The 115,343-nt window shown below is 42.6% G+C and carries 93 protein-coding genes, 3 tRNA genes and 1 other RNA gene (2 of these 97 only partly in view); 33 read left to right on the top strand and 64 right to left on the bottom strand.

From position 1 onward, the window contains the following. On the bottom strand, positions 1–2,009 hold part of the coding region annotated (locus L884_RS22205; RefSeq protein WP_037411009.1) for a toxin TcdB middle/N-terminal domain-containing protein (this coding region is incomplete at its 3' end). Its footprint begins 3,972 nt before the window's first position; 2,009 of 5,981 annotated nt are visible. A 362-nt stretch (positions 2,010–2,371) separates the two neighbouring features. Here L884_RS22205 and yqfB point away from each other — a divergent pair. Next, complete coding sequence (gene yqfB / locus L884_RS0115240) at positions 2,372–2,692, top strand: N(4)-acetylcytidine aminohydrolase (RefSeq protein WP_037411007.1); 321 nt, start codon at positions 2,372–2,374, stop codon at positions 2,690–2,692. A 117-nt stretch (positions 2,693–2,809) separates the two neighbouring features. On the opposite strand, the gene L884_RS0115235 is transcribed toward yqfB, so the two are convergent. The 3 genes from L884_RS0115235 to L884_RS0115225 form a co-directional block, all read right to left on the bottom strand. Next, entirely contained in the window at positions 2,810–4,066 is a 1,257-nt protein-coding gene (locus L884_RS0115235; RefSeq protein WP_037411071.1) for a peptidoglycan DD-metalloendopeptidase family protein, read from the bottom strand. Positions 4,067–4,363: 297 nt separating this feature from the next. Then, the gene (locus L884_RS0115230) at positions 4,364–7,420 is read right to left on the bottom strand and encodes an AAA family ATPase (RefSeq protein WP_028768299.1); all 3,057 of its coding nucleotides are present in this window, start codon (positions 7,418–7,420) and stop codon (positions 4,364–4,366) included. Then, on the bottom strand, positions 7,417–8,562 hold the full coding sequence (locus tag L884_RS0115225; protein ID WP_028768298.1) for an exonuclease SbcCD subunit D: 1,146 nt from the start codon (positions 8,560–8,562) through the stop codon (positions 7,417–7,419). The genes L884_RS0115230 and L884_RS0115225 overlap by 4 nt, the downstream gene beginning before the upstream one ends. Before the next feature lie 312 nt (positions 8,563–8,874). On the opposite strand from L884_RS0115225, the gene L884_RS0115220 reads away from it, so the two are divergent. Together L884_RS0115220 and L884_RS22200 are read left to right on the top strand one after the other, a co-directional pair. Further along, positions 8,875–10,125 (top strand): valine--pyruvate transaminase, encoded by a 1,251-nt coding sequence (locus tag L884_RS0115220; protein ID WP_028768297.1) that lies wholly within the window; start codon positions 8,875–8,877, stop codon positions 10,123–10,125. Positions 10,126–10,459: 334 nt separating this feature from the next. Then, positions 10,460–15,004, top strand: coding sequence for an SslE/AcfD family lipoprotein zinc metalloprotease (locus tag L884_RS22200; protein ID WP_245603140.1), 4,545 nt, complete (start codon positions 10,460–10,462; stop codon positions 15,002–15,004). A 72-nt stretch (positions 15,005–15,076) separates the two neighbouring features. Here the strand turns inward: L884_RS22200 and L884_RS0115210 are convergent, their stop codons facing one another. The 3 genes from L884_RS0115210 to L884_RS0115200 all read right to left on the bottom strand — a co-directional run bounded on the left by L884_RS0115210 (position 15,077) and on the right by L884_RS0115200 (position 19,495). Next, the gene (locus L884_RS0115210) at positions 15,077–16,576 is read right to left on the bottom strand and encodes a GGDEF domain-containing protein (protein WP_028768296.1); all 1,500 of its coding nucleotides are present in this window, start codon (positions 16,574–16,576) and stop codon (positions 15,077–15,079) included. Positions 16,577–16,578: 2 nt separating this feature from the next. Beyond that, on the bottom strand, positions 16,579–17,580 hold the full coding sequence (locus tag L884_RS0115205) for a BMP family ABC transporter substrate-binding protein (protein ID WP_028768295.1): 1,002 nt from the start codon (positions 17,578–17,580) through the stop codon (positions 16,579–16,581). 193 nt (positions 17,581–17,773) lie between these two features. Continuing rightward, positions 17,774–19,495, bottom strand: a complete 1,722-nt coding sequence (locus L884_RS0115200) for a phospho-sugar mutase (protein ID WP_028768294.1) — start codon at positions 19,493–19,495, stop codon at positions 17,774–17,776. A gap of 317 nt (positions 19,496–19,812) precedes the next feature. On the opposite strand from L884_RS0115200, the gene L884_RS0115195 reads away from it, so the two are divergent. Together L884_RS0115195 and L884_RS0115190 are read left to right on the top strand one after the other, a co-directional pair. Next, a complete protein-coding gene (locus L884_RS0115195; RefSeq protein ID WP_028768293.1) occupies positions 19,813–20,139 on the top strand; it encodes a DMT family transporter in 327 nt (108 codons plus the stop codon). Positions 20,140–20,258: 119 nt separating this feature from the next. Continuing rightward, positions 20,259–21,104 (top strand): pseudouridine synthase family protein, encoded by an 846-nt coding sequence (locus tag L884_RS0115190; protein ID WP_028768292.1) that lies wholly within the window; start codon positions 20,259–20,261, stop codon positions 21,102–21,104. A gap of 57 nt (positions 21,105–21,161) precedes the next feature. On the opposite strand, the gene L884_RS0115185 is transcribed toward L884_RS0115190, so the two are convergent. The 3 genes from L884_RS0115185 to L884_RS0115170 form a co-directional block, all read right to left on the bottom strand. Next, positions 21,162–21,836 carry a glutathione S-transferase gene (locus L884_RS0115185; protein ID WP_028768291.1) on the bottom strand — a complete coding sequence of 225 codons (675 nt, stop codon included), beginning with the start codon at positions 21,834–21,836 and terminating at the stop codon, positions 21,162–21,164. 215 nt (positions 21,837–22,051) lie between these two features. Further along, positions 22,052–24,721 (bottom strand): TonB-dependent receptor domain-containing protein, encoded by a 2,670-nt coding sequence (locus L884_RS0115180; protein WP_028768290.1) that lies wholly within the window; start codon positions 24,719–24,721, stop codon positions 22,052–22,054. Between the two features lie 135 nt (positions 24,722–24,856). Beyond that, entirely contained in the window at positions 24,857–27,676 is a 2,820-nt protein-coding gene (locus L884_RS0115170; protein ID WP_028768289.1) for a hypothetical protein, read from the bottom strand. A gap of 562 nt (positions 27,677–28,238) precedes the next feature. Between L884_RS0115170 and L884_RS0115165 the strand changes: the two genes are divergently transcribed. The 3 genes from L884_RS0115165 to L884_RS0115155 all read left to right on the top strand — a co-directional run bounded on the left by L884_RS0115165 (position 28,239) and on the right by L884_RS0115155 (position 30,005). Continuing rightward, on the top strand, positions 28,239–29,087 hold the full coding sequence (locus L884_RS0115165; RefSeq protein ID WP_028768288.1) for a mechanosensitive ion channel family protein: 849 nt from the start codon (positions 28,239–28,241) through the stop codon (positions 29,085–29,087). A 98-nt stretch (positions 29,088–29,185) separates the two neighbouring features. Continuing rightward, on the top strand, positions 29,186–29,491 hold the full coding sequence (locus L884_RS0115160) for a hypothetical protein (RefSeq protein ID WP_156925698.1): 306 nt from the start codon (positions 29,186–29,188) through the stop codon (positions 29,489–29,491). 97 nt (positions 29,492–29,588) lie between these two features. Further along, positions 29,589–30,005, top strand: a complete 417-nt coding sequence (locus L884_RS0115155; RefSeq protein ID WP_028768286.1) for a nucleotide triphosphate diphosphatase NUDT15 — start codon at positions 29,589–29,591, stop codon at positions 30,003–30,005. Between the two features lie 57 nt (positions 30,006–30,062). On the opposite strand, the gene L884_RS0115150 is transcribed toward L884_RS0115155, so the two are convergent. Further along, positions 30,063–30,284 carry an amphi-Trp domain-containing protein gene (locus L884_RS0115150; RefSeq protein ID WP_028768285.1) on the bottom strand — a complete coding sequence of 74 codons (222 nt, stop codon included), beginning with the start codon at positions 30,282–30,284 and terminating at the stop codon, positions 30,063–30,065. 59 nt (positions 30,285–30,343) lie between these two features. After that, on the bottom strand, positions 30,344–30,787 hold the full coding sequence (locus L884_RS0115145) for a hypothetical protein (protein ID WP_245603139.1): 444 nt from the start codon (positions 30,785–30,787) through the stop codon (positions 30,344–30,346). Positions 30,788–31,031: 244 nt separating this feature from the next. Between L884_RS0115145 and L884_RS23180 the strand changes: the two genes are divergently transcribed. Together L884_RS23180 and L884_RS0115135 are read left to right on the top strand one after the other, a co-directional pair. Then, positions 31,032–31,187 carry a DUF5993 family protein gene (locus tag L884_RS23180; RefSeq protein ID WP_028768283.1) on the top strand — a complete coding sequence of 52 codons (156 nt, stop codon included), beginning with the start codon at positions 31,032–31,034 and terminating at the stop codon, positions 31,185–31,187. 8 nt (positions 31,188–31,195) lie between these two features. Then, a complete protein-coding gene (locus L884_RS0115135) occupies positions 31,196–31,753 on the top strand; it encodes a disulfide bond formation protein B (RefSeq protein WP_028768282.1) in 558 nt (185 codons plus the stop codon). An 80-nt stretch (positions 31,754–31,833) separates the two neighbouring features. Here L884_RS0115135 and oleD read toward each other — a convergent pair whose 3' ends face one another. The 6 genes from oleD to L884_RS0115105 form a co-directional block, all read right to left on the bottom strand. Beyond that, entirely contained in the window at positions 31,834–32,958 is a 1,125-nt protein-coding gene (gene oleD, locus L884_RS0115130) for a 2-alkyl-3-oxoalkanoate reductase (protein WP_051435648.1), read from the bottom strand. Then, entirely contained in the window at positions 32,955–34,676 is a 1,722-nt protein-coding gene (gene oleC / locus L884_RS0115125; protein WP_028768280.1) for an olefin beta-lactone synthetase, read from the bottom strand. The genes oleD and oleC overlap by 4 nt, the downstream gene beginning before the upstream one ends. Positions 34,677–34,681: 5 nt before the next feature. Next, positions 34,682–35,614, bottom strand: coding sequence for an alpha/beta fold hydrolase (locus L884_RS22195; RefSeq protein ID WP_037411003.1), 933 nt, complete (start codon positions 35,612–35,614; stop codon positions 34,682–34,684). Between the two features lie 97 nt (positions 35,615–35,711). Next, positions 35,712–36,761, bottom strand: a complete 1,050-nt coding sequence (locus L884_RS0115115) for a 3-oxoacyl-ACP synthase III (RefSeq protein ID WP_028768279.1) — start codon at positions 36,759–36,761, stop codon at positions 35,712–35,714. A 260-nt stretch (positions 36,762–37,021) separates the two neighbouring features. Then, a complete protein-coding gene (locus L884_RS0115110; RefSeq protein ID WP_037411002.1) occupies positions 37,022–38,269 on the bottom strand; it encodes a methyltransferase in 1,248 nt (415 codons plus the stop codon). Positions 38,270–38,354: 85 nt separating this feature from the next. Continuing rightward, positions 38,355–39,527, bottom strand: coding sequence for a hypothetical protein (locus L884_RS0115105; RefSeq protein ID WP_028768277.1), 1,173 nt, complete (start codon positions 39,525–39,527; stop codon positions 38,355–38,357). 236 nt (positions 39,528–39,763) lie between these two features. Between L884_RS0115105 and L884_RS0115100 the strand changes: the two genes are divergently transcribed. Further along, positions 39,764–39,997, top strand: coding sequence for a DUF1289 domain-containing protein (locus L884_RS0115100; protein ID WP_028768276.1), 234 nt, complete (start codon positions 39,764–39,766; stop codon positions 39,995–39,997). Positions 39,998–40,052: 55 nt separating this feature from the next. On the opposite strand, the gene L884_RS0115095 is transcribed toward L884_RS0115100, so the two are convergent. The 6 genes from L884_RS0115095 to L884_RS0115070 form a co-directional block, all read right to left on the bottom strand. Beyond that, on the bottom strand, positions 40,053–40,415 hold the full coding sequence (locus L884_RS0115095) for a YajD family HNH nuclease (RefSeq protein ID WP_028768275.1): 363 nt from the start codon (positions 40,413–40,415) through the stop codon (positions 40,053–40,055). 75 nt (positions 40,416–40,490) lie between these two features. Next, positions 40,491–42,467 (bottom strand): BCCT family transporter, encoded by a 1,977-nt coding sequence (locus tag L884_RS0115090; RefSeq protein ID WP_028768274.1) that lies wholly within the window; start codon positions 42,465–42,467, stop codon positions 40,491–40,493. Between the two features lie 570 nt (positions 42,468–43,037). Beyond that, positions 43,038–43,748, bottom strand: a complete 711-nt coding sequence (phoU, locus tag L884_RS0115085) for a phosphate signaling complex protein PhoU (RefSeq protein WP_028768273.1) — start codon at positions 43,746–43,748, stop codon at positions 43,038–43,040. Positions 43,749–43,768: 20 nt separating this feature from the next. Next, positions 43,769–44,587, bottom strand: a complete 819-nt coding sequence (pstB, locus tag L884_RS0115080; protein WP_028768272.1) for a phosphate ABC transporter ATP-binding protein PstB — start codon at positions 44,585–44,587, stop codon at positions 43,769–43,771. A 31-nt stretch (positions 44,588–44,618) separates the two neighbouring features. Beyond that, a complete protein-coding gene (pstA, locus tag L884_RS0115075; RefSeq protein WP_028768271.1) occupies positions 44,619–46,271 on the bottom strand; it encodes a phosphate ABC transporter permease PstA in 1,653 nt (550 codons plus the stop codon). A gap of 85 nt (positions 46,272–46,356) precedes the next feature. Further along, positions 46,357–48,612, bottom strand: a complete 2,256-nt coding sequence (locus tag L884_RS0115070) for an ABC transporter permease subunit (RefSeq protein WP_028768270.1) — start codon at positions 48,610–48,612, stop codon at positions 46,357–46,359. Positions 48,613–48,888: 276 nt separating this feature from the next. Between L884_RS0115070 and L884_RS0115065 the strand changes: the two genes are divergently transcribed. Continuing rightward, entirely contained in the window at positions 48,889–49,386 is a 498-nt protein-coding gene (locus L884_RS0115065) for a glycine cleavage system transcriptional repressor (protein ID WP_028768269.1), read from the top strand. Between the two features lie 95 nt (positions 49,387–49,481). Here the strand turns inward: L884_RS0115065 and L884_RS0115060 are convergent, their stop codons facing one another. Further along, on the bottom strand, positions 49,482–50,306 hold the full coding sequence (locus tag L884_RS0115060; protein ID WP_028768268.1) for an enoyl-CoA hydratase/isomerase family protein: 825 nt from the start codon (positions 50,304–50,306) through the stop codon (positions 49,482–49,484). A 145-nt stretch (positions 50,307–50,451) separates the two neighbouring features. Between L884_RS0115060 and L884_RS0115055 the strand changes: the two genes are divergently transcribed. Continuing rightward, on the top strand, positions 50,452–51,405 hold the full coding sequence (locus tag L884_RS0115055; protein ID WP_028768267.1) for a LysR family transcriptional regulator: 954 nt from the start codon (positions 50,452–50,454) through the stop codon (positions 51,403–51,405). 116 nt (positions 51,406–51,521) lie between these two features. Here the strand turns inward: L884_RS0115055 and blaOXA are convergent, their stop codons facing one another. Continuing rightward, positions 51,522–52,352: a class D beta-lactamase gene (gene blaOXA, locus L884_RS0115050; protein ID WP_425423496.1), complete on the bottom strand. Its 831-nt coding sequence runs from the start codon at positions 52,350–52,352 to the stop codon at positions 51,522–51,524. Between the two features lie 25 nt (positions 52,353–52,377). Then, a complete protein-coding gene (locus tag L884_RS0115045; RefSeq protein ID WP_028768265.1) occupies positions 52,378–53,157 on the bottom strand; it encodes a TSUP family transporter in 780 nt (259 codons plus the stop codon). 120 nt (positions 53,158–53,277) lie between these two features. Here L884_RS0115045 and gcvA point away from each other — a divergent pair, with 120 nt between their 5' ends. After that, complete coding sequence (gene gcvA / locus L884_RS0115040) at positions 53,278–54,165, top strand: transcriptional regulator GcvA (RefSeq protein WP_028768264.1); 888 nt, start codon at positions 53,278–53,280, stop codon at positions 54,163–54,165. Between the two features lie 22 nt (positions 54,166–54,187). Here the strand turns inward: gcvA and L884_RS0115035 are convergent, their stop codons facing one another. The 6 genes from L884_RS0115035 to L884_RS0115010 all read right to left on the bottom strand — a co-directional run bounded on the left by L884_RS0115035 (position 54,188) and on the right by L884_RS0115010 (position 59,771). Then, positions 54,188–56,161 carry an NERD domain-containing protein kinase family protein gene (locus L884_RS0115035; protein ID WP_028768263.1) on the bottom strand — a complete coding sequence of 658 codons (1,974 nt, stop codon included), beginning with the start codon at positions 56,159–56,161 and terminating at the stop codon, positions 54,188–54,190. Between the two features lie 117 nt (positions 56,162–56,278). Continuing rightward, complete coding sequence (locus tag L884_RS0115030; RefSeq protein ID WP_028768262.1) at positions 56,279–56,665, bottom strand: ribonuclease E inhibitor RraB; 387 nt, start codon at positions 56,663–56,665, stop codon at positions 56,279–56,281. A 19-nt stretch (positions 56,666–56,684) separates the two neighbouring features. Further along, entirely contained in the window at positions 56,685–56,915 is a 231-nt protein-coding gene (locus L884_RS0115025) for an RNA-binding S4 domain-containing protein (protein ID WP_028768261.1), read from the bottom strand. A 70-nt stretch (positions 56,916–56,985) separates the two neighbouring features. After that, positions 56,986–57,519, bottom strand: coding sequence for a GNAT family N-acetyltransferase (locus L884_RS0115020; protein ID WP_028768260.1), 534 nt, complete (start codon positions 57,517–57,519; stop codon positions 56,986–56,988). A 31-nt stretch (positions 57,520–57,550) separates the two neighbouring features. Next, positions 57,551–57,829, bottom strand: a complete 279-nt coding sequence (locus L884_RS0115015) for a peptidylprolyl isomerase (protein WP_028768259.1) — start codon at positions 57,827–57,829, stop codon at positions 57,551–57,553. Between the two features lie 109 nt (positions 57,830–57,938). Then, on the bottom strand, positions 57,939–59,771 hold the full coding sequence (locus L884_RS0115010; RefSeq protein ID WP_028768258.1) for a DUF885 domain-containing protein: 1,833 nt from the start codon (positions 59,769–59,771) through the stop codon (positions 57,939–57,941). Positions 59,772–59,846: 75 nt separating this feature from the next. On the opposite strand from L884_RS0115010, the gene L884_RS0115005 reads away from it, so the two are divergent. Beyond that, the gene (locus tag L884_RS0115005; protein WP_028768257.1) at positions 59,847–60,356 is read left to right on the top strand and encodes a diguanylate cyclase domain-containing protein; all 510 of its coding nucleotides are present in this window, start codon (positions 59,847–59,849) and stop codon (positions 60,354–60,356) included. A gap of 394 nt (positions 60,357–60,750) precedes the next feature. On the opposite strand, the gene L884_RS0115000 is transcribed toward L884_RS0115005, so the two are convergent. The 10 genes from L884_RS0115000 to L884_RS0114955 all read right to left on the bottom strand — a co-directional run bounded on the left by L884_RS0115000 (position 60,751) and on the right by L884_RS0114955 (position 74,341). After that, a complete protein-coding gene (locus L884_RS0115000) occupies positions 60,751–61,998 on the bottom strand; it encodes a tetratricopeptide repeat protein (protein ID WP_028768256.1) in 1,248 nt (415 codons plus the stop codon). Between the two features lie 2 nt (positions 61,999–62,000). Beyond that, entirely contained in the window at positions 62,001–62,621 is a 621-nt protein-coding gene (locus tag L884_RS0114995) for an energy transducer TonB (RefSeq protein WP_028768255.1), read from the bottom strand. Position 62,622: 1 nt separating this feature from the next. After that, a complete protein-coding gene (locus L884_RS0114990; RefSeq protein ID WP_028768254.1) occupies positions 62,623–63,027 on the bottom strand; it encodes an ExbD/TolR family protein in 405 nt (134 codons plus the stop codon). Between the two features lie 13 nt (positions 63,028–63,040). After that, on the bottom strand, positions 63,041–63,565 hold the full coding sequence (locus tag L884_RS0114985; RefSeq protein ID WP_028768253.1) for a MotA/TolQ/ExbB proton channel family protein: 525 nt from the start codon (positions 63,563–63,565) through the stop codon (positions 63,041–63,043). Continuing rightward, on the bottom strand, positions 63,565–64,920 hold the full coding sequence (locus L884_RS0114980) for a MotA/TolQ/ExbB proton channel family protein (RefSeq protein WP_028768252.1): 1,356 nt from the start codon (positions 64,918–64,920) through the stop codon (positions 63,565–63,567). The genes L884_RS0114985 and L884_RS0114980 overlap by 1 nt, the downstream gene beginning before the upstream one ends. Continuing rightward, on the bottom strand, positions 64,920–65,702 hold the full coding sequence (locus L884_RS0114975; protein ID WP_028768251.1) for a DUF3450 domain-containing protein: 783 nt from the start codon (positions 65,700–65,702) through the stop codon (positions 64,920–64,922). Before L884_RS0114975 ends, L884_RS0114980 begins: the two co-directional genes overlap by 1 nt. 1,156 nt (positions 65,703–66,858) lie before the next feature. Continuing rightward, on the bottom strand, positions 66,859–68,907 hold the full coding sequence (locus tag L884_RS22190; RefSeq protein WP_156925697.1) for a TonB-dependent receptor domain-containing protein: 2,049 nt from the start codon (positions 68,905–68,907) through the stop codon (positions 66,859–66,861). Between the two features lie 128 nt (positions 68,908–69,035). Next, a complete protein-coding gene (locus tag L884_RS23435; protein WP_156925696.1) occupies positions 69,036–69,725 on the bottom strand; it encodes a TonB-dependent receptor plug domain-containing protein in 690 nt (229 codons plus the stop codon). Positions 69,726–70,477: 752 nt separating this feature from the next. Next, positions 70,478–71,692: a porin gene (locus L884_RS0114960; protein ID WP_028768250.1), complete on the bottom strand. Its 1,215-nt coding sequence runs from the start codon at positions 71,690–71,692 to the stop codon at positions 70,478–70,480. 234 nt (positions 71,693–71,926) lie between these two features. After that, complete coding sequence (locus tag L884_RS0114955; RefSeq protein WP_028768249.1) at positions 71,927–74,341, bottom strand: DNA polymerase II; 2,415 nt, start codon at positions 74,339–74,341, stop codon at positions 71,927–71,929. 100 nt (positions 74,342–74,441) lie between these two features. Between L884_RS0114955 and dinG the strand changes: the two genes are divergently transcribed. From dinG to L884_RS0114925, 6 genes are read left to right on the top strand one after another with little or no spacing between them, the layout of a single operon-like run. Next, positions 74,442–76,514, top strand: a complete 2,073-nt coding sequence (dinG, locus tag L884_RS0114950; protein ID WP_028768248.1) for an ATP-dependent DNA helicase DinG — start codon at positions 74,442–74,444, stop codon at positions 76,512–76,514. An 8-nt stretch (positions 76,515–76,522) separates the two neighbouring features. Next, a complete protein-coding gene (locus L884_RS0114945) occupies positions 76,523–77,296 on the top strand; it encodes a sulfite exporter TauE/SafE family protein (RefSeq protein ID WP_028768247.1) in 774 nt (257 codons plus the stop codon). Continuing rightward, positions 77,293–77,955 (top strand): primosomal replication protein, encoded by a 663-nt coding sequence (locus tag L884_RS0114940; RefSeq protein ID WP_028768246.1) that lies wholly within the window; start codon positions 77,293–77,295, stop codon positions 77,953–77,955. Before L884_RS0114945 ends, L884_RS0114940 begins: the two co-directional genes overlap by 4 nt. Before the next feature lie 9 nt (positions 77,956–77,964). Continuing rightward, entirely contained in the window at positions 77,965–78,669 is a 705-nt protein-coding gene (locus tag L884_RS0114935) for a DUF2057 domain-containing protein (RefSeq protein WP_028768245.1), read from the top strand. A gap of 15 nt (positions 78,670–78,684) precedes the next feature. After that, positions 78,685–79,590, top strand: coding sequence for a histone deacetylase family protein (locus L884_RS0114930; RefSeq protein ID WP_156925695.1), 906 nt, complete (start codon positions 78,685–78,687; stop codon positions 79,588–79,590). Between the two features lie 42 nt (positions 79,591–79,632). Next, a complete protein-coding gene (locus tag L884_RS0114925; RefSeq protein ID WP_028768243.1) occupies positions 79,633–79,893 on the top strand; it encodes a late competence development ComFB family protein in 261 nt (86 codons plus the stop codon). A gap of 141 nt (positions 79,894–80,034) precedes the next feature. Here L884_RS0114925 and ffs read toward each other — a convergent pair. Both ffs and L884_RS0114920 read right to left on the bottom strand, forming a co-directional pair. After that, positions 80,035–80,131, bottom strand: an RNA gene (gene ffs / locus L884_RS22905) — signal recognition particle sRNA small type. 180 nt (positions 80,132–80,311) lie between these two features. Further along, positions 80,312–80,614: a ComEA family DNA-binding protein gene (locus tag L884_RS0114920; protein ID WP_028768242.1), complete on the bottom strand. Its 303-nt coding sequence runs from the start codon at positions 80,612–80,614 to the stop codon at positions 80,312–80,314. Between the two features lie 428 nt (positions 80,615–81,042). Between L884_RS0114920 and L884_RS0114915 the strand changes: the two genes are divergently transcribed. Then, positions 81,043–82,392: an SLC13 family permease gene (locus tag L884_RS0114915; RefSeq protein ID WP_374991369.1), complete on the top strand. Its 1,350-nt coding sequence runs from the start codon at positions 81,043–81,045 to the stop codon at positions 82,390–82,392. 48 nt (positions 82,393–82,440) lie between these two features. Here the strand turns inward: L884_RS0114915 and L884_RS0114910 are convergent, their stop codons facing one another. The 6 genes from L884_RS0114910 to pspA form a co-directional block, all read right to left on the bottom strand. Beyond that, complete coding sequence (locus L884_RS0114910) at positions 82,441–83,619, bottom strand: trans-sulfuration enzyme family protein (protein ID WP_028768240.1); 1,179 nt, start codon at positions 83,617–83,619, stop codon at positions 82,441–82,443. Positions 83,620–84,109: 490 nt separating this feature from the next. Beyond that, the gene (locus L884_RS0114905; protein WP_028768239.1) at positions 84,110–85,216 is read right to left on the bottom strand and encodes a TIGR01620 family protein; all 1,107 of its coding nucleotides are present in this window, start codon (positions 85,214–85,216) and stop codon (positions 84,110–84,112) included. Between the two features lie 37 nt (positions 85,217–85,253). After that, the gene (locus tag L884_RS0114900) at positions 85,254–86,699 is read right to left on the bottom strand and encodes a YcjX family GTP-binding protein (protein WP_028768238.1); all 1,446 of its coding nucleotides are present in this window, start codon (positions 86,697–86,699) and stop codon (positions 85,254–85,256) included. An 80-nt stretch (positions 86,700–86,779) separates the two neighbouring features. Next, entirely contained in the window at positions 86,780–87,172 is a 393-nt protein-coding gene (gene pspC / locus L884_RS0114895; protein WP_028768237.1) for an envelope stress response membrane protein PspC, read from the bottom strand. Positions 87,173–87,228: 56 nt separating this feature from the next. Then, positions 87,229–87,462, bottom strand: coding sequence for an envelope stress response membrane protein PspB (pspB, locus tag L884_RS0114890; protein ID WP_028768236.1), 234 nt, complete (start codon positions 87,460–87,462; stop codon positions 87,229–87,231). Positions 87,463–87,485: 23 nt separating this feature from the next. After that, positions 87,486–88,163, bottom strand: a complete 678-nt coding sequence (pspA, locus tag L884_RS0114885; RefSeq protein ID WP_028768235.1) for a phage shock protein PspA — start codon at positions 88,161–88,163, stop codon at positions 87,486–87,488. Positions 88,164–88,339: 176 nt separating this feature from the next. Here pspA and pspF point away from each other — a divergent pair, with 176 nt between their 5' ends. The 7 genes from pspF to fabV all read left to right on the top strand — a co-directional run bounded on the left by pspF (position 88,340) and on the right by fabV (position 96,144). Continuing rightward, on the top strand, positions 88,340–89,428 hold the full coding sequence (gene pspF / locus L884_RS0114880; protein WP_028768234.1) for a phage shock protein operon transcriptional activator: 1,089 nt from the start codon (positions 88,340–88,342) through the stop codon (positions 89,426–89,428). 64 nt (positions 89,429–89,492) lie between these two features. Further along, on the top strand, positions 89,493–91,121 hold the full coding sequence (locus L884_RS0114875) for an ABC transporter substrate-binding protein (protein ID WP_028768233.1): 1,629 nt from the start codon (positions 89,493–89,495) through the stop codon (positions 91,119–91,121). Next, positions 91,121–92,152 carry an ABC transporter permease gene (locus L884_RS0114870; RefSeq protein ID WP_028768232.1) on the top strand — a complete coding sequence of 344 codons (1,032 nt, stop codon included), beginning with the start codon at positions 91,121–91,123 and terminating at the stop codon, positions 92,150–92,152. Before L884_RS0114875 ends, L884_RS0114870 begins: the two co-directional genes overlap by 1 nt. Continuing rightward, the gene (locus L884_RS0114865) at positions 92,139–93,029 is read left to right on the top strand and encodes an ABC transporter permease subunit (RefSeq protein ID WP_028768231.1); all 891 of its coding nucleotides are present in this window, start codon (positions 92,139–92,141) and stop codon (positions 93,027–93,029) included. Before L884_RS0114870 ends, L884_RS0114865 begins: the two co-directional genes overlap by 14 nt. Before the next feature lie 4 nt (positions 93,030–93,033). Next, positions 93,034–94,041: a peptide ABC transporter ATP-binding protein gene (locus L884_RS0114860; protein ID WP_028768230.1), complete on the top strand. Its 1,008-nt coding sequence runs from the start codon at positions 93,034–93,036 to the stop codon at positions 94,039–94,041. Beyond that, a complete protein-coding gene (locus tag L884_RS0114855; protein ID WP_028768229.1) occupies positions 94,022–94,807 on the top strand; it encodes an ATP-binding cassette domain-containing protein in 786 nt (261 codons plus the stop codon). The genes L884_RS0114860 and L884_RS0114855 overlap by 20 nt, the downstream gene beginning before the upstream one ends. Before the next feature lie 134 nt (positions 94,808–94,941). Then, positions 94,942–96,144 carry an enoyl-ACP reductase FabV gene (fabV, locus tag L884_RS0114850; protein ID WP_028768228.1) on the top strand — a complete coding sequence of 401 codons (1,203 nt, stop codon included), beginning with the start codon at positions 94,942–94,944 and terminating at the stop codon, positions 96,142–96,144. Positions 96,145–96,473: 329 nt separating this feature from the next. Here fabV and L884_RS0114840 read toward each other — a convergent pair whose 3' ends face one another. From L884_RS0114840 to L884_RS0114800, 9 genes are all read right to left on the bottom strand, one after another. Beyond that, complete coding sequence (locus L884_RS0114840) at positions 96,474–98,339, bottom strand: SurA N-terminal domain-containing protein (protein ID WP_028768227.1); 1,866 nt, start codon at positions 98,337–98,339, stop codon at positions 96,474–96,476. Positions 98,340–98,556: 217 nt separating this feature from the next. Then, entirely contained in the window at positions 98,557–98,844 is a 288-nt protein-coding gene (gene hupB / locus L884_RS0114835) for a nucleoid-associated protein HU-beta (RefSeq protein ID WP_259649511.1), read from the bottom strand. 254 nt (positions 98,845–99,098) lie between these two features. Continuing rightward, complete coding sequence (gene lon, locus L884_RS0114830) at positions 99,099–101,444, bottom strand: endopeptidase La (protein ID WP_028768226.1); 2,346 nt, start codon at positions 101,442–101,444, stop codon at positions 99,099–99,101. A gap of 148 nt (positions 101,445–101,592) precedes the next feature. Beyond that, the gene (gene clpX, locus L884_RS0114825; protein WP_028768225.1) at positions 101,593–102,870 is read right to left on the bottom strand and encodes an ATP-dependent protease ATP-binding subunit ClpX; all 1,278 of its coding nucleotides are present in this window, start codon (positions 102,868–102,870) and stop codon (positions 101,593–101,595) included. An 86-nt stretch (positions 102,871–102,956) separates the two neighbouring features. Continuing rightward, the gene (gene clpP / locus L884_RS0114820) at positions 102,957–103,568 is read right to left on the bottom strand and encodes an ATP-dependent Clp endopeptidase proteolytic subunit ClpP (protein WP_028768224.1); all 612 of its coding nucleotides are present in this window, start codon (positions 103,566–103,568) and stop codon (positions 102,957–102,959) included. Between the two features lie 90 nt (positions 103,569–103,658). Next, positions 103,659–104,963, bottom strand: a complete 1,305-nt coding sequence (tig, locus tag L884_RS0114815; protein WP_028768223.1) for a trigger factor — start codon at positions 104,961–104,963, stop codon at positions 103,659–103,661. A gap of 255 nt (positions 104,964–105,218) precedes the next feature. Further along, positions 105,219–105,294, bottom strand: a tRNA-His gene (locus tag L884_RS0114810). Between the two features lie 8 nt (positions 105,295–105,302). After that, a tRNA-Arg gene (locus tag L884_RS0114805) sits at positions 105,303–105,379 on the bottom strand. 62 nt (positions 105,380–105,441) lie between these two features. Further along, a tRNA-Pro gene (locus L884_RS0114800) sits at positions 105,442–105,518 on the bottom strand. Positions 105,519–105,957: 439 nt separating this feature from the next. On the opposite strand from L884_RS0114800, the gene folD reads away from it, so the two are divergent. After that, complete coding sequence (gene folD / locus L884_RS0114795) at positions 105,958–106,812, top strand: bifunctional methylenetetrahydrofolate dehydrogenase/methenyltetrahydrofolate cyclohydrolase FolD (protein WP_028768222.1); 855 nt, start codon at positions 105,958–105,960, stop codon at positions 106,810–106,812. Between the two features lie 176 nt (positions 106,813–106,988). Here the strand turns inward: folD and cysS are convergent, their stop codons facing one another. Then, positions 106,989–108,368: a cysteine--tRNA ligase gene (gene cysS / locus L884_RS0114790; RefSeq protein WP_028768221.1), complete on the bottom strand. Its 1,380-nt coding sequence runs from the start codon at positions 108,366–108,368 to the stop codon at positions 106,989–106,991. 300 nt (positions 108,369–108,668) lie between these two features. Here cysS and L884_RS0114785 point away from each other — a divergent pair, with 300 nt between their 5' ends. Continuing rightward, positions 108,669–109,163 carry a peptidylprolyl isomerase gene (locus L884_RS0114785; RefSeq protein WP_028768220.1) on the top strand — a complete coding sequence of 165 codons (495 nt, stop codon included), beginning with the start codon at positions 108,669–108,671 and terminating at the stop codon, positions 109,161–109,163. A gap of 10 nt (positions 109,164–109,173) precedes the next feature. Continuing rightward, positions 109,174–109,890, top strand: coding sequence for a UDP-2,3-diacylglucosamine diphosphatase (locus L884_RS0114780; RefSeq protein WP_028768219.1), 717 nt, complete (start codon positions 109,174–109,176; stop codon positions 109,888–109,890). Positions 109,891–109,931: 41 nt separating this feature from the next. Here the strand turns inward: L884_RS0114780 and miaE are convergent, their stop codons facing one another. Beyond that, positions 109,932–110,720, bottom strand: coding sequence for a tRNA isopentenyl-2-thiomethyl-A-37 hydroxylase MiaE (gene miaE, locus L884_RS0114775; protein WP_028768218.1), 789 nt, complete (start codon positions 110,718–110,720; stop codon positions 109,932–109,934). Positions 110,721–110,924: 204 nt separating this feature from the next. On the opposite strand from miaE, the gene L884_RS0114770 reads away from it, so the two are divergent. Next, positions 110,925–111,521, top strand: coding sequence for a Yip1 family protein (locus tag L884_RS0114770; RefSeq protein ID WP_028768217.1), 597 nt, complete (start codon positions 110,925–110,927; stop codon positions 111,519–111,521). A gap of 89 nt (positions 111,522–111,610) precedes the next feature. Here the strand turns inward: L884_RS0114770 and glnS are convergent, their stop codons facing one another. Together glnS and feoB are read right to left on the bottom strand one after the other, a co-directional pair. Next, complete coding sequence (glnS, locus tag L884_RS0114765; protein ID WP_028768216.1) at positions 111,611–113,281, bottom strand: glutamine--tRNA ligase; 1,671 nt, start codon at positions 113,279–113,281, stop codon at positions 111,611–111,613. Positions 113,282–113,463: 182 nt separating this feature from the next. Next, positions 113,464–115,343 carry the 3' portion of a Fe(2+) transporter permease subunit FeoB gene (gene feoB / locus L884_RS0114760; protein ID WP_028768215.1) on the bottom strand. It continues 415 nt past the right edge of the window, so the window shows 1,880 of its 2,295 coding nt (coding positions 416–2,295); its start codon lies beyond the right edge, outside the window; it ends in the stop codon at positions 113,464–113,466.

The following is a 115,343-nucleotide window of genomic DNA, read 5'->3' as shown; positions in this document are numbered from 1 at the left end:
CACCACCTATTACCTGTTTCGTAGAAAATATCGGTAAGACCGTCACCGTTAATGTCAGCCACTCGTAACGTGTCAACATTGGTTGTACCATGCAACCGTTGTTGCTCAACATAACTGCTACCAGTAGAAACCAATAACCGCCAATCATTAGTAATATCTTCTTGCCAGTTTGCGCGATGATCTCTTTCGCACTCGTCTCTTGTTCGAACAAATGCGAGCACTTGACCTCGTGAATTAACACACTGCGTTTTAGTCTCTTTCACCTTAAGCAGTAAGTCCGTCAAGCCATCTCCATTGACATCAATCGCAGCGCTGGTTTTAAAATTGGCTGTTCGTTGCGTAATTAATGGTTCAAACTGAGGGTTGCCTTCATCGGTTGGAAATGTATACAAGGTTGCAGCATTGGCAAAACTGCCTCTTAAATTTTTGTACCACTTAATTTTATCACCACCGAGAAACACAATATCTTCCAGACCATCGCCATTAACATCAGCCACCATGGCACTATTTTCAAGGCCTGTAGCTGTCACCCCCAGGTTAGTTAGGGTGTAATTAACATCTCTGATACTATCAACACAGAGTTGTCCTCCATTACCATCTGGCTCACAGTCCTGAGAAGGGATGGTTGAGGGTTTAAATGCGATCACATGCCATTGACTTGTCTTGCTTGATGCGACTAATAAGTCACGCTGACCATCACCATCAATATCGATAGATTGCGCATATTGGTGCTTATTAGCGCCCAAGCTAGTCATTGCAAGTTCAACACCTGTCGACAAAGAGCGCTTATACCATCGCCCTCCTCGGGCATAAATCATATCTGCTAAACCGTCTCCATCAGCATCAAACACCTGTGCAGTTCTATATTCTCCAGCAGGGACACTCATCTTTGTCGCTGAATTGAACGGTACATAATACGCTGAAGCATTTTTAACCCAGCGAGATTCCTGCGTTTCTGGGTCAATAATCTCGATTAACCCCACCTCTGGTTTATTCGCAGGGCGAGTCCAACTAAGCACAATAGGTTGGCTACAGTCACTTCTTTGCTCGTCAACACAAGCAATAATACTGTCTAGGTAATTGCGCTCCTCAATTACATCTGATGTGTTGTACGTCAAGTTATAGCGACGCGACAATACGCCGTCAATGACGACGTCTACATGGTTAAGAAGCTTAGTGAGGCTAAACTCTCCACCATTAAGGTAACCACTTTTAGGTTTTGGATTATCAATATAATCAAATTGAATACTTTGGTAGGGTAATGCACCAGCACTGTGCCCTGCATAGTCTATGCGGGAAATATAATGCTCAGTTTGAGTCTTGGTATAATGAAAGCTTATGTAGTTGCCTACAGCATCTTCAACGCCCTTAATTGCCCATAAACGCGCTACATCATTGTTACTTGTAAAGGTGTTATTTATTGTAACGAGTGCATCACCAAATTGATTGCTCCCTTCACCATTTTTAAAATTTTTACCAGTTTGCGCATAAACATCACCATAGTAATGCGTCTCACCGGCTTTATTTTCAACCTTGAATGCTGCAGGGCCTCCACCATTGAGCTGCCCAAGCGCTGTTGTCACAGAAAAATCATCGAGTTCCTTGCGATACTTAGAATTGGCTGCGCCATAGGTGCCAGATACAAGAATAAGACGTTGACCATCAAGGCAAAACTTGTCTAGATTATCAAGCTTCACACCACGCTGCTTACCATCTTGCTCAAAAGACGAGGGGCATCGAGAAATCACTGAATTCGCTTGAAGTCCCCATCCAAATCCAAGGTAACCGTCACCACTAGAGGATGAGTAAGAAAGTGATACATTAGGTTTAACACCTCCCCGCCCTTTGGGGATGTCTATTGGTAACTTATAGGTTGCAGCACCTGATTCGCTAACTTTAAATTGCCCAGAAAGTGCAATGGTAGACGCTGATGCGTTCGAAAAATAAAAAGAGGATAAGCAGTAGGCCAAACTAAAAAAAATAGTACGGCAATCCATTGGTGTCTTCATGTTATATCCCTATATAAAAAGACAAGTACGAATTTTTAATAACAACCTATCATTTTTTTACCAGCTACAATATGGCGAATTACTATACATTGAAAAAGGGGGCAGTTAGGTAACATCAACTTTGTAGGAACACTGGGAGCCTTACGACATTAATTAACAAATGTAGCATTTTGTACGCCTTTGTATTAACCCCTGTTGACGAATAGCCTGAGAAACAAAGGGAAATTTTGCGATACTTACTCAAAAATCAAAGCGCTGAATGAGCTTACAAAGGAGAGTTAGGTATATTGAGATTCAAGCAAACCGGAGCGAGCACTTTTGTTATCTAATAAAATAACAAATCACTAAAAAGGAACGACTCATTGGCTAAAATTACGTTTTTTAAACGCTTGGCTCGGCAGATCCTTTCAGGTAAAAAAACCGCCACCATCCGTGATAAATCAGACAGTAATTATTACCCTGGGCAAATTGTTACTGCTTATACCCATGAAGATCACTGTAAAATTTGCCGCCTAACCATTCTTGCTGTTGAGGAGATAGAGCTGGATAAGCTGACCTCTGTCCATGCAAAAGCTGAAAACTTACCCTTTGTGTTTATATTGAAATGGCTGCTACGCAGGCTCTATCCTGCAACGAACAACTTGTACTTTATCCGTTTTAAGGTACTTGACGAAAAAGCCTAAAATAGCAGCAACACTCTATTGATTTGCTCTCTATTTGTATAAACCCGTTTTGTCAGCCTAGAAAGCATCAAGCCATCCTGTGGATGGCTTGATTACAACAAAAACGATAGCTAGCGGTTAAGCAATACCCATCATCATTTTTCGTACTTTTACTATCTGGCTGAATTCATCCATCTGCTTTGATGACAATTTGCTTGCCATCGGAATTTTAGCCTTCATAGGATCCACCGGGCGACCATTAATATGGAACTCATAATGTAAGTGCGGTCCTGTAATACGTCCCGTATTGCCTGAAAGCGCAATCACTTGGCCACGAGATACTCGCTGACCTTTATGCACAAGTGCTTTAGATAAGTGAAGATAACGGGTGCGGTACTTATTACCGTGCTCTATCACTACGTATTTACCAGCATAACGATGATCGGTAACCAAAGAAACGATACCGTCGCCTGGGGCGATAATCTTAGTACCAATTGGCGTTGCGAAGTCAGTTCCGTTATGCGGAGATGTGCGACCTGTCACTGGGTGATGGCGGTGGCGATTGAATCGTGAACTTATACGGTAGTTTTTCAACAGTGGAACACGTTGAAATGCGCGTGCGAGGCTTTCACCGTTCTCGTCATAAAAGTTACCGTCACTAAACTGGTAAGCATTGATACTGCTTGAGCCACGTTCAATGGTCACACCTAACACATGACTATTTCCTGTGGCTTCACCATCAATATACTGATCGTTCATCAATACCGAAAATTTATCGCCAGCGCGTAAGTCTCTAGCAAAATTGAGCTTCTCTTTTAATAACGCCTCAACACGTTGGATCTCAGCCGCCTTTAGGCCCATCTTTTGTGCTGACACATAAAAAGAGCCGTGAATTTGCCCAGATATGGCTCGATCACGCCAAATACCTTCAATATTGATCTCCTCAACATTAAAAGAACCGTCATCGAAACGACTAAAGATCACTTGGCGAGCGGCGTTAAAGTACAGGCTAAGCTTTTCTAACTCACCGGCATCATTTAACCAAAATTCAATTTTATTGCCCGGCATTAAGGTATCTAATGCCAATACGTTTAAGTCAGCTTCAAGTACTCGATACATGGTTTGCTGATCCACGCCACCTTGCTCAAACAAGCCACTTAAGGTGTCACCTTTAACGATTTGCTTTTGAAAATCGGCGACTGGCTCTAATACTTCTACACTTGGTATAGTGGCACTTTTAGCAAGAATGGCATCAATATCGAGTTGAACAGGGATCCGTTGCGGTAATAATTCAGAATGCTTTGGCATCATAAGTGCGATCCCCACCACCATGAATGAACCCAATAACAGTTTTCGGTGAAGCGATGGTAATGCCGCCCAACGGTTTCGAGACATATTTAACATAGAAAATTTACTTGCGCGCAACGTGGGCCTCAACTTTCGTTATTCTGATTATCTTTTTGGTTATAAAACCCCGTAAAAACGCGGTTTGATGCCAAGTTATATCAAAATTGACGCCATTTACAAACTGATCGGCTGCACAAATCAGTTATCAACTTTCACTAAAACGAAATTTTGCTCAGTTAAAGCCACAAAACCCCATTGTATTGGCTCAATAAACGGCTAATTACAATGGGGTTAATAACGAAAGCTGTGTTTAGTTTGACCGCAACTCTTATAAGCGCAAATCAATTAAGGTAAAACGATATTGATCTCGCTCCCCATTGCGGTCTTTTTCAAATCGATGCGACTGCCTATTTGCTCTTTCATCTCGGTCACGTGGGAGATCACACCAACCATGCGCCCTGCTGACTGTAAATCCATTAAAGTACGAATAGCCAGTTCCAGCGAGTCTTGATCTAAACTGCCAAAGCCTTCATCAATAAACAAGGTATCAAGCCGAATACCACCAGCATAAGCCTGCACCACATCAGATAATCCCAGCGCCATTGAAAGTGCTGCCATAAAGCTTTCACCACCGCTTAATGTGGCAACAGCGCGTACTTTAGCTGTGTAAGCATCTTCAACTTCAAGCTCTAAGCCTGAGGCTTTATTACCTTTAGCACGATCTTCTTTGCGCAATAGGCGATAACGTCCCTTACTCATTAACTGTAAACGCTGGCTAGCTGCAAGCAAGACATCATCAAGTAACACACTAAGCACAAAGCGCTGTAAGCTTATTTTATTGCCTGTTTGACCATTCGCTATATCAGATAAAGTGCCCACCACAGCATATTGCGACTCAAGCTGCTTAGCCTGTGTATTAAGCTCAGTTAGCTGATGCTGAGTTTGTGCCAGCTGTTGCACGCGAGCGCTTAATTTTTGCCACTGGTCTAGCACTAGCGTTGCCTTGGCGCTGATCTCCGCTTTATCTTGACTAAGCTTATCTACATCCAACAGTTCAATATCTGCTAATTGAGCATCAAGCTGCTCAATATTGGCTTGATTGCTGATTTTACGCTGTTCAAAGTCTTTAATTACCAGTTCAAGTTGCGTCTGACTTGCACTATCTAGTAACGCTGCCTCATAGGCAGGCAAATCAACAAACTGCGATTGATGCAACTGAGTATTAAACTCGGCTTGTGCTTGTTCAAATAGCTGCTCTGCGGTGACTTGAGTTTGTTGCGCCGCTTTTAAGGCTTCTTTTACAGCGGCATGATTTTGCTGCGCGTTAGCATGTTCTGTGCGCAAGTTTTGTAGCTTGCTTTGCTCTGCTTCAATACTTTGCTTAAGTCTGACAGCCTCTTGGTTAAGTTCTTCAGCGCTTGTAATATCATCTGGCAGATTGGCTTTAAGCTGTTGCAACTGACCTTTGTCACTGGCCATTTGCTCTTTCAGGCCAGCATATTGCTCACGTACTTGCTCTAACTGTTGGGTTAATGTTTGCTCTTGCTGCTGCATATTAACCAGTTGAGAATCTTGCTCAGCTTGTTGCTGCTGGGCTTTTTCTGCGTCATTAAACTGCTGACTAATTTGAGCCAAATTAGCACTTAACTCTTCAAAGCTAATCGTTGCGACATCTGCCAACTGTAGCTGCAACTCATTAGCGCGCAGCTCTAAATTACTCACATTTTGCTGTAGCAAGCGGTAATCATTGCGGGCTTGGTTTAGCTTAGCAAATGCCTCTGCTTCAGCGTTTTGCGCTTGCTCTCTGGCTTCATCAGTCGGTGGCGTTTCATGGCTGCTGGCAAGGTTTGGGTGCTCTAAACTGCCACAAACAGGACATGCATCACCCGGATTAAGTTTGGCAGCAAGAATTGCCGCTTGACCGCTATGCCATTTAAACTGCAAGGTCTCACTTGCTGTTTTCAACGCTTGATGCTGCTGATTAAGCTCAGCACCATTGCGCTTAGCCTGTTGCAATTTAGTAAGGTTATTGGCGATTTCATTGTTAAGGCTTTGCCACTGCTGATAGATACTTAAATGCTGCTTAGTATCATTAAGCTGTTGCTGCAATGACAACAGCGGCGCAGCTTGCGCTTTTAATCCGTCTAATTGATTTTGCGCCGCACGCTTTTGCTCGCTTAGGGCTTCAGCTTGCTGCTTCAGCCCTTTACCCTGCTGCTCACTATGCTGCATTGCTTGCTCTTTTTGCGCCAGCTTGGCTACAAGCCCATCAATTTCGGTCAGTTGCGGGATCAGATCTTGTCGCTGTTTCAGCTGTTGTTGCGCCGCTAAAATCTGACCTTCAATGACTGGCAACTGGCTAACATTGGTTTCAGAATCAGCTAGTGCTTTAGCCGTTTGTTGTTCTTGCTGCTGCTTAGCGATAAGTGCCGATTTAGATTGTGCGAATTCGGCTTGTCGAGCGTTTACCGACTGATGCAAGGGGTGTAACAATTGCGCCCGCTTAGCAAGCTGTAATGTCTGTTGCTGCTGTTCAATATGTGGTTGCTGACTTAACAGCTCAGCAGAAACGGCTTTAAGCTGATTAAGCTTATTTAAGTCAGCTTGTTGCTGTAACGCTTTATCCAATTTTTGGTTGCAAGCTAATACCTGTTGTTCAGACTCTGCTTTTAACTCCTCTGCTGCAACGAGCTGAGGCTGTAGCTGAGTTTGTTCATCAACAAGCGCTTGTTCGCTTACCACATCTGCGCCTTGAAATATCCCGTCACGACGATTGCGCATCGCTTCAACGTCTTTGCGAATACCCGCTGCCTGCTGCTTTAATTTCTCTTCAATTTTACGGTAAATATGAGTTTGAAAAAGCTGACTAAAGATCTTTTCACGCTCTTTAGAGTCAGCCATTAGTAGCTCACGAAACTTACCTTGTGGCAGCACCATCACTTGTCGAAATTGATCAACATCTAAGCCGGTAAACTCTTCTATTTTAGCTGTGGCGTCAGACACTTTTGCTGCAACTAATGGCACTTCAGTACCATCAGCTTCTAACTTGTAAAGCTGCGCCTCGCTCTTTTGAGTCGTAAAGCCGTCACCATTTTTCTTAGCGCGTTGCTGCTCTGGTACTCGGCGAATATGAAAATGCTGCTCACCTAGCTCAAACTTAAAACTCACCTCTGTCAGTAAGTTATCCGCCGCTAAATCACAGCGCATCTGGCTGCCTTCACGTTCATCACCAGTGGTTTTGCCATATAAAGCAAAACAGATAGCATCTAAAATCGTGGTTTTACCCGCACCTGTTGGCCCGTTAATTAAAAACAGTGGGTTCTTACCCAAGGTTTCAAAATCAATAACCTGTTTGCCTGCAAATGGGCCAAATGCCACCATAGTTAACGATAAAGGTCTCATCGGTTATCCTCCGACTTATGCAGCGCATCTATCGTTGCAACCATCATCTGCTGCTGCTCGGGCGTTAACGCCTCACCTGAAACTTGATTAAAAAAGTCAGCAAACATCTCTAACTCGCCCTTTTTGATATGGTCAGCGCGAATTGCCAGTTGCTCGTTATTTGCCATTAACCCCGTTCGCTCTAGGTGTAATACATTAGGATAAACATTACGCAGTTTACCCATGGCATCTAAAATGGCGTGTTTGTCTGATAAGCGCACCATTAAATAATCATCACGGTTCGCATCGTTTTCACCAGCTAGCAGCAGTTCATCTAAAGCGCCATCCACAATGCGTACATCACGCATGGCAGTTAGCGGTAACAAGCTAATTTTCGGCAGGTTATCTGTGTCAAACTCCACCAAAGTCACTGACTTATTCTGCTTTTGTTCACTGAATGAATATTTAAGGATCGAACCTGAATAGCGAGTATGCTCTTGGCCTTTATATTGCGGCCCGTGCAGGTGACCAAGCGCAGTGTAAGCAAAGTCTTTAAATAAACTTGGAGAGATTTTATCTGCGCCGCCAATACTGAGTGGTCGTTCAGATTCAGACTCACTACCGCCATCTAAGAAACAGTGAGCAATCACCACTTTAGGTAAGCCTTGGCTATCATGTGCTGTCACGCCCTCAAGCAAGGTTTGCATCGCCTCTTCATGGGTGCTGGCGTCACAATCATATAGATGCCGTACTGTAGCAGGCTCAGCATAAGGCAAAGGGTAAAACGCCGCTCCACCCTGCTTACCTTGTAATATGATTGGCTCAATTTGCGACGTTAACGGGCCAATAATATACAAGCCACTTTGTTGCATTTGTCGTGATGCAAAGCCGAGACGCTCATGGCCATCATGGTTACCTGCAACCATGATGACTTTAATACCCAGCTGATTGACCAATTGATTAACCACATCATCAAGCAGCGCAACTGCATTAGCCGGCGGCACGGAGCGGTCGTAAATATCACCGGCAATCACCACCGCATCAACCTCATTTGATTTTGCTAGCTCGACTATCTGATTTAGCACATAACGTTGATCGTCTAACAAACTCTGGTTGTGAAGCTGCCTGCCAATATGCCAGTCAGAGGTATGGATAAATTTCATGGGGTCTCATCTTTCAATGCGGGGCTCGAGAAGCGTGAGCATATGATTTTAAATTGGCATTGATAGTAAGAAAACTCGGCCACTTTAACAATAGTTAGCGCCCTAAGTTCAACGGAGTAAGGCTGAGCGAGTTAGATTCTGCGCAAATTGAACGCTTTTACTTCAAGTAAAACAACTGCACAAAAAATTTACGATTTCATCAATAAAATATGACTTATGCCAAATTAGTCACTAAAAACTGAAAAAATAAGTGCCTTTTGTGCTGAGTATTGTTACTACAGGCGTACATAAGCAATAGCGGTACGAGATAGCATGCAGTTTTCAAAGTTTGGTGAAAAATTTAATCGTTACTCCGGCATTACTCAACTGATGGATGATCTTAATGAAGGATTATCTACTCCGGGAGCAATTATGCTTGGCGGTGGCAACCCCGCCGCAATACCAGCAATGCAAGATTATTTTCAGCAAGCTACAACCGACATGCTGGCCAACGGTGAGCTGGTTGCCGCGCTCAGCAACTATGACGGCCCACAAGGCAAAGATGGCTTCCTTAAAGCGTTAGCATCTCTTCTACGTGAAACCTACGGCTGGGATATTAGTGAGAAAAATATTAGCCTAAGCAACGGTAGTCAAAACGCCTTCTTTTATCTGTTTAATCTACTCGCCGGCAAGCAAGCTGATGGCAGCCATAAAAAGATTTTATTACCGCTAGCGCCAGAATATATCGGTTATGCAGATGCCGGCTTAGATGATGATATTTTTGTCTCTTACCGCCCGGAAATTGAAACGCTTGATAATCGCATGTTCAAGTATCATGTTGATTTTAAGCAATTAGAAATTGATAACTCTATTGCTGCGATTTGTGTATCACGACCAACCAACCCAACAGGCAATGTTCTTACGGATAATGAGGTTGCCCAGCTAGATGAGCTGGCGCGCAGCCATGATATTCCGCTAATCATTGACAATGCTTATGGCACACCGTTTCCGAATATCATTTTTGAAGAAGTGACGCCGTTTTGGAACAGCAATACCATTTTATGTATGAGCTTATCCAAACTTGGCCTGCCCGGTGTTCGCTGCGGTATTGTTATCGCCAATGAAGAGATCACACAAGCGTTAACCAACCTGAGCGGTATTATTAGCTTAGCACCCGGTGGCTTTGGCCCTGCGATTGCGAAACATATGATCGATTCTGGTGATTTATTGCGTTTAAGTAGTGAAGTGATTAAGCCGTTTTACCAGCAAAAATCGGAATTTGCAGTCGATTTATTACAGCAATCGATTACTGACAGTCGTTTTAAAATCCATAAGCCAGAGGGGGCAATGTTTCTTTGGTTATGGTTTGATGATTTGCCAATCAACACCATGGAACTTTATAAGCGCTTAAAAGCGCGTGGAGTATTGATTGTGCCGGGAGAATATTTCTTCTTTGGCCAAAAACAAGAGTGGCAACACGCACACCAGTGTCTGCGTATGAACTATGTACAGGACGAAGCCAAGATGCGTGCAGGTATAGCAATTATTAGTGAAGAAGTTAACAAGGCTTACGCCGCAATGTAAGCCAGTATAATCCTAGATCTCGCCGCGGTTGCGGCGAGCAGATTTTAACTAATGCTCCACTATTGAACATGGAGGTATTTTAGCCAATTATTTTAATCACTTAAGTTTAAAATATCATACTCATTTGCCTACTATTGAGATAAAATCCGCTTCCTTTAAATTCAGACTTTACCATTAAACTCAATATTTACACTTTCCTGTCGCCTTTACCTTAAATCAACAGCTTAACTTACTCTTCATAAGCCAATGTTGCGTTGAAAGCGCATTTCTCTAAAACCTATTTGCGGATAGCTTTTAAAGAAAGCACCTTTGCTTTTGGTTATGAGACTATAGAATGAAAAAACTAATACTTGCTGTAGTAATCAGCAACTTATTGACTGCTTGTGGAGATAGCTCCGGCGACGCCACTAAGCCTGTTGATCCAAGTATTCCTAGCATTCCGCTAGAACCATCAACGCCTCTATTTGACATCATTGATGACCAGCTTTGTGAAGACACTTTTGCGGCTAGCCACACGATTGATGAGCAGTTTTTTTGCAGCGCTAGCGCCAAAGACCATATCAATGATGCTTCTGCACTTAAGGTAAATGCTTATCCAAGTATCGACGCTTGCCAAGCTGCTCGTACAGCATTGTTAGCAGAGAAAGACACTTATACCAATAAGCAATGTGTTAGTGGCACGATTGAAACCTTACCGCCAACTGAAATTCTCCCAGCGAAGAAAACCTATCAAGGAAGTTTGTTATTAAATGGCACTAAACTTACAGGGCAGATCCACTGTAACGGCCAAGAATTGGGTGATAACGGTCATTTCACCTTCAAAGACGGTGATAATGTTAGCTGCTCATTCGGTTCACTAGAGCTACTCAACAAAGATATTCCACTTCCTGAGGGCTGGACTCGCGATAGCCATAACGCCATGGCGTTAGATATGAAAGATGATTGGAGCCATGGGATCAGCGTTGCTGCTGGTGCAAAAGTCATGGCAAAGATCAGCACCTGTCCTGCTATCAGTACAGAGGTTTGTCTGGATGAACTAGACAGCTTTGATATTGCACCATTATTTTCGAGCGGCAATAACCAAGATATTGATGCGTTTTTAAATCCACCAGCGGCAGAAGAAACTGACGAAATAGATAAAGCACCTAGCTCACATGTGGATACAAGTTTAACCCCTGAAGTGTCGGCTGGTGCTAAGCCTGATATTAACGCCAGCTTTGTATCTGCTGCGGCAGAAGACGCTTACAGCTATAAACCGAGTAGTGACGTATCAGTAAAAACCGTAAGCGTGTTAACTGACTCATCAGGTAAACCTATTGCAGGGATCAACTACTACACTAAGTCTGCTCGTGGCATCACTGATGCAAGCGGCAGCATGTCCTATATTTGGGGTGAGACTATCACCTTAGGGCTTGATACCTTCACCTTCGGCTCAATCAAAGGCAATCAGGTTGAATACCTGCTGACTGATGTATCAGAAAATGAAATTGTTAAGCAAAATATCGACTCGTTAGTTGCGCGCTACGCCACTCACTCTAGTGAGGGAGTCAGCTTTGGCGAGCATGTACATCAAGTCTTTGCTCAATATCCTAATGCCATTAATGAAATCATTAACATTAACCTACCTAACGGCGCACAAATCGAAGATACCCAATATCGAGTTCCCGATGAATTTAATGCGCAGTTTGATAGCGGTTTAGCACAGATCATTGATGCCGAACTTAATCAAAACCCTGCAGCGCGATATCAAGCCGCCAGTCCATTACTGCAAAAGAGCTTATATGTCACTGATACGCTGCAACAGTTATACCGCGATGTTGATCAATTCCATGTATTTCACGACAACTCTGCATTTTACGGAGAGGTAGGTTTCGCCCGCTTTATGCGTTCAATGAATACCGCCAATACTGCATTCCCAGTATTAATGCCACGTAATGACGTGAACTATTGGCTTCCCTTTGGCGCAGAGCAAGCTTATCGTCGTGATGACGGCTTCCCTTATGTAACCGATGCAAAAATTATTGATGCTGATTCAGATGTTGTGCTTAAGCGCCCTGAAAAAGTAGGCAAAGATACTGCAACCTATAATCTACCGGTTATCACTGCCGGCCAAATAGGTAAAGGCAATGTCGTGTTTATGGGTAACAGCATGTATCCCAATATTTTAAGCAAACCAGAAAATTACTGGGCTGGTGGCGAGGAAGCAGGCAAAGACAATGGCAGTATGCCACGCTTCTTTAGCAATATGTTTACTTGGTTTGTACCTGAATATGCTAACGGTAAAAACGCAATTAATGTTGGCACTAACATAGGTAAAGTTTGGCACTCTCGCGTTAACTCAAACCAACAATATGACTTCTATATTGATGAGTCCTACAAGTTAAATGTAGAAACATTTAGCAGCGGAAACTACGACAATCTCGTGCCTGCGACTACGCCTGTATTAATTCTACAAGCCTACGAGACAGGTCTATTCGGTGATGGAATGAGTGTAAAAGTACTCGCAGACATCAGTAAACCATTATTGTCAGCAAGCGATGTCACCGCACTAATAAATTATGTCAATGCCGGCGGTAATATCTTGTTTATGGACGGTATCGAGCAACTAAACCCAGAGCCAATTGCGCGTCTTGCCGATACGGCAGGCATTGCCTTGGGAGGTGCTAACCTAGCGCGTACGCGTCAGGCGTATTGTGGTGAAAGCTATTACTGCCAAGCGCCTTACCCTAATGCACGTGCAAGCTTTACCGACACTCTTGTGACCTACGAGAAGTTTGACGATATGTCTAAGTTTGAAGTCAATGATGACGGCACTGTGACATTCCCAAGCCCAATCGACAAGCCAACATTTAATGTCGCTCAGTTCAAAACCACAGCTGAAGATGGCACTGAGCAAAATAACTTTGCCTTTTACAGTGTCAAAACTGAAGCTGAGCGCCTTGAAGCGGTAGCCAAAATCAAAGCTGCATTTCCAAAAGTAAAAGAGTGTACTGACGCAAACTATGACTATGAAATCGGCTGTATAGAAACCCGTAAAGGCCATGGTTTCGCTACTGGACATAGATACTACCGACCACGCTTTACTCGCTATGAAATGAGTCCCGATGTGGTTAACACTATGGTAAAAGCAGCCAACCTTGGTGCCAACGTAACTAAGCTATATCAGCATGAACTCTATTACCGCAGCAAAGGTCATGAAGGTACACGTTTATCACTAAATGAACTCAATCAAACCTATGACAATTTATCAATTTGGCTATGGAATGATGAACAGTATCAGTATGTTGCAGGTGTACAAGACGAATTAGGCTTTAAACAAGCCGTTGAGTTCCTTAACTGTTACACCCAAGATGTTCATCAGCCTGATAATGCATGTAACGAACAAACTCGTAAAAAGTTAACTGACTACGGTATGCTTACCGAAACTGGTGAGCTGAACCCTAGTTACCCGCTAAACTACCAAGAAAAACCGTTAACGCGGATTATGCTTGGTCGTTCATATTGGGATAATGACATCAGTGTCGACACCAGCATCTACCCGGGTAACACCGCAAGTTCTGGCGGTCATGCTAGCGTAAACGTTGAAACCTTCAACAATGCCGTTATTGGCACAGCAAACAATATGCAATCAACTGGTCTTTGGGCGGTGAAGCGTAATGTTGTTACAGTAACAGGCGATCACGACGCAACGATCACCGTTGCATTAGTGGATGATGTGACAGGTAAACATCAGCATGAATTGGCATTAAAGCGCCCTTCTCGTGTTCAAAAATCATGGCATCACACAGCTGGTGATACAACTGAAATCATCGCACCATATGGCGGTCTAATCTATATCAAGCCAGCTAAAACCACTGAATTGAATAGCGTTGAATATCGCTTTAGCGGTGTGCTTGAAGCGTCACTTTGGAAAGACGGTGATTGGAAAAACCCAGTTAACCCAGATGTGCCTTTAGCAGAAATTGTAACCGGTCACTTTGTTTACACTACACCAGTGCAAAACGTTACAGCGACTAACATCCAAGAGTTTGCTGACGGCATGAATAGCTTTGCTAATAAAGCCAGTGATTTCCATGCCAGAGACAACACTCAAGGTAATATGCGTTTCACCGATGAGTCACTGCCTGAGCATAGCCACCGTTTTGTCAACGATGTGCAGATCTCTATTGGCGCTGCGCACTCTGGCTACCCGGTTATGAGTACAACCTACAGCCGCAATCGCAACACCATACCAACTAATCCTGTCGATGACTGGTTACTATGGCATGAGGTGGGCCATAACTTAGCAGCAGCACCATTTAATGTTAAAGGTGCTACCGAAGTTGCTAACAATATCTTGGCGCTATACATGCAAGAACAACGCAATAATGGCACTGGCGAAATGGATCGCATTAAAACTGACATTCAAAAAGCGCCGATGATGATTAGCCGCGATCATGGTCATGTTTGGAGTCATGGAGATGCGGGATCACGCTTAGTGATGTTTGCTCAACTAAAAGTATGGGCCGAAGATCATTTTAAGATCGCAGCGCACTTTGTTGGTGAAACTATTCCTGAGTTTTATGGCGAAGATGAAGGTTGGAACATGATTAAGATGATGCACCGCGAAGCGCGCAACATCGACAATCAAGCTTGTTCTGCGCAAAACGCTTTAGGTCTGAGTGAAGGCGATTTACTCATGGCCTGTGCCTCTCAAGTATCTGGTTATGATCTAACTAGCTTCTTTGAAGCATGGAACCCAAGCGAAGTTTCTGTTGTTACCGCTGACGGTAGCCGTGACTATGAAGGTGGGATCAGCGCAAGTGGTATCGCTTATGTGAAATCACTCGAACTCACAATACCTGAGATAAAACCTGAAAGCATTAATGCTATAAAGTAATGATTATCTCTTAAATAACAGCCCGCTTACCTACATAAGCGGGCTTTTTATTTACGCCATTAAGCTTGCTGGTTATGCAGCACGTAGCTCAGTTGAGAAAACCGGTGGTAGTTGATTCACTTTTGCGTGATACATTGCAATGTCAGCATCATTAAATACCTCACCCACTGAAATACCGCTACGCTCATCAAAGCAACTTATTCCTATGCTAGAAGACACTGACAATTGAATTTGATTGAACGGGATAGGCGCTTCAACCTTTGCAATAATATCAAGGGCTATCTGACGTAATTTTGCCTCAGAGAACTCTCCCAGCAAACTAATAATAAACTCATCTCCGCCTAAGCGATATACATAACCAAATGCTTGAATATAATCAGTAATCCGCTGTGCGGTTGCTTTTAATACTTCATCACCTGCAAGGTGACCATAGTTATCATTGATGCCTTTAAAACCATTTAAATCCAGCATCATCAATGTAAACTGTGAATGCTGTTTATTCTCAACTTGCTGCACGAACTGATTAAAGCTCACCCGATTAGGAATACCGGTTAACGCGTCGGTCTGCAGTTGCATCACTACCGACTCCCTTGCCTTAACAAGCTCACTAATATCCATTGCTGAACACTCAATTTCATTTTTGATCCGTTCAGAATAATTCACCTGAAAGTGTTTGGTTACACCATTAACGCTAATCGCATATTCAAAACTATGGCTCCCTTGTCGCTCAAGTAACAGAGTGATAAATCGTTGCAAGCGCGAGGCATGATGCGAATTGACCATCGCAATATTGCCAATTTGCTCGGTAAATCTTCTATTCGCCCTTACGATATGACACTTTTTAACATCAACAACAAACAAACATACTTGAGTCAAATTATAGGTACGAGAATAGTTTTCTTCGCTTTTTTGCAGTTGATTTCTAGAGGTTAATAGCTTGACACGCATCAGCTCTAAAGAAGAAAAAATCGCATTGATCTCAATAAACTTGTGGTGTTTTGGTGGTGGCGTATTAAATTCACCACTGGCAACCAAGGCCGTAAAACGGTGCACATCCTGAAAAGGCTTTTTTAGTATCGCCAAAATTTTACGGCTAAATAGAAATGAAATAAAACTCACTAGCAATGCAAAAAATATGATCTTAGGTAACACCGAATAAATGATATGGGAGCTAAAAGCATCTTTATCTTTATAAATTATCAGTTGACCTAACCTATCATTTTGAGCGCCAACAATTGGGTAAGTCAGCAACATTAGATTATCTGAGCTGGTATTAGTGTTGATCACCTCAGCGAACGTCATCGCATATAGATCGGACTCTAGCTTGACCGAGCGAATATAATCTAACCGGGAAAAATCATTGACCACCAACTCAGCTAGCGCTAAATCAAACTCAGCTAACGATTTTTCGGCATTAAGCAACTGCTGCAACAATACCTTCTCGTAGAGATCGGTCCACTCTTGCTGCTCAGCAATATAGGTACGTGTAACGGTAAAACCACCAATGATAAGGAGTGGTACTAAGGTCAGCACCATGTAAAGCATAATGATATGGGACGATAGCCGTTTCATTATTACACCTTACAATGGGTTAAAATTTCACGAGAAATGCGATTATTCTTACCCTTTAACTGCGTAATAAGCTCATCGACCTTTTCTTTATCACTGGCGTTTAAGGCTGTGTTTTCTGGATTAACTGTGATTTGAATAATCCCTTGTTTAATCCCGAAATGCTTTTCAGTGCCATTCCAAATGCCATTTTTCAACAACATTAATGCGGCAAACACCGCCTTGTCAGAACGTTTTTCAAATGAAGCGAGTAAGGTTTGTGGATAGTCTGCATTACTATTGGCATCGATACCAAAACTATAATGCTGTAGGCCAGCGGCTTTCATGGTATCCATCACAGCTTTACTTGCCATGCCACTCACTGGGAAAATAACATCAACATTGTCACTCAGCATTTGCTGCGATAACTGCTGAGCGGAATCTAAGTCATCCCACGAAAACGTGCCCTTATTGATATAACGAGTGACTAGGGTTGCATTGGCGTTAGCTTGCTGTAATCCAAGTTCGTAACCACAACGAAAATTGTTTATCACCGGGATATCAAGACCGCCAATAAAGCCAACCTTATTGGTTTTAGTTTTCAACCCTGCCATAAAGCCAACCACATAAGCCCCTTCTGCATGGTTAAATGTTAGGGCCAATATGTTGGGTACATCATAAGCAACATCTAAGGAAATAAACTTGGTGGCGGGATAAGCCTTCGCAATATTGGCAAACCGTGCAAGTGAATTGGAGTCTTGCACTATTATCGGGCTAAAACCTTGCTTAGCACTGTTCTCAAGTTCTTTTAAGTAACGCTCATCGCCACGCGGTAAACGTTTTTGTACAACAGTAATTGAGGTCGCCTGCTCGAAAGCTAATACGCCCTTTTCTACCATATGCAGAAATGAGCCCTCGGCAACCTCTCCTTGGAATAATACTAAAGGTTTTATCTCTTCTTTCGCTGCCAATGCATCAAAAGAAAAACTGGCGATACAAAGTACTATTCCTATCCATACCTTAATCATTTTTTATTTTAGCTCTTATTATTAATATCCACTTCCCAGTAAGAGTGAGCTTATACTCAACTCTTACTGCGCAATATGGCGAATAATAACAAAAATAACTTAAATAAAATAGTTAGTTAGCGGTTATCCTCTGTTAAACATACAATCTGCAAAAGTGTGACACACATCAACCGATACAGACAAAATGACCCAATTATTGCGGTAAATCTGCTTGATGAGCATTGATAAATCGCTGCATCTCAGCTTGCGCTTTTTGTTGTGTACTGGCTAAGGTATCAGCCTCAGTCATTGCCTCTACCACTTCGTAATAACATTTAATTTTAGGCTCTGTTCCCGATGGTCTAACAATCACTCTAGCGCCGTTTTCTAAACGATAAATAAGCACATCACTGCTAGGTAGCGCGATATCTTCTTCCCTGCCATCGCTAAATACACGTTTGCTGATGCTGATATCATCAGTTGATACCACTTGGTGTCCTGCAATCGCTAACGGTGGATGTTCACGTAAATAAGCACCGATATTTGGCGTTGTCGGTTTAAGTGCGATACTCACCTGAGCATTTAGGTGGAAACCATGCTGACGATAGATGCTCTCTAGTCTGTCCCAAATGGTTTGGCCTTGGCTAGCGAGTTCGGCAGTTAGCTGTGCAAAAGCGACTAACGCTGATAAGCCGTCTTTATCCCACACCATTGAGCCAACGGTATAACCTAAAGCTTCTTCGTAAGCGAAAATAAAACGATTATTATCAGTCTCTTCGCTCATCCCCACATTCGTTAGCCACTTAAACCCTGTTAAAGTGGTACGGCAATTAGCTTGTAAGCTTTGCGCCACTTTTGACAATAAGCTAGAAGAAACAATTGTGGTACAGGTCAGCTTTTCGTTGTCATTAGCATGTGTAAGCAAGTAATGGCCAAACAACACACCTACCTGATCACCGGTTAACATCTGGTAATCACCGCTTTCTGTGCGCACAGCAACCGCAAAACGATCAGCGTCTGGGTCATTTGCACAGGCTAACATAGCACCATGCTTTTTCGCCTCAGCAATCACCATATCCATCGCGCCTTTTTCTTCCGGATTAGGAAAGTTCACCGTTGGAAAATCGCCATCTGGTTGCGCTTGCTCAGCTACCGAATACACCTTGGTAAAACCAGCATCTCTTAGCACATCAAGTGCCATCTTGTTACCTACACCATGCATGGCTGTATATGCCAAACTTACCGCATCAGGCTGGGTATGGTTCTGTAAAACACCGGCTTGATTAACACCACGACGATAAGCTTGATAAAACTCATCCTCTAACATCACAAGCAAGTTTGCAGCTTGCGCTTGCTGGGCGTCTAATAAATTAATATTCTCTGTTGCAGCCTTATCAATGCATGCGGCAATGCCACTATCATGTGGCGGGATAATTTGCGCGCCATTGCCCCAATACACCTTATAACCATTATACTGTGGCGGGTTATGGCTCGCTGTTACCACAATGCCCGCTGCTGCACCTAAATGCAGTACCCCAAATGCGACTAGCGGAGTAGCTGCGACATCCGCAGTGAGGTAAACCTTTATCCCCAAAGCCGTTAATACTGCCGCGGCATCGTGAGCAAACTGCTTAGAGTCATGACGGCCATCGTAGCCAATTATCACACCACGTGTTGCCACATCGCTTATTTGTGCCTTTAGGTAAGCCCCTAACCCCGCTGATGTTTGCTGGATCACTAGACGATTCATGCGAGTTGGCCCTGCACCAACCACACCACGAAGCCCTGCGGTGCCAAAGGCTAAACGACCATTAAAGCGTGCTTCGAGTTCAGTTTCATTACCGGCATCGAGCAATGTCTGTAGCTCTTGCTGCATTAGTGGATCTGGGTCGCTTGCTATCCAATGGTTAACTCTTAATGCTAACTGGGTGTCCATAACTCACTCCATTTGAGTGGCAATATCCTGAATATCAACTCAATTTGAGTTCACTAATACTTCTCAGTGTATTACCTCGGTTTTCTATGTATTCAACACTAAGCCTAGCATGAGGTGATAACAAGACAATTTGCATTAAATTTGCTCCATCAAACAATATTCACTGCCACGGTTTACCAACATAATCGATTACCAATGCTCTTAATAATGCTTAGTAAACCCATTGTAGTCATGATGATATTGAAAGCTTGCTAAGCCTTTCAATCAACCTCACGCCCAAAGCATTTTTTGGGCGTATTTTTTCTGTAGGCATTTATATGAATAGCTATTTTTATTTGATCTTGGCCATTATTTGCGAAGTCATCGCCACCAGCTTATTGCCGGTAACGATGGGCTTTAGTCGCTTAATTCCGTCAATAGCATGCGGCATTGGTTATGCTGGAGCCTTCTATTTTTTATCGCTGGCCTCTGTGAGTATTCCTACACATGTTGCCTATGCCATATGGTGTGGTGCAGGCATAGTATTGATCACGCTAATCGGCAGGTTTCTAGGTAAAATGCCCAACCTAGATACATTATTTGGCATGATTTTAATTGTTATCGGTGTTGCGCTAATTAATATGAATAGCCCAAGTTTACATTAATCGACTAGCTCAAAATGTAAACCTCTCAACTGACCACAAGATAAACGTATCTATGAGCTAAAAACAGCGTAATAGTGTAATATCGCCTGTAGATTAATTCTTGTTGATAGCTTAAAAGCATGAGCCCATTGAAAATAGAAACCCACATAAAAGTCCAGTCAGCAGAGCTCGATGCCGCGAGTCTACTCGCAGAAGATACAGGTCTATCAAAGCAGAACATTAAACAAGCTATGCAAAAAGGGGCGGTTTGGCATAGTCATGGTAAGCAAACTAATCGTTTACGCCGTGCCAAAAAGCCATTGAAGGCTGGTGATGAGCTACACCTTTACTACAACCAAGCAGTGTTAGATGAAGTCGTTACTGCGCCAGAACTGCTATTTGACCAAGGCCAATATAGCATTTGGTTTAAGCCATTTGGCGTACGTTGCCAAGGCTCTAAATGGAGCGATCACACCACCATTAATCGCTTTGCAGAAACCCATTTAGACCCTGCCCGCAGCGCCTATATCATTCATCGCTTAGATCTCGCAGCAAGCGGACTGATCGTGCTTGGCCACAGTAAAAAAGTGACGGCTGCAATTGCCCAACTATTTGAAACCCGAGCACTCAATAAATTTTACCAAGTGATTGTTGAGGGTAAGTTTCCTGAAGGCAATATCACTATTGATACCGATGTCGATAACAAATCAGCGTTGTCCCATGCTCATATTCTCGAATATAACAGCGAGCTAAATCAGTCTAAGGTTCAGGTAAAAATTGAATCTGGGCGTAAACATCAAATCCGTATTCATATGGCGAGTTTAGGCCATCCGGTTGTCGGTGACAGACAACATGGTAATGGCAGTGAAAATACGCCTAACTTGCAACTTACTTCATGCCATTTGAGCTTTGTCTGCCCATTGAGCGGCGAGCACAAGGTGTTTGAACTACCACAACACTATCGCCCAGAGTTTCAACTCAAGTAACAGTGTAACTTAACAGCCCACATTTTTTGTGGGCTAGAAACTGATTGGTATCAGGCTTTATACGCCGCTAAATAACGTCTCATTCACGCCCTCTTTCCATACAGGGTATTGTGCCATGACTTTACTGAACATGGCACTTTGTAAATAGCTATCTAACCAGCGCCGCACCTCAGGATAAGGCGAGCGTAAATACCATTGCCGCTCTACTCGAGCAAACTGGCGAATAAAAGGCATCATCGCAAGATCCGCAAGCGACGCCTGATCAGAAAATAAAAACTGGTGTTGAGCTAAACGCGATTCTAGCTGTTGCAAATAAACTTCACACTCGGCGCGATAGCGCAATAACTTAGGGTCTCGATAGCGTTTAGCGCTGCGATAATGCTCTAAACGGAGAATAAACTCACTGTCAAACTGAGTCATCAACTGCTGCATTGTTTGGGCTGCACTTTGCTTGTGATTATCAAGTACTTGATGGAGTAAATAGTTGTTGCGGTCACTCTGGCTAAACGCCCACAACATAATATCTCGGCTTTGCTCTAACACCTCGCCACTAGGCAGTACTAATACAGGCACTGTGCCTTTCGCTGAAGCCGTTAGCAATTGCGCAGGCTTTTGGCTTAGTAATACTTCGCGTAAACAAACCGTTTGCCCAGATACAAATATCGCCAACCTTGCGCGCATCGCATAAGGACAATTTCTGAGTGAATACAGCACAGGTAATGGTTTTTTCATGCAAAGACTCGCGTTATTTACCGCTTTATTCAGGTATACAATAATCATACGACTACAGCGAGTGATTTTAAAACCCTACAGGTTATGTAAGTAAAAAGGCCACTTTTTTGTCCAGAAAAAGTGGCCTTTGGAGCCGTAAACGTAAAAGGATTAGAAGCGTTTACGGCGTTTTCTAGCGGATAACAGACTCGCTAGTGCTTGTACTGCCTGTTTTATTAATACTGATAACTAATGTCGATAGTATATTCAGTACCTGGGTCTTTGGCATAAACGGTTATATTTTGCTGCTCATACTCGGTCTCTGAGCCCAATAGGTTTTTCGCTTTTAGCTTGATAGACAAGCTTTCTAGTGGAAAATAGCTATAGGTAAAATCTAGGCTTTGAAATGGTTGCTCATACACATCATCCAAGCCACCTCGTCCCCCATATGCAATGCGATCACCAAATACGTTATATACCAAAGTGGCTGTGTGCTCTTCATTAGGCGAGTCAAAACTTAATTGCACATTAGTTACCCACTCTGAATGTCCGGTCATGCGACGACTATTATTAGTCGGGTCAATTTCACCATTAGGTGCAATATCAATTTCAGAATCGCTCAAGGTCAAGTTACCTGCGACAAAGAAGTTGCTCCACACACTATTTTCTGCCCCCAAAAAGCTTAAAGACTGCAGGAACTCAGTTTCTATACCGTAAATATAACCTGAGTCGGCGTTGTAAAACTTAAGCTGACGCCCCGCTTCAGAGATCCGTTGGATAGGCTCAATAGGTGCATCGATATCTTTATAGAATCCACCCACACTGAGGTTATTGCCAGTTTCGCCATACCATTCCCAGCGAAGATCGAGATTATAGATATTCGAGCTTTCCAGCTCTGGGTTACCAAAGAAGTCAAAACCTGTTACCGGATCTTGGAATCGCACCGGTGATACTTCACGTAAATCAGGACGAACTATGGTTTTGCTTGCACCAAATCGCCACTGAGTCGTATCTGTATTCTTCCAAGTGAGCGACATTGACGGGAACCAGCCATCTTCAGTAATAGCGTAATCGCTTAGGTCATAACGGCCGCCTTCATCAGAGATCTCCCCGTCAGGATCGATAGGCAAAGTCACTCGACGAAAATCCTCATAACGTATACCGGCATATAAACGCCACACGTCATCAAAATCAAAGTCGACACTCACAAAGCCAGCATCTAACTTTTCAGCAGCAATGTAATCTTCAGTGTCAGTCGACGCATCTTTAAGCTCAAAGCCTAAGGTGTCGTTAGCGATATTATCCTTGCTAAATATCTGGTCAAACTCTTGCGATAAAATATCGCCATTAGGGTCTGTTGGGCTTAAATCCACATCAAAACCTAAACGGGTAGCGTAACTTTCACGGGTGCGTTCAAAGTATTGATAGCCACCTTTAATCGTCACTATTGTGCTATCAAACTCTAACGGCAGTGATAAGTCCCAACCGTAATTGGTTGTATCATCATCAAGTTGGCTATACACATATTTTGGCGCATCTTGGGTATTTAAGTTGCGTGAGCTAAAGCCATCATTGTCATCAACCACTACGTTATAGGTATACGACAGCTCATTAGGGGCATAGCGCTCTGAACGAGCATCCGAGTACATCCAGTTCGCTTCTAAGTCCCACAACATTTCGAAAAAGTGTTGACCTTTAATTTGATTACTAATCAATGATCGTTCTTCATAATCAATGTTGTAAACCTGCAGTGCGTTAGGTTCACCTAAGGTATCGATAGTTTCTTCCATCGCCACCGACACATCGTCCGAAGTATCTCTTAGATAAGTCGTAAAGGTCTCGATTTTATGGTCAACGTTGAACTCAAAGCCCATGTTAAGCATGCCTGAGATCTGTACGATTGAGTCAGTGCCTACAATCTGCTTTTCATTCTCAATTTGTGCTTGGTTTTCATCACCATCTAATTCAACATCGAGCTTGGTATAGTTTTCAGCTTGCTCTTTGTAAGAAGCCGCAGCCATAAAACCGAAAATCGATTCTTCGCCAATGTCCCAATTGTTACCCACAGCAATGTTGCCGCGAATACCAGGATCTGTATCTTTAGTTTGCACTGTCATATCACGGTTAATATCAAGGCCAAGTTGACGATTCATCTCTTGTGCTGCTTGAAAATCGATTTGACCGTTTGAACCCGTCACAATATCAATTGGGCTAATGCCGCCATATTGGCGGTAGGTTTGGTTAATACTTGATGGCATTTCACGGGTGCCATCATCTTTACCAAACCAGTCGTCATCACCGCCGTTGTATGTATAGGTATCTTGGCTGTCGTTACTGTTAAAACGACCACCTAGCGATGCTTTAAAAAACAGATCTGCCGGTATTGATTTAGTTCGAATATCAACATGGCCACCGCCAAATGCCGCAGGCATTGCGGCAGTACTTGATTTTTGTACCGACAATGACTCAATGATTGAAGCCGGAAACATATCCAGCGGTACCACATTACGAGTGGGATCAGGCGATGGCACCACGGCACCATTTAACGAAGTGCTTGAATAACGCTCGCCAAGACCGCGCACATAAATAAACTTGCCATCTTTAAGGGTTAACCCCGTAACTCGGCGCAGTGCTGATGCAGCATCGCTATCACCAGTACGCGAAATCTGCTCTGAGCCCATAATATCGGCAACTGCGATTTGTTCGCGGCGCTCTTCCATCGCTTCTGAAGCAGAGGTACGTAAACGGCCGGTAACTTCAATACGTTCAATGGGAAAATCTTCACCATTGTCTAATGTTTGGTCTTGAGCGTAAATTGGAGCAGCCGCGAATACTGCAGCTGCAGACACTGCCGAAGCAACAGCAAGGCTGAGCTTAGTTAAGGTAAAGTTCGGCTTGGTTTTCATACTGACTATCCTGAATGCAGTTTAATGAAAGCCGCGTTGCTGCGGCTTTAAATGACACAGTACACACCCCGTTTCTTTTCAAATCGCAACTCAATAAGCTTGAGTGGATTTGAAAAGACCCGAAGTAAGGCAGACTTAGTTAGGGGTATGTACCCAACCTTGACGCCAATCATTAGTGCCATCAAATGCACCGATATAGTCAGTCGCCTCAAAGAAGCTGTCGCTGCTCATGTCAATACCTTGACCTAGCAGTGTGGTATCAGTTGTTGCAGGCATACCGTCAGTAATGCTAACTGCCGCAGTACTATTACCCGCTTGACCTAAGAACCAAGTTTCTACGTTTACCGCATCCGCTGTAGCTGCATTGTCAGAGCTATATTTAAATGGCTCATTACAATCAATAACAGAGTGAGAGATAGTTAGCTGGTTATTGGTTACGTTATCAACAAGATCCGCATAGGTTCCATCTAGCTCTAAACATTCACCAGACTCAGTGGTAGAACTTGCTCCTTTACGGCCTTGTACCAATACGTTATTAAGTGAAGCTGCTGTTGCAACTCGAAGTAAAATGCCCTCGCCTTTATCACCGCTAGCATTTTCAATATCTACGCCTGGCAAAATTGTTACGTTCGATAGTACTGGCTTAGACACTGGTGTATCACCAGTACCTTTATGGCTATCACCTTCAATACCACGGTTAGCGCTACCATCTTCATGGGTGATATAGACAAACTGTGCCTTACCTTGCCAGCCGTTAGTCCAATCGAGTGAATCATCGAAGTTTTCAGTCAAATACACATACTTCATGTTGACCGCCCCACCCCAGAACTCAACGCCATCATCGCCATTAGCATGAACTTGAATGTGATCAACTTGAGTGCCACTGCCCACTGCTGCAAATGAAATACCGTTCATCTCTTGGGTATCGTTCACTTTAAAGCCAGCATACTTCACTACCACATAGCTAATTTGACCACTGCTATCAGCATTATCATTACCGCCATATGGAAAATCACCGACTTCAAATGCCACATCACAACTATTTGGATCATCACACTTGTTCGTTAAACCGTTACCCAGTAAGACTAAACCGCCCCACTGACCGCGAGCCCCTTCAGCGCCCATAATCACATCTTGCTCAGAGGTCATTTCAATTGGGTGTTCTGCGCTACCTTTAGCCATGATCTTCGAGCCACGGCTCACTGCGATGTAACTATTGTCTGTTGCAAATAACTTTACGCCCGCTTGAATGGCTAACGTCGCAGAGTCCGTGTTATCACCACCTACAACCACTGCTCCACCATCAATTTTGTACATTACGTTTTCACCAGCAAGCAGTGTGGTGTTGCTGGTCACATTGCCCTCTAGCGTACACACTAGATTGATGTTGTCATCTTTATAAATGCCAGCAACAACGCTCTGTGCACTTGTACCTACTGGGCATGAGGTTAATACCGGTAGCGCCACAGGTGCAGGCGTAGCATCATCATGGATCGCCGTGGTCCAGCCCTCAGTCCAATCGTTGCTGCCGTCAAATGCACCTATATATGGCGCATCAGCTAAGCGCTGATCCACATTGCTTAAGTCTGCTGCGCCACCTGTTAGCGCAACCGATGCCGTATTCGGCATATAACCATTTAGATCTGATGCCCCGGCTAAGTTGCCCTCTTGACCTAAGAACCACGCTTCAACATCAAGTGCCAATGAGCGCCCTTCTTCAGCATCGACTTTGGCGTCTTTAAACGGCTCAACACAATCCACTAAGCTGTTTTGCATTGTGAGTGCACCATCTTGAGTGCTGACTACCGTGTTATCATCATTGATTTCTAAACACTCACCAGAGTTAACATCGCCTTTAACCAGAACGTTATAAGCATGAGCGCCTGTCCCCTTACGGAATAAAATACCTTCAGCATCATCACCGCCGCTGTTTTCACCGTTAGCCACTTCAATGGTCACGTTAGCAATAGCTGGCAGAGACTGTGGCATTGCCGATGCATCGCTATTACTATCAGCTTCAATACCACGGTTAGAACCGTTGTCAGCTTGGCGAATATAAACGTGCTGTGCGCTACCTTGCCAACCGTTAGTCCAATCTAATGAGTCATCAAAATTCTCAGTCAATACCACGTTAGAAATTGAAACGTTACCGCCCCAAAACTCAACACCGTCATCGTTATTAAGGTGAACTTGAATATGGTCTACAACTGTTTGGCTACCTACTGCGGCAAACGAGATCCCGTTCATTTCTTGAGTATCGTTAATTTTAAAACCACCAAACTCAACCCGAACATACTTTAATGTGCCAGAGCTATCTTCAGTGTTGTCGCCGCCGTAGTTGTGACTGCCAACTTCAAATGCCGCATCACACGCTGTTAAGTCTGGACAAGTATTAACTGGTGCATTACCGAGTAGCACTAAACCACCCCATTGTCCCGCTTCGCCGGGCTGGCCGATTGCACTTTCTTTTGAGGTAAACACAATGGGCTGCGTTGCAGAGCCTTGTGCGTGAATTTTAGAGTCGCGGCTAACCACTAGGTATGAGTCGCTACCGCCGATAATTTTAGTGCCTGCACGCACTTCTAACACGACACTGTTTTCTTTATCGCCACCAGCAATAACCGCACCGTCTAACTCCCACACTACGTCATTACCAAGCACGATTGTTTCTGCATCTTGGCCACCAGTATCGCCAGAGCCAATTGTTGATGCTGCGCTTGATGGTGCTAATGTGCCCTTAAGCGTCCATACTTCTTTTCCATCAATTGAAAGACTGGTGTTACGCTCTGCAAAACCGCTATATGCAGCAGCTTGTACGCTTTGTGAAGGCGGTGTCGTTGGCGTTTCAGTCACCACTTCTTCAGTACCGGTATTGATATTAATATCGCCACCACAACCGGCTAAAGCCATTGCCGTTGAAAGTGCACCGAGTTTAAAAATATGTTTCAAGTCCATTGTCATCTCCGAAGACGGATTAAAGGGTTCAAGTAATTGGCAGATGAAGCTAATACTTGGACATGACAAAAAGACTTCAATAATGTGGCCTAGGTATTTCAGTGGGATTTCAGAAATATTAATTACATAAAAATCAATAGCTAACACCAATATTGCAACCGCAAAATCGTTTACAAAAATAACAATTAATTCACATAAGTTGTTCTGTTTTTGACTATTAGATAGTTAAACTTGAGTAAAAATAGATGCATTCAACACAAGTTTTTTAAACTAAATCTCTTAGTGTGCTCATTTTAATAGATGTGCATCGATGACATGCTAACGACATAAAGGCTAGTTCAAGCTTTAAAATGACTTTTCCCCTCTGTTACAACTTGCCACTAAGTTCAGTTACGGAAATAACGAGCAATAACTAGGCAGTCAAAGGGCTTAACTTGTTTTTTGATAGTGATAACTTTACAGTGAGTTGATAACGAAGTAGTTGCTTAAAGCTCGATGATTATGCAGCTAATTTCAATCAAATAACTAAAATTAACAAGCATAAACGTTAGCAGGGGTACATGTGGAACAACTCACCATTGCCGTCGATTTTTTATTAACCCATAAGCTGTTGCTTACGGTCCTTATCATTATTCTCATTTCAATGATTAAGCGCTTGGTGATCTCTCGTATTCGTGGCGATGTCGCCTTTTTGACAGAGGTACAGCGTAAGTGGATGTCTCGTACTAAAAACGGCACCTTTATTTTAATCATTGTGATTCTGTTTATGCTTTGGCAAACAGAGATCAGTAAATTTGCTTTATCAGTTACCGCTATCGCCATCGCTTTTGTGGTGGCATCGAAAGAGATTATTCTTTGTTTCACAGGCTCAATTCAACGCGCTAGTTCGCGTTCTTTTGTGATTGGTGACTGGATTGAAGTCGGTAAAATCTGCGGTGAAGTAATTGAACACAACTTGATGGCGACAGTTATTCAAGAAATTGATCTTCACCATGGTCAGTATCACTTTACCGGTAAGACTGCCACCTTACCTAACAGCATGTTTTTTAGTTATGCCGTTAAAAACCTCAATTTTATGAAGCGCTATGTTTACCATGAATTTCAAATTACTGTGGTCGAGTTTGTTAACTTGTACCCGCTGTTTGCCGAGTTACATGAGAAGATCGAAGCCCATTGTGAAGAGTTTAGTGAGGTTGCAAAACGCTATAACAGCGTAATAGAAAAGCATGCGGGTGTTGATCTCCCCGGCGCCGAACCACATATTCACATTACCAGTGGCATAAATGGTGAGCAATTTGTACACATTATGATTTTTTGCCCAACCGAACAGGCTATTCATTTAGAGCAGTTGATCCGTGAAGACTTTATGATTGCTTATCATGAGGCATTTACCAAAGATGAGCGGGCTTAATCGGATCAGGTTATCCAATCCCGTCATTTAGGTTTAATTAACTGAACTTAGCCTGCTTACAGTTAGACTAAGTCATTATTTTAAGGTTCATAATGAAAATGAAAATTAAACTTAGCCTTTGTTTAGCTATGCTGTCCGCCTTTACTGTTTCAGCCCATGATGTAGATCCTTCTCAGTTTGAAGGCCAACCCTATGAGGTGGTAAAGAGTCAGCTTTTAGCAAATGGTTGGCAGACTATTCCAAAGCTGCAAGGCGAGCTTTCTTTCAGTGAGGCTTACCCTGAGATCACATGTGGTTCAGGCTCTATGGCTATTTGCTCTGCTGGTTTTCAAAAGCAACAGCATTCAATTGCTTTTGTGGTGCAAAGCATTGATGAGCAGATAATTGTTTTAGAGGAATACTAGCCGCTGAGGGTGCTGTTAACATCATTTTGCATCCTAACAATTAAAAGTTAAGCTAACTGTAGCGATTAGGCTACTCAATATTGCGAAAGGAAATGCCGTGAACAAGCAGGTACGAGTCGGTGTCGGTGTTGTCATCATGCACAATGGCAAAATATTACTTGGCGAGCGAATAGGCTCTCATGGCGCTAATACTTGGGCCACACCCGGCGGCCACCTCGAAGTGGGTGAAAGTATTGAAGCATGCGCCGCACGAGAAACCTTAGAAGAAACCGGCTTAGTTGTAGATTCATTTGAAAACTTAAGTTTTACCAATGATATTTTCAAAGCCGAAGACAAACATTACGTCACCTTGTTTTTGCGCGCCCAATATACAGGTGGTGAACCTACAGTAACCGAGCCTGAGAAATGTAAGCAATGGCAATGGTTCGAGCTGAATAACTTACCTGACCCATTATTCTCACCTATGATCAATCTATTAAATGATCCAAAGATCTGTAAACAGTTACAAAAATAAAAAACGCAGTGCCTAGCAAAACACTGCGTTATAGCGGTTAGATTCGTTTGTGGCGATTTAGTTTTCCCATTTAATTTGAAACTCAATCTCTTCTTCTGAATCACCGCGTTCATGTTCAATACTGTATTGAGCACGCACTGGCACATAGATCCGCTCTCCGGCGATTTGGATTTCAAACTTATCGCCTGACTCTATCGCGTCAGCGAGGCGCCTAAGCTTCGCAACGAACTCTTCATTACTATAAATTTTCTCAATATCCCTATTAGACTTAGCTGTCATCATGTACTCCTGTTGCGATTTAACTTTACTATTTTACTTACGCTAAATATTAGTCAGTTTCAGTCGAGCTTTACCCAAACCTCAACTTCTTTCAACGTCCCATCTTCTGTGCGCTTTGTATGCCATTCATTCCCTTTAAGCTCATAGGTAAACGCAAATGACACACCGGGCTTTACTCCAAAAGAGTTCAATTCGGGAAACTCAACATAGTCGGTTGCAGTATACTGATAGCGACCAGTACCCGCCGCCCAAAACTCATTTTTAGGTTGTTCCGTCGTGCCAATATTCTTGACTGTTGTAAAGCTAAAATGATTAGCAGAAATCAGCTTAATGGCACTCAATTTTAAATCTGCATAATCGACCCACTTACCCTTACCATCTAAATATTTACCTGACACTAACTTCCAACTTCCCTGTAACGGATTATCCTGAGCGATAGCAAAAGATGGCGTCGTTAATAAAAGCGCCGCTGCAAAAATACTGTTAAGTAATACCTTATTCAACAAACCTAAATTCCTTTTATTGTAGATAATTAAAAATCCAAATTTTAACGAAAAGCCTAAACTCACCGTAATCCAACCTAATGAACAGCATGCAGCATCAAGCTCTACAGAGAGAAATTTATATATTATTTTTCAAAATTAACACATTAGACCAATTTACATTAGACTTTACGTAACTAGTATCTAGGCAAAACGCATCAACTGAGCGTTATAGGCAATTGCTGAACATTTAAAGGAGTTTATTATGATGACACTGCTTTTTGCTTTGTTTTTAGTCGCAATCTTATTCGCGGTTTATAACAAACGCAGCCTCGCTATCTATAGCTTTGCCCTATCACTAGTGATCAGTATCTATTGGTTTTCTCATCATGCTAGCGATACGTTAGCTATTTTATTGTAGGTGGCAACATGACAGAGCAATTATCTAGACAATTGAACGCACTTGGTGCAATTGCGATTGCTATAGTGCTGGCTTTTGGGTTTTATGCACAATTCGTTGCCGGAGAGCTGCCCTGCCCCCTTTGTTTACTGCAGCGTGTCGGTTTTGTCGCAGTCATGTTTGGTTTAATTTGCAATGTCATTTATGGCCCAAGGCCAGTACATTATGCCATTATGATCTTTGCCGCTTTATTTGGAGCTGCTGTAGCGCTTCGCCAAGTAGCGCTGCATGTCATCCCAGGTACACCGTACTACGGCGATGCTTTCTTCGCGTATCACTTCTACACATGGGCTTTTATCACCTTTAGCATTATTATTTTCGGCACAACCGTGATGCTGTCATTTTCATCTCAATATCAAGCCCCACGTTTTCAAGCATTAAAATCAATGCCCATTTTAAGTAAATTAGCAGTAATATCTGTACTCCTGATAACCTTGCTGAATGTGCTTAGTACTTTTGCCGAATGCGGACCATTTCAATGCCCTGATAACCCAGAAAGTTACTGGTTATTGAGTTATACCAATTAATATAAAAATTTGGTCGCTAAGCGAGAATTTTGCGACGCTGAGACAAGCTAATCAATTCACCACAACAAGAACCGCGTTTGTTAGTGGCTAAGCGATGCCTTTAAGTGCTGCATGCCCTCATCAATGCTCACTAATGCGCTATAACCTAAATCTCGCTTAGCCGCGCTAATATTGAAGTAGTGGCTAGTTGATAATTGCCTAGCAACAAAGCGTGTCATAATCGGCTCGTCTTGCTTGCCTAACAAACCATATACCGACTCAAGTACACAGCCTGCAACATAGGCAACTTGAGCAGGTACGCGTTTAGTTACAGGTGGCAAGGCTTTACAAGCAAGAATTTTATTGAGCATCGCCGCCATAGTGATGGGTTCATCATTACTTAAATAATAAGCTTTACCGGCACAAGCAGTTTGGCTGGAGCTGAAATCATGTTCGTCACTTTTACTGCTCAAAGTCACTGCCGCTAAAATATGTGCATAAGCGGCATTGCCCACATAAATGGTATCTACCAGTTTATCTTGTTTTCCTACTAGCTTGAGCCGACCTTTGCTCGCTCGCTCTAGTACTCTTGGCACCAAATGAGGATCATTTGGGCCCCAAATTAAATGTGGTCTTAATGCGGTAGTGCCCAATAACTCACCGTTACTAAGGCGTGCTCCATTAGCTGCCAGCATCATTTGTTCTGCTATCGCTTTTGACTCACCATAATAATTTAAAAAGTTTGTTGCATATGGCGCCGACTCGTCATTGCCTGCTTCATCACTACCAGCAAAAGTTACGCTCGGAGTGCTGGTATATACTAGATGTGCAATATTGGCCCGTTTACAGCCATTGATAATAAAACGTGCACCATCTACATTAGGCGAATAGTAACTTTGCTTACTGCCCCATACTCCAGCTTTTGAGGCGACATGAAACACCAGATCACAGCCTTGCATTGCTTTGACTAACACTGTCTCATCAGCAATATCGCCCTTAACCATATTCACGCCCATCGCCTTTAATGCTGGGTAATCGCCACGAGCAAAGCCGGTGACCTTTATACCCGCAGCAATGAGTCGCTTACAGATCGCCTCACCCAAAAAGCCGCCGGCGCCTGTGACAAAGGCATGAGTAATATTTTGCTTAAGCGCCGTTAAAGCTGCTTGCTCTTGCGGTAATAACTGCTGAAAGTCATGTGTAACAGAAGCTGACACTATCGCTATTCCTTAATCTGTTTTTGCGCCCAAATCGCAAGCTTTTCTCTAAAAATTTTGGCGTTATGACGAATATCTACCGGAAAATCAGGATGAATTAAAAACCGCTCAATCCCCTGAGTTTGCGGGTACTTCTCAGCAATCGCACGAAGTTCGCTATAAAGCACGCTAGAGAGCGAGCAAGCCACTGATTGCTTTAGCTCAATACAGATCAATGGCGTCATTTTACCGGCAACGTGTACCCCGACTAAGGCACTGCGCTTTACATCATTATGAGTGTTAAAAATGCGCTCACAGGGTATAGAGTAATAACGTTTTGCTTGATTATGATTTGCAGGCAAGGCGTCAGCATCGACTCTGTGTGCTTTACGCCCGCACATCCACAGTAAGCCATCACTATCAAGGTAACCTAAATCTCCCATTCGGTGGCGTATCGCATCCGTATCAACAATTTTAGCTGCAGTGGTAGCACTATCACGCTGATAGTAACTAGCACTCACCATCGGCCCTTTTACTACAATTTCACCAATTTGATTAGCTGGTAGACACAAGTCATTATGCCAATTAGCAATCGCTTGTTCGTTAATATCGATAATCGCCACTTCGACACCATCAATAGCACGGCCAACACAAATACCGCCCCCTTTGTCTGTTACCTCTGTGGTGTTAAACAACGCATTACTGCCTATCTTACTGATAGGCAAAGACTCTGTTGCACCGTAGGAGTTAAGCACTTCTACCCCAGAATTGAGCATCTGACTAAATCGTTTTATTGATGAAATAGTCGCTGGCGCACCTGCTGAAATCACGCGTTTAATAGAAGAAAGCTGGTGGGATTGTTGCTCTCCCGCTTGACCAAGACGCTCGATCAGAGCAGGGTTAACAAACATATTACTGCACTGATATTTATCAATGGCGGCAAAAATAAACTCTGGATTCGCTGTTATTGGTTTACTGGCATCCATATCCGGCACAATCGATGCCATACCAAGAGCAGGTCCAAACAAAGAAAATAATGGAAAGGTCGCTAAATCACGCTCGCCGGGCTGGATCTGATAATCATTTTTAAGCGCGGTGATCTGCGCCTCAAACATCTTATGGGAATAAACCACACCTTTTGGCGTACCGGTGCTGCCACTGGTAAACAAAATCGCGGCCATGGCATCACTATCTAGCCATTGCATTGTGAAAGGCTTGCCAGCATTGATCGCGTTAGCCTTAAGCACTCGACTTAAGCTTGTTGCCCCTGTGACTGCCGCTGCTAAATGGCCACCACCCACATTAATATTAAACTTAACGCTAGACTTACCCCAACCAAATAAACGTCTTGCAACGTGTGCTTTTGTAATGCCAATAAAAGCATCTGGTTTAGCTTCAATAAAACACTGTTTGAGGTTCTTTACTCCCATGCCAGGGTCAACCAAAATAGGAATGATCCCTGCTTTAAAAAGTGCAAAGGTTAAGCAGAAAAAGTCGATACTTGGAGTGACCATTAACACGGCTTTCATACCAGGCTTTAAACCGTGATGCTGTAAGGCACTAGCGTAGCAATCACTTTTGTTATGTAGTGTTTTAAAGTCGATCTCTTGGTACTGAAGTTCCTTTACTGAACGTCCATTGGATTGCTGCACCGCAACCGCAAGTGAAGTAGGAATGGTTTCAGCTGCACTAACTAAATGACGGCACAAATTTGCGCCGTCATTTTGATGATATTCTTGAGTCACCATATTGTTTAAGCTACCGACTCTTGCTTTACAGTATCAGCCTGCTTGACCTCTACTGTTCCAACTTGAGTCTCAGCAATAAAGTCTTTAATGTGGCTAATCACTTCATCACTGGCGTCTTCCAGAATATAGTGACCACAATCGTTAAATTCATGCACTTTGGCATGGGGCATTCTTTGCTTCCACTCTGTTAAGAAATGCTTATCGAATACAAAGTCTTGTAAGCCCCAACAGATCACCGTTGGCACATGCTGGAATTGCGTTAAACTCGCCGCAATATCTGACACTAACTCATAATTACGGTCGCCCGGCTTTAACGGAATATCCTGTACAAAGCGCAGAGTTGAAATACGGTTAGCCCAAGAGTTAAACGGCGCAACATAAGCTTCGCGGATCTCTTTATGCATAGGTTTACGCTTTACACCCACGTATGATGCTGCGGATGAAAATGCGTTAAACCCACGTACCAGAAATGTGCCTAATGCGGTGTTGCGACAAATTGATAATGCCAATGGAAATGGCTTAGTCGTTGGCAGATGAAATGCGCCAGTATTAAGAATAACCAAGCGCTTAATACGCTCAGGGTAACGTGCGGCATAGCCCATGCCGATCATCCCACCCCAGTCATGCACCACTAAGGTAATATTTTGTTTAACGTCTAAATGCTCAAGCAAGGCTTCTAAGTCATCGATACGATTTTTAAGCGTGTAATCATAGCCACTGTCATCGGGCTTATCTGATAAGCCACAGCCAATATGATCCGGCACAATACATTGATGCTTGTCGCTTAGGGCGCTGATTAAATTACGGTAATAAAAAGACCAACTCGGGTTGCCATGTACCATAACAACTGGCTCACCTTGACCTTCATTGACGTAGTGCAGCTTGTTGCCATTTCTATCTAAATAGTTGCGTTTAAAAGGGTGCAGAGTGTCTAGCATGACGTTTCCTATCTTTGTTATATTTGTCGGATGCGCTTATAGCCCAAAATGATTGTTTGCAAACAATAACGCGAGCTATGCTTGCGTTAATCATGCCTTACCACTTAAGGCCTAACATCATGCAGTTCAAACCACTGCCAATTCCTAAAAAGCTCACTTGATCACCGCTTTTCAAAAAGCCTTGATCATGCGCCATTGCCGCCGTCACCGGTAAAGATACCGTGCCCATGTTGCCCAGCAACTTATAGGTCGGAAACTCTTTTTCTTCCGGGATATTTAACGCATTAAGCACATTGCGGCGATTAGACGCGCCGACTTGATGACAAATCACCTTATCAACTTGCTCTACCAACCAATTACGTTGTTCAAGGAAGTGACTCCAAGTGTGACGAGCAAGCTCTACACCTTCTTTTAACAATGCCACACCGTTGGTGCGCATGAATTCACGGTATAACTGAGGACCAGCTTCTTCTAAGCCCCACTGACACAGATCATAATGCTCTGGTGCAGATAGATGACTTGCACCAAGCAGTTGATGTTGGCGATTACCTTTGAGATTTAAGCTACCATCAGTAATCAATACCGCTACCGCACCAGAACCACCGGTTAAAGTTGCCAACGACTGAGCATAATTTTGCATGGTCGGCTCAGCAAGCATCTTATCAATAGTGATATCAACAATATGACGCGCCGATTCACACGACACCACAAGACCCGCTTTAATCTGGCCAAGTTCGATACGGTTTGCGATATCTAAAATACCTGAAAGCACCCCAAGACAAGCATTGCTTATGTCATAAATAGCGGTGTCTTTAGATACCCCCAGCTCAGCTGCAATACGGCAAGCAGTCGCTGGTTCATGCTGATCACGACATACACCGGTATAGACCACAGCACCAAGATCACTGATCTGTACATCTGTTTCTGCGATAGCTTTACGTGCTGCAGCTAGTGCTCCATCAGATAAGCGGTGCCCTTTAGGCCACCAGCGTCTTTCATAGATCCCCGTTAAGGTGGCAAGTTGCCCCATTGGAATACGAAACTTTTGGTATAACGGCGCTAAACGAGACTCAAGCTCTGAAGTCGACACAACTTCTGGCGCTAGCTCGTAGGCCATACTATTAATAAAAACGCGGGAATATTTCATGAAACTGCTTTTAGTCGCTCACAAGATCGGCGGATTAATAGCCTATCAAGATTGTTATTTATTATTAACCAGCCATTTGAGCAAGAAAATCCCAATGATTCAATAAAAAACCGCATTACATCGCTCATTTAATCGGATCTAACTTAGACATTTCTTGTTCGATAACTTCACTTTGGCCGCGAATTCAATCACAGCTAACTTAATTACAACTTAATAAACAATTTGTTACGGCAAGATTAAATTAAGCTAGCGTGGATTTATTATTTAAAAGCGCTAATTAACGCATTTCTCGGTGTAATACTGTTTGCACAAAATTCACTCAGGTCAACTTGATAACCCTGCTCCTCTAGGAAACAGACTCTATCTAATAATAACCATTGTTCCAGTATCGCCCTAAAAAGATGCGCAACTAAATCAATGCGCCGGGTTAACCTTTGCCGCTGCAGACCTAATTGCTGATAATGTTGCCAATCAAAGTCGCTTTTAAGCTCGAGTCCTTTAGCCGTAGCAGCCCATTGACAAAAGTCTGCAAAGCTTCCATTTAACTGACTTTGTTTTATCGCAGGCACTGGCAGGTAACTATCAGCTTGGCGCACTTCGCGTTGTAACGCGTCAAAGCCTAAGCGCCAAGCCATTTCCTGTAACCTAAACGCCTTGTGCTTATCATTAGCAATAACACTTTGTTGCAACGGCAATTGTAATTCGGCGCGGCTTAACTTCAGTTGACTAGCCTGAGTCACTGTTGACAAGGCTTGATAATGTTTATCGCGAATAAGGTGGTAACAACAAGGTGAGATCACCAGCTTTTGCGTGCTAGCCTGGCAAGCATGCTTGAGTAGTTGCACATGTAAGTCACCACAAGCATGAAGCGCGACTGCCAGTTGTTCGCTTTGTAATTGCTCGCTTTGACCTGCAAAGGCATCAGCACATATAAAACGTTGTGGTAATTGCCACTTATCAGCAAACTGCTCCCCTGCTTGACAAAGACTCGGTTGCCACTCAAGACTCACCACTTGCCGTTGGTGTGCTTTAGCGATTAACCGACCTAAATGCCCTTTGCCTGCACACCACTCGAGTACCGGGGTTTGTTCAACAGGAAGTTTGGCTACAAAAGCATTAATCTGTTGCCATTTACGGCCTTTGATGTGAGCACTAAAGTGGGCTTCGTCGTTATCATCTAATAGCTGTGGTGTGTGCGAGGTGCTTGGTAACTCCGCGTCGGCAAGCTTGACTCCCGTTGCCGACTCTGCGAATAGCTCAAGCGCCCACTCTTGACCTTGCGCGATTAAATCTGCAGTTAATGCTGGTAATAAACTCTGGTTTAATCTGTGCTGACAAGCATCAATATCATCGAGTTGCTCATCAGCTAACATCCAGACAGCGTCAGCAAGCTGAGGAAACTGTTGTTGCCAAGGTAGATCATGACAATCAAATGTTCGACAGCGCCACAGTACTTGGCTCTGAGTTAGTAACGTATCGATTTGCTTTAGTTTTTGCTCTGCAGTCATAGAGTTAATATTAGTTTGTAGTGAAAACAACGGGCAGCTCAGTGGCTGCCCGTCAGTTTATCATGGCTTAGTTATATCTAACGTATTATGCTTTTGTCTTTAGCTCTGTCGCTGTTTGCTTTTTAATTTGCATCCGTTTACCTAGCCAAACACCTAGGCCTAATGGGGCAAAAAACACCACAACTAAAAACAGTACAAAATACAGAATTAAGCTTTTAAGGGTTTTAGTGATCTCTTGAAACACTACTTCTACCGCGTTTTGCGAAATCTGCTCTAAATCCATCGCTGCAGCAGCGCGCTCACGAGCCACCATGGTTTCTAATGCTTGGCGCTCATTTTTCACCATTAACTCTAATGCTTGGCGCTCAAGGGATAACTGCGCCAACTTGTCGTCAGTATCGGCGCTCAGTTGGGCTAACAATGGCGTCAACTCTTTACGCATATCAACCGCTAGCGCTTGCATCATCTCTGGGCTTTGCGCCATTAATTGCTGAAACTTCGCTGAAGTATCACTAATGCTAGTTAACGTACGTTGAATTTCATCGGCATTGATATTTGAATGCAGTGCATACAGCTCCGCTTTCCAACCTAAGATTTTAGGCATTTGCTCAGCAATCATTGCCATACGGTCGGAAATGTCACTCATGACCTCAGGCACGGTACCAAAGGTGGTGATTGCATCAAACTCACTAATTTGATGAAAGTCTAACCAATCAGTGAATGCAGACTCACGGGCGAATGCCATATCTTTGATTGGATGACTCGCCACATACTGCTTTACAAACTCTTGGTTTTTACTAAATTTAGCCGCACCGAAATTCTTTACAGTACGTTCAAATTGATCACGTAATTTAATACTTGCTTCAACTGCAACAGCTTGCTGCTCACTAAATACGTTCTTACCTGCACCTGTCTCGAAAAACTCCACCATTTGCTCGGTAAATACCCAAGTATCAAGCATCGCTGCCGTTGGTGAAGCTTGGAAAATCGTATGCTGTAAGTTCTGCTCAGCATTAATCTTCCACATTAAGGTATTTGATTTTACTGGAATGCTATCAGTATTACGCTCAATCAAATCTGCCGCACTTTCAACTTGGCTGTAAAACACCGTGCTGAAATCTCGACTAAATACTCGCATATTTAACTGCTCTTGAGGCAGAGGCTCGATACCACTTTCCAATTTTACTTCTAGTAACGAACAGCCATTTAACAGTGCCGCCGCAACAGCGGCAAAACAAAAGCGAAACACCGCTTTCATAACTCCTCCAAAAAACACACAAAACATTGAATTTAAAAGCCTATAGGCAAATATATACCAATACTATCACTGGTTTTATCTTGTTACCTATTGCTATGTCAATTATGGACTATTCACACAGGTTATGTAGCACACATAATAACAATTTAGTGAGCGAGCTTAGCTCCTCTTGTAAGTTATCGACCTCTCACTTAAGATCTGTGGCAAATTCTAATAAATAACAAGTTAATTTGACTATGCAATCACCTTGCGTTGCCCGCTGTGGACTGAATGATGACGATTACTGTATGGGTTGTTTTCGCCATATTGACGAGATTGTTGGCTGGGGAAAGGCTGACGATGAGCGTAAAGCACAAATTTGGCAAAATATCAGTGAACGTAAAGCCTACATGCAAGGCGGCGAGAATAACGGTATTTTAAGCCGTGATAAGTGGTTGGAAGCTGAAAAACGTATAAAAGAAGTCAATTAAATGCAGCCACAAAAAAGCCGCTAACAAGCGGCTTTTTACTCAACGGAGAAACCCGTTACTTCTTCATCATGCTCTTTAAATCAGCAAATGGGTTATAAGTGGCTGCTTCAACTTTAGTTTCAGTGGTTGAACCGTACTGGATCAGCTCTTCAAACTTAGAATGCTCATTATCATGACAATAAAGGCATAGTAGCTCCCAGTTTGAACCGTCAGAAGGATTATTATCGTGGTTATGATCACGATGATGCACCGTCAACTCTCTCAGATTGGCATGGGTAAATTCGCGAGTACAACGACCACAAACCCATGGGTATAATTTTAGCGCTTGCTCGCGGTAGCCACCTTCACGCTTTGCCTTATATTCCCTAGCCTCTGCTAATACTCTATCTAATTTACTTTGCCCTTGATTGGTCGACATGACATTTCTCATTTAAAGTGTGTTACCTAAACTCGATTGTATCATCGAGTCTAGGCAGATTTCATTGCTATTTATCTAATTTGCTTCACTACCTAAGTACTCAGAACTTGATAGATGCAAGTAATGTAAGTACTTCTCATATTGTGTTACCACATCCGCAAGTAACTGCTCTTGAGTAAAGCCCATCACGTCATAGTGCTGACCACCATGCTCTAAGAAAACTTCAACACGATAATACTCATTATCGCCCTCTGCCAGTTCGCTTTCTAGTGGATTGGTGATGGTGAACGCACGGATCCGTAGGCCATAAACAAAATCGTTATGCTCCTCACTGTGCACTACAAATCGAATCCGATTATCAAAGTTTAAGATCTCAGCTGAAATCGAGCGAGTTAAGAAACTATCGCAAACCTTAGATAGCGCAGGTTGCGCCACATTATCAAGGAAGTCTTGTGCCTCTTGCTGACTTGGGTGTGACAACAAGACGTCGATATGCGACTCCCAACTCACGTTGGTTTTAGTAAACTGCACGCTGGTATTGTGTGACTGTACACTGTTGATCTTAAGCCAATCATCTTTTAACGCAATATATAAACCAAAACACATTAACAGCATGACGATTAAGAATGGCAACGCGCTGGCGATTGCAGCGGTTTGCAATGCCTGTAGCCCGCCAGCTAATAGTAATACAGATGCAACAACACCTTGCATAACAGCCCAGAAAATACGCTGCCATACTGGCGCATTATGATCGCCACCGGAAGTCAAGTTATCGATCACTAACGAGCCTGAATCTGATGACGTCACAAAGAATGTCACCACCAAACACAAAGCAATTGTTGATAGCAAGGTCGACATTGGCATATGTTCAAAGAACACAAATAGGGCAACCGACACATCTTTTGATACCGCATCAGACAGATAAGTGCCGCCATTTGAAATCACTTCAATCGCACTATTACCAAAGCCTGTCATCCATAAGAATGTTAATGCCGATGGCACAAACAAAACACCAACTAAGAATTCACGGATAGTACGACCGCGTGATACGCGCGCGATAAAAGTACCAACAAATGGTGACCATGAGATCCACCAGCCCCAGTAAAGTAACGTCCAGCCACCAATCCAGTCGTTCTTTTGCTCATAGGCATACAGGTTAAATGTTTTACCTACAATGTCGCTAAGGTAAGCGCCTGTGTTTTGCACAAATGCTTGCAATAACTCAACGGTTGGACCAAAGATGAGCACAAAAATCAGCAATAATACTGCTAATAATAGGTTCAACTCACTTAAGCGTTTAACACCTTTATCTAAGCCAGAGAAAACCGACAGTGTAGCGATACCACACACACCGATAATCAAGCATACTTGGATAGAGGTACTCACTGGAACGTCGAGTAAAAAGTTCAGACCAGAGTTAAGCTGGAACACGCCAAAACCAAGTGAGGTCGCCACACCAAACATGGTGCCAAGAACCGCAAAAGTATCAACGGCATGACCGATTGGGCCGTAAATTTTGTCACCAATTAATGGGTATAAAGCACTTCGAGGTAATAACGGCAACTTATGGCGGTAAGAGAAATACGCCAAGCTTAATGCCACAACAGCATAAATTGCCCAAGCATGGATCCCCCAATGGAAGAAAGTGATCTTCATGGCATCTTTTGCTGCTTGGATTGTCATCGGATCAGCATCTGGCGGAGCCATGTAGTGCATCACCGGCTCAGCCACACCAAAGAACATTAAACCAATACCCATACCTGCAGAGAACAGCATGGAGATCCAGCTCTTGTAGGTATAGTCTGGCTCAGCATGATCAGGACCAAGCTTAATATCGCCAAAACGGCTGACCATAACAAAAATAATAAAAATAAGGAAAACTGCTACGCCAAGGATGTATAGCCAACCTGCTTTTAGCTCAAACCATGATTGCGCAGTTTTGAAAATGTCTTGTGATTGTGTCGGCCAAATAGCACACACAAGCACCATTAGGGTTATTAATATAACGGACGAAAAGAAAACGGGTGGATTAATACTCGATTTTATCGACATAAAATTACCGGGGTTAATGAAGTACACGCAATTATTCTAGCTTGCGCGACAAGGCCGCCATTATGCGTCGTGGATTAATTCGTAATCACAATACACTGGCGGGGTTATTATTGTGTTGTTGAACCTGTAAGTGAGGCTCACTTTAAGCGTGTTTAATGCTCAGGCAACATCTACTAATTTAAATGTTGCAGGTTGCGATTTAACAACTTAATACCAATCAAGAAAATAATTACTCTCACTTTAGCAACTAGAACTACTTAAGCAATAAGCACTTACTTACCTTGAAAGCTTTGGCAAATCACATTGAATAACCCAACTTGAACTCGCCGTAAAACGGCTGGTTTAGCTATTAAATGGGATTTGATTAACAGAGAGCTACAACACGTTATTCACTTACACTATACATTATTTCTCGGCCAGTAGCTTTCGTCTATAGCTCAAAAATAAAAAAGCAGCGTATCGCTGCTTTTTTGTATTATCAAACTCAACATTTGACTAAAACTGTGAACTAAATCTCACACCTCTTGCATTAACAAGCGCATCAACACTTGATACATTTGCTAAAAAACATTAAAGCTTTAGATCTTTCTCCATTTCTTCATAAGAGATATGGCGCACATCTTTGCCTTTTACATAGTAGATAATGTATTCACAGATATTTTGGCATCGGTCACCTACCCGCTCTACCGCACGAGCCGCCCATAGTACATCCAGCACTTCAGGAATAGAGCGAGGATCTGCCATCATATAAGTCATCAATTGACGAATAATCCCTTCATATTCACTATCAAGCTTTCTGTCTTCTTTGTGGAGTTCTAATGCAACATCAGCATCCATACGTGCTAAAGCATCAAGTGTAGAGTGCAAGGTACGGGTTGCGTGGCGCCCCATATTTTCGATGCTGACTAACAAAGGTTGCTGATTTTTAGAGCGCTTATCCATCGCTGCTTTAGCAATTTTTACGCAGGCATCACCAATACGTTCAAGATCGGTAATGGTTTTTGAAATCGCTAATACCAATCGCAAATCGCTGGCTGCGGGCTGGCGCTTAGCAATGATCCGCGTGCATTCTTCATCAATGGCCACTTCCATGCCATTCACTTTATGGTCGCCTTCAATTACTTTTTGCGCCAACTCAGCATCAAGTGCGCCTAACGCATCCAATGCTTGCTCCAATTGACGCTCAACTAGGCCACCCATAGCTAATACGCGATTACGGATATCATCCAGTTCAGCATTAAATTGCCCTGAGATATGTTTATTTAAATTCATATTTTCCATCTTAATAATTCCTACCTCAATTAACCGTAACGGCCCGTAATGTAATCTTCGGTTTTCTTCTGTTTCGGCGTAGTGAAGATGGTGTTGGTATCAGCGTATTCAATCAACTCGCCCATATACATAAAAGCGGTTTGATCTGATACACGCGCCGCCTGTTGCATGTTATGTGTCACGATAACAACGGTATATTTCGATTTAAGATCAGTAATCAACTCTTCAATCGTTAATGTTGAGATAGGATCAAGTGCCGATGTCGGTTCATCAAGTAACAATACTTCCGGCTCAATTGCAATAGCACGAGCAATCACCAAACGCTGCTGTTGACCACCAGATAGGCCAAAAGCGTTGTCGTGTAATCTGTCTTTAACTTCATCCCAAATAGCCGCGCCACGCAATGAACGTTCTGCTGCATCGTCAAGTTCACGGCGATTATTAATGCCTTGCAGGCGCAGACCGTAAACAACGTTTTCATAAATCGATTTAGGGAAAGGATTTGGGCGCTGAAACACCATCCCCACATTACGCCGCAGGGCTGCTACATCGACTCGCTTATCGTAAATATTTTGACCATGCAGCATAATTTCACCACCAATATGACAATTATCTACTAGGTCGTTCATACGGTTAATACAGCGAAGCAAGGTTGATTTACCACAACCACTTGGACCAATAAATGCGGTCACCTTCTTTTTAGGGATCTTCATCGACACATCAAACAGTGCCTGTTTATCACCATATTTAAGATCCAAATTACGGATCTCTAACGCGGTTTGTTCTGCTGTAAGGTTTTCTAGGTCTAGCATATCAGTCTTCATTACCGATTGATCTATTGAAATCATGTTCTGTCCTACTGCTTAGGATAATCGTCAATTAATGCTCAAGCGAACGATATTTTTCGCGTAAGTGGTTTCGTACACCGATGGCGGTTAAGTTAAGCGCCACAATTACCGAGACCAAAAGGAATGAAGTAGCGTATACCAATGGTCGCGCTGCTTCGACGTTAGGGCTTTGGAATCCAACATCATAGATGTGGAAGCCTAAGTGCATGAACTTACGTTCTAAATGCACAAAAGGAAAATTCATATCAATTGGTAACGTTGGCGCAAGTTTTACGACACCAACTAACATAAGTGGCGCCACCTCACCTGCTGCGCGGGCAACCGCTAGAATTAATCCTGTCATAATCGCTGGACTAGCCATAGGGATAATGATGCGCCAAAGCGTTTCAGCCTTGGTTGCACCCAGTGCCAAGCTACCTTGACGAACAGAGCTTGGAATGCGGCTTAGCCCTTCCTCAGTTGATACGATAACAACCGGCAAAGTTAAAATAGCCAAGGTTAATGCCGACCAAATTACACCAGGAGAGCCAAAGGTTGGCGCCGGTAAGGCTTCTGGATAAAACAGCTGATCGAGCGTGCCACCAAACATATACACAAAAAAGCCTAAACCAAATACCCCGTATACAATTGACGGCACACCAGCTAAGTTGATTACCGCAATACGGATCATCTTAGTAATTGGCCCTTTCTTGGCATACTCGTGTAAGTAAATAGCCGCGATAACCCCAAATGGCGTCACAATCACAGCCATCAACATCACCATAAATACCGTGCCGAAAATTGCTGGAAATACACCACCTTCAGTGTTGGCTTCGCGCGGATCATCACTAATAAACTTACCAACACCCACAAACCAGTGGCCAACTTTACCGATAAAGCTTAAACGGTTGGCGTAAGCTACATCTAAAATGGTATCCATTTTTAGAGTAACTTCTTCGCCGCGCATATCGCGAATAACGACAGCATCACGCCCAGCCTCAGTTTTCAGTGCAAAGAACTCTTTTTCCACCACTAAATATTCGGCATTAAGCTTAGCTCTAGCAGCATCAATTTCCGCTTGACGAGACTCAGTCAACTCACCTTTTAATTCATAACTGCGGGCTTTTAAGCGCAGATTTTCTAGCTCGTAGTTAATTGAACCAATTACACCTTTTTGTAGTTTAAGCGCCTGCTCATTAAGCGCCACAGCACGCTCAATATACGACTCAAAATCTGCTTCGATATTTTGCGAGGTTAAGCGCTTGCCGTCTTCAATAATGGCAATAGGAAAACCATAAAAATCACCATTTTTACTACGTTCAATAACGGCAATATTTTCAGGCTGGCTGCGCGATATAATATCGGTTGCTAAGATCCAGCGAAAATCTAAGCCAACAAACTCTCGGTTACCTGTTTTAACCAAATAACGGGTCACACTGTCGCCCACATCGGTGTCAAACTTGTGCCCAGCAGCTATCAAACGCTCTGTTGGTACTTCTTCTTTATCATAGACTTCACCAATTAAGGTATAACGTTCACCCTGTTGGTTTTTCATCTGCCACTCATAAATGTCAGCAGGCCAAAAGTAACTCAGGCCGCGCCACGCAATAAGCAACAACAAACCGAGTACAGCAATCAAGCTGATACTGACTGCGCCACTGGTCATCCAAATCCAAGGAGAACCCGATTTAAACCACTTACCCATTTGCTAAACCTCTTAAGGCTATTGCCGAAATTGTATTTAGAGAAATTTTATTCAACATCATTTTCTTATCATCCATAACAATGGGTTAAAGCGAGCTGTAGCGTTCACGTAAACGCTGTCTCACCACTTCCGCAATCGTGTTGAAGAAGAAAGTAAAAATAAATAGTACGAAGGCCGCTAAGAACAGCACTCGATAATGCGAGCTACCAATTGCCGACTCAGGCATCTCGACTGCAATGTTTGCCGCAAGCGTACGCATACCTTCAAATACGCTCCACTCCATAATCGCGGTATTACCTGTAGCCATCAGTACAATCATGGTTTCACCAACGGCACGCCCTAGCCCCATCATCACCGCCGAGAAAATACCTGGGCTTGCGGTAAGCAATACTACGCGGGTCAATGTTTGCCATGTGGTTGCCCCAAGTGCCAAACTACCATTTGATAGATGGCGCGGCACAGAGAACACCGCATCTTCAGCAATAGAGAAAATCGTTGGGATCACCGCAAATCCCATAGCAATCCCCACAACTAACGCGTTACGTTGGTCGAAAGTTATACCCAGTTCATTGGTAATAAACATACGAGTATCGCCATGAAATAGCGCCAACTCTAATGCAGGACTAATGGCAAATGAGAACCAGCCAACAAAGATAATAACCGGCAGCAGCAACAGTTCTTGATAGGTATCAGGGAGACGTTGCTTCCAAGTTGCAGGCAATTTATACCAAGCAAATGCGGTAACTAAGATGGAGACAGGTAATAAGATCAACAGGGTTAAAATCCCCGGTAGGTTATCTTCAATCAAGGGGGCTAACCAAAGACCCGCCAAGAACCCCAAAATAACCGTTGGCAGTGCTTCCATAATTTCAATCGTCGGTTTGACAATCGCGCGCACTTTAGGCGACATAAAATAGGCAGTATAAACAGCACCAGCAATCGCTAACGGCGTTGCAAATAACATGGCATAAAGCGCCGCTTTCATTGTACCGAACGCCAGCGGCATTAAGCTCAACTTAGCCTCAAAGTCATCCGAACCCGATGTTGACTGCCATACATATTGCGGCTCAGGATAACCTTCATACCAAACTTTTTGCCACATAGCGCTCCAAGACACCTCTGGGTGAGTATTGGAGACGTGGAACAAATTAAGCTTACCATCAGCTTCTACGACTAACGCATTCGAACGCGGGCTAAAGCCGACTGTACCTGGATTTTTAAGCCCAAGATTTTCTGAAAATAACTGCTTTTCACTGGTGGTATAAAGCAAGCTTAACTCGCCGTTTTCAGTAATGGTGACAAAACTTTTACGATAAAACTCTGATGCGACACTGTGAATATCACCTTCAACGTCAAAGTCTCTAATCTCTTTGTATTGACGCCCCTGCTCACCATTCACTTGGAAATACTGCTGAACAACACCGTTATCGTAACTCACTAACAATGAACTGGCGCCAGCAAGCAGAGTGACATTAGTGACTTTGGTTTTAGCACGCCCAAGTGAAAGCACTTGGCTTAGTTCTACGGCTTCGGCATCACGGATATTGTAAATAAACAGTTTATTATCTGAGCTTAAAATCAATTGGCGTTGATCGGGAGTCATCAACTGCTGCTGCACATTAACAGGTGAATCTGGAATGATGCTGTTGTAAGCAACCCACTCCACCTCTTCTGTCATCATGTTCTCTTCACCTTCTTGGCGAGAAAGATGCCAAACTTTGTCGTCAGTTTGGTAAACGAAACTCATTTTATCGCTGCTATAGTCGAACACTAAGTTGTTAAGCGCACGGCCTTGATTATCAACAGTAAGTGCTTCATTACCATTAAGAAAACGCAACTTAGGCGTGATAAGACGTTTATCATCTGGATAAGTTACCCCAAATTCAACGCCTGCAATAATAGCCTGACCATTGTTGAGTCCTAATGCAAAGCGTTGCTCACTAGGAACAGCAGCTGAACTACTGACAACATGTGTGCCACTCGGTGTATTAATTTGCTCGCTTCTTAATAGTTGTGAGGTGTGGGTGTCATAAAAGTCCACTTTACCGAGTTGTGATACGCGGTACATGATTTCATTTTGCTCGTCACTGCCCACCATTAATGCTGGCTTTGCGTCATGAAATTCAGCACTCACCACCTTGGTAACATCAGCGCTATCGAAAATTGGCTTTACTACATAAAGTAGATAAAAGAAGATCAGTAGCAGCGCCACAAATACCATAGTGCCACCAACTGTGACACCAATTTGGGCTGCTTTATCCTTGATTGCTCTGCGCGTTGTCCCATTGTTTATCAATAGGTTTTTGGCTGCAGGTCCAGGCTGAGTTACCTGAGTTTCCATTAAGAACCTCGATTATTTTAAAGCCAGTAAAAGTTTAACTGGGATTGTATTAACGACTATGCTAACACTAGAAGCACGCTTTAATTTGCCACGACATTAGCTCAGCATATTTTAATGTGGTGCATTATATGACGCAAAAATGACACTAGTGTTACAACGGTGAGCTAAAAGCCGACTAAATGAGCAAGAATTTCCGATATAAATGGATGGCAGTACAGTTATAGATTTACAAACAATATATCCCCTTTGACGTGATAAATAATGGAGTAATATCAAATGTTAAGATATCTAGTGACCTTGCAAGCTAACGACAGAGAAGGCTTAGTAGAGCAGATTGCTCACTGTGTGAGCAGACACGGCGGCCACTGGTTAGATTCAGAGCTACGTCATATTGATGGTATTTTCGCCGCCATTTTACTTTTAGAAGTCCCTTCTGGGCAGTGGGATGAGTTAATTGAAAATTTAGAACTACTCGATGGGGTATTACTTACCTACGCGAAAACCACAAAACCTAAAGCAAAAGCCAAACACGTAAGTTATTCATTAGTCGCTAATGACCGACCGGGGCTTGTACACCAAATATCTAATAAGATTAGTGCCCTAGGAATAAACATTGAACATATGAGCACTCGCTATGAAAGTGCCAGCCACACTGGGATCCCGTTGTTTAGAGCCGACTTTAATGTTGGCATGAACAGCCATGATGAAGATAAGCTAACCCAAGCCCTATATGATATCGGTGATGATGTGGTGTTAGATAACTTGTCGAATTAAGCTGGTTAATTCCCCCTGTAGCAATCAGCAACAGGGGGAATTGTTAGATTTATTTCGTCAACAAGCGTTACGAGTAGCATAAATCATCATGCTGTTCACTGTACCTCAGCATTTGACAAAGCCGCTGCTGTATCGACGAAAATACCTTGAATATCCTTAGCTTCTCTTTCAGTTTGTCCACCATGCTTTAAAAAAGCACTAATAATAGCTTGTGTTTTTTGCTCTTTAGCTCGCTCTAAAAAATAACGTAGCTCAAGCTCTGCACCGGCATTTTCGTCAATGATAGCGCTTTGGATAATCTCTTTGTACATCACAATATCACGGATCTCTAAACCCGCTATGACGGTTAATGTCTGTGTTAAAAAGCCATCTAATTCAGCTTTAGCCACATATTGGGTAATTATGTTTAAAGCTTCTGCTTGTTGCGCACTAAAGTCATTACCTAATAGCAGTGCTTGTAGCGCTTTGCCTTTGCCAAGTCGTCTTGCAAACTGTACCGCACCTTGACCACCAGTTGGGATGTTTACATGCACCTCAGGCTGAGCAAATGCTGCGTTTTCAGTTCCATAGGCCAAATCACATGCCATTACAAATTCATTACCACCGCCGCGAGCGACACCATCTACGACTGCAACCGATAGCTGCTTCATCGCCTTTATGTTGGCAATCATATGGTTAAATTCAATAGATGCCGCTTGGCCACCTTGAGTTCCGTTTATGACGTTTAGATCCAAATGCGCTAAAAAAAACTGCTCATGTAGCGACTTAAACACCACTATTTTTGTGTCACGGTTATCTTTTAGTGAAAGTACAAAAGCATTGATTTCGTTAATAAGGTCAATGGTTAACACGTTTACTGGTGGGTTATTGATGCTTACGGTTGTGATGTAATTTTCAGTAGTAATAGATAGCTTGTTCATAATGTAGCCTCGTTCAATTCATTTAAATAATGTCTTAATGTCTTGCCTATGGAGCTACTATAGATTTGTTATTGATGCACAAAAACCATAAAATAGGCATATCATTGATGCCCAAATTGCACCAATAAACTTTGGATAAGAAGTTATGGATTTTTCAACCCGATTATTATTGTTATTAGAAGTTGTCGAACTGGGCTCTTTTACCAAAGTTGCCGAGCAGCGAAACCTTGATAGATCTGTAATTTCTAAGCAGATTAGCCGTTTAGAAAATGAACTAGGAGTACGTTTACTTAACCGTACTACGCGCTCATTAGCGTTAACCGCCGCCGGTAATGAGATGCTTAATCAGGCTAGAAGTCTACGAACCTTGCTTAATGATAGTTATCTCATTGCGCAAAACTATCATTCACAACCTAAAGGCTTGTTACGGATCAGCAGTACAAGCTTATTTGGCCGACAATATGTGCAACAAGCCGCAATACTATTTCAGCAGCAACACGCTGAAGTTGAAGTAGAACTGCGTTTAGAAGACAGGATTATCGATATGATTGGCGAACGGTTCGATATTGGCTTCAGAGTCGGCAAACCAAAAACCTCCAATTTAATTAGCCAAAAAATTGCCAGAAATCGGCTGCTAATCGTGGCTTCACCTGCTTTTATCGCCAAACATGGAGCTATCACAACGATTGAACAGTTAGAGAGTTTACCTGCCGCTGTATACGCAGCGCCGGGTCTGCTACTTGATAAATTCGCTTATCAGGAAAATAAACAACAAAAGCAATTTAAGCTTAATGCTGCTTATAAAGTAAATGATTTGGAAATGCTGACGCAAACAGCAATCGCAGGAAATATGCTTGCGGTTGTAACGGCACAAATGATTGGCAATGAAATTGTCTCAGGGCAATTAACGCCAATAATGACCCATCTGCACCTAGAAGATTTTGGTACAATTTACGCTGTGTATCCGCACCGAAATGCGCCAATTAAAACCCGACTATTTATTGAAACATTAAAATCGATAGTCGGTAATGAGATCCCCAATTGGGAACATCGAATACCGGGTTTTGAGAATATGTACGCAGCTCACAATCCCAATTAAAACCTCGCCAGCTGATTTGTGTGCTTTGGTTTAAACTAGATGCTATCGCTAAAGCAAAGGTCAACATTAATCTCGAATGTTGACGCTAGCAAGGCTAATAAACGGCCAGCTTGTTGCTAACTCGCCGGCAAAGCCTCAATCGACTTTAATATTTCTCGGGTTATCGCTTGACGCTTATACAGATCTTGTAAGCGATTTGGTGTATCAATATTCAATGCAAAAAACACTGGGCCTGTAGGCCACTCAACCCAACCTACCCACCAGCCGTATTTACCTTGCCAACCCGTTTTAGCACGCAAGATCCAATCACTCTTAGCCTCAGTGATCATAATATCTTTCACTAATAATTGGGCGTCCAATGCAAATGGCAGCTGATTGCGATATAAAGCCTTTAGAAATTCAACTTGTTCAAACGCTGAGATTGCCAAGTTACCATCAATCCAATAACTGCCATTTTTAGCTGCTTGGCTATCCATACTTGGATCAGCGTTACCATAATTAATCAGCGATAAGTATTGCTGCGCTTTTTGCTCACCGAGTTGCTTGGCGAACTCATCGTATACCCAAACAGCGGAGTTTCGCATAGCTGAACGCAAATTTTGATCTTGATTATGGGGTGCAAAACTACGTTGCACCCCATCCCATTTGAAGATCTGAAATTCGTCATTAACTAACTTAGCATCCAAGGCGAATAAACTATGGGGTATTTTAAATGTGGAAGCAGGTGAAAAGCGCTGACTTGCTCTATCAAGATTATAAACAGACTCAGTTTGCTGTCCGTCTCGCTCATCAAGCACAAAGATCGTCCCTTGCGCATTATACTTATCAAATACCTGTTGCCACTCAGCTTGCTCAACAGGCTTAGCAATAACGGGCTGCGCTATGGCTAGCCCCAGCAAAAAGGCAACACTAAGCAAGATAATAAAGCTACGACGATAATCAGTCACAATGACATTTTCCTTGAAAATAATGTTATAACCACGCAAATAGATCATACTGCCCTGATAACAATTTAACACTCATCGCAATCGACATAATCACGACCAATGGCTTAATTATTTTAGTGCCTTTAGTGAGTACTAATCGCGAGCCTAACGTCGCGCCTATAGCCTGACCAATTAACATCACTGCGCCAAGCATCCAAAAAACTTTACCGCCAATAGCGAAGAAAACAAGCGATGCGATGTTGGTCGAAAAGTTTAATATTTTGGCGTGAGCCGTTGCTTTGGCCAAGCCATAACCGGCAAGTGATACAAAAGCGAGAGCAAAGAAACTTCCCGTACCAGGGCCAAAAAATCCATCATAAAAGCCCACGGCTAACGCGGCGGTAAAGGCAAACACTGTTGGCGTTAGCACTTGTTGTTTATCGTTTTCGCTAATGCTTTTAGAAAACAGAAAATAACCGCCAATGGCCAGCATTAAAAATGGCAAAAATACCTCTAAAAATGCAGTATCTATCATTTGTACCGCAATAGTACCTAATGCTGCGCCGATAAATGCACAAGCAATACTGAGCTTCATATCAGCCAGTTTTACCATACCTTTACGCACAAAATAAAAGCTGGCAAAGAAACTACCACCACAAGCTTGTAGCTTATTGGTTGCTAGCGCTACCGTTGGTGGCAATCCAGCCCACATTAGCGCTGGGATAGTTAATAGCCCGCCGCCCCCCGCAATAGAATCAATGAAGCCCGCCAACATGGCGACAAAAAATAGCAGCGCAATAATTTCGAAAGTAAGCTCAAAAGTCATAACATTTTAATCGTTAATTTTAATGGCGCTATTAAACGTGGTTTGCAGTGAAAACTCAAAGGAGTTATTGTTGCCTTAACGTGAGATAAACTCACACTAAATAAACTTTAGGCATATTGCATGTACCCACATCTTCCGCCACTCAATGCCCTTAGAGCATTTGAAGCATCAGCAAGATTAATGAGTTTTACACTTGCTGCTAAAGAACTATTTGTCACCCACGGCGCAATAAGTAAACAAGTTAAAATCCTCGAAGACTTCGTTGGTATGCCTTTGTTTATTCGTCAGCATCGCAGCCTGAAGTTAACTGATGAAGGCGAACGCTACTTTGTGCATGCCCAAGGGGCGCTACAAACCATCAACAACGCAACAAGTGATTTAATTAGCCAACCATTGCGTACGCAAACATTAGCGATTAACGTGCTGCCGAGCTTGACCATAAGTTGGCTGATCCCGAGATTAGAAGAGTTTAAGTCGCGCTACCCTCACCTTTATGTTGACTTATCAATTGGTGATTTTGAAGTCGACTTTAACAAGGTCAATTATGATATCGCCATACGTAGCAGCACTTCAGTCCCTAAAGCGGCTAACGTATTAACTTTGATGGACGAAGATCTATGTTTGGTTTGCTCGCCAGATCTGGCAGCAAAACTCAAATGTCTTGATGACATCAACCAAATGACCTTATTACAACACACAACAAGACCTGGATTGTGGCAACTGTGGGCGGATAGCCTCGATGTCAATTTAACCACGGAGAAGAAATTTGGTGTTGAACACTTTTACATGCTGAGCCAAGCAGCTGTTAGTGGCATGGGGGTGGCGTTAATTCCACGCTTTTTTATTGAAGATGAACTTAAGACTGGCAAACTGGTGATCCCATTTGAAGCAGATTTCACCAGTCCTTATCGCTATTACTTATTGACGCCAAAATCGAGCAACCTGCCGCTAAAAGTACAATCTTTTATCGACTGGTTGCTGGAACTGTTTAGTCCATATAGGCACTAAACTGATTAATGTATATTGATAATTAAATGGTATCCGTATCAGCTAAGTCAAACATCTCTAGATAGTTCATTCCGGCGTGAACACTTAAATCAAAATTGAGCACTTTATGGCAAACATCGTAGAGTGCTTCGCCAAACCATTCTCTATCAAACGCTTCTAACGCATTGATAATGCCGGCTTGGCATAGATCGCCTTTTAAGCTTTCTGGCGCCATAGCATCAATAAAGCTGGCAACTAAGCCATATAAATCACGCTCAGCCTCTCCTTCAACTTCCCACAGTGTGGGATCTGCATATTGGCAAGCATAATGACTAGCAGCAATATCAAGACCAATACCAAAGTTGACTAATATCGCCTTATTCTCATTACAGATAATATTTTTCGGGCAAATCGCGCCATGATAAATATCCATCTGATGCATGTACTGTAAACCAGTAAGCAGTTGTTTAAACCACATTAACGGCTGGCCAAGGCGAATATTCTTTACTTCATCAATCGATTCACCGTATTCCCATGCTCTGGCAATAAATAGCTTTTCGCTTTGCGGTAATTGTCCAAATGCTAGCACTTTCTCAATGTTTGGGTGATACACCTTGGCTAAGGTGCGATAAATACTGCTCAGTGTTGGCCAATTAGCTTCAACCTTGCTGTAAATAGACACGCCACATTGATATTGCCCCTGTAGATGAGTAGCTCGCCAAAACTGACTGGTCTCTTTAGCCGCGATAAATTGTTCCAATTTAAAATGGTGATCAATAATCGCACCAGCAGTGACTTCAATCTTCTCTGGTACTGCATCACATACCCCATGATCAATTAGTGCAGATAAGTCGCTACGTAATGCATCAAGATCTGTTGTAGAGCCAACGACTGCTTCGCGATACCATTGGTAAATTCGCGGTTGATTGGTTTTCTCTGCAATCTCTAAAAAACCCTCGGCGTACGCCTTTATATCTTCGCTCGTGGTAACGTTATCTTTAATGTCGATAAACTCCACATCCCCCATATCTGAGATAAAGATACAATTGCTGGTCCAGCCGCCAACGGTAAAACCACGTCGATGAATTTGCTGTAGACCTGTGACACTGCGACGTAGCACTTCAAGCAGCTGATACGTTGTCATTTGCTCAGCATCAAGTACATTGAGCGGAACACCGCGAGGCATGCGGATAGGTAACACTAATTGCTCACCATCTTGAATAAGTGGAGCACAATAAGGTACGCCACAGCAACCTGACAACGACTGTAACCGTTGAAATTCGCTTCTTAACTGGATTTCGTGAGCTTCGGATTGTTCACTATCAACAAATTGGGTAGGAATAAGGACTTTCAGTAGCCAAGGTGCAGTCCATTCACCTGGATTGTATTCCGCTTGCCAAACCTCTAATCCACTTTGGATAAATAGGCACCTTAATTTGGTGAAATCTTGGATCTGATTATTACGCTTTTCAACAATAGCGACTTGGCCAATCGTTTCCAGCACTAGCTCTTTTTGAGTATCGGTAACCTGATGTTTTTTAGGTGCAGTAAGTCCCCACTCTTCTGTTAACGCTTTAACTATCTGCTTAGGGGTGTAAATACTAAGTGAGCCTTGCTGCTTTTCTAATTCTATTTCTTCGCCTTTGCGCCCAGTAACAAATACCATACCTTGGCACCAAGGCGCATAAACACCAACCGGAATTTTATGCTTAACATTGCCAGCAAGCACTCGAGCTACATAATTTGCTTTAGCTAAACTGTTATCAACTTCGCGTCCATCTAATGACCAAGCATGCAATCCTGCATCTAATCGACCAATATAACCTTTAACATCGACAACATAGACGCCCCACTCGCCAATAACGAGTGCATCAACTTCCATGGCTTGACCGGATTTTGTCGGAATTTCAACGTTGGTGAGTAGAATATAATCTTCAGGTAATTCATCGGCTAACAGGGAAAATGCCCAACGTTCAGCATCGTTAACCGGCGTCCCAAAACTAATCATTCTTGCCATTCTTTTCTCCTTCGGTGGCAATTAATATTTAAATTGGACTCTCCGTATTCTTATCTTTTAGGCACAAAAAAGCCACTAAAATAAGTGGCTTATTACAAGATTGGTCAAGCGGTTGAGTTAGTGTTTACAATCGTCGCCGCACTCGTGTGCGTCATCAGCAAAGTCATCGTCGCCTTCTTGATGCTGCATTACGCCCCAGCCATCAGTAATACCACCAAACTCTTGAGCAAACTCATTTAAACTCACTTCTTGCTCAACAATAGCATCGTACTCAGGCACCATGTTTAAACAAACAATCAGTTCCCATTTACCAGACTCGTCGTTCAGTAGTAGTTCGATCTCACCTTCAAGATCCGACTGGCTCAGCTCTTCAAGTGCAGACTCAGCATCACGCTGATCTTCAAAAACTAAGAAAAAATCGACATCAAGTGCTTTTGATAGATCAATACCAGCCTCTGCCATTGCAGCAAGCATTTTACCGTTGTCGTCATCAGGAAATTGCATGTTAATCCTCTCTTGTCACTTACTCTGCAACAATTTTAACGCTTTCGCCATTAAAACTAACTACTTCACCGGCAACCACTTTCTTGCGTTTGCGGGTTTCGACTTCACCATTAACGGTGACTTGGCCTTCAGAAATTAGGTGCTTGGCTTCGCCACCTGCACTGATCATTCCTTGGACTTTCAATACTTTGTATAACTCGATGTATTCTTCACCTGACTTTAATGTCAGCGTTGGAGTATCTGCACTCACTGTATTTCGCCTTAAATAACTAAAACTGGCGCTATTATAGCACTCAATTTATCTTGCGAGTGCATGCTTTCTAACACCTTTCTGCTGCTAATAGTCCATAAATGCAATCATCAAACCATTGCTCGCCAATTTTGCAGTTTTCACGTAGTAAGCCTTCACGCACGAAACCACAATTTTCCAATACTTTAGTGGAAGCAATATTCGGCGCCACACAATAAGCTATAAACTTGTGTGGTTTATAAACTAAGCAAGCCCAATCAACGATCGCTTTAAGGGCTTCAGTGGCAAAACCTTGACCCTGAGCATCAGGATGTAGCATATAGCCCACCTGCAGTTGCTGCATTTCAGCGTCACTATTTTGCAAACCGATAAACCCGACAAAGGCTTGGTCATGCACCTGTTCAATAACAGTAAGTAACCACTCGCCTTCAACAAACTCTTTACTCGTTAATACACGCTCGAACTTTTCTCGTATAGCGGTTTCTGGTTGAGGCTTTCGTACAAACTCATTAAGTTGTTCATTTGAATGAGTAAATAGAAAGTTGTCCCAATCACTGGCGACTACCGTCCTCAGCCTTAATCTATCGCTATACAGTTCGAGCATGTTGACTTCCTCTAGAAAAACAGTGGTTAGGTTAGCCTCTGCTTGTCACTTCTAGTAAGTGGTAACCAAATTGAGTCTTAACCGGACCTTGAACTTCATTCAATGGCGCGCTGAAAACAACTTCATCAAATTCTCTAACCATCATACCTGGGCCAAATGAACCTAAGTCACCACCTTGTGCTGAAGATGGGCAAGAAGAGTGAGCTTTTGCAACATCACCGAAATCTGCACCATCAAGGATCTGTTGCTTAAGTTCTAGACACTGTGCTTCTGAATCTACTAGTAGGTGTCTTGCTGTTGCTTGTACCATGGTTTTCTCCCATAAATAATTGTTATTGCCAATTGGGCAAAATAAAACCCTGCCAGTATATACCAAATTTTACGGTACATCCCAGCAGGGTTATGACAGATTGATTAAGTTACTTTTGCTTAGCAATCCAATCGTTCACTTTTAACTCCATCACTTCCATTGGCAGTGAACCTGAAGTCAAAATTTGGTCGTGATAGGCCTTTAAATCAAACTTATCGCCTAACTCTTTTTCAGCTTTAGCTCTTAGTGCCAAAATCTGTAACTGACCCACTTTATAACTCAAAGCTTGACCGGGGATCGCCATGTAACGTTCAACCTCAGCGATAATATCGGTTTCAGCCATTGGTGAGTTGTCTTTCATATATTGAATAGCTTGCTCACGACTCCAGCCTTTGGCATGAAGACCTGTGTCAACAACTAACCGCATCGCACGTAGCATTTCATCAGACAGTTTACCGAAGTACTGATATGGATCTTCAAACAGTCCCATTTCAATACCTAAATACTCAGCATACAGTGCCCAACCTTCTTCAAAGGCGGTGTAACCGCCAAAACGCTGAAATTCTGGCACACCTGTTAGTTCTTGCTTAATGGCAATCTGGAAATGATGTCCCGGTGCAGCTTCATGCAGAGAAAGTGTTGTCATGCCCCACTTTGGCTGTGCCTTTAAATTATAGGTATTGATATAGAACACACCTGGGCGAGAACCATCAACCGCCGGAGCCTGATAAGACGCCCCCGCTGCCGATTTCTCTCTAAAACTCTCAACAGGCTTAACAATGTAGTCAGCTTTTGGCATGACATTAAAATACTTAGGTAGCTCAAGATTAATCTTATCTTTCAACCCCATGTAACCATCAACTAAATCTTGACGCTCAGTAAAGAAATATTGCGGCTCAGATGCAAGTGATGCAAAAAATGCGCTTAGGTCGCCCTCAAAACCAACCTGTTTTCTTACACCATCCATCTCAGATAGAATCCGCGCCACTTCTTCTAAACCCACTTTATGGATCTCATCAACAGGCATAGTGGTTGTTGTATGGGTATTCGCTAAATGCTGATACCAAACTTTTCCGTTAGGCAAGCCCCACCAACCGTCTGTAGCGCGAGATGATTTTAAGTAAGTGTTTTTAAAATAGTCTCTTAAAGACGTAAGCTCTGGCAGTAGCTGCTCACCAATCAGCTGAGTATACTCAGCAGTTAGTGCTTGCTTATCGGCATCAGAGAAGCTTTCAGGCATCAATGTGATAGGCGTATAAAATAAACTATCGCTTACATTGTCGACCAACTGTGCACTCAACTGCGGAATGATACGCTCAACCAGCACACGTGGCAGCACGACTTTACTTTCAATCCCTTCGTTCATGCGCTCTTGTGCCACTTGCATCCACTTAATAAAGCCCTGCAAACGTTTTTGCCAGTTACGGTAATCTTCAACTGTATTAAATGGCTGTGCACTCTCACCACTACCGAGCTGCACCATGCTAATTACAGTGCTATAAAACTGGTTCATTGGCATAAAGTGGTTTGGGAAGGTTTCGTCTGCTAATGCGACATTACGATTGTAAGTAAACATATCGTAGCTTAGCTTTAATGCATCAGACAGTTGCTCTCTATCGATCTTTTTAACCTCGTTTAGATAACGAGTATTAAGGTTATGACGCTCTGTTAAGTAAGCATCAGACAAGCCATCACCAAACTGATCGTTATAATCATTAACGCCAACATAAGTCGCATAGATAGGCTCTAATTTAAGTCTATCTTTAAAGAAATTATCCACTAAAGCCAAATACGCTTGCTCAGCAGACTGAGTTTGAGTCGCTTCTACTGCCGCTTTCGGGCTGACACTGCTCGCTTGCTGTGGCTGCTCGCTTTCATTTTTGTCACAAGCTGTAAGACCTAAAATTGCACCAACCGATAGCGCAAGTACCGCCTTCCTCATTTTATTATTCCTTCTATTTATTGTTCTATACTTAATCTGAGATCCCACAAACCTTGTGTAACCTAGGAGCCTTTGATGATTTATTCATTCAGTAACTCTGGCTTTAGGGATCCTGAAACAGGCGTTTATAACCAAACCTATTTTATGGAGGTCTTCAATCGCGAATGGCATCGCCACATACGTGATCAACAAAGTGTGGCTTTATTGTATCTATGCCCACACATTCATGAAACTATTTATCAACCAAAATTGTTAGAATTATTCATGAAGCAGATCCAGCAAGCCTTACTAAGAACCACTGATTTACTAGCAAGGTTGGATAACCAAGTTTTTGCCTTAGGCTTATTCGATATTAATGAGGCCGGGATCCACGTTGTATTAAAGCGGCTAGAATCGCAAATTGTCGAGTTTAACCAAAACCTCTTATCACAAAGCTACAACCCTATCGAATACCAATTAGCTGGCTGTGTATGCAAACCACATAAGGATCTATATTTAGATAAGCTATTTAACACGGTTGAAAAGCATACTCGGCAATCACCAATTAACGGGAAAGCAAAAGTTATTGAGTTTTATACCAATTAATATAAAGATTTGATCGCTCAGCGAGAATTTACCGTCACTGAGACAAGGTCATTAAGTGCTCCTGCTTTAATGACATTTGCTGCATCCATGCAGCTCGTAACAAATGAAGAGCATAGTTGCAAAGTTGCTCTACGTTCAAGCTTCCTCTTTTTATCAAGAATCGCAGGTTAAGAGCCGCTAAAACTCCCCATTCTGGAGCGTTTTTGACTGCCTACTTCTGCGTTGAATAACTTCACAAGGGAGCAACCATTCTTTCAGTTATTCGCCTTGAATTAGTTTGCCAAAAATAGCTCTAAGTAGCTCAACTGCTTATACTAATTGGTATTAGAGACTTGCATTTGATATTAGAAAATAAAAAAGCCCCTATAAAGGGGCTTTTTCGATATCAGTTAAATTAAAGGCTCACGTTATGAACGCGGGCTTTCTCTTTAATATAAGCGATATAGCTTTTAGCTGAGCGTGCAGTTTTCTTATCATTAGCTGCAAGTTGTGCATACTTATATGCTGACTTGTATTGCTTCTGATTTAAGTAAGCTAGTGCCAGTTCAAATTGAACTTCACCAGGACTCTTAACTCCTGCATCTAAAGCCTTTCTTAACGCTGTAATAGCAGACTTATGCTGACCATCTAACGCTAAAATACGACCTTGTCTTAGATAAAGTTTACCTGAATTATTGATTTCAGCAGCCTTACCATATGTTGCAGCAGCTTCTTTTAGCTCCTTAGCATTATGATAAAAACCTGCAAGAGTGGTTAAACTCTTTTCATCTTCTTTAATCAATCCAGACTTCATGTGCTTAGCAAAAATCTGTGACGCATTATATGGCGAACCATTTTGAGCCAACAGCTGAGTCAGACGCGTAATATTACCCGCTGTCTCCAAAAAGCCATTTTTGTAAGCTAAGTCATATGTTGCCAGTGACTTAGTGTAGTCTTCGGTCATCAAGTAAAACTGTGCCAACTGAACCCACAAGCGCTTGTCGTCTTGGAACAAAGGAACCATGATTTCAAGAACTTTAACTGCATCTTTATACTTCTTTTGATTGAAGTAAGCAGTTAGTTTCATTTGGTACAAGCCTTTATCCGGCTCTTTTGCTAATGCTAAACCTTTATCAGCAACTTCTAGTACTTTGTTCCACTCTTTCTGCTCTGAATACGCAATACCGATACGACGGTAAACTTGCGGATCTTCTTTACAGGTAAACTCCATCCACTTGTAATACATTGGGATAGACTCTTTAAACTTTTTCTCTCCGATTAGGAGATCAGCATAGAGTCGTAGAGTTTGAGCGTGGTCAACACCGCCTAGAATATCAGCATCTACCGCAGACTTAAGGTACTTAATAGCAGTACCCATTTGGCCTTTTTCCGCATAGAAGTTACCTAACATGCGGTCGATATACGCTTTATCAAAATCGTTTTTAGCATTGGTCTCTAGAAGAATCGAGATAGCTTCATCTAGATTACCTTCAGTGTACGCTTCAAAAGAACGTTGTACCTTCTTTGAAGCGCTTTGACCTACTGCTTTAGATTTACGCTTTTCAATTGGGCACTTCTCAGCAGCATAGGCTACTGGAGCTACCGCAACGCTTCCACCTAAACAAAGTAACAGGGCAGCGGCTATAGAATTAACTTTAGTCATAATTATCTGCCTCCTTTGTCTAATGTGAAGTCAAGTTGAACAGTCATGCCAGGTTGCTTAAGGGCTTTACCATCAACAATCTTTGGCTTGTACTTCCACTTTTTAAGCGCTCGGCGTGCTTCTTTGTTAAATAAACGCTTCGGTTCAGCTTTAATCACCTTAACGTCTTCAACACCACCTAGCTCGTTAATCGTAAAGCTAAGTTGTACCCAACCTTCTTTACCATCTCGTGCTGCAGCAATTGGATACTGAGGCTCGATTCGAACGATAGGTGTAGCATCACCATCTCGCGTCATCATGTTGCCTAGTTTAAATCCAGTATTTGCTCCACCGGCTTCAACTCCACCCATATTAAATGACATATTTGTATCAATGTCAGATGAACTATCTGGTGGCGTAGTATCCGGCTTTGGCGGCTGCTCTGGGGGTGTAGGCGGTTTAGGCTTAACCCTTGGCTTATTCTGCGCAGTTGCGTCATCTCTGTTCATGGTAATTTCAATGACAGGAGTCTCTGTCGAGGTTTCGTGGCGGGTTGGACCGCCACCTACCAAGAAAGCCATGAAGACAAACAAAGCAAAAGTCACAGCAGCACCAATTATCAGTGATACTATTCCTCTCAGCATATTATTCGTTCCCCGCCGATACAGATATCTTATCAATACCTGCAGCTTTAACGTTATCAAGCACCTTAACCACTAAACCATGTTTAGCTTCTTGGTCAGCTTGAATCAATACTGCTGCCTCTGGTGCTTCTGCAAGCATACGTTCAACGTTTGCAGTTACACGCTCGATATCAACTTGACGATTTTCCATCATGATGATACCTGTCTTGCTCACACCGATGAAGATGTTTGCTGAAGGCTTCTTCGTCGCTTGTGATGCTTCAGGCTTGTTATAGTCAAGACCTGATGGCTTTACAAACGATGTTGTTACAATAAAGAAGATAAGCATGATGAACACGATGTCTAGCATCGGGGTCATATCGATCTCAGCTTCTTCTTCTACGCTTGAATGCTTTCTACGTGCCATGTTCAATCTCTCTCTAGTGGTGCGGCATGCTGTCTTTTAGCTTTGCTAAACTGATTTTCATTTTTGCATCAAGACGCGTACTAAAGAATACGCCTGATAATGCTGCTACCATTCCCGCCATTGTCGGCATGGTTGCCATTGAAATACCAGCTGCCATCATACGAGCATTACTCGTCCCATGAACTGCCATCACATCGAATACTGAAATCATACCGGTTACGGTACCTAGTAGACCAATCATTGGACAGATTGCTACTAAGGTTTTGATAATCAGCATACGTGCAGTTAAATCTTGCTTCGCTTGGGATACCCAAGCTTCACGGATGCGGTGTGCATACCAAGAGGTAGAATCCTCTCGTGCTTCCCATGCGCTAATGATTGCTTTGTGCTGTTTTGGTGACACCCAGTTAAGGTACCAGTAACGCTCAAGCATCAATACCCACATAACAAACAATACACCAGCCACTAACCAGAGGACGTCGCCCCCGGAGGCCATGAAGCCCCTGACGGAATCCCAGATATCCATCAGGAATAACATTAGGCTTCCCTCTTCTCAGCGTGAGCAGCTACGATACCAGCACTTTGCTCTTCTAGTACCTGTACAATTGACTTGCTACGTGCAGTTACAATTGCATGCATTAGCATTAGCGGTAGAGCAGCAACTAGACCTTGAACCGTTGTCATAAGTGCCATAGAGATACCACCAGCCATTAGCTTAGGATCACCTGTACCGAACAACTGAATGCTTTGGAAGGTTGCAATCATACCTGTTACTGTACCTAGTAGACCCATCATAGGTGCGATAGCCGCAAGAACCTTAATGATAGAGATACGTGATTCTAGTGCTGGCGTTTCTTTCAGAATTGCTTCATCAAGTTTCAGCTCTAGTGTTTCAACATCAACATCTTTGTTGTCTTGGTAAGCTTTAAGTACACGACCTAGTGCGTTGTTACCTGGGTTATCAAGGTTCTTACGCTGAGCCTTAACTTTAGCACCAACTACACCTAGAGTGATTAGACGCTCGATAGAGATTAGAGCACCAAGTGCTAATAAGCCCATGATGATGTAACCAATTGTACCACCGGCTTCAATACGCTCTTCAAGGGTCGCTTTACCAGTGAAGATATTCAGTAGCGTACCGCGTACTGGGTCAATATAAACTGCCGCAGTACCAGAGGTAGTGTTTTCAAACGCTGCTGCAGATTTTACTTGGTAAGCGTCAGGCTGTTGTGAAAGTTCCTGAATTAAGCTTAGTTCAGGGTTATAAACAACATACTTGCCGTCAGCGATTAAGTTATAAGCACCGATACGAGTAATGGTCGTGTTTTTAACGTTGCCGTCGATACCTGTTACAGTACCTTCAAACTTAACAACTTTACCTGACTCAGCCATTTCAAACAGCTGCTCTTCCCAGAAACGTTCTAGTTCGTTGATTTTTGGAAGCTGCTTACGCGCACCTAGATCTGCGATGAATACATCACGGCCTGGGTACTGTGCAGAAACGTTTGAACCAACTAGCTTACCAGCGAAATCGCCCGCGTCGCCTTTAACAACACCAAACATTTCACCTAAGTCACCTTCAGCAACTTTAAGATCTTCTTCTAACTGAGCAATTTTACGCTCGTTATCTAAGAATGCTTGGTTTAGGTCTTTACCGCGTTGACGTTCAGCAGCTAAAGCGTTTTTCTCACGCTTTAGTAATGCCGCTTTATCGCCACGTTCATTTTTAAACTCTTGCTCACGCTTAGCGTTAACTTTAGAAGCGTTTGCGCGATCAGTTTTAACTTGATTAAGTAGTTGATCAATTGTCTTAGGTGCAGTTTCTGCATATGCGATACCAGCAGATAATGACAGGCTCGCAGCAACAATTGCTGTAGTGATAAACTTCTTCATTATTGTGCAGCCTCCGCAGCAGGAATTGGTAACGAGAATAGATCCGGTGCGCCTTGTTTACGAGCGATACGGATACCTTTAGTTAATTCGCGTAGGTGGCTATCAGCTAGCGGTTCCCAAGCTTTAGTTTCTTCGTTATACATCCAAGCAGACTTGCCATCTAGGCTTTGGGCATAAAGTGCAACACGACCTAGGTTGAAGAAGTCAACAAGTACTTCTTTGCCATTTAGCTCTAGCTTGCCACTTTTAACTGCAATTGCTGCACCGTATTCACGCTCAATTGAGTATGCATCAAGAATTAGACGATACTTTTCTGCAAGCGTAACTTCAGCACTGTTAAGTAGTTTCTTTAGGTTTTCAACACGCTCTGTACGAACTTCAGTGTTGAATGGTAGGTCAAGAGCCACAAACTGCTCTAGCGCATCAACCATTTTAAACATCAATGGCACAACGCCTTGACGTAATGCATCAACACCGTTGATGTCATCTTGAATTAATTTCATTGTAGCTTCTTGGTCTGCAACCAAGCTTGCTACGTAGTCGTTGTAGGATTTCAGTGATTCACGTTCATCAGCAACTGACCCATACTCGAACAACATGTCCTGAGCCTGATCAAAATACTTATCAACTTTCTTCTGAGACGCAGCAGCTTCAGTATGAATTTTACTGTCAGCGTTCTGAACGTCTGAAAGAGGATCGGCAATCACTAAGTTGCTGCCTGCTAAGGCTAGTGCGCCAATGAGCGCTGTAGCGATTTTTGTTTTATTGCTTACCTTGGACATAGTTCCCAACCAATTTGAAGTGATTAAAAAAGCTTTAACTTATCAACAACAGGGTGCGTACGCTTATTTTGCTTTAGTTCCCTATTGCCTAAGCCTGTCTTTCTATTGTGATTGTTAATTATTATCTTCCCTTTTCTACATCTTCGAGGATGTAGACCCGCTGGCATCATTTCACAAAATGTTGACCTGTGTCAACATTCGAAAACGCCAAAAACTGTCAGAAAACGAGCTTAGAGGATGAAAAACAGCCAAAAGGTAGGTTTTAAAAATTATTGTGTAAACGAAATTGATAACAAAAAAAATGCAAGGCTGACGCTAAAAGGTTAAGTGCATGATAAGATGAATAAATACGACAAACAAAACTAAACCGCATTTTAACAAAAAATTAACAGATGCATTTTCAACTGTCACCCTTCATTAAAAATAGTTCTACTCGACAAAGCATTTATAATACGAGATATCTAAGATAAACATTTGCCTATATTGCACTATGTAGATCAAACCACAACTTTAACAACGCTCGTTCTTTAGTAACCTCTCAGTTGGCTTGAACCATCAACAAAGACCATACTGTCAACTCTGAAAATCTGAACCAGATAGGATTAGTGCACTATTTTAATAGGATATTGTTCCATCAACTCACCGCTTTTTACCGAATTCAAAATAGCCGCCATATAGCGCTCAAAATTGATAATTCACCTATAGTCAACATTCCACCAAATTGACCATACTCTAACACTTGTTTTGAGCTTATCTAATGATTGCAAAAAACCAAGTTAACTAATCTAATCCGAAAATTTGATTATTTTAGATGTTTATCCACAATTTAGGGTCAAATCAAAATAATACCAATTAGTATTAGAAGTTGATCGACTCAGAGGTATTTTAGAAAACTAATTCAACACGAATAACAGGATGAATGGTTACTCCCTTGTGAAGTATTTCAACGCAAAAGTAGGCAGCGAAAAACGATCCTGGACGGAGACTAAATATTTATACTGAATAGCTACAAATTCTAGTGCATCCTTTACAAATGAATTTGGCTTTAAGCAACCTCTTCCATGAAACCTAGCAATACTCTTCATCTAAATATTTATTGCAAAAAAAAACCGCTAACTTAATGTTAGCGGTTTCTATTACAACAAAGAACTAAACATTAGAACTTCTGGCTAATACGTGCAAACCAGCTACGTCCAAATAAACGGTATGTACTTTCATCTGTACTACCATTAAACGCAGGCTCGATATACGGCGGTTGCTCATCACTAATATTGGTAACACCAACACTGATCTTAGTGCCGAAATCAAAGTTATAAGCCACTGTCACATCATGGTAGACAAATGAATCAACTTCATATTGGTGATTACCTTTACTTGGATCGTTAGGATCGTTTGGAGTAGTTCCCCAATAAGTTAAATCATCATATTCAAGACCCGAGATATAGTTCATGTTATAACTAACAGTAAGATCTTCCCAAGTGTAACCTGCTGTGAAGTTAAGTTTATCCGTCGCATAACTTGTGTCATTTTTGAAACGACCATTAAGATCTTCCATTTCAAAAACATTTGTAGTTGCGTTATAAACTTGGTTTTCACGCTCAAGGAAGTGAGTCCAAGAAAGGTTGAAAGCAAAGTCTCCAGCAAGAGCTTCTAACGCATAGTTAGCTTCAACGTCAACACCTTTAGCAGTCATACGACTTAGGTTTACTGATTTTTCGTTAATATAACTAATTTCACCGTTTGTTCGCTCGATGTTATCACACAGTGAAGAAACACCACCTAGATAACAACCATCTAATGAATCACCAGCACTGATTGAGTCAATAACATCATCTAGTTCAATAGCCCAGTAATCAACTGTTAGTCCCAAGCCTTCTACAAAGTTAGGTGAATATGCTACACCTACAGTGAAAGTATCGCCCTCTTCAGGTTGTAACTCTGGATTACCACCAGTTTGCGCTAACTGCTGTGAATCAGTGTTATTGCTACCGCCAACAGGTACACCATCAGCAATACAATAGCCCTGCTGAGTGCTTGTTAGCTCGTTCCAGTTTCCTGAACGACATGGATCTGTAGCACTTGGGAATGAATCAGATTCCGGTGCGTATAAAGAACCAATTCCAGGAGCACGGAATACGGTGCCGTAGGTACTGCGGAACAATAGGCCGTCAATGATTCCCCACTCTAGTCCTAACTGATAGGTAGTTGATGCGTCGAATGCATCAAAATCATCATAACGAATACCCGCTTTAAGATCTAAACGTTCAACTGCTGGAAGATCAGCTAGAACAGGAATAACAAATTCACCGAAAAGACTGTTTACTTCTAAAGATCCAGAAGTACCTTTACCTTTATTGCCGGTTACTTCACCCATAAACTTACCTGAATCATTAACAGCATTCAGTTCTTCTTTACGGTATTCGTAACCTAAACCACCAGAAAGAGTACCTGCTGGCAATTCAAATACATCGCCACCAACAAATGCAGTAACTGTTTGAAGTGTGTAAGTTGAAGAATCAATTAACGGAGCAGAAACATAATCAAGCATTTCTTGCGTAACAGAACCTGGACCGCCAAATACGTTCATTGAAACACAGTCAGCAATAGGTGCATCTGGAGTACCACAAACAATATCACCATCAGCATTTTGGAACGAAGGTCCCATAGCCTTAGCTAGGTTTGGTCCGTATAGTTGACCAAAGTCAGTAGAGGCTGTAGAGCTATGTCCATAGTTATAGTTAACATCGTAGTAATAGTTATCACCGATATCACCCTCAAATCCGATAACTTGCTGGAAACGTGTAACATCTTGCTCAAAACTACGACCGCCCTCTAACATACGACGACGTGAACGCAGAACGTCTTCACCGAATGGGTTATAGAAGTTATCTCTAGATACACCATTAAATGATGTGCCATCTGGAGTTACACCAGTATAAGCAGGGTCATAACGCGTATCGTATGGCACAGCTGCTAATTCTTGGCGAGATTTACGGTGGTTGATACGTGTCTCAGAATAAACAGACACATTCTCGTTGAAATCAAAATGACCTTCTACGAAAAAGTTCAATTTTTCATAAGGTGTTTGAAGATAGTTTACAGGGTTGTAGTTATAAGTATCTGCATCAGTGAAGTCACGCATATCATCAAGAGATGCAATACCACCATCACATACGCCGTTAGTTTGGCTTGGACCTGACGCCAAATAATACTGACCACAAGGTGTTGATCCACTTCCGAGGAAGTATGCATTTGAATCAGGACCTTCACCAATTAAGCCATTTTTCCAGAACGACTCTTCAGCCTCTGCGCCAAAAATAACCCAAGGGTTGTTTAAAAAGTCAACATCTGTATCACCTTGGCATCTGTATCACCTTGGTAGACTTCATCCTGCTTAACATAATCGACACCGACTACAAGATGACCATCATCGAAGGCTTTACCCGCTACTAAACTAAAGCTGTTTTGTTGGTTTGCATCTACATCAAATGAATTACTTGTCTGGAATGTAGCCTCAATTCCTTCAAAATCACGACGTGTGATAATGTTAACAACACCTGCTACAGCATCTGCACCGTATGTTGCCGAAGCACCATCCTTTAATACTTCAATACGCTCAATCATTGAACTTGGAATTGATTGAAAGTCAGAAGAAACAGGTCGACGTCCGTTAACCAAAACCAAAGTTCTAGAAGAACCAAGACCACGAAGCTCTACGAAAGTACCACCGTTACCACCATTGTTAGTTGTAGTCATAGCTGGTGAACCAGACATAACTGCACTATTTTGAAGGAACTGACCTACGTCTTGAATCCCCTGAACAGCCATTTGTTCAGCTGTAATAGTAGTCATAGGTGAAGCTGTTTCTAGATCAGTTCTTTTAATACGTGAACCAGTTACTTCAATACGTTCTACACCATCTTCATCAGCAGCCACAACTGCTGGAGCGGTAAACGCGGCAGCCATAGCACCACTAACAAGCGCGAAACGCACTGAGTTAGCTAATAAATTACTCTTATGCATTGTAAATCTCCCTGGACTTTCTTTTATTTTTTTAGCTCTTCTGTTCGACTTTTATATTTAAATACTTGTTAAATCGAACTTGAATTTGCACACAAATAAAAACATATCAGAAACATTTTTACAACACTTGTATTAATTAAAAATTCACAGCAATAACTTTGCAGTAAACACTAATTTAGCGAGCGCTAATGACCACTGTTTATTTAGAAGGCTACCCTTCTTTAATTGTAGAAGCATAAGAATGAAAACATTAGAAAAACGCGAAACAGACAAGCAAGTAAGCGATTGATTAAAAAGCAATTTAAATCAAAGCTTAATTTAAAGGAAGGAATAGAGAAACAATGTGCGTTTGTCCCCTTAGACTGGCAAGTGGTAACTTTTAAAATAAAAGAAATGCAGATAGTACTACGTAAAACCAGGTTTCTACCACACGACGTGTAACATATTATTTACAAGGTGACAATGCAACAAAAAAGCACGGGGATACATATAGTTATCATGAATAATGTGCACTTAGCACGCAATAAATAGTTACCCCACCTAACTGAGCATAATTTAGCCGCAAACCTAAAGATTGCCAATTAACAGGCTGACATTTCTTTGGCTCGTCAAACAATTGACGAGATTTTTACAATTTATACCACTGCATCGAAAAGCCAATTTTAGACAAAAACAAAAAACCGAGCCCTTTCGGAGCTCGGTTTTAAATTATCTTAACTATATATTAGCTAAGCGTTAAGCTGACTGCTTAATTACAAAGTGTAACGGATACCAATTGCGATGCCGTCATCTTCAGACTTAGCCATTGCTTCTTCGTTAGCACCTGAGAAGTCACTGAAGTCTTTACGACCTTCTAGGTAAAGTACTGTGTTTGAGTCCCAAACATAGTGCACACCAGCTACTGCGAACTGACGCTTGAATACATCACCATCGTATGCAGCTTCGTACTCATCACCCGCTTCTAAGATGTTGTAAGAAACGAAAGTACGGATACCGTTTTCAAACTTGTAAGAAGCTAGAGATTCAAGACCCCATGCTTCTGGCAACATACGACCTAGGTTGTCTGTATCGTGGAACTCTTGCTTGTTTACGTTAAATGCAGCGTATACACCTTCTGCATCCCAGTTACCCCAAGTCGCACCCACACCGTAGATAGAATCTGTTTCAGTTAGACGTTTACCAGCTGAAGTTGTTGCTTCAAACTCACCTAAGTTGAAACCAGCAGTAAGTGTTAGCTTGTCAGTAACGTTATAAGTTGCTGCACCACCATATGTGTAGTTGTACTCAACTGTTGTTACTGAGTTTTGTACGTTAACACCTGCAGCCTTAACATTCATAAAGCTAGCAGTTGGTAAGATTGGGCTAGAAGCACCTGGTACTTCATCAACTTCAAACTCATCTTGCTTTAACTGTGCTTGTAGCGCAAAGCTGAAATCACCAAACGCATTACGGTATTGAACAGTTTTATCACCGCGACCAGTACCATTTACAGCACCATCAGCTTTGTTGTAGGTATAAGTACCTGAAGCGTTACCATCCCATACAAAACCATAGTTAGTGTTATAAACTACGTCGTACCATGCGCCCCATTGCTTACCAATGGTGATAGAACCATAAGTGTCATGAGCTAAACCAACATAACCTAGGCGGTTGTTTAAGAAGTCGCTGCTTTGAGATGCAAAGTTACTTTCACTGTTATAGACAATATCAGTGTTACCGAATGGGTTAATGCCCCACTCAAGTTTTGTGTAAGCTTTCCAGCCGTGAGTCATTTCACGAGTAAAACCGAAGTTGATACGAGATGCACCATCAACCACTTCTGTAGAACCTTGAGTGTTAATCACTCGAGCATCGATAAAACCACCAATTTCAACCGCATTTTTGTCATCTTTGTAGATTTCAATTGCTGATGCTGTTGGCACAAATATTACTGCGGCCAAAGCCGATGCTACTAAAGTCTTTTTCATTTAATTTGCCTAACCTTAATGTTGTTCAGTCTGCTTCATTCAAATCGTCTTCCATTCCGTTGTTTTCTTTCTATCCTGATTAATGCGGAGATTAGCAAAAGATTATCTACCACTCAAAGACGAACATCACACTATTTGCTAGTTTTTGCACCTAATTAACTAGCAAATACAGAACAAACAAAAGATTAAACCAACCGTTAACATTTAATTAGCCGTGGATTAATAACAAAACCCTTAAATTAACGACATCTGCGCTGAGGTTATTTCGATGAAATTAGTTTTCAAAATAGTAAGAACAGGCTCAGCTATGGGTTCTAATTGCCTTGATAAATAATATTCATAGTCAATTGCGCCAAGGCAGTGCCCCATCGGTTCGGCGCCATTAACCGTCATAACATATTCGATTCTTGAACCACGTTTAGTATACTGCTCATCTCCGGTCACCTGCCAAAGCCGACGCGCAGCTTTTAAATGGGGGGCAGATTTAGCAGTATAATCCTCTAGGTTGCGTCTTAGTGATTTGGTAAAAACTAGCTCATCGTCAAGCTCGCCTCGATTCAGCTGTTCAGTAACCTCCTTCAAGTAAGCAACAACATCTTGCTGGTTAAATAAACGCTGGTATAACTCATACTGAACCCGACGTGCTAAAGGAGACCAATCACTACGTACTTGCTCCATGCCTTTAAAAATCAGTTTAGGTTCACCGCCAGAATCACTCTTTATACCCACATAGCGCTTTTTAGAACCTTCAACAGATCCTCTTAATGTCGGCATGAAAAAGTGTTCAAAATGGGTTTCAAACTCAAGTTCTAAATAACTAGTTAACGCAAACTCCTGCGCTAACTTTTGCTGCCACAATTGATTAATTTTGTCGGCTAAGTATCGACCTGTTTGTTCTATCAAATTAGCGTCAAACTCATTACCTAACCAAACAAAGGTCGAATCTGTATCACCGTAGATCACATCATAACCCTCAGCCTCAACCCAACGACGAGTTTGCTTCATAATTTCATGGCCTCGCATCGTAATTGAACTAGCAAGCCTTGCATCATGAAACACGCAACCACGAGATCCCAGCACGCCATATAAAGAGTTCATAATGATTTTAATCGCTTGAGATAAAGGCGCATTACTATGGGATTTAGCCAATTCGCGTTGCTCTGACAGCTTTTTAATCAACATAGGCAAAATGGGCTGGTTGCGGCTAAAGCGTCCACCAAGAAAACCGGGAACTGTTGACTCTTCAGCTAAAGTAAGCCCTTCGACTAAACCTTTAGGATCAATCAAAAAGGTACGGATAATTGAGGGATACAAGCTCTTAAAGTCTAAAACCAGAATATGTTTGTATAAGCCTGGCACAGAATCCATTACATAGCCGCCAGGACTCTCAATACCATCGCTAGCTGGCCGACTTGGCGCCACAAAACCACTGCGATGTAAGTGTGGTAAATAAAGATTATTAAACGCAGCAACCGATGCGCCAACCCGACCAAGTTCAAGGCCAGTAAGTTTGGCGCGCTCAAGTACAAAATCAAATAGTTGGGTTTTCTCAAAAATATCCCAAACAAGACGGCTATCAGTAATGTTGTAGTGAGCAAGCGCTAGTTTATCGTTATTAAATAAGTCATTAATTTCATCCATACGATTGTCAACGTTATGAATGGCCTTACCTTCATCAAGTAAAACTTGCGCAACATGCTCTAAAGAATAGCGGTCGAATTGATAAAAAGCCGCCTTAAGCCAATCTATACCATCTAATACCACCCTACCCGGTAAAGACAAAGTTTCAGGGCGATATTTATCCTCAACTTTCCAACTAAGCGGCTGCTTATCGCGACCTATAGTTAGCGCTATACCATGATGCTTAGCTCTACGATACAGCAAGGCTAAATCAAAAGTGACCACCGCCCAGCCAATAATGATGTCGGGATCATATTCAGCAAACCAAGCAATCAAGCGTTCAATTAACGCCAGCTCATGTTCAACCCACTCAATATAATCAGTCTCGATATTATGCTCTAGACCTTGTTCTAGTTCAGGCGGAGTGCCCACCATAATCACTTTTCGATAAACAACGCCTTCAGCAGACTGACCGTAAAGGCCAACGGAATAAAGCTCTCCTGAAAAACTACACTCAAAATCAAGCGATATTGCACTCAAATGTATATTGGTTTCAGCTTGCCTTGCTCTAGTGGCAATAAAAACAGGCTCAGCTGAGGTTTGACCGATCATTTCAGCAAATTGACCATAAAACTCAACATCTAATGCAATAAAGCGTTCAATTAAGAACCGATGTTCAGCCTTAATATCCGCTTCAAAAAGCTCTACATCAAGATCTTTACAAGTTCGAACTAAATTGCGCAACTGACGTCCGTCAGCACAATACAAAGCGATAACTGACTCACCGCTAAAGCTGGTTAATTTAACCGCGGCCGATCTTACTCCTTGCACAGCATCGGTTGACGCAAGCACTGAATAATCACCGGATTTGATAAAACACACATGCTCTTGCTCCAGTACCTCAACAGTTACTGGGCCACTCTGTGTTTGAATAAAATACTGTAAAACTAACTGGCCTTGTCGGTGAATAGCATGCCGAGTTAACACTCTGCCCTTAATCAGTTGTTGCTCATTCACCGCTATTTTCATATTTAATTCTCAATTAAATTCACTAATCATCACTAAACGCTTCTTAGGCTAAGTAATCACTGTTATTATGTACAGCACTATTTATTAGCTTAGTGCATTCATGTTAACCGCAGACGTTAAAACCCAAATTCGGACCATATATAAAGGCATTTCAACCTCCTTGCCTAACTTTCGCCCACGCCGCGAACAAAATTATATTGTGGCAGAAATCTCCAAAACGCTCGCTGGTGAATATGACAAGCAGCGACGGATCATTGTTGTTGAAGCCGGCACGGGTATTGGTAAGTCTCTTGCTTATATTCTAGGTTCAATCCCCCTTGCATTAGCCAGTAAGAAAAAAGTTTGTATTGCAACTGCGACTGTGGCACTACAAGAGCAATTGCTACATAAAGATCTACCGTTTTTTCTGCAACAATCAGGTCTGGACTTTACCTTTGGTTTAGTAAAAGGTCGCCAGCGTTATGTTTGTTTGTCGAAATTAGAGATGTTAGTTGGGCCTGATAACAGCAGCCAGATGGCGATGTGGCAAACCAAGCCGGATCAAAGCCAAGTCGATATGCTAGAGGGGCTATTAAAAGACTATCAAGATGGTATATGGAACGGCGAACGCGACACGTTAACTAAGCCTATTGCCGATCATTTATGGCAACAAATTGCCTGTGATAAGCACAGTTGTCACCGTCAGCTTGCAAGCCATCGCAACTGCCCGTTTCATAAAGCTCGCGAAGATATCGACACTTGGGATGTATTAATCGCCAACCATAGTTTGTTATTTGCCGACTTAGAGCTGGGTGGTGGGGTAATTCTGCCTGAACCAGAAGATCTCTATTACGTCATCGATGAGGCCCATCATTTACCCATTGTTGCCCGAGATTTTAGTAGCGCACAAGCCACTATTCGCGGTGCCAATGACTGGCTAGAAAAACTCACTAAAACCACTAGCAAGCTGCAGAATCAAATTAAGAGCAACTATATTATTGCTCCTGCGCAATCCATGCTGGACCATATAGGTGACATTGCTGGGATGCTCAATCAAGTTGGCCAGTTTTGTGATGCACAATCGGCCAAATTTGATAACCCAGAAAACCGTTTTCGCTTTGAACATGGCAAACTACCAGCTGCGTTAATGGTACTGGCTGAAAATTTAGCTACAGCGTCTAATCTTGCGCTCAAACAATTTAATAAAATGGTATCGCTGTTAAATGAAGCGATTAAAGATGGTGAGCTCCCTAAGCACCAATCTGAAGCCTTGTTATCAGAAACAGGCTTTATGCTGCAGCGCTTAGAAAATCTGCAAAAGCTTTGGAAAATGATGGCTAAGGAAGACAGCCCCAAAGGTGCGCCAATGGCTCGCTGGATTGAACAATTAAGTGGCAAGCAAGCTGACTACTTATTTAATGCATCGCCTATTGAAGTCGGCTTTATGCTTGAAAACCTATTATGGGATAAAGCGGCTGGCGTGGTGTTATGCAGTGCAACCTTGAGAGCTCTCAATAACTTTAACCACTTTACTCACCAAGTAGGCTTATCGATAAATGACGGCAGCCGCTATTTGGCCTTAGATTCACCTTTTGATTTTGAGCAAAATGCTACACTCTTTTTACCTAAAATGGATTGTGAGCCGACAGATGATAAATACACTGACGAGTTAGCAAAGCACATCGTTGCCCTTGTTGAGGATGAATCTGCAAGCCTAGTGCTATTTGCATCATACTGGCAAATGGAGAAAGTAGCCGATTTAGTTGAATCGAAAATCAAAACGGGCTTACTTATCCAAGGTACTATGCCAAGGCAAGAGATCTTAAAACAGCACAAAGCGCGCTGCGATGCAGGTAAACCGAGTATTATCTTTGGTACAGGTAGCTTTTCTGAAGGTCTCGATTTACCCGGAGAATACCTGACTAACCTTATTATTACTAAATTGCCTTTTGCAGTACCAACATCACCCGTTGAGCAAGCTCATTCGGAATACATTAAAATCAAAGGCGGAAACCCGTTTTTGCAATTAACCATTCCAGATGCGTCACGTAAACTAGTGCAAAGCTGTGGTAGATTATTACGTAAAGAGCAAGATTACGGCAGAATTACCATTCTTGATCGACGTTTAGTGACCAAGCGTTATGGCAAGTCACTGCTAGATGCTTTGCCGCCATTTCGCCGTGTGATTGAATAGGATAAATATTGGATTTACTACTCGACCCAAGCAGTTGGGCCATACTTGCATTAGTCGGTTTTATCGCCGGGTTTATTGATGCGGTGTCAGGTGGCGGTGGGCTATTATCAATCCCAGCCCTTTTAACCATGGGCGTATCACCACATATGGCCCTTGGCACCAATAAATTAGCAGCAAGCTTTGGCTCGTCGATGGCAGCTTATACTTATTATAAGCAGCGTTTATTCACTCCATCATTGTGGTACCACACTTTTATCGCCACATTTATAGGCGCTGTATTAGGGACATTTATTGTCTACCTAATTGATAACCAATGGTTAGAAAAGTGGCTGCCGATTATGATTATCGCCATTGCGCTGTATACACTATTTCAGCCCAATGCGATGGGAGACAATAATCATAAAATACCGACTCGTCGCAAGAGCAAAATCAAACAATGGTTACAAGGTTTACCCTTAGGTTTTTATGACGGCTTCGCAGGCCCTGGCATTGGGGCTTTTTGGACTGTTTCTAGTACCGGCCTACATCAACTACCATTACTCTATAGTTGTGGCCTTGCCCGTGCTATGACCTTTACCAGTAACCTTACCTCACTGATCATCTTTATCGCATTAGGTAAAGTGCATATTGGCGTAGGTTTATCTATGGGCCTTTGTATGATGGCAGGCTCCTACTTGGGAGCACATTCAGCCATTAAGTTTGGTCTGCCATTTATCCGCCCAATTTTCATTACCGTTATACTATTAATTGCTGCGCAATTAGTGTGGAGTGCTTGGCTATGACCAATGAGCAACTTGTGGCAAAACTGAAGCAACAGTTGAAACAGTTAGAACAAGAAGTGTTACAGCACGATTCGAAGTTGCCACCGGGCCAACGAAAGATGATGCAAGATGTTGAACGCTTTAACAGCGAACTGTTTATGCAGGTCGGTGGGCAGCTGCAGCCGTGTATTGAACAGTTAGCGAAAAATATCACCCAGCTAGAACAACTATTAAAAGCAAAACGCTCGCATTACACCATAGTATCGAGTTGTGAAAAAATTCAAGATAGATTTAGCGCGTTAAGGCGTGCACTATCGACCACCAGCATTAATGTCAAATCCATTGAGCAACAAAAACGTAGTCGACGCGCCTATGCGATTAAGCGCGGTAATAAAGCCCACGCCGAAAGTGGCTTTAGCTGGATAGCGTCAAATGTGATGCAAAATAGCCATCAACTCTATGAAGAGCTTAATAAACATTTGAACTGGGCTAAGATTATTGAACAAAAAATTCAAAATTTGCAATCTTCACTTGAAAACTGTCATAGTGCTGACAAAATCAAGTTGCAGCATGAGATTTTATCGCTGCATAGTCGACTAGGAAAATGTCGCCAAGCGACCAGTTATATTGAAGATCGCATTCAATTATTCGAGCGACCGTTTAAAAGTCAAAATCGTTAAGGAACAATCATGAAACCACGTTTAACTATTACCGCACTTCTCGCTCTTTGTGGTTCTTCAGCCGTTTTTGCTGCAGACTTCAATATCCCAATGGCTTTTGAATACATAGCTGTTGATGGTAAAGAAGTTGAAACCAGTCTATTTAACCACAAATCAGAAATAGAGCTAGATCAAGGCACCCACAAAATCGCCATTCGTTACAACGACCTTGTTTCTGATGACTTCAGTGATAGTGAAACAAATATCAAATCAAATGCTTTTATCGTAACGATTGATGTAGACGGCGACTATAGCTACCAACTTAAACCTGCTGATGGTGAGTTCGTCAAAAATCCAAAGAGTTTTGCTAAAGCACCTCAGGTAGTTATAACACGTGAAGACAAAGGTAGCGTTAACTACAAGGTAACCCAAACTAATATTGGTGAAGAGTCGTTTGTTTCCCGCTTATTCAGTGGCAACAACCCAACCGATGTTGAAGCTGAAGCAGCCGCAATTACCAGCGCAGGCGCAGCAGCGGTTGCAGCAACGCCAACCGCACCAGTCAGTAAACCTTCTCCGGCCGCAGCAGCAACCTTACCTGAAACAACAAAGGCTGCGCCAGCTGCAGCAACAGCTGACACGGCAAAAGCAGAGCAAATGCTTCAATATTGGTGGCTACAAGCTGACGAGCAAACTCGAAAAGAGTTCATGAGTTGGGCAATTAAACAGCTATAAACCTATAGCATAGTCATGCTGCCATTAATCTATCACGCCAGCTACTCTAAGCTGGCGTTACCTGCTACACACCAATTCCCAGGCTCAAAATACCAACATCTATATGAATACCTTATTGAGCAAGGTATTGCACTCAGCAGCCAATTTCTTGCGCCAGAAAAGGTCACACAAAAATATCTCACCCAACTTCATGAACCCAGCTATGTTGCAAGTTTTATTGACGGCTCAATTGATAGTAAAGCCCTACGGCGTATTGGATTTCCATGGAGTGAAGCATTAGTCGAACGCACGCTTTTTTCTGTTGCGGGTACAGCGCTCACCTGCGAGCAAGCTATTGAGCATGGCTGTGCCCTTCACTTAAGTGGTGGTTACCATCATGCTCACCATGAGTATGGCAGTGGTTACTGTATCTTCAATGATCTCGCCCTTGCGGCCATACACAGTCTGCAAAACGACAATATTGAAACTGTACTTATATTTGACTGTGACGTTCATCAAGGCGATGGCACTGCGACTATTGTGCAATCCAATAGCAATATCATTACCTGTTCACTACACTGCCAAGAAAACTTCCCTAGCCGCAAACAACGATCAGACTATGATATTGAGATAGCTCGTGGCACTGAAGATAAACAATACTTGGAAACGGTCACTCAAACATTGGCTTATTTAATCAGGTTACATCAACCTGATCTCATCATTTACGATGCAGGCGTCGATATTCATCAAGATGATCGCCTCGGATATTTACAGATCAGCGACCAAGGACTTCTCGAGCGTGACAAGCTGATATTACAACAAGCAAAATCAGCCAATATCCCGATTGCTTGTGTGATAGGCGGCGGTTACAGTAAAGATATTACAAAGTTAACTCAGCGACATAGTCAGTTGTTCATCGCAGCCAATGACGTGTGGCAGTGACGTTAAACTAGCAATAGTTTGTATAGTAACAAGGGAAGAGCCATGCAATTAGAGATCAGAAACTATTACGAAGTATTATTACTCGAAATGTTGTCAGATGAAGGCTTACTTGACGAACTACCTTCTGACTATCTCGCCGACCTTTGTTGTATCACCCTTAACCAGCTGCCAACACGTTATATTCGCCATCTAGTTGATACCTATTTCTTTGAAGATTATAACGAACTGCAGCAAATGAAAGATGAGATCCAAAAAGCACTAGAAAAGTCACGAGCGTTTTTGAAAAGCAATAATAAACGTTAAACAAGGAGCTTATTCTGTTTTGATTGAGGTGGTCCAAACGAATTGTACAACTAGGCCGATTTAAGATAAAAGACTGAAAGCACAGCTACATGATCTATTAAAGTCAGGAGTTTATTACTTTTAAGGGGAGTTTTGGAGGCTCCCCTAGAGCCACACTCCGGCACATGAGTCGCCTGCTGCGGTTGCTCCCTTCCGGGCCTGGCCGAGTTCACAAGTTATCATTGCGGAGGGACCCTAGGGTCACCATAGATTTCATTAGAGCCCAGCCCTAAAGAACGACTGCATTATCTATTATGCATCCTCAGCAATCAAGTGATTATCGCTTAACTTATGCGAGTTTTAGTTCAATCGACGATTCTATAAACAAAAGCCCTTAAAAAAGGGCTTTTTATACGCTTGAAAGCGAGTAATCGATATACTAGAGACTTAAATTGGCTCTGTTCTTATCGATCAATTTGTCACCAATACCTTTTACTTCATTTAGTTGCTCAATAGATTTAAAGTTACCATTCGCTTTTCGGTACTCGACAATTGCCTGAGCTTTAACCTCACCAACTCCATCTAATGCTGCTAGCTCTGTAACGGTAGCGCTGTTTATTTTTACTAAGCGGGTTTGGCTATTCTCTTGCTTAGCAGCAACATCCGTAACTTTAGGTGCAGCTTCAACTGAAAATACAAGTAAACTTGATAGAAATAAAACAGATAAAATAGACTTATACATAAGTGCTCCTTATTTTTCCATGTATTAATGGCCGTCAATCCTTTTCCTTGGCCACTAGTAAAAGGTAGATCATAGTTCAGCTTTTATCCATCAAGTGCCCACCATCACATCAGACCAGCAACTAAAGTGACCGCGATCACATTATGGATATTACAAATAACTTTCAGTTACTTGAGGTCCTTATCAAATATTCAATGATTTGATGAGTGAATTCCGAAAAATCAGCACAGTCAGCCCGAACTCAGCTCGCATTTTCACCACTTTGGTGAGTCACCTCACTTTTTTTATCGATCGAAACTGAAAATTTTTAACGCCCCTACAGATTTTGAAGTTAATCAAAGCTGAATTAGAGTGAGCCAACTTAAAATAATAAGGGCATTCAAATGTCATTTGAATCAACCAAAATACCCGACTCTACCGATAGTAAAATGTCTAAACAGCAAAAGAACTTAATCATTCTCGCTGCGGATATTCTGTTGTTGTTTTTAATGTATAATTTTCTTCCTTTTGAACAAGGTGTTAATACTGGCTTAGCCATGTTGGTCTTTGCAGCAATCTTATGGCTAACTGAAGCTATCCACATCAGTATTACCGCAATTCTAGTGCCGATCTTAGCCGTACTATTTGGTGTTTTTGAAACCCAGTCTGCAATGAGCCACTTTGCTAACCCGATTATCTACCTTTTCTTTGGTGGCTTTGTGTTAGCTGCTGCGCTGAACCATCAAGGTATTGATAAACTGATTGCCCAAAAAGTACTTGGTGCCTCTAAAGGCCGTTTATCTGTGGCGTGTTTAATGCTATTTGGGATCACTGCTGGCCTTTCTATGTGGATCAGTAACACTGCGACGACAGCAATGATGCTGCCTCTGGCACTGGGTATCTTGCATCAAATTGATATTAAGAAGCATAAAAGCACTTATCTATTTCTATTGTTAGGTATTGCCTACTCTGCCAATATTGGTGGTATAGGCACTTTGGTTGGCAGCCCACCCAACGCAATTGCTGCCGCACAAGTTGGTTTGTCGTTTGCTGATTGGCTTGAGTTTGGTTTGATCACCGTCGCTATCATGTTACCTATGATGTTAATTGCCTTGTATTTATATCTAAAGCCTGATCTTTCTATGGTTTGTGAGATAAAAACAGAAAAGCAATCACTCACTTTTCAAGGCCAACTTACCTTACTTATTTTTCTCAGTACTGTTTGTTGCTGGATCTTCAGCAAGCCGATTTCTCAAGCACTAGGCGGGATCTCAAAGTTCGATACCATAGTTGCGCTTAGCTCGGTTGTGCTATTAGCTGGCCTTGGTTTGGTAAAGTGGAAAAAAATCGAGTCAACAACAGATTGGGGAGTACTCATCTTATTCGGTGGCGGCCTAACGCTCAGTGCAGTGTTAAAAGCAACCGGTACTAGCGTATTTTTAGCTCACTGGATAACAGACATCTTTGGTAATACCCATATGGCACTATTTACATTTGCTGTGATTGCCTTTGTTGTGATGCTGACAGAGTTTGCCAGTAATACCGCTAGTGCTGCATTGTTAGTACCTGTATTTGCAGCCATTGCCGAAGCACTTGGGTTATCACCTGTAATGTTATCTGTATTAATCGGTATCGCTGCTTCTTGTGCCTTTATGCTTCCGGTAGCTACCCCACCAAATGCAATAGTATATGGTTCAGGCTACATCAAGCAGTCTGAAATGATGAAAGCCGGGGTAATCATTAACTTTATTAGTATGGTTGTACTTTACATCATCGCCCACACATTCTGGGAGATCTAATAGATAAGCCCTGCCATAAGGCAGGGCTTTTATTCACTTGTTCAGCCATTAGAGCCGCGCTAAACCATCTGCCAAAGCTTGAATAATGTCCTCAGCAGATTCCAACCCTACTGATATTCTAAGCAAATTATCTGTGATACCCGCCAACTCGCGTTGCTCCTTAGTATAGGGAGAGTGCGTCATCGAAGCAGGATGCTGAATTAATGACTCGGCATCGCCTAAACTCACAGCAATTGAAAACAGCGATAACTGGTTAATAAATTGCAGCGATTGCTCAAATCCTGCGATCAATTCAAAAGCAATGACACCACCCGCTCTGCGCATTTGCCCGCCAAGCAAAGTGTGGCCTGCATGACTCTTCAGCCCTGGGTAATACACTTTGGCGATTTTAGGATGCTGCTCTAGGAATAGCGCGACTTTTTCAGCATTTTCGCAATGTCTTGCAATTCGCACATCTAATGTTTTTAATCCACGTAAAATTAACCATGCATCATGAGGAGAAAGCACTGAGCCAATATCTTTTAGCACTTCGTATTTAATTACTTGCATCTGCTCATCACTTGCACAAATGAGCCCAGCTATTACGTCGCCATGGCCATTTAAGTACTTGGTCGCACTGTGTACCACAATATCAATGCCATGCTTAATCGGTTGCTGCAGCAAAGGCGTCATAAATGTATTGTCCACTATGCTTATCAAATCATGCTGCTTCGCAATACTGGCTATCATATTTAAATCATAAACATCTAAATGCGGGTTAACCGGAGTCTCACAAAAAATCACTTTGGTGGTCGGTCGTATTGCGGCAATTATCGCGGCTCTATCGTTGAAGTTAACTAAGCTAACCTCAATACCAAATTTGCTGAGCTGGGAGTTCATCAACGAAAAAGTACAGCCATAAACCGCATTGGATGCCACTAGATGATCGCCACTTTTTAAGTTAGCGAGCAGTGCCGCCGATACAGCAGCCATACCAGAAGCCGTTGCAGCTGCGGCTTCACTGCCCTCTAAAGCAGCGATTTTCCTTTCAAGCTCGGCAGTTGTAGGGTTGCCCAGCCGAGTATAAATATAGCCGTGTTCATCACCAGAGAAGCGGGCTCCTCCCTGCTCGGCATTATCAAAAACAAAGGTTGCACTTTGACACATAGGGCTGACCAATGCGCCTGTTTCATTTTTTTCATGCCCTGCGTGGATAACCTTGGTTGCCAGCTGCCATTTATCTTGCATACATTTTCTACCTTTGGTTAAAAGCGTTTCATCAACTCTATTCACCTTGCTATTAATTTAGATACAGAGTTTTTAGGGTTCACTGTTACTTAAAACTGCAGAAGTAACGACAAAGATTGGCTATAGACAAGTCTCAAGATGAACCAAGCGAATCGAATTTGAAACTGAAAGGAGATAATTGACACAAGTCAAAATGTAAACAAAGTGTTACATGGGGAGGTGGGGTACAAAAGAGTTTTTGCCAACAATAATGAGCCGCTGAATTAACTAAAAAGACTAACTCTATCTGGTCAACTTCGCTGAGACTAGCTCAATAAAGCAAGGCTATCTAGCACTTCTTATACCAATTAGTATAAGAAGTTGATCTACTCAGAGCGACCAAGTCTTTATACTAATTGGTATTAACATCAGGATGAGCAGTTACCAAGGCCTCCCCTAACGCCGACGCTAAATAAACAATTCAACTGTGACACTGATTAGCAAAAAATCACTAGCTGCGTTCAACTTTCTCGGCTTTGACGCTAGGCTTCATCGTTTTGTTCAGCACGCTTGATGAAAGCTCTTTTAAACTCAGCAACAGCTCTTTATGAATACTCGATAGTTTTGGTTTAGAAGTCGGGCTAAACGCAAGCGGGCGGCACAGTGCCATTGCCTGATAGCCTAACCTTGCGGTTAACAGTCCGCCGCCTAAGCCTTGCCCAAGACGGGCCGATAATTTACCTGACATTTCAACAGACAATAACTGCGTACCTAAATCAGTCACAATTTCACTTGAGCCTGCATAAATAATATTACTTATAATACCGCGGATAAGTTTGACTCGACTCCAGTAACCCAGCTCAATACCGTAACATTTTGCCAGCTGATTTATCATGCTTTGGTTACGCCATAATATGATTGCCATATCTAAAACAGCCAATGGGCTAGCAGCTAAAAGTAGCGCTGATTCTTGAGCAAAACGGCGCACTATTTTCTTGGCCGCTAGATCTCGCTCCGTGAGTACGATTTCGTCAAACAACATTAGCTTTTCAGCGTCGTTTTGCTCAAGTGTCAAACTCTGCTGAAACTTGGATATTGCGGCTGAACTTGGTAACTTTGCTGTAATGGAGCTGATAAACTCATCAGCTTCCCCCATTTGCATGCTGTGCAATAAGCGTTGACCGACCACTTGGCTATCTTCAACCTGCTTTAATGCCTTTAGCTGACGCCATTCACTTAAGGCAACTTTACCAGCCCACAACACCACTAACGTTGTCACACTGGCATATAGACTGAACAACCAAGTACTTTGCATAAATGCAGCTTGTAGCCCAAGTATCGCTTCAACAGTTACCAATAAAGCAATACCAATTAAACACAGTTTAGCTAGCTTACTCGGTTTGTTCTGTGCAGCTTTGTGTTTGCTAACATCGACACTTTCAAAGCCTGAGAGGTGCTGCTCAATCGTTTTTTCTAACTCAACATCAGTTAGTGGCTTGCCCTCAATAAATTCAACATTTGATTCGAAGCTGACAGATCCAGCAAAGCTTTCTTCTGGGATCTGTTCTTGCGAATCAAAACGTTGTTGCTTCTTAATCAACGGCTCATCTTGAGACATAACTACTCACTTTTATATTCTCTGTGCGACTCAGTTATTATTTAAGCTTATCGCCCAATAAAAACTGTAATACATGATCTAAACGAATATGTTCAAAATCAGCACTACTGCGGCTAGTGTGCTGATTGTTACATGGAGCAAAGTTAATAAACTCAAACCCCTGCTTATCCCAAAAATCCGCAGAAGGTAGCGATTTAGGCACTTCACCAGGGAACAAGGTCACAGGCTTACGCTCATTGAGCTCAATACCACGCACAACTTCAATCTCTTTACCTTCTTGTTTAACCATGCCATGACTAGTTGATTTAATGGCACTAATCGCCATAGTTTCAACCTCACAGCCTTCAAATTTAGCTAGCTGTTGGCTCTGCTGGATCAACTGGGTTAACAGCGATAATACATTACCTTGCTGATCACGAGTGACATGGTCAACTTTACTTGCAGCAAACAAAAGCTTGTCTATCTTTGGTGAAAATAACCGTTTCAATAAACTCGATTGGCCAAAGTGAAAACTTTCTACCACTCCGTGCAATGCCGCTTTCATATCATCAAATTGTTCGCGACCTCTATTGAGTGGCGTAAAGCAGTCAACCAGTACTATTTGCCGATCAAACTTCGCAAAATAGTCTTGATAAAATGGCTTTACTACTCGGCTGACATACTCGTAATAGCGCTGTTTTAGTGTGTGATAAAAGCTATTTGGTGCAGATTGCTCCAAGGCTTCAAAAGCTAATTCGTCTAAATCTAGTAACGGAAATAGGGCTAAAACCGGCGTTCCTTCAAGCTCTCCGGGCAATAATAATCGAGCCGGTTGAGCATAATAGAAGCCGTCATTACTGACACAATCTTGCAGTACCTTCTGATATAAATCGGTTATCTGCTGCAGTTTTAACTCATCCGCGGCAGCGGCAAGCTCAACACTTGTTAGCATTTGCGAAAAGGCTTCAAAATGAACAGAACGCTGCAAAATATTCTTACGGGTAGATTGATGAGCCGACCACTGTTGAAAAGACTGCTTTAACATTGGCAGATCTAATAACCACTCTCCCGGGTAATCAACAATATCTAAGTATAAGGTGGCACTATCGGTTAGTTTTGCCAGTAAGCCTTTGGCTGGACGGTATTTTATGGCTAGTCGTAACTCACTGATATTTCGTGTGGAAACCGGCCATGATTGTGGCTCAGTAGTCAATGACTGAATGGCGGCATCATAGTTAAAACTTGGAATCGTCAAATCAGGCTGCAAGTCACGCTTTACCCCGTAAAGCCGACTATCTCTAGCCACTCGCCATAAAGGCAGTTGTGACCCAGTATCTGTTAGTCCTGAATGTAATAGCTGATTGACAAGGCCTGTAATAAAAGCCGTTTTACCAGCACCAGCTAGGCCAGTTACTGCTAAACGTAGATTTCTATCTGTGGTTCTAAGTGCAACAGCCTGAGTATTTTTACCCAGCTTTTTTAGGGACTGTTTAAGACTTGCCATATATTGAAGTGCAACCGATTTGAGAAAGTTCTAGGGCAGTATAGCCTGCCCCGTCGATGAACTATAGCTTGATGATTTAACTATAGGTTGTTGATTTGATTTTTTAAATCATAATTGTCAGATGTAACGTGACGCTCTAAGTTTTGTAATCTAACTTCCAGAGATCTAAATTGGCTATTTACATCCCTTAACGCCATTTTAGCTGGCTCACCTGACTGCCAAACTTTTTTCTTCAGGCCAATTTCTTTGTTCGCTACTTCATTTTTGCCCGTGCCAGGTTTGATATCTAATATCATCCACAGTAGAACATAGATGATTAATACTATACCTGAGCCACCGAGCAAAAAGATTGATGCCGCAACTACGCGTACTAACCAAGTCTCAAAATTAAAGTAGTCAGCGATCCCTGAACATACACCTGCAATTTTGCCTGATTGAGGAATTCGATATAAGGTTTTATTTCCTTCACTCATCTCTACATCCTCCCTATTTAATCTCGTTTCTGTTTGCCGTTGTAGAAATCATCAAGTTAATCATGACGATTTCTCCACTGGGGCGCCTCATTATCTAAAATTGCTTCAAGAGTATCGATTCGATGAGACATCTTATCCGCTTTAGCAATTAACTCATTAAGCTGGCTAAACTCTTCTTCAGTAAGTCCCTGGCTAACCTGTCTCTTACTGCGATAGTGAAGTATTAGCCATATTGGAGCTACAACAATCATAAAGATGATAATTGGAGCCATCAAAATATCCGTGTTCATAACTCACCTCTGATTAGTGTTAATTATTTAGCTTTGGTTTTGCTTTCCTTCATTTTAGCTTTTAGCGCTTCAAGCTCAGCATTAACAGAGTCCTCAGCTTCTAGAGCCGCAAATTCATCGTTCAAGCTTTTCTTATTACCTAAATCATAAGAGTCTACTTGTGATTCAAGGTTCTCTACACGACGCTCATATTGCTCAAATTTGCTCATGGCATTATCAATTTTGCTTGAATCTAACTGCTTTTTCACTTCTAGACGAGATGAGGCAGTTTGCTTACGCATGATAATGGTTTTCTGGCGAGCCTTAGCATCTGCAAGTTTTTCTTGAAGTAAGTTAACTTCTTCTTTTAGACGTAAGATGTGCTCTTCAACAACAACCAACTCTGCTGCTAGTGTTTGCGCAAGATCATTTGCTTTCTGCTTCTCTACTAATGCCGCTTTAGCGAGATCTTCACGATCTTTAGATAGTGCAAGCTCAGCTTTACTTTCCCAGTCTAATACTTGCTCTTGTACTTTAGCGATACGGCGAATAATCTCTTTTTTCTCCGCCAATACTTTTGCAGAAGTTGAACGTACTTCAACAAGTGTGTCTTCCATTTCTTGGATGATCAGACGAACCATTTTTTCTGGATCTTCAGCCTTATCAAGTAAAGCACTGATATTTGAATTAATGATGTCTGCAAAGCGTGAAAAGATTCCCATAATAACTTCCTCTAATTAACATTGGTTTCGACAAAAGATAATCCACATTCCGTGCCAACTTTTACAAACCGTTAATATACAACAGGTTAAACAATTTATTAACTTTTACTTTCATTTATAATCTACGCATCATATTATTATTTTCACCAATTATTAGCGTTAAAGACTAAATTACTGTGAGAAAGCAATTTCAACAAGATAACCTTATCGGTCAGTCCAATGCTCTTTTAGAAGTGCTGGAGCATATTTCACAAGTCGCACCACTTTCTAAGCCAGTGCTAATAATTGGTGAACGCGGAACCGGTAAAGAACTGATCGCCGAACGCTTACATTACTTATCAAAGCGTTGGGATCAAAGCTTTATCAAGCTCAACTGTTCATCGCTTAGTGAAAACTTACTTGAAAGTGAGCTCTTTGGCCACGATGCCGGCGCATTTACCGGCGCAAGTAAGAAACATGAAGGTCGCTTTGAGCGCGCTGATGGCGGCACGCTATTTCTAGACGAATTAGCCAATACTTCAGGACTGATCCAAGAAAAGCTGCTGCGAGTCATTGAATATGGTGAATTTGAACGAGTTGGTGGCAGCAAAACAGTACAAACTGATGTGCGGCTTATCTGTGCAGCTAATGAAGATCTACCGAGCTTAGCAGATGCAGGCGAATTTAGAGCAGATTTACTCGATAGACTAGCCTTTGATGTTATCACCCTGCCGCCCCTAAGGCATAGAAGTGAAGATATCATGCCGCTGGCTGAATACTTCGCGGTAGGTATGGCTCGCCAATTAAAACTAGAGTTATTTGAAGGTTTCAGTAACAGCGCCATACAACAATTAATGGATTATCACTGGCCGGGGAATATTCGTGAGCTTAAAAACGTGGTTGAGCGCAGTGTCTATCGTAATGCTGACAGTCACAGCGCAATTGAACAGATTATTATCGATCCATTCGCCTCGCCTTATCGTCCAACTAAGCGTGTCAAAACGATAGAACGCCAACAGTCGGTTCAATCACAGCAACCAACACCGACACCAACTGATAGTGCAGAAGTAAACACTAACACTGAGGTTGCTTCGAACAGCAATAACAGAAGCGACATTAGCTTCCCTATCGACTTTAAAACTCACTGTGAACAAAGTGAAACACTGATATTAAAACAGGCCCTAGAAGCTGGTCAGTTTAATCAGAAAAAAACCGCTGAACTACTCGGCTTAAGCTACCATCAACTACGTGGGATCTTAAAGAAATACAACTTACTGGATAAATAATTGCTGTTAAGCCTTAGGCACTGTTAAAATAACAAGTAATATTCAGCTCAAAAATGATTTCTCAATGATACAGCTGCTTAAGAGCATAAAGCTAATCGCTGCAATGACACCGATCAGCTTATTACTCATTGCCTGTGGCCCTCAGCAAGTTCCTGCTGGTTTGGTCTATTGCTCTGAGGGAAACCCAGAGACATTTAACCCACAATTGGTGACATCTGGAACCACTATCGATGCTACGTCGCAACAACTTTACGACAGCTTAATCGATTACGATCCGGTTTCAGGGGAGTTTGTTGCAGCTCTAGCTAGCTCATGGCAAGCGTCAGCTGATGGCTTAAGTTACCGCTTCAAGTTACGCCCAAATGTTCAGTTTCATCATACTGACTGGTTTACTCCCTCGCGTCCCTTTAACGCAGATGATGTCATTTTCTCGTTCAATCGAATTATTGATAGTGAAAATCCATATCATGGGATCTCACAAACGGGTTATCCATTTTTTCAAAGTATCGGCTTTACAGAGCAAGTAACCAGCATTGAAAAAATCGCTAATGACGAGGTGATTTTTCACTTAAAACAAAGCAATGCATCATTTCTTGCTAACTTAGCAACGGGCTTTTCAGTGATCCTGTCTAAAGAATACGCTGATCATTTATTAGCAGTAGGTAAGCCAGAACAGCTCGATAGGATGCCCGTAGGAACCGGACCATTTAAGCTAGTTAATTACGTAAAAAATGAATTTATTCGTTATCATCGTAATGATGATTTTTGGCGAACATTGCCTGAATTTGAGCAGCTAGTCTTTAATATCACCCCACAAAGTAGCGCTCGCTTAACAAAGTTAATCACAGGTGACTGTAGCGTTTCTGCACTACCCAAAGCAGGTGAACTGCCGGTAATTAAGCAGCACCCTAATCTTGAAGTTGACACTCAACTTGGATTTAACGTTGCTTTTTGGGCATTCAATACCCAAAAAGCGCCATTTGATGATGTCAGAGTTCGCCAAGCATTAGCGTATGCGGTAGACAAACAAAACATTTTAAGAGCGGTTTATCAAGAAACCGCCATCAAAGCCAATGGCATACTGCCACCGCAATCGTGGGCGTATCACTACAATAAAAGTAGTTATCAATACAACCCTGAGAAATCACGAGCACTATTAGCAGATGCAGGTATTGACGATCTCACAATTGATATTTGGGCCATGCCAGTTGCACGAATTTATAACCCTAATGCACTTAAAACCGCTGAACTAATTCAGGCTGATTTGGCTAATATCGGCGTCAATGTCAATATTATTACCTATGATTGGAGTGTCTTTAACCAGAAGCTGAATCGAAATGACTATGACTCTGTGTTAATTGGCTGGAATGCCGATAATAGCGATCCTGATAACTTTTTTTCGCCAATTATGAGCTGCGCTTCTCGCGAATCGTCAAGTAATCGCGCTCAATGGTGTAGCGCAGAAATGGATGAAATTCTTGCAAAAGCCAAAGCAACAACCATTGAAAGTGAGCGCAAAGCACTCTATCAGCAAGCTGAAGCATTATTTAATGAACATGTACCTATGATGACTTTTGCCCACGCAACCCAACTTACCTTTAAGAGCAAGGCGGTTAAACAAACTCAACTGACGCCCTTTGGCGGGATCTCTTTTGAGCACGCTAAAACGATTGCGATAACAGGAGAGTTATAATGGGTCGTTACCTCCTTCGCAGACTAAATCTGTTTTTAGCAACCAGTTTAGCTCTAGTAACTGTGTTATTTATTACCACTAGTTACTTTCCTGTAAGTAAGCCGTTTGCACTGAGTGGCATCGCCACGCCTACAACCGAGCAACTTGCTCAAATTGAAGCTGACTACCAATTAAATGGTAACCAACTGCAACAATTTATCGCTTATGCTCAAACTCGCTTAAGCGGCGATCTAGGTTTATCTGTTACTTCTCAACGCCCAGTGTTAGAAGAACTCACTCAAGCACTTCCCGCATCGTTTGAGTTAGCTATCGTCTCAGGTATTATCGCTGTGCTGTTTGGAGTACCTTTAGGGGTGCTCGCATCACTTAGTAAAAACAAAATCACCCAACACAGTATTATGGCCATTACCTTAACCGGCTATTCAATCCCGGTGTTTTGGCTCGGTCTAACGCTTTCGTTATGGTTTGGTGTGGAGCTGGGTTGGCTGCCTGTTTCTGGGCGAATTAACTTGTTATATGAAATCGAGCCAGTAAGCGGCTTTATGCTGATTGACACATTGTTATCAGATTCTGCCTACCGTATCTCTGCTTTTAAAGACGCAGTATTTCATATTATTCTGCCAGCGATTACCTTAGCGGTATTGCCATTTACAGTTGTTGTGCGAATTACCCGTGCCGCCATGCTTAATATTATGGAACTGCCATTTATTAAAGCCGCCGAAGCTCGTGGTTTGCATACTGGTACCATTGTTTTGCGCCATGCACTGCCAAACGCGCTTATTCCTGTGTTAAAAAATATGGGCTTAATGCTGGGTACTTTTGCGAGCTACGCCATGATTGTGGAAGTTATTTTTTCACGTCAGGGTGTTGGTAGCTGGCTAGTCGCGGGAATATACCAACGAGACTACACCGTTATTCAAGGCGGCGTGTTAGGCGTAGCACTTATCATCATCTTTTTTAGTATCTTAATTGAAGTGCTGCATAACGCTTACAATCCGCTAAGTAGGAAAGAGATCTATGCCGCGAATTAGAATTTATCAAGAAGATCATATTCCTTCACCGATGCAAAAAGTATGGCAAGCTTTCGCCGATAACCCTTTTGCACTTATGGGGCTTTGGGCGGTTTGCTGTTTATTAACCTTAGCTATTTTTGGTCCTTGGATTGCCCCTTTCTCTCCAGAGCAACAAGACCCGTCGGCGTTATTACTGCCACCATCTTGGGATGCCAGTGGCACTGTAGAGCACTTTCTTGGCACTGATGATTTGGGCAGAGACATTTTCAGCCGCTTACTACATGGTGCTCACCTGACCTTCGGCATGGCGCTCGCTATCGTACTAGCCTCTTTACTTGTTGGCTTTGTCATAGGTTCTATTTCAGGCATGATGAAAGGGCTAAAATCGTCTATTTTAAGCCACTTGCTAGATGCATTGCTTTCTATTCCATCACTATTGCTAGCGATCTTAGTTGTTGCCGTTATGGGACCGGGGCTTGATAACGTATTTTGGGCTGTTGGCATCGCATTAACGCCACAGTTTGTCAGAGCGATTCATCAAGCGGTCCATGAAGAGCTACAAAAAGACTATGTCACTGCTGCAAGGCTTGATGGTGCAAATTCCATTCAAGTATTTTGGTATGTCATTATGCCTAACGTATGGGAAACCGTGATCATTCAAACAACACTAGCGATATCAGCCGCTATTCTTGATATTGCAGCCTTAGGTTTTTTAAATTTGGGCGCACAAGCACCAAGTCCTGAATGGGGAGCGATGGTCTCTCAAGGTTTAGATAGTTTATTAACTGCACCATGGACAGTTACGATTCCAGGTGTTGCAATTTTATGTAGCGTCCTTGCCATCAACTTAGTTGGCGATGGCTTAAGATCGGCGTTATCGCCCATCAGAAATTGATATTATGCCATTACTCGATATTCGTAATCTCACTATTGAGCTAGACACTCCCCATGGACGTGTAAAAGCGCTAGAACGAGTGAGTCTGATGATTAACCCCGGCGAATTACATGGTCTGGTCGGTGAATCTGGATCTGGGCGTACATTACTTGCACGAGCTATTTTAGGTGTTCCGGGCCACAACTGGACAATTACCGCTGACCGTATGATGTGGGATGGCCAAAATCTGATGGATATGTCGCCTAAACAACGGCGCAACCTGATGGGCAGCGAAATCGCGGTGATTTTCCAAGATCCTATGGGCAGCTTAGATCCCGCTATCACAGTTGGCAGTCAACTTATCGAAGCCATGCCGCAGGATAAAACCATATCCTTTTGGAAGCGTAACAGCGCCCGTAAGGCTATTGCGCAAAAGTGGTTGCACAAAGTTGGCATTAAAAACACCGAAGAAGTGATGAGCAGCTATGCCTGGGAACTTTCTGCAGGCGAGTGCCAAAAAGTGATGATTGCAATGGCGATCGCTAACCAACCACGACTATTGATAGCCGATGAACCCACTGACTCTATGGAGTTAAGTACTCAAGCACAAATATTTAGGCTACTGAGTAAATTAAATCAGCTTCATAGCGTATCAATCTTACTGATCAGCCACGAGCTAGAAACACTATCTGGCTGGTGTGATCAGCTGACTGTATTATATTGCGGCCAAGTCATGGAGTCCGGGCCAACAGCAGAAGTACTTGAGCAGCCTTACCATCCTTATACTAAAGCTTTGCTCGACAATATGCCTGACTTTTCTAGCGGCTTAGCGCATAAGTCAGTGATGCAAACATTACCGGGATCTTCCCCTGCTCTGCAGCATCTACCCATAGGTTGCCGACTTGGCCCTCGTTGCCCTCAAGCGCAAAAGCGCTGTGTAAGTAAACCAAGTCTATGCCACCAGAAAGACCGCTATTTTGCTTGTCATTTCCCCTATAACAGTGAGCCTTGTAATGACGACCCCACTACTTAAAGTTATTGATCTTAGCAAAAGCTATTATGCGGGATATAAACGCTTCAAGCGCCAATATAATCATGCGCTATCACCAGTCTCGTTTGAGCTAAATCAAGGCGAAACCTTGGCTATTGTTGGCGAGGCAGGCTCTGGTAAAAGTACCATAGCTCGGATCCTTGTGGGTGCAGAAGTGCGCAGTGGTGGCGAGATTTTCTTTGAAGGTGAAGCGCTAGAAAAGCGAGACTTAAAACAGCGCTGTCGTGTAATTAGAATGATTTTCCAAGATCCTAATACCTCACTAAACCCGAGGCTGACCATTGGTGAATTGCTCGATGAGCCACTTAAATTTAATACACAATTAGATAAAAGTGAACGTAAAGCGCTCGTTATCGATAAGCTTAGAAAGGTCGGCTTACTGCCTGAACATATCGAGTTTTATCCACATATGATTTCTGAAGGGCAAAAGCAACGTGTCGCTGTTGCCCGCGCGTTGATGCTTGATCCGAAAATCATTATTGCCGATGAAGCGTTAACAGCACTCGATTTATCTGTTCGCTCGCAGATCTTGAACCTGTTACTGGAACTACAACAAGAGATGGGGCTGTCTTATATTTTCGTTTCTCATAATATGAATATCATTCGCCATGTGAGTGACAAAATCATGGTGCTTAAAAAAGGCGTAATGGTTGAGAAAGCCACCACAGAACAGTTGTTTAATTCGCCACAGCACGAATACACCCAGCGCTTAATCCAAGAGCAGAGCTTATTTACTCGCAAAAAATAAGCTGGATAAGCGTGCAAATGATATAACTAAACTGCTCCAACCACTGCGAAAATGGCCTATTTTCAACAAAAATAAGTGCCATTTTATACTGGTTTAATTATCCTAGAGACAATTTTTTAAGAGAATCAAAAAATATGATCATCAAACCTAGAATCCGTGGTTTTATTTGTACTACGACCCACCCTGTTGGTTGTGAAGCCAATGTACTTGAACAAATTAACGTGACTAAAGCAAAAGGCAAAATTGCTAACGGCCCTAAAAAAGTCTTAGTTGTTGGTTCATCAAGTGGTTACGGTCTATCTTCTCGCATTACAGCTGCTTTTGGCAGCGACGCCGCCACGTTAGGTGTGTTTTTTGAAAAACCGAGTACCGAAACTAAGCCAGGCACAGCAGGTTGGTATAACTCTGCAGCTTTCGATAAATTTGCTAAAGCTGAAGGCCTATACGCTAAAAGCATCAACTGCGATGCGTTCAGCCACGAAGCTAAACAAAAAGCGATTGAAATTATCAAGCAGGACTTAGGTCAAGTTGATATGGTGGTGTACTCACTAGCATCACCTGTTCGTAAAATGCCAGACAGTGGCGAACTTGTTCGCTCTTCACTAAAACCTATTGGTGAAACCTATACAGCAACCGCAGTTGATACCAATAAAGATATCATTATTGAAGCAAGTGTTGAGCCTGCTACAGAGCAAGAGATCGCCGATACAGTTACCGTTATGGGTGGTGAAGACTGGGAGCTTTGGATCCAAGCACTTGCAGAAGCCGGTGTACTTAGCGACAACTGCAAAACTGTGGCTTATAGTTACATTGGTACCGAGCTTACTTGGCCAATTTACTGGCACGGTGCCCTTGGTAAAGCCAAAATGGATCTTGACCGCGCCGCACACGCGCTAAATGATAAGCTTTCGGCCACTGGCGGTAGCGCTAATGTTGCAGTGCTAAAGAGCGTCGTAACACAAGCTAGCTCAGCAATTCCTGTTATGCCGCTATACATCGCTATGGTATTCAAGAAAATGCGCGCTGAAGGCTTACACGAAGGCTGTATCGAGCAAATAAACCGTATGTTTAACGAGCGTTTATTTAAGGCTGATGGCACAGCTGCAGAAGTTGACGAGTCAAATCGTTTACGCCTTGATGACTGGGAGTTACGCGATGAAATCCAGCAACATTGCCGTGATATGTGGCCGCAAGTGACTACAGAGAACTTAGCTGAACTTACTGATTATGTTGAGTATAAGGAAGAGTTCCTAAAGCTATTCGGCTTTGGTATTGAAGGCATTGATTACGATGCAGACGTAAACCCACACGTTGAGTTTGACGTAGTTTCAATCTAGCTAGCAATAGCTGGTCTAGACTGAAAGTTAAACGCCGCAATATTATATTGCGGCGTTTTTTATTACCCATTCACTTCTGATAGGATTAGTCGACTCTCAATTAACAACACTGAAAGCCACAAGCTCACCGCTGTAAGCTCAAGCTATAAGCTTTTCCTCGATGCTCTTTGTTAAAGCTAAGCGCTTTATGACGAGTCATCTGCCCCTTGAGCCAGCCTACATGGTTTCACAAGTAGAAATTAGCCCCTCATTTCGCGCCCATAAAAAAACCGGCCTTAGCCGGTTTTTTATGCATCATGTAAAGCTCACTGATAGTTAACCAGTAACTCTTATTCAGCAACTGGGTAAAGTACTTCACCCTTAGCTTTTAGTGAAGCGATCACTGCACGGTAATCGTTTTCACTGTACTGTGAACTTAGACGTTGCTTAAGTGCGTCTAACAAACCAGGTTCAACAGCTTCTGCTGCGTTAACCTGTTTTAGTACAACAACAGCATAACCATTGGCTAGTGCTACTGTATCAACGGTTGCTTTACCTGCAGGCTGAGCCATTGCGAAAGCCTTGTTTACGATCGCACCATCAATATCTTGATCAAAACGAGTCAGCTTATCCTTTACAAGAAAATCAACTGTCTCACCTGAAGCTTCAACAACTGTCATAGCTTCTTGCGCTTGCTTACGTGCTGCTTCATTAGCTTGCTCTTGCTTTAAGCGTCCAGCAATAGCATTACGTACTTCAGCTAGTTCCATAGTACCAGCCTCTTTATGGCTGTTAACACGGATAACAACAACATGGTTAGGTGCAACTTCTAACACGTCGCTGTTCATGCCATCAACTAACACGTTAGTTGAAAATGCTTCTTTAAGTACATCAGGCTTGCTAAACAACTCTGGCGGATTGTTACGAGTAAACTCAGGTGTAGTTTCAACCGCTAAACCCACATCTTTTGCCGCGTCAACTAATGTATCTGGCACTTCGTAGCTGGTATCTGCTAGCACTTGTTGCAACTCGTAGAACTTGTCTACTGCCTGCTGTTCTTGCAGCTTAGCAACAATCTTCTCTTTAACATCAGCAAAAGGTGCTTGCGCGCCCGCTTGAATGTCTAATGCTTTAATAATGTGGTAACCAAAGTTGGTTTTAACAACATTTGAGTACTCGCCCTTATTCAATGCAAACAATGCAGCATCAAATTCAGGCTCCATTACGCCAGCTTCGAACCAGTCAAGTTGACCACCTTGTTCACCACTAAATGTATCTTCAGATTCAGTTTTAGCTAGCTCAGCAAAATCAGCGCCATCTTGAAGCTGTTTATAAATCGCTTCAGCCTTTGCTTTAGCTGCGTCTTCATCATCACCTAGTTGCACTAGGATATGTGCAGCTAAGCGCTTTTCAGCTTGGGTGTACTGCGCTTTATGCTCATCATAATAAGCTTGTGCTTCAGCGTCTGTAATTGTGATATCTTTTGCAATATCAGCCGCGTTTAGCTCTACATAATCAAGGCTGACAACTTCTGGGCGTACAAATTGTGCAAGGTTAGCATTGTAGTATGTTTGGATCTGCTCATCAGTCACACTAACGTCGGCTAGATATGGAGTAGCATCAATTATCTTATAATCGATATCGCGAGTTTGCCCTTGCAGTTCAGCAACATATTCTGCTTCACCTGGCAATACAAATTCAGAACCTACTAACGTAGCGACTAACTGATTACGTGTCATTTCAGTGCGCATCATGTCACGGAACGTATTTGCTTGGTAACCTAATCCACGCAGAATAGCTAGATATCTGTCGTTATCAAATACACCATCAGTTTGAAAAGCAGGTTCTGCTAGAATCGCTGCTTTAATTTGCTCGTCAGATACGCGTAACCCTAGCTCTGCCGCATTTTGATCAAGCAATTTATCAGCAACTAAACGCTCTAAAACACTTTGCTTAACGCTTTGCATATAGTTGTCATCTGCAGCCAACGTTGCAAACATGTCACCTAACTGCTGCTCTAAACGACCACGCTCATTTTGATATGCTTGCTCTAAAGCTGAGTTGCTGATCTCTTCACCATTTACGGTAGCAGCTGCAACCTCAGTTGAAGAACCTAAATAACTACTTACACCTGTAAATGCAAAAGAAAGTATCACTAGGATTAGAATGCTTTTAGCAATAACCCCTTGTGAGCCTTCGCGAATCTTTTCTAACATCAGACTTCTCGCTTGTTGCGATTAATATAATAAAAAGGCGCATCACAGTTTGGATGCGCCTTTTTGTAATTTAAAGGAGAGGAAAAGTATTCCGTTTAAACTCCTGCTGGCAAAATTAAGTTACTTCTTAATTTATACCCTCTCTATTTGTAAAAAGCACTGCCAAGCAGTGCTTTTTTACAATAGCCTTACAAAAGGCTGCATTGCCAACTTTTATTTAGTTAACAGCGTCTTTTAGAGCTTTACCAGCTTTGAATGCTGGAATATTTGCTGCAGCGATTTTGATCTCTTTACCCGTTTGTGGGTTACGACCAGTGCGCTCAGCGCGTTGACGCACTTCGAAAGTACCGAAACCAACAAGAGCAATCTTATCGCCTTCTTTAAGACCTTCAGTAACAGCGCCGATGAAAGAGTCTAATGCACGGCCAGCAGCCGCTTTAGAAATGTCAGCACCAGAAGCGATTTTCTCGATTAGTTCAGATTTGTTCATGTCATCCCCTTGAATGTAATTTGTGCGCCGCACCCAAATCCTTGTCTAGAGCGGTCTGCGGAGGCTTTTTATAACAAGCTTAGAACCAAAGTTCAAGCCTTATAGGAAAACCAAAGAAATAAATTAGGATACTACTCAAAACCAGTCACTCCAAGGGCTGGAGCGACTGACTCTCCACAGACTTAGGCTACCACAGCTTTTTACTTAGGTAAGCCCCTTTTTACTGTTTTTTTCAAGCAATCCCGCAATTTATTGCGTTAGTCCACGTTTTAGACCACTTCAAAGCCTTCAACTGGTCGTTCTAACGCCAGTTTTAGCACTTCATCAACCCATTTTACTGGGTGAATTTGTAAGTCTGCGATAACGTTTGCTGGAATTTCTTCCAAGTCACGTTCATTTTCTTTTGGAATAAGAACAACTTTTGTACCGCCGCGATGAGCAGCTAATAGTTTCTCTTTTAATCCACCAATAGGTAAAACTTCACCACGAAGGGTAATTTCACCTGTCATAGCGACATCGGCACGTACTGGATTACCCGTTAAGCTAGAAACTAGCGCGGTGCACATTGCTGCACCGGCTGAAGGACCGTCCTTTGGTGTCGCCCCTTCTGGCACGTGTACGTGAATATCACGTTTTTCGTAAAAGTCAGGGTTAATGCCAAGCTGCTCTGCGCGAGCACGCACTACAGTCATCGCCGCTTGAATAGACTCTTGCATTACATCACCGAGTGAACCGGTGTAAGTCAATTTACCTTTGCCAGGAACCGAGGTCGCTTCGATAGTCAGTAGATCACCACCCACTTCTGTCCAAGCTAAACCTGTTACTTGGCCGATTTGGTTATTTGACTCTGCTTTACCATAGTCACAACGCTGCACGCCTAAGAATGACTTCAAGTTGTCTTGGTTAACTTCAATATGCTTGATGCTCTTATCAAGTAGAATCTGTTTAACCACTTTACGACAGATCTTCGACAATTCGCGCTCTAATGCACGTACACCTGCTTCGCGAGTGTAGTAACGGATAATACCGATAATTGCACTGTCATCAACGGTAACTTCTTTTGCCTTTAAGCCATTACGTTCAATTTGTTTTGGCAACAAATGTTGTTTAGCAATGTTAAGCTTTTCATCTTCGGTGTAACCCGACAAACGAATAACTTCCATACGATCAAGCAGTGGACCTGGAATATTCATCGAGTTTGACGTTGCAACGAACATCACATCAGATAAATCATAATCGACTTCCATGTAGTGATCGCTAAATGCCGCGTTTTGCTCAGGATCTAACACCTCAAGCAGGGCTGATGCCGGATCACCGCGCATATCACTGCTCATTTTATCGATTTCATCGAGTAGGAATAATGGGTTTTTTACACCTACTTTAGACATCTTCTGAATCACTTTACCCGGCATAGAGCCGATATAAGTACGACGATGGCCGCGGATCTCAGCTTCGTCACGCACGCCACCTAATGCTACGCGCACGTATTTACGCCCAGTTGCCTTTGCAATCGATTGACCCAGTGATGTTTTACCCACACCTGGCGGGCCAACTAAACACAAAATCGGGCCTTTTAGCTGCTTAACACGGCTTTGAACGGCTAGGTACTCTAAAATGCGTTCTTTAACTTTCTCTAGGCCAAAGTGATCTGTATCAAGTACATCTTGTGCCTTAGCTAAATCACGTTTGATTTTAGAACGCTTGTGCCAAGGCACAGAAACCATCCACTCAACGTAACTTCTTACCACTGTCGCTTCAGCAGACATTGGTGACATCATTTTTAGCTTATTAAGCTCAGCGGAGGCTTTTTCTTTCGCCTCAGTAGGCATTTGCGCCTCTTCAATCTTCTTAGCTAAGCTTTCAAACTCATCGTGAGATTCGTCAATATCGCCAAGTTCTTTTTGAATAGCTTTCATTTGCTCATTCAAATAGTACTCACGCTGACTCTTTTCCATCTGCTTTTTAACACGGCTACGAATGCGTTTTTCTACCTGCAATAGGTCGATTTCCGCTTCCATCATTGCCATGAGGTATTCAATACGCTCACTGACATTCACCATTTCAAGCACAGACTGTTTGTCTTCAAGCTTAAGCGGCATATGTGCCGCCATAGTGTCAGCAAGTCTAGCGGCTTCATCAATACCCGACAGCGAAGTTAACACCTCTGGCGGGATCTTCTTATTAAGCTTGATATAACCTTCAAACTGGCCGACAGCTGAGCGAACAAGCACTTCCTCTTCTTTCTCTGATAGCGGTTCAGATTCAAGGTAGTGAGCTGTCGCTTGGAAAATGTCGTCTTGCTCAGAGTAATTGTCGATGCGTGCACGCTGGCCACCTTCGACTAATACCTTCACGGTACCATCTGGCAATTTCAATAACTGTAAAATCGACGCAACTGTACCGACGTCAAAAATATCGTCACTTGTAGGATCGTCCAACTCAGCATCACGCTGAGCGACTAAAATAATTTGCTTGCCTTGCTCCATTGCTTTTTCTAAGCAACGAATAGACTTTTCTCGACCGACGAATAACGGAATTACCATATGGGGATAAACCACCACATCTCTCAGTGGCAGTACGGGTAGTTCGATTCGCGCATCACGCTCTAGGGTCATAGCTCGATTCCGTTTTTTATGATTACTAATGAGTATATTGGGATGATTAAATAGGTTTCAATGGTGAAAAACAATTAATTAAAAAAGTGTACAAAAAAGGAGCCAAATTGGCTCCTTTTGCGCTATCTATAAATCAAGTATAGAGAGTTTATTCAGCTGTCGCTGCTTGCGTTTCGTTATTAGCATAAATCAGAATAGGTGTTGACTCACCATTTACCACTGACTCATCAATAACCACTTTTACCACGTCATCTGTTGATGGTAGATCGTACATCACATCAAGTAAAATCCCTTCAACAATCGAACGTAGGCCACGAGCACCTGTTTTACGGGTTTGTGCTTTAAGTGCAATCGCTTTTAATGCATCATCTCTAAACTCGAGTTCAACGCCTTCCATCTCAAACAATGCTGCAAACTGTTTAGTAATCGCATTCTTAGGTTGAGATAGAATTTGGATTAACGCTTCATCATCTAGTTCAGCAAGTGTTGCCAGTACAGGTAAACGACCAATAAACTCTGGAATTAAACCGAACTTAACGAGATCTTCAGGTTCAACCTCTAACAAGCGATCAGAGATATTCTTCTTATCAGCTTCGCCTTTAACCTGAGCGCCAAAACCAATACCAGTACCAACATGTGCACGTTGTTCAATCACCTTTTCAAGGCCAGCGAATGCACCACCACAAACGAATAAGATCTTAGAAGTATCAACTTGTAAGAACTCTTGTTGTGGGTGCTTACGCCCGCCCTGTGGTGGAACCGCCGCAACTGTACCTTCAATCAATTTAAGCAGTGCTTGCTGAACACCTTCACCAGAAACATCGCGAGTAATTGACGGGTTATCAGACTTACGACTGATTTTATCAATTTCGTCAATGTAAACGATACCGCGCTGAGCTTTCTCTACATCGTAGTCGCACTTTTGCAATAACTTCTGAATAATGTTTTCTACGTCTTCACCCACGTAACCAGCTTCGGTTAATGTGGTTGCATCGGCCATTGTAAACGGCACATCTAGAAAACGTGCTAGTGTTTCAGCGAGCAAAGTTTTACCGCTACCGGTAGGACCAATAAGCAAAATGTTACTCTTGCCTAGCTCTACGCCATCTTTCGGGCTGGCATTGCGTAAACGCTTGTAGTGGTTGTATACCGCAACAGAAAGCACTTTCTTGGCTTTATCTTGACCAATAACATAGTCGTCCAAATGGGCTCTTAGCTCATGTGGCGTTGGCAGTCTGTCTTGATCTTGCTTTGGTGAAATCTCTTTGATTTCTTCTCTAATAATATCGTTGCAGAGTTCAACGCACTCATCACAAACATATACAGAAGGCCCAGCGATGAGTTTTCTTACTTCATGCTGGCTCTTTCCACAAAAAGAGCAGTACAGCAGTTTTCCGCCGTCACCGTTACCTTTGTTTTCACCCATTACTTTACCTCAGTTTGCAGTCAGAATACTGCTTGGATCTTTTTAATGCTTTCCTTCTATGAGCATAGCTCAGAGGAGAGTAAAAATCAGTCTCGTTTTGTCATTACTGAATCAACTAATCCGTATTCAGCGGCTTCGGTTGCACTCATAAAGTTATCGCGGTCAGTATCGCGTTCGATCACTTCTAGAGGTTGGCCAGTATGTTCAGCAAGCATAGTATTTAGCTTATTCTTAATACCTAAGATCTCTTGCGCATGAATAGCAATATCTGACGCTTGACCTTGGAAGCCACCTAATGGCTGATGGATCATCACTCTTGAGTTTGGTAAGCAATGGCGTTTGCCTGGCGCGCCGCCTGCTAACAAAAATGCCCCCATGCTAGCCGCTTGACCAATACATACAGTGCTCACATTTGGCTTAATAAACTGCATTGTATCGTAAATAGCCATACCAGCTGTCACGCTACCACCAGGAGAGTTAATGTATAGGTAAATATCCTTATCTGGGCTCTCAGACTCCAAAAACAGTAACTGAGCAACGATAAGGTTAGCCATGTGTTCTTCAACTTGACCAACTAGAAAGATCACTCGCTCCTTGAGTAAGCGAGAATAAATATCATATGAACGTTCACCTTTTGCTGTTTGTTCAACAACCATAGGAACGAGTGCGTTAAGTACTGATTCTGGCGCTTTGTGCATGATTAAACTTCCCTAAATAAAAATGGCCCGCATGAGGAACCTCATACGAGCCATTATAAATGGCTAATAGCCATTTAAGTCAAGCGATGGTTACGCGCGACCTGTAGCCTTGTTCATAAATTCTTCAAACTGGACTGGTTTTTCAGTCAAAGTTGCAGTTTTTAACAAAGCTTCAACCGCTTGCTCTTCTAGAGCAACGTTACGCATGTTTTGCATTAGCTCTTCGTTACCATTGTAGTATGCTACAACTTCACTTGGATCTTCGTATGCAGAAGCCATAGAAGCGATTAGCGCTTGAACGCGTTCGTCTTCAGCTTTTAGCTCGTTAGTTTTGATTACTTCACCAAGTAGTAGACCTACTTTAACGCGACGAGTCGCTTGCTCAGTGAATAGATCTGCTGGTAGCTCAGGCATGTTCGCAGCTTGATCACCAAAACGTTGCATAGCTTGCTTACGCAATACTTCAACTTCACCATCGATTAGAGCTTTTGGCAATTCGATGTCGTTTTGCTCAACAAGACCGTTTAGCACTTGCTCTTTAACGTTTGCTTTAAGCGCTTGCTCAAGCTCACGGCTCATGTTCTTGCTGATTTCAGCGCGAAGTGCTTCAACACCACCTTCAGTGATACCGAACAGAGTTGCGAACTCATCGTTAACTTCTGGTAGGTTAGCAGCTTGAACTTCGTTTAGAGTAATAGCGAAAGTTGCTACTTTACCCTTTAGGTTTTCAGCGTGGTAATCTTCAGGGAAAGTCACTTCGATGTTGAACTCTTCACCCGCTTTGTGACCTTCAACGCCAGATTCGAAACCTGGGATCATACGGCCACTACCTAGTTGAAGTTCGAAGTCATCAGCTTTGCCGCCTTCAAACTCTTCACCGTCGATAGAACCAACGAAGTTGATCTTAGCTTTGTCACCTTCAGCAGCTTCACGCTCTACAACTTCAAAAGTTGCGTGTTGCTTACGTAGTGTTTCGATCATCGCGTCAACGTCAGCTTCTGTTACTTCAGCTGTAGGCTGTTCAACAGTGATAGACTCAAGACCTTTCAGTTCAACTTCTGGGTAGATTTCAAAAGTAGCAACAAACTCAAAGTTTTCGCCTTCAGTTGTACCCGCAGTTAAAGTAGGTGCGCCAGCTGGGTTTAACTTCTCAGCAATGATTGCTTCTACGAAGTTACGCTGCATCACTTCACCAGTGATGTCTTGACGAATAGCTTTACCATAACGCTTGTTAATTACGCTTACAGGTACTTTTCCTGGGCGGAAACCTGGAATACGGGCACGCTTAGCTTCGCTTTTTAATGCTTCTTTAACAGTGTTCTCGATCTGCTCAGCAGGTACAGAAATTGTTAGGCGACGCTCTAGGCCTTGTGTGGTTTCTACAGAAACTTGCATTTTTTTACCTCGAAATATGTCTATCGTCCTTTGCAATAGTCGAAAACTCAACTATTCAGGTATTCGTTTCTTGATCCATAAATTTAACCCAAATGCCCATAAATACTGACGATCGGCACAGGTATCTTTTAGTTGATAATTATCAAGACGCGACATTATAGCTATGGAATGCGCTCGAGTCGAGCCTCAAAGCGTGATTTACAGGCGTAAAAAAAGCGACCTAGGGTCGCTTTTTTTACTTCTTTACAGAAAGAGTGGGGTGACTGATGGGGCTCGAACCCACGACAACCGGAATCACAATCCGGGACTCTACCAACTGAGCTACAATCACCACAAAAATGGTACGCCCGGCAGGATTCGAACCTGCGGCCACCCGCTTAGAAGGCGGGTGCTCTATCCAACTGAGCTACGGGCGCTCGGCAATGAAATAAATTCATTTCCTGAACTGGGCAACTAACGTTCCACGCTAGTTTAAATTTGGTCGGTGATAGAGGATTCGAACCTCTGACCCTCTGGTCCCAAACCAGATGCGCTACCGGGCTGCGCTAATCACCGAGTATTGAAACATAATGTAAAGCCGATATTCATCTTGGGTTTAACTTTACTGTTTCTTGCTCTTAGCGGCAACAATTTGCTGTCTCGCTGAGAACGGAGCGCATAGTATCCCCTCACCTAAAAGTCGTCAACGACTTTTTTTAAAAAAGATGCACAGATGACTACTTTGCAAACTATTTGCAGCTTGATTAAGCAAACTGCTAAAAATAACGCCAACATTATCCTCCATGATGTGATTTTTTGTATTTAGATTGATTTATTCCACGACATGAAAACCAGTTCACTATTACAGCACAACGTGTTAGTCGCGCATTTGTCCCCATGATTATCCGTATTTTAGAATTGACTGTTAATTGTCTAAATCAATGACACTGTTAAAGTGTCCTGTTAAAATGTCGCGGTTTTCCATTATCGCGCCGTATAAAGGACACCAACCCCAATGACAGCCCAAAACATCGATGGTAAAGCAATAGCCCAAACCATTCGAACGCAACTCAAAGATAAAGTAACCGCCCGCAAAGAGGCTGGTCAAAGAGTCCCTGGTTTAGCCGTAATTCTTGTTGGAGCAGATCCTGCTTCACAAGTATATGTCGGTAGTAAACGTAAAGCCTGCGAAGAAGTCGGTTTTATGTCTCGCTCATATGATCTCGATTCTAGCACTTCAGAAGAAGCACTTTTATCGCTGATTGATGAATGTAATAACGACCCAACAATTGATGGCATTTTAGTACAACTTCCTCTACCTGAGCATATTGAAGAATCTAAAGTTATCGAACGCATACGCCCAGATAAAGATGTAGACGGTTTCCATCCATATAACGTCGGCCGTCTGGCTCAACGTAGCCCTGTGCTACGTTCATGTACGCCGATGGGGATTATGACACTACTTAAGTCTACCGAAATTGATACCTATGGTTTAGATGCACTGGTTGTGGGAGCCTCTAATATTGTCGGCCGCCCTATGGCGCTTGAGCTTTTGCTAGCAGGCTGTACCACCACTATCTGTCATCGCTTTACTCGCAACCTTGAAGATAAAGTAAGACGTGCAGACTTAGTCGTCGTTGCTGTCGGTAAACCAGGCTTTATTCCGGGTGATTGGATTAAACCTGGCGCCGTGGTTATCGACGTCGGAATTAACCGCCTTGAAAACGGCCAGCTTGTAGGTGATGTTGAATTTGATGTCGCCGCGCAACACGCAAGCTTTATTACTCCAGTTCCAGGTGGTGTAGGCCCAATGACAATTGCTAGCCTATTAGAAAACACCTTATACGCTTGTGAGAATTATCACGATTAAACCGGTTCTAGGTTCTAGGTTCTAGGTTCTAGGTTCTAGGTTCTAGGTTCTAGGTTCTAGGTTCTAGGTTCTAGGTTCTAGGTTCTAGGTTCTAGCAAATAGTTAGCAACCACATTAATAAAAAAGCCTGCATCTGCAGGCTTTTTTTGTATTTAAACGGCTATTAATGCTAGATATTACTTCTTACGCCAAGTTGTGCCTTCAGGGCCATCTTCTAACACTACCCCTAACGCATTTAAGCCATCACGCGCCACATCGGCAGCAGGCCAATCTTTCTCAGCACGAGCGCGATTACGCTCAGCAATTAACGCTTCGATTTGAGCCACTTCGTCGTCATTACCCTCTCCTTTAAAGAAAGTTTCAACGTCTTGGCCTAAGATCCCTAACACATCACCCAACTGCTTAAGTGCTACACCCAATGCAGAAGCTTGCTGCATATCAGTAGCTTTCAAGCGGTTAATTTCACGTACCATGTCAAACAACACTGAATACGCTTCAGGCGTATTAAAGTCATCATCCATCGCCGATTTAAACTTAGCCACAAACTCTTCAGCAGGCGCAGCCTCTACGGTTAAATCAAGATCTTTAAGAGCGGTATAAATACGCTCAAGACCAGATCTCGCTTGCTTTAGATTGTCTTCAGAATAGTTAAGCTGACTACGATAATGGCCAGACAACAAGAAGTAACGCACGGTGGCAGCATCGTAATGGCCCAATACATCTCGAATAGTGAAGAAGTTGTTCAAAGATTTTGACATCTTTTCTTTATCAACCATCACCATACCTGTATGCATCCAGTAGTTAACATATGGCGTATCATGAGCACAGCAAGACTGGGCAATTTCGTTTTCGTGATGTGGGAACTGCAGATCAGAACCACCACCATGAATATCAAAGTGATTACCTAAATGTTTGCTATTCATTGCCGAACATTCAATGTGCCAGCCTGGGCGGCCAGGTCCCCATGGTGATTCCCAAGTAGGTTCGCCGGGCTTTGACATTTTCCAAAGCACAAAGTCCATTGGATCGCGCTTAGTATCTTCCACTTCAACTCGAGCACCTGCTTGCAACTGCTCAAGGTTCTGGCCAGACAAACGGCCATACTCAGGGAATGACGACACGCTAAATAATACGTCACCGTTTGCTGCAACATACGCGTGATCACGCGCAATCAGCTTTTCAACCATGTCGATAATTTCTGGCATATGCAATGTTGCACGTGGCTCATTATCAGGACGCGCCATGTTCAATGCATCAAAATCACGGTGCATTTCAGCAATCAAACGCTCAGTTAAGTCATCACAACTTTCGTTGTTTTCGTTAGCGCGTTTAATAATTTTATCGTCAACGTCGGTAATGTTACGTTGAAAGTTAACATCATAACCGCTGTATCTTAGGTATCTCACAATCATGTCAAAAGATACAAATGTACGTCCATGGCCAATATGACATAAATCATAAATGGTCACCCCACACACATACATGCCAACCTTTCCTGGTTGCAATGGCACAAACTGCTCTTTTTGGCGGGTAAGACTATTGTAAAGCTTCAACATTGATTATTCTCTTCAACGACTATATGTAAAAATGTGTTTGTCAGTCTACCATTGCAAAAGTCGCTGTTCCAAGCTGTTTTCGTGTTCTCATGGCGCAAAATCCACTAGATAAGCACCAATCAAGTCAGTTTGCGATCTTCGCCTTATTTTGAAGGTTGGTTTCCAAGCCTAAATGATGAATATTCAAACGACTCATTAGCAAATACGCTAAAGCAGTCACATTGAATGCTTTATGCAAGTTAGCAATTACGTTAGAATCCAGCCATTATTTACAGTGAGTTAATTTTTGAGAGTTTAAATATGATCACACTTCACACAAATCACGGTGACATCAAATTAGCGTTAAACGCTGAGAAAGCACCAAACACTGCAGCAAACTTTATGAGCTACGCTAAAGACGGCTTTTACGACGGTACTATTTTTCACCGCGTAATCGATGGCTTCATGGTTCAAGGTGGTGGATTTACTGAAGAAATGGACCAAAAGCGTCCAAACGAAGCTATTGCTAACGAAGCAAACAACGGTTTATCAAACAAAACCGGTACTATTGCTATGGCGCGTACTTCAGATCCACATTCTGCAACGGCTCAGTTCTTCATTAACGTTAATGACAACACCTTCTTAGACTTTAAATCAGAGTCTGCACAAGGCTGGGGCTACTGTGTGTTTGGTGAAGTAACTGAAGGCATGGACGTAGTAAACAAAATCAAAGCAGTGAGCACAGGTAATCGCGGCATGCACCAAGACGTACCGCTAGAAGCTGTTATCATTGAAAAAGTAACCATCGAAGAGTAATTCTTTCTCGATGCGCACTCTATTTGTGGGTGATTTGCACTTAAGTGCTGATCGCCCCGATATCACCCAAGCATTTCTGACCTTTCTCGACACCCAACTTGATGATACAGATGCGTTATATATCCTAGGCGATCTCTTTGAAGTCTGGGTTGGTGACGATATCGCAGAACCATTCGCCAATCAGCTTGCTGATGTGATCAAAAAGGCCTCCGCGAAATTACCAATTTACTTTATTCATGGCAACCGCGACTTTCTAATTGGTAGTCAGTTTACTAAACGTAGCGGCATGATATTGTTACCCGAAGTGCACACAGTTGATCTTTACGGTGTTGCAACGGTCATTTTACACGGCGACAGTCTATGTACCTTAGATAAAGCTTATCAGCGTTTTCGCAAGTTCCGTAATTTTGCTTGGGCCAAGTGGCTATATGCTCACTTACCTAAAACTAAACGTCTTGATATAGCAGCGAAACTGCGCAGAAAAAGTCAAAGCAGCAATAAGCAAAAAAGCTATACCATTATGGATGTAGAAACTGATGCGGTTAACCAATTACTCGCAACAACCCATACTCAGCAAATGATCCATGGCCACACACATCGACCTGCAATCCACGAGCTAGAAAATGGCAAACGCAGAATTGTTGTCGGTGATTGGTATGAGCAAGGCAGTATGCTGGTTGTTGAGCACGATAATGTTGAACTCATCGAACTACCTTTCGGCAAGTGATCATAACTTGCCGTTATTTGGTGCTCTAACTCCTAGTCAACTTAAGCAATATCAGCAGTAACGCTTACCTTTGGTGAGCCACTATGAAACTTGAAATCATCATCTTCAGATAAAATAAGTTCTGCCTCTATAGCAGCAAAGTGTGCCACTCTGTCGCTAATATCTTGCTTTGCTATCGCTTCGGCCAAAGTTAGATAATCTTGATAATGACGCGCTTCAGAGCGCAATAAAGACACATAAAACTTGTTTAATTCATCATCTAAAAAAGGAGCAAGTTTTGCAAAACGTTCGCAAGAACGCGCTTCAATAAACGCACCAACAATGAGTTTATCTATCAGAGTCGCAGGTTCATGGGTTCTAACTTGTTTCATTAACCCTTTGGCATAGCGCCCTGCACGAATATTCTGATATTCAATGCCACGATTTTGCATAATTTGCAGCACTTGTTCGAAATGATGAAACTCCTCTTTAATTAAGCGCACCATCTTCGCGATAAGATCATCGCTTTGCACAAAATCACTACGTCCAATAAGCTCTGAAGCCAGCTCATTTTTCTTGCCGCTACTCGCGAGAAACTCTTCTATGCTACGACCTTGATTGTAAACAAACTCTTCATAAGGCTTTGCCCATTGACGGAGAATTTGACCACTTGCATCGTCAACCGCATATTTTCTTACCATAAACATCGCTGTTTGAGCGGCCTTTAATTCGCAGTTACAGTGATCGATGAGTAACCCAGTTAAGTTCTCCGGTTTCTTAGCCTCATCAATCCAACTATCTGGGGTTGAACATGTTAAAAAGGCATTTATCGGTTCCAAAAGCTGCTGCATATTTCAATCCATCACTGCAAATCAATAGCCGCATATTTTATCAGTAATTTACAGCACAATCCTAGCTTAACACCTATGCTTATGGTGACAGGCTTGACTCTTAGCAGATTTTGTTCAATAAATAACCTTAGAGCTGTAACAAGTTCGTCTGCAGTTTGGCGAGCCAATTTAATTAAAGTTAAATGCTAAACGAGGATAATTATAATGATATTGAATCACTTAATGGGGCTATACACTCATCCAAAAGAAGAGTGGCACACAATTGAGCAAAACCACGAAGCATTGCGCAGCAGTTTAAGTCATATCGTCATCATCGCACTTATTCCTGCGATCTGTTCATTTATCGCGACCTCTCAAATCGGCTGGGATCTGGGTGTTGGCGAGCGTCAATTTTTAACAACTCAAAGTGCAATGATCATGTCTACAGGTATGTACTTTGGTTTAATCGGTGGGGTTTTCGCGTTAGCTTACTTAGCTTTTTGGATGGCAAAAACCTTCGATGCTAAACCGAGTTTTACTCAAGCTTTAGAGCTTGCGGCCTATACAGCTACACCACTGTTCATGGTTGGCTTATCAGCCTTATACCCTACTCTTTGGTTTATTATGGTTATTGGTCTTGCAGGGCTGGCTTACTCGGTTTACCTACTTTATACCGGTGTACCGATTATTATGAATATCCCCGAAGAAAAAGGCTTTATCTACGCAAGCTCTGTGGTTACAGCGGGATTGGTGTTACTTGTAGGCTTAATGGCCTCAAGTGTTATCCTTTGGAGTGTTGGCTTTGGCCCAATGTATCAATAAACTTCAATACCTAACCTAAGCAATAAAAAAGCCGACTTACGTCGGCTTTTTTATTCAGTTAACAAACCAGTTAACTTGCTTAGTGATACTTACTCAAACGTATCGCGTAGTGGTACGGTTAAGTTAAACACTAATGCATCTTTACTTGAATCTTTATTGTCTGCACAGAAGTAACCTTCGCGTTCAAACTGATAAGCTTTTTCAGCCTCAGCAGACTCAAGACTTGCTTCAACCAAGCCATGCTTAACTGTTAGTGAATGCGGGTTAAGCACTTCATCAACAGATTCTGCAGCAGCTGGGTTTGGATCGCTAAATAGGCGCTCGTATAAACGGAACTCAGCAGGCTTTGCTGTTGTCGCTTCAACCCAATGAATAACGCCTTTCACTTTACGACCATCACTTGGATTTTTACCTAGTGTTTCGTCATCATAAGTACAGAAGATAGTGGTGATGTTACCATCAGCATCTTTCTCACAACGTTCAGCCTTGATAACGTAAGCGTTACGCAAACGCACTTCTTTACCTTGTACTAAACGCTTGTACTTTTTATTGGCTTCTTCACGGAAATCATCAGCGTCAATAAACAGTTCGCGACCGAAAGATAGCTCACGCTTACCCATCTCTTCCTTACTAGGATGATTAGCTGCATTGATAATTTCAACTTGGCCTTCTGGATAGTTTTCGATAACCACTTTAACAGGGTTAATCACGGCCATTGCACGCGGTGCAAAGTCGTTCAACTCTTCACGGATACACGCATCAAGCATGGCTACTTCAACCATGTTATCTTGCTTAGTGACACCAATACGCTTACAGAACTCACGAATAGAAGCTGGTGTATAACCACGGCGACGGTAGCCTGCAATTGTAGGCATACGTGCATCATCCCAACCTGATACCAAATTACGAGTCACTAAGTCATTTAGCTTACGCTTAGACATTAATGTGTATTCAAGGTTTAGTCTTGAAAACTCATACTGACGCGTTCTGTTTGGTGCTTGGAAGTCATCTAAATGATCAAGTACCCAGTCGTAAAGTCTACGGTTGTCTTGGAACTCAAGTGTACATAATGAGTGCGTGATGTTTTCAATCGCATCAGAAATACAATGAGTAAAGTCGTACATTGGATAAATGCACCACTTATCACCTGTTTGATGGTGATGAGCAAAACGAATACGGTAAATGATTGGATCACGCATACACATAAATGGTGATGCCATATCAATTTTAGCACGCAGTGAACACTCACCTTCTTTGAATTCACCAAGACGCATTTTTTCAAATAACGCTAAGTTTTCTTCAGGTGTTGTATCACGGTACGGGCTATTCTTACCCGGTTCTTTTAGCGTGCCGCGGTATTCTCTAGTCTCGTCACCATTTAAAAAGCAAACGTACGCAAGACCTTTATTGATTAACTCAACAGCATACTGATGTAGTTGGTCAAAATAGTTTGATGAATAACGAATATCACCATCCCACTGAAAACCGAGCCATTGCACATCAGCCTGAATAGAATTAACGTAATCGATATCTTCTTTTTCAGGGTTGGTATCATCAAAACGTAAGTTACATTGACCTTGGTAGTCTTGCGCAATACCGAAGTTTAGGCAGATAGACTTAGCGTGGCCAATGTGAAGAAAGCCGTTTGGTTCAGGCGGGAAACGAGTTTGCACGCTCGTATGCTTACCAGTGGCAAGATCTTCATCTATGATGTTACGAATGAAGTTACTAGGACGTACTTCAGTGTCCACATGACTCATGGAATTCCTCTTTGCGAACGATGATTAAAAACTAAAAACGCATAATCCTACAGTTTCTGTAAAGGATCAACGACTGAGGCTTAAAAACCTACTCTACTGGCTATAGCATAAGCATATATAGCGCAAAAAGCAGCGAATCATCGCTGCTTTTTATTACTTAGATACAGTATACGCTATTCGCGTTATTCCGTAATCACTTTAATACCTGGAATAATGGTTTGTGCTTTTTTACCTTTATGCTTAAGCCATAGGTAAAATACGACGAGGGCAATAGCAAAGAAACCAATCCACAGGCTTGACTGTAATGGATGCTGAGCGAAGGTTGCAGCTTGGTAGAACACGGTTGCAACACCGTAAGCTAAGCCAAATGTCCATAGCCCTGCAAATGCTGCCCAGCGGCCACCAAACTCATTCACTAATGCGCCCATTGCTGCGACACAAGGAGTGTAAAGCAGAACAAACAATAGGTAAGCGAATGCTGCAGTTACACCAGCAAAGCCTACTTGTAGTGCGCCAAATGTTGAAGTATCTACTTCTAACTCTTCAGATGCTGCATCAACCGATGATACATCCCCAACAGAGATAGAAAGTGGATCTTCTGGAGCAATACCAAATAGGTTTTCAGGAATTGTAGCTAGCGCTTCGGTCAAGGTTTCACTGAACGGTGCTAATTCCTCATCACCCGCAGCGCCATCTGAATATAGGCTATTAAGTGTGCCAACCACAGCTTCTTTAGCGAAAATACCAGTGATGATACCAACCGTTGCTGGCCAGTTATCTTGCTCTACGCCCATAGGTGAAAACAGTGGTGTCACTTTTTGGCTTGCAACACTCAGCACTGACTCTGAGCTATCTTCATGGCCGAACGTACCGTCAACACCAATTGCGTTAACAAAGTTAAGCAAAGTCACCACAATAACAATCGTTTTGCCCGCGCCCATGATAAAGCTCTTAGTACGCTTACCTGTACGCGCCATCACTGTCTTAAATTTAGGTTTTTCGTAACTAGGTAGCTCCATCACTACCGCACTGCTTGAACCAGGCAGCAGAGTTGAACGCAATAATAAACCTGTACCAATCGCGGCAAAAATACCAATGATATACAGCAGGAATACTAAGTTTTGGCCAGATTCTGGGAAGAAAGCTGCAGCAAATAATGCATAAACAGGTAGACGCGCACCACATGACATAAATGGTGCCATCATACCTGTGACAATACGCTCACGCTCACTGCCTAAAGTACGTGTTGCCATAATTGCAGGTACTGAACAACCAAAACCAACAATCATAGGCACAAAAGCGCGACCCGGTAAGCCAATACGACGCATTAAACCATCAACCACAAAGGCTGCACGCGCCATATAACCAGAGCCTTCAAGCACTGATAAAGCAAGGAATAAAGCTGCAATAACTGGAATAAAGGTTGCAACAGTTTGGATACCTTGACCAACACCACCAGCGATAATCGTAACTAACCAAGCAGGCGAACCTAGGCTCGTCATAAGTGCGCCTAAGTGATCAACAAATAGCGCACCAGCGGTAATATCAAAGAAGTCAATAAATGAGCTGCCCACGTTAATACTAAACATGAACATCAAATACATCACAAACAAGAAAACCGGAATGCCTGCAACTGGGTGCAGTACAATCTTGTCTAGCTTATCAGTGAAAGTTTCACGGTTATCACTCACTACAGAGCCTGTAAATACACGCTCAACATAGTCAAAACGCGTAGTCGCAACCATGATCTCGATATCTTTGCCTTGGCTAGATAACGCTTGTGAGTATTGTTCAACTTCAGTTGCCATCTGGCTATTTTTGCATTTACCACAGCCTAGGCCATTTCCAAGCATAGCCAATGCACGGCCGCGGCTTAACGAGTCGTCTTGTGCCAATAAATTAGCTACGCCAGCTTCAATTTCAGCATCATAATCAAGCACCAAGGGTGCTTCAGACACTTTGCCGTCAAGCAAGGCAACAAATTGTTGTTTGACCTTTTCAATATCTTTTTCATCACGAGAGCAAACAGCGACAACGGGGCAGCCAAGCTCTTGGCTCATTT

It is taken from the genome of Shewanella fidelis ATCC BAA-318 (genome assembly GCF_000518605.1).
Lineage (GTDB): Bacteria > Pseudomonadota > Gammaproteobacteria > Enterobacterales > Shewanellaceae > Shewanella > Shewanella fidelis.
Note: the sequence above shows the minus strand (reverse complement) of the source record. Positions and strands in the feature narration are given on the sequence as shown.

Coding starts and splice junctions, on each gene's coding strand:
- L884_RS0115235 (WP_037411071.1), bottom strand. CDS start 4,066: ATGTCTCGAAACCGTTGGGCGGCATTACCATCGCTTCACCGAAAACTG.
- L884_RS0115230 (WP_028768299.1), bottom strand. CDS start 7,420: ATGAGACCTTTATCGTTAACTATGGTGGCATTTGGCCCATTTGCAGGC.
- L884_RS0115225 (WP_028768298.1), bottom strand. CDS start 8,562: ATGAAATTTATCCATACCTCTGACTGGCATATTGGCAGGCAGCTTCAC.
- L884_RS0115220 (WP_028768297.1), top strand. CDS start 8,875: ATGCAGTTTTCAAAGTTTGGTGAAAAATTTAATCGTTACTCCGGCATT.
- L884_RS22200 (WP_245603140.1), top strand. CDS start 10,460: ATGAAAAAACTAATACTTGCTGTAGTAATCAGCAACTTATTGACTGCT.
- L884_RS0115210 (WP_028768296.1), bottom strand. CDS start 16,576: ATGAAACGGCTATCGTCCCATATCATTATGCTTTACATGGTGCTGACC.
- L884_RS0115205 (WP_028768295.1), bottom strand. CDS start 17,580: ATGATTAAGGTATGGATAGGAATAGTACTTTGTATCGCCAGTTTTTCT.
- L884_RS0115200 (WP_028768294.1), bottom strand. CDS start 19,495: ATGGACACCCAGTTAGCATTAAGAGTTAACCATTGGATAGCAAGCGAC.
- L884_RS0115195 (WP_028768293.1), top strand. CDS start 19,813: ATGAATAGCTATTTTTATTTGATCTTGGCCATTATTTGCGAAGTCATC.
- L884_RS0115190 (WP_028768292.1), top strand. CDS start 20,259: ATGAGCCCATTGAAAATAGAAACCCACATAAAAGTCCAGTCAGCAGAG.
- L884_RS0115185 (WP_028768291.1), bottom strand. CDS start 21,836: ATGAAAAAACCATTACCTGTGCTGTATTCACTCAGAAATTGTCCTTAT.
- L884_RS0115180 (WP_028768290.1), bottom strand. CDS start 24,721: ATGAAAACCAAGCCGAACTTTACCTTAACTAAGCTCAGCCTTGCTGTT.
- L884_RS0115170 (WP_028768289.1), bottom strand. CDS start 27,676: ATGGACTTGAAACATATTTTTAAACTCGGTGCACTTTCAACGGCAATG.
- L884_RS0115160 (WP_156925698.1), top strand. CDS start 29,186: ATGAAAATTAAACTTAGCCTTTGTTTAGCTATGCTGTCCGCCTTTACT.
- L884_RS0115150 (WP_028768285.1), bottom strand. CDS start 30,284: ATGACAGCTAAGTCTAATAGGGATATTGAGAAAATTTATAGTAATGAA.
- L884_RS23180 (WP_028768283.1), top strand. CDS start 31,032: ATGATGACACTGCTTTTTGCTTTGTTTTTAGTCGCAATCTTATTCGCG.
- L884_RS0115135 (WP_028768282.1), top strand. CDS start 31,196: ATGACAGAGCAATTATCTAGACAATTGAACGCACTTGGTGCAATTGCG.
- oleC (WP_028768280.1), bottom strand. CDS start 34,676: ATGGTGACTCAAGAATATCATCAAAATGACGGCGCAAATTTGTGCCGT.
- L884_RS22195 (WP_037411003.1), bottom strand. CDS start 35,614: ATGCTAGACACTCTGCACCCTTTTAAACGCAACTATTTAGATAGAAAT.
- L884_RS0115115 (WP_028768279.1), bottom strand. CDS start 36,761: ATGAAATATTCCCGCGTTTTTATTAATAGTATGGCCTACGAGCTAGCG.
- L884_RS0115110 (WP_037411002.1), bottom strand. CDS start 38,269: ATGACTGCAGAGCAAAAACTAAAGCAAATCGATACGTTACTAACTCAG.
- L884_RS0115105 (WP_028768277.1), bottom strand. CDS start 39,527: ATGAAAGCGGTGTTTCGCTTTTGTTTTGCCGCTGTTGCGGCGGCACTG.
- L884_RS0115100 (WP_028768276.1), top strand. CDS start 39,764: ATGCAATCACCTTGCGTTGCCCGCTGTGGACTGAATGATGACGATTAC.
- L884_RS0115095 (WP_028768275.1), bottom strand. CDS start 40,415: ATGTCGACCAATCAAGGGCAAAGTAAATTAGATAGAGTATTAGCAGAG.
- L884_RS0115090 (WP_028768274.1), bottom strand. CDS start 42,467: ATGTCGATAAAATCGAGTATTAATCCACCCGTTTTCTTTTCGTCCGTT.
- phoU (WP_028768273.1), bottom strand. CDS start 43,748: ATGGAAAATATGAATTTAAATAAACATATCTCAGGGCAATTTAATGCT.
- pstB (WP_028768272.1), bottom strand. CDS start 44,587: ATGATTTCAATAGATCAATCGGTAATGAAGACTGATATGCTAGACCTA.
- pstA (WP_028768271.1), bottom strand. CDS start 46,271: ATGGGTAAGTGGTTTAAATCGGGTTCTCCTTGGATTTGGATGACCAGT.
- L884_RS0115070 (WP_028768270.1), bottom strand. CDS start 48,612: ATGGAAACTCAGGTAACTCAGCCTGGACCTGCAGCCAAAAACCTATTG.
- L884_RS0115065 (WP_028768269.1), top strand. CDS start 48,889: ATGTTAAGATATCTAGTGACCTTGCAAGCTAACGACAGAGAAGGCTTA.
- L884_RS0115060 (WP_028768268.1), bottom strand. CDS start 50,306: ATGAACAAGCTATCTATTACTACTGAAAATTACATCACAACCGTAAGC.
- L884_RS0115055 (WP_028768267.1), top strand. CDS start 50,452: ATGGATTTTTCAACCCGATTATTATTGTTATTAGAAGTTGTCGAACTG.
- L884_RS0115045 (WP_028768265.1), bottom strand. CDS start 53,157: ATGACTTTTGAGCTTACTTTCGAAATTATTGCGCTGCTATTTTTTGTC.
- gcvA (WP_028768264.1), top strand. CDS start 53,278: ATGTACCCACATCTTCCGCCACTCAATGCCCTTAGAGCATTTGAAGCA.
- L884_RS0115035 (WP_028768263.1), bottom strand. CDS start 56,161: ATGGCAAGAATGATTAGTTTTGGGACGCCGGTTAACGATGCTGAACGT.
- L884_RS0115030 (WP_028768262.1), bottom strand. CDS start 56,665: ATGCAATTTCCTGATGACGACAACGGTAAAATGCTTGCTGCAATGGCA.
- L884_RS0115020 (WP_028768260.1), bottom strand. CDS start 57,519: ATGCTCGAACTGTATAGCGATAGATTAAGGCTGAGGACGGTAGTCGCC.
- L884_RS0115015 (WP_028768259.1), bottom strand. CDS start 57,829: ATGGTACAAGCAACAGCAAGACACCTACTAGTAGATTCAGAAGCACAG.
- L884_RS0115010 (WP_028768258.1), bottom strand. CDS start 59,771: ATGAGGAAGGCGGTACTTGCGCTATCGGTTGGTGCAATTTTAGGTCTT.
- L884_RS0115005 (WP_028768257.1), top strand. CDS start 59,847: ATGATTTATTCATTCAGTAACTCTGGCTTTAGGGATCCTGAAACAGGC.
- L884_RS0115000 (WP_028768256.1), bottom strand. CDS start 61,998: ATGACTAAAGTTAATTCTATAGCCGCTGCCCTGTTACTTTGTTTAGGT.
- L884_RS0114995 (WP_028768255.1), bottom strand. CDS start 62,621: ATGCTGAGAGGAATAGTATCACTGATAATTGGTGCTGCTGTGACTTTT.
- L884_RS0114990 (WP_028768254.1), bottom strand. CDS start 63,027: ATGGCACGTAGAAAGCATTCAAGCGTAGAAGAAGAAGCTGAGATCGAT.
- L884_RS0114985 (WP_028768253.1), bottom strand. CDS start 63,565: ATGTTATTCCTGATGGATATCTGGGATTCCGTCAGGGGCTTCATGGCC.
- L884_RS0114980 (WP_028768252.1), bottom strand. CDS start 64,920: ATGAAGAAGTTTATCACTACAGCAATTGTTGCTGCGAGCCTGTCATTA.
- L884_RS0114975 (WP_028768251.1), bottom strand. CDS start 65,702: ATGTCCAAGGTAAGCAATAAAACAAAAATCGCTACAGCGCTCATTGGC.
- L884_RS23435 (WP_156925696.1), bottom strand. CDS start 69,725: ATGCATAAGAGTAATTTATTAGCTAACTCAGTGCGTTTCGCGCTTGTT.
- L884_RS0114960 (WP_028768250.1), bottom strand. CDS start 71,692: ATGAAAAAGACTTTAGTAGCATCGGCTTTGGCCGCAGTAATATTTGTG.
- L884_RS0114955 (WP_028768249.1), bottom strand. CDS start 74,341: ATGAAAATAGCGGTGAATGAGCAACAACTGATTAAGGGCAGAGTGTTA.
- dinG (WP_028768248.1), top strand. CDS start 74,442: ATGTTAACCGCAGACGTTAAAACCCAAATTCGGACCATATATAAAGGC.
- L884_RS0114940 (WP_028768246.1), top strand. CDS start 77,293: ATGACCAATGAGCAACTTGTGGCAAAACTGAAGCAACAGTTGAAACAG.
- L884_RS0114935 (WP_028768245.1), top strand. CDS start 77,965: ATGAAACCACGTTTAACTATTACCGCACTTCTCGCTCTTTGTGGTTCT.
- L884_RS0114930 (WP_156925695.1), top strand. CDS start 78,685: ATGCTGCCATTAATCTATCACGCCAGCTACTCTAAGCTGGCGTTACCT.
- L884_RS0114925 (WP_028768243.1), top strand. CDS start 79,633: ATGCAATTAGAGATCAGAAACTATTACGAAGTATTATTACTCGAAATG.
- L884_RS0114920 (WP_028768242.1), bottom strand. CDS start 80,614: ATGTATAAGTCTATTTTATCTGTTTTATTTCTATCAAGTTTACTTGTA.
- L884_RS0114915 (WP_374991369.1), top strand. CDS start 81,043: ATGTCTAAACAGCAAAAGAACTTAATCATTCTCGCTGCGGATATTCTG.
- L884_RS0114910 (WP_028768240.1), bottom strand. CDS start 83,619: ATGCAAGATAAATGGCAGCTGGCAACCAAGGTTATCCACGCAGGGCAT.
- L884_RS0114905 (WP_028768239.1), bottom strand. CDS start 85,216: ATGTCTCAAGATGAGCCGTTGATTAAGAAGCAACAACGTTTTGATTCG.
- L884_RS0114900 (WP_028768238.1), bottom strand. CDS start 86,699: ATGGCAAGTCTTAAACAGTCCCTAAAAAAGCTGGGTAAAAATACTCAG.
- pspC (WP_028768237.1), bottom strand. CDS start 87,172: ATGAGTGAAGGAAATAAAACCTTATATCGAATTCCTCAATCAGGCAAA.
- pspB (WP_028768236.1), bottom strand. CDS start 87,462: ATGAACACGGATATTTTGATGGCTCCAATTATCATCTTTATGATTGTT.
- pspA (WP_028768235.1), bottom strand. CDS start 88,163: ATGGGAATCTTTTCACGCTTTGCAGACATCATTAATTCAAATATCAGT.
- L884_RS0114875 (WP_028768233.1), top strand. CDS start 89,493: ATGATACAGCTGCTTAAGAGCATAAAGCTAATCGCTGCAATGACACCG.
- L884_RS0114870 (WP_028768232.1), top strand. CDS start 91,121: ATGGGTCGTTACCTCCTTCGCAGACTAAATCTGTTTTTAGCAACCAGT.
- L884_RS0114865 (WP_028768231.1), top strand. CDS start 92,139: ATGCCGCGAATTAGAATTTATCAAGAAGATCATATTCCTTCACCGATG.
- L884_RS0114860 (WP_028768230.1), top strand. CDS start 93,034: ATGCCATTACTCGATATTCGTAATCTCACTATTGAGCTAGACACTCCC.
- L884_RS0114855 (WP_028768229.1), top strand. CDS start 94,022: ATGACGACCCCACTACTTAAAGTTATTGATCTTAGCAAAAGCTATTAT.
- fabV (WP_028768228.1), top strand. CDS start 94,942: ATGATCATCAAACCTAGAATCCGTGGTTTTATTTGTACTACGACCCAC.
- L884_RS0114840 (WP_028768227.1), bottom strand. CDS start 98,339: ATGTTAGAAAAGATTCGCGAAGGCTCACAAGGGGTTATTGCTAAAAGC.
- lon (WP_028768226.1), bottom strand. CDS start 101,444: ATGACCCTAGAGCGTGATGCGCGAATCGAACTACCCGTACTGCCACTG.
- clpX (WP_028768225.1), bottom strand. CDS start 102,870: ATGGGTGAAAACAAAGGTAACGGTGACGGCGGAAAACTGCTGTACTGC.
- clpP (WP_028768224.1), bottom strand. CDS start 103,568: ATGCACAAAGCGCCAGAATCAGTACTTAACGCACTCGTTCCTATGGTT.
- tig (WP_028768223.1), bottom strand. CDS start 104,963: ATGCAAGTTTCTGTAGAAACCACACAAGGCCTAGAGCGTCGCCTAACA.
- folD (WP_028768222.1), top strand. CDS start 105,958: ATGACAGCCCAAAACATCGATGGTAAAGCAATAGCCCAAACCATTCGA.
- cysS (WP_028768221.1), bottom strand. CDS start 108,368: ATGTTGAAGCTTTACAATAGTCTTACCCGCCAAAAAGAGCAGTTTGTG.
- L884_RS0114785 (WP_028768220.1), top strand. CDS start 108,669: ATGATCACACTTCACACAAATCACGGTGACATCAAATTAGCGTTAAAC.
- L884_RS0114780 (WP_028768219.1), top strand. CDS start 109,174: ATGCGCACTCTATTTGTGGGTGATTTGCACTTAAGTGCTGATCGCCCC.
- miaE (WP_028768218.1), bottom strand. CDS start 110,720: ATGCAGCAGCTTTTGGAACCGATAAATGCCTTTTTAACATGTTCAACC.
- L884_RS0114770 (WP_028768217.1), top strand. CDS start 110,925: ATGATATTGAATCACTTAATGGGGCTATACACTCATCCAAAAGAAGAG.
- glnS (WP_028768216.1), bottom strand. CDS start 113,281: ATGAGTCATGTGGACACTGAAGTACGTCCTAGTAACTTCATTCGTAAC.